Raw genomic sequence first — 111,267 nt, 5'->3', positions numbered from 1 at the left:
CTGCGCGGCATCATTCGGTTGGCGCGGCCTCGGCGACCCGCACCAGCTTGGCCAGGTCGGAGTCGCTCTCCAGATCGGCAACCTGATAGCTGGCGGTGAGATTGTCCACCGACAAGGCTACGTTGGACGTCACGGTGCCGGCATCGCCGACGGGGCCGTAATGCTGTTCGCCCACGGCGAAGTAGACGGCACCGGATTCGCCGACCCGCAGCGTCGGTGCGTCTTCGAGCGCCGGCACCTCCCACGAATCGCCGCCGTTCATGATGCCCTCGTAAAGCGTGGTGCCATCGGCCGATTTCACCCGCACCCAAGCCGGGCGCACGGCGACCATCTTCACGGTCGGGGCCGGATCCTCGGTGACACGTACCGACGGTCCCTCGACCCCGGCCTCAGCCAAGGCAAGCTCGATATCCGGTATCGTGATCGTCGGCAGCTCGACGGCGTCAAGCGCGGCGAGCATCGGGCTTGGCCCTTCCGGGGTGGTGGTGGTTTCGTCCTGCGCGACCGCGACGGGAGCGTCCTGCCCCGGGCGACGTGGCTGGGTGACGAGGGCTGCAATCGGGCCGTCACGGGGCGTCATCACCGGCACGTCCAGCGCCTGCGGCCGGTAGAGACGGTCCAGCACCTCGGGCGCGGCGGGTGCCAAGGCAGCCAGCTCCGTCGTCGAAGCCTCGCCCGTCTCCGGACGACCGCCGCCGGCAAGGGGATCGACCTGCGCGAGAATCGTGGGCGTCTGCTCCACCGGAGCCAGCCGCACCTTCTGCACCTCCTGCAGGATCGACCAGCCGCCATAGCCGAGGCCACCCATCAGCAGCAGCAGCACGGCGACCGAACCCAGCGCACGCGGCTCGAAGCCGGCGAGGATACGCTCCGCCGGGGGCAGGAACGGCGTGGCGCTGTCGGAGAAGATGTCCTTGCCGAGGCTGGTGCTCTGGGCAGCCTTCTTCGGCCGCACCGTCGAGGCGGCGGCGGACATGCCATGCGCGGTGGTGAAACCGGATTCGCGGCAGAAGGTCTCGTAGGCGGTGTTGGGGTCCATGCCGAGATAGCGCGCATAGGAGCGCACATATCCCGCGATGAAGCCGGGCGTGTCGAAGGCAGTGGGATCGGAATTTTCAATCGCGGCGATATAAGCAGCCTTGATCTTCAGCTCGCGCTGCACGTCAAGCAGGCTCTTGCCCAAGGTCGCGCGTTCGCCGCGCATCAGATCGCCCAAGCGCAATTCGAAGGCATCGAAACCCTTGGTTTCGGCCTCCTCCGTAGCGTTTGCACGCCTGAAGCTCCGCCCGATCATATCGAGTGTTCCCGTTACTGCCCGCCCCCGGTTACCGACCGGGGCTGTGTCTGGGCACAACTCCCGGGAGGTCCTGAGGTTCATTCTAACATGGGGCGCGGGCTACCGCACCGGGAGATATGCTTAACCTGTCAATTCGGCGCGATTCAGCGCACAATGTGACCACAACCCATCCAAGGCGCGGACCAGCGCATCCATTTCGCGCGGACCGTGCAGCGGCGACGGCGTGAAGCGCAACCGCTCCGTGCCGCGCGGCACGGTGGGGAAGTTGATCGGCTGCACGTAGATGCCGTGATCGGCGAGCAGCATGTCGGAGATCACCTTGGTGTGCACCGGGTCGCCGACCATCAGCGGCACGATATGGCTGCCATGGTCGAGGATCGGCAGGCCGAGACCGCGCAGCCGGGTCTTGAGGATCTTCGCTTGGGTCTGGTGCTGGTCGCGCAGATCCTGATCGGTCTTGAGATGCGCGACGCTCGCGGCCGCCCCGGCCGCCACGGTGGGCGGCAGCGAGGTGGTGAAGATGAAGCCCGGCGCATATGAACGCACCGCATCGACCATCTTGGCCGAGGCCGCGACATAGCCGCCGAGCACGCCATAGGCCTTGCCCAGCGTACCGTTGATCATGTCGATCCGGTGCGCCAGCCGGTCACGCTCGGAGACGCCGCCGCCGCGGGGGCCGTACATGCCGACCGCGTGCACCTCGTCGAGATAGGTCAGCGCGCCGAATTCCTCGGCGAGATCGCAGATCTCGGCGATCGGGCCGAAATCGCCATCCATCGAGTAGATCGATTCGAAGGCGATCAGCTTCGGCACGTCGGGATCGTCGGCTTCGAGCAGCTCGCGCAGATGCGCGACGTCGTTGTGCCGGAAGATCCGCTTGGCACCGCCATTGCGGCGCACACCCTCGATCATACTCGCGTGGTTGAGCGAGTCGGAATAGATGATCAGCCCGGGAAACAGCCGCGGCAGCGTGGACAGGGTCGCGTCGTTGGCGATGTAGGCGGAGGTGAAGAGCAGCGCCGCCTCCTTGCCGTGGAGATCGGCCAGCTCGGCCTCGAGCCGCTTGTGATAGACCGTGGTGCCGGAGATGTTGCGCGTACCGCCCGAGCCCGCGCCGACGGCGTCGAGCGCCTCGTGCATGGCCGACAGGACCGCAGGGTGCTGCCCCATGCCGAGATAGTCGTTGCCGCACCAGACGGTCACCGGCGACTCGCTGCCATCCGGGCGATGCCAGGTGGCATGCGGGAACTGGCCCTTGTGGCGGGCGATGTCGATGAAGGTGCGGTAGCGGCCTTCGCTGTGGAGCTTGCCGATGGCGGCATCGAGCCCTGCTTCGTAATCCACGGGCATCTTTCCCCTTTTCGTCTGGTGGGGCGCGGCGCCCCGGCGTTTGGCCGTTGTCGTGCATATAGGCGGACTCACGCCCGGACAACACGCTACAATTTGCCGCCCCACCGCATATTGGCCCTGCGTCTTGTGCAAGGCCACCCCGGATGCTGGACAGTGCCGCAGAGCGCGGCCAGTCTGTCAGCCAATTATAGCAGGAGTTCCGATGACACTCGACCCCGTCTTGCGGCGTATAGACGCCGATCTCGAGGCCGCTACCATGCGACTGCTCGAACTGCTGCGCATTCCCTCGATCTCGACCGATCCGGCGCATCGCGCCGATTGCCGCGCCGCCGCCGGCTGGCTGGTCGAGGACCTGAAGTCGATCGGCTTCGAGGATGCCGCGCTACGCGACACGCCGGGCCACCCGATGGTCACCGGCAGCATGGGCGAAGGCGGGCCGCACCTGCTGTTCTATGGTCATTACGACGTGCAGCCGGCCGATCCGCTGGAGCTGTGGAAGACGCCGCCCTTCGAGCCCGCGGTCGAAGACACGCCCGCGGGCCGGGTGATCCGCGGCCGCGGCGCCAGCGACGACAAGGGCCAGCTGATGACCTTCGTCGAGGCCTGCCGCGCCTGGGTGGCGGTACATGGCAAGCTGCCCACGCGCGTGTCGATCCTGTTCGAGGGCGAGGAGGAATCCGGCTCGCCCTCGCTCGTGCCGTTCCTGCGCAGTCACGCCAACGAACTCAAGGCGGATCTGGCGCTGATCTGCGACACCGGGCTGTTCGACCGGGACACGCCGGCGATCACCACGATGCTGCGCGGCCTCGTGGGCGAAGAGGTGATCATCACCGGCCCCGACCGCGACCTGCATTCGGGCGCCTATGGCGGCCCGGCGGCGAACCCGATCAAGCTGCTGGCGCGGATCATCGCGGCGCTGCATGACGATCATGGCAGGGTCACCCTGCCCGGCTTCTACGAGGGCGTGCCGGAGATCACGCCCGAACTGCGCGCCCAATGGGAGGGCTTGGGCTTCGACGCCGGCGCCTTCCTCGGCGGCGTCGGGTTGAGCCAACCGGCGGGTGAGGCCGACCGCACCGCGCTCGAGATGATCTGGGCCCGGCCCACCTGCGAGGTGAACGGCATCGCCGGCGGCTATGCGGGCGCAGGCTTCAAGACCGTTCTGCCGAGCCAGGCCAGCGCCAAGATCAGCTTCCGCCTCGTGGGTCAGCAGGACCCGGAGGCGATCCGCGACGCGTTCCGTGCCCATGTCCGCGCGATGCTGCCGTCCGACTGCAAGGTCGAGTTCCACGGCCACGGTGCCGCCCCCGCCAGCGTCATGTCGACCGACGACCCGGCCTTCGAAACGGCGCGGCAGGCGCTCAGCGCCGAATGGCCGAACCCGGCTGCCTTCGTCGGCGCCGGCGGCTCGATCCCGATCGCGGGGTATTTCAAGACCGAGCTCGGCATGGATTCGATGCTGATGGGCTTCGCCAATGACGACGACCTGATTCACAGCCCGAACGAGAAATATGACCTGCGAAGCTTTCATAAGGGCATCCGGAGCTGGGCCCGGGTGCTGGCGGCGCTGTCTGAAGCTGGCTGACCGCGCAAGGCCCGACCGGCGCGCAGGATGGCGTGCCGGTCTACTTGCGTATTTGAAGTAAGATGAACCCAAAGGGGGCCAGAAGCTACGCCACCCAAGAGAGGCGAACGACGGACCGGAGTGCAGGCCCTTCATTCATCTTTCCGAGAATACGCAAAGTTTAGGGCTGGTACAGGAAGCTTTACCTGAACCTCCGGGCGCGCCCCGCCAGAAACGCAAACGGCCCCGCGCTCGGATGAGCGACGGGGCCGTCATGGCGTCTAGTGGCGCGGTTGACGGGGCTCGAACCCGCGACCCCCGGCGTGACAGGCCGGTACTCTAACCAACTGAGCTACAACCGCGCAAAAGGCTCGGAGCGTATGGGACGGACGAGAATGGCGCGGTTGACGGGGCTCGAACCCGCGACCCCCGGCGTGACAGGCCGGTACTCTAACCAACTGAGCTACAACCGCGCATCTCGTCGTCCGGCAGCGCCGAACGTGAGGCGGGTTCTAGGCACAGTGGCGGGGGGCGTCAAGCGCCGATCGGTGCAAAAATGGCCGCCGGACGAGATTGTCGGGCTGACCTCGGGGCAGCGCCCGCGCCCGTGGTCAGGGCAGAGGAATGTGTTCGCTCTCGCCCGGTGGCAGCCGGAACCGCCCATGCGTGAAATCGCCCGCCCGCCAAGCCTCCTTGGCGGCCTCGATCCGATCCCTCGAAGAGGCTACGAAGTTCCACCAGATATGGCGCGGCCCCGGCATCGTCGCACCGCCCAAGAGCGCGATCCGCGCACCGCCCGGTCCCGCGCGCAGCGACAGCCGGTCGCCGGGCCGGAACACCATCATCCGCCCTGCGGCGAAGCTCTGCCCCGCCACCTCGATGCTGCCGGAGAGCACATGCACGCCGCGATCCTCGTGATCGTCCGGCAGCGGCAACTGTGCGCCGGGCGCAAGCTCGGCGTCCGCATGGAACAGCTCGCCCGGCGCCGCGACCGGCGACACGGCCCCGTATGCGTTGCCCAGCATCAGCCGCAGACGCACCCCACCCTCCTCGATCACCGGCAGCCTGTCGGCACCCGCATGTTCGAAGCGGGCCGGCCCGTCTTCCATGGCATCGGGCAGCGCCAGCCAAGTCTGCAGCCCGAACATCCGCCCGCCCGCCGCACGCGCTTCGCCGTCGATACGCTCGGAATGGGTGATGCCCTGTCCGGCCACCATCAGGTTCACCGCGCCCGGGGCGATCCAGCTATCCGTGCCGAGGCTGTCGCGGTGATGGATCCGACCCTCCAGCAGGTAGGTGACGGTGGCCAGACCGATATGCGGGTGCGGCCGCACGTCGAATCCCTCGCCCTTCAGGAACTCGGCGGGGCCGACCTGATCGAAGAAGATGAACGGCCCGACCATCTGGCGGCGCGGCGCCGGCAGCGCCCGGCGCACTTCGAAGCCGCCCAGGTCGCGGGCGCGCGGCACGATGAGCGTCTCGATCACATCGGGATCGACGCTGGTGTCGAGCGGGTGAAAGCTGGGGATCTGGCTCATGCCGGCCTCCTGTCGATGACCCCAATATAGCAGCCCATGAACGATCGCGGCAGGACCACCGCCGCAGGGCGACTGTGCGGGATCGGAGAGACAGGTGACCCTTGCGAAGTAGGGAACAGGCCCACGCGCCGAACACCTGGACCGGAATTCGCGGCCAAGGGTAAGACGATGAATGAATCACGAAACTGTAACGGGCATCGCGGTCGGCTTTTTGGAACCTGAATTGCAACGAATTGAGAGCACTGAGGAAAATCGCGGAGTGAGGGAACGGCGAATTCTGGCTGGATCGGCATCAATCGCAGCCCTCTACATTCGATTAACGAATCAACCATCAAGTGTTAGTCTTTGCCGGTCGATCTGCGGGAAATCATCAACGAAACCCTTAAATCGCGAGTTCTCAGATGTTTAGTGATTTGCGAACGACTTCGACGGCATCCGACCTGACCGCGCTTCCGAAAGCCCAGATAGGCTTGGGCCGCACCGAGGCCGAAACCCTTACCATCGCGAAAGGTTTCGCGGTCAAATCAAACCCCCACCCCTCCAATGGAGCCTATCTCGAGGCGAAAAGCGGCGAGGCGAGCGCCAGCGGCGCTTTCGATGGCGGCGCCGGGTATTACGACCTCACGGTCGGATATTTCGACGAAACCGACGGCGTGTCGCAGATGGAGGTGCTGGTGAACGGCGCCATCGTCGACAGCTTCGAATGGAACGGCACCTCCGGAAACGAGAAATCGAGCCCCGCCAGCCGGGCGGAGTATCTCGTCGGGGATCTGTGGCTCGCGCCGGGAGACCTGATCACGCTGCGCGGCATGGGCGATGGCGGCGAGCCGCTGCGCACCGACTACATCGACATCGCGGTCGACACCTCACCGCCACCCAGCCGCGCTTTCGTGATCGAGGCCGAGGAGATGGAGATCGTGTCCGGCTTCAAGGTCGTGTCGAACGGCAAGGCCTCGGGGGACGCCTACCTTCAGCATGTGCGCCGCGGCACGGATGGCGACGCCGATGAGGCGCGCGCCGCCTATACCTTCGACCGGGCCGGCACCTTCGACATGACGATCGGCTACTTCGACGAGAGCGACGGCGTCTCATCGATGCGGGTCCTGCTGAACGGAGTCGAGATCGATCGCTTCGACTGGGACAGCAGGTCGGGCGGCAGGCGCGCCAACGAGCAAAGCCAGGCGGAAAGGGTGATTTCGAACCTGACCGTGGTAGAGGGGGATCGTCTCGAACTGGTGGGCAGAGGCGATGGCCGCGAGCCGCTGCGCACCGATTTCCTGCGCTTCGAACCCGGCACCGCCGCCCCCCGAGCGACGCCGGATCTGTGGTACGAGGATGAGGGCGAGGTGATCGTGGCGCTCAATGACGGCGCGGCCAACTTCACCGAACGCGGCACCGGCATCATGGTAGGCGACGCCGACATCCTGTCGGGCGATTTCGACGGCGACGGCGATCTCGATTTCCTGAAGGTGAACTCGAGCGGCGCCACCACCCCCGGCGGCGTGCCGGGCGATGCGCAATTTGACGTCTTCACGACCCTTTACGAGAATGACGGTGCGGGTTTCTTCACCGCCTCTACCAGCTCCATCGTGACCCTGACGCAGCCCTTCGACGATTTCCTCGACTTCGCCTTCAAAGCGCAAGACGCGGCCGACGTGGATGATGACGGCGATATCGACTTCGTCGCCACCGAGGCTTCGGGCCAATCGATCTTCCTGTTGCAAAACGACGGCGCGGGCAATTTCAGCCCGCTGTCGCGCAGCCCGGCGGATCTGCCCGAAGACGGCCGGGCCCTGCTCGGCGACTTCGATGGCAACCCGTTTCTCGACGTGGTGGCGCTGACCGATGCCGACACCGTCGGGGTGGGCATCTTCCTCAATGACGGCACCGGGGCCCTGACCTTCCGGGACAGCAGCTCGCCCGGCGCTGAGAGCTATGGGGACGGCCAGGTCATCGATCTGGACGGCGACGGCGACAACGACGTGGCCTTCGCCGCCAGCGGCGAGGGGCGCGGCATCTGGGCATTCATCAATGACGGCACCGGGATGAGCGTAGCTACCTTTCCGAACTTCTCCGATGTCGACGAAACTGGCCTGATCGGCTCCTTCGAAGCGGGGGATTTCGATGCCGACGCCGGGATCGAGGTGCTGAGCGCCGGGGCGGTCGACCCGAGTTCGGGCGTCGCGCCGGGCTTGCGGGTCTTCGATGTGGTGACGACCGGGACCGACACGGCGTTCGTGCTGAAATCCTTTGACCCCACAATCGAGGGACTCTTGGTGGCGCATGCCGATTTCGACCTCGACGGCGACAACGACGCGCTCATCGTGCCGCGCGATGCCGCCTCGGAGATGACGCTGCTGCTCAATGACGGGGATGCCAGCTTCACCTCGGCCGGGGTCGTGATCCCGCCCTTCTCCACATCGGAGTTCTCCTTCGCCCCGATCGTGAACGTCGCCCATATCGACGAAACCCTCGTCTTGGTCTGAGCAGAGCGGCGGGCGAACGTGGCAAGGGGATGGTGGGTGGTGAGGGGCTCGAACCCCCGACATCTTCGGTGTAAACGAAGCGCTCTACCAACTGAGCTAACCACCCGCGTGGGCCGGTTTAGCCGCCCCCATCGCCAACTGCAAGCGGTGCGGCGAGCCGATCGTGTCGCCCCCGCGAGATCCGGAACACCACCCCCTGCCCCCCTGGCAGCCGCGCCAGATCGGCGCGACTGCCGCCCGTAGCGATGGTGCGCAGCACGCGCGAGGTCATGCCATGGGTGACGAGCACGCTGGGGCCATCGAGCCCGGCGAGCAGATCGGCGCAGCGCGCCCAGAGCGCGGCAAAACCCTCGCCGCGCGGCGCACGGGCGTAGAAGTCTATGAAATGCTCGCCCGGCGGCCCGGGCCAGCGCGCGTCGATCTCGGCCCGGTCGAGCCCGGACCAGTCGCCCATCGCGATCTCGCGCAGCCGCGGTTCGGGCTGCGGTGCCGTGCCGAAGGCGAGCCGCGCGGTTTCGACGGCGCGGCCCTGCGGCGAGGACAGGATGCGGTGCGTCGCCGGACCGACGCCGCGCGCGGCCAGCATCCGGCCCATCGCGCGGGCCTGCGCCCGTCCGGTTTCGGTGAGCGGCGAATCGAGACCGCCCTGCATCCGGCGCATGGCGTTCCACTCGGTCTCGCCATGCCGCATCACGTAGATCTCGGGTATCGTCACGCGCGCTCTCCTGCCGTGCCGGTCCAGCGTCGCGGGCCGGGTCCGGACCGGCCCAGCCGGTCCTGCGCATTGTAGAGCGGGCAGCTGTCGAGCGACAGGCAGCCGCAGCCGATGCAATGCCCCATCTGGTCGCGCAGCCGCGTCATCAAAGCGATGCGCTCGTCGAGCATCGCGCGCCATGGCGCCGCCGCCTCGGCCCAGTCCTGGGCCGAGACGGCACGGTCGCGCGGCAGCCGGTCGAGCACCTCGCGGATCTCCGACAGTGACACCCCCACCGCCTGCGCCACCTTGATGATCGCCACGCGGCGCAGCTCTCGCCGGTCGTAGCGACGATGATTGGCCGGGTTGCGCCAGCTGCGGATCAGCCCCTCGGCCTCGTAGAAATGCAGCGTCGACACCGGCACCCCGGCGCGCGCCGCCATCTGGCCGATGCTGAGATCGGAGGGAACGGGAGAGCGTGACATGGCGCTTGACCTCAACCTTACTTGAGGTCGCAGATTGCGGGCTCCGAGACGGAATCACAAGAGCCGAGGAGCCCTGTCCATGACCACCTTCCCGCTACGCCCCCGCCCTTCCCTTCGCCGCCTGCTGGCATGGTTCTCGACGCCGAAGCGGGCGCATGACCCACTCGATGACGCGCTGTGCGCGGAGCTTCAGTCGATGCGCCACGAGACGCAGCTGCTGCGACTGCGGGAGCTGCGCCGCAACCCGCATCTGGCCCGCGACATGGGGTTCGAGCCCGATGCCGATCCCTGCCCGCCCCGTGTCGGGCCGGGCGGAACGCTGCTGTAAACGGCATCGGCTCTGGACGCGCGGGGGCCGGCCGCCGTAGCTGGGGTCGACCGATCAGCAGCGGAGTGCGCATGACCCATTTTCCCATCGATGTTCCGCCCGCCGCGCGGGCCATCCCCCGCGCCGGAACGGCGCCGGACGACCGGCCGCGCGTCGCGGTGGTCACCGCCTTCGCCCCCGAGATCGCGATCCTCGAAACCGCGCTGGAAGGCGCCGAAACGCGGCGCATCGGTCCCGCGACCTACATCACCGGCAGGCTCGAAGGGCGTGAGGTGGTGCTGTTCCTGTCGGGCATCTCGATGGTCAATGCCGCGATGAGCACGCAGGCGGCGCTTGACCATTTCAACGTCACCTCGATCCTGTTCTCGGGGATCGCCGGCGGCGTCGACCCCGGCCTCGGCATCGGCGACGTGGTGGTGCCCGCACGCTGGGGCCATTTCCTCGAAGGAGCTTTCGCGCGCGAAACGGAAGCGGGCTATGCCCTGCCCGGCTGGATGAGCGCACCGGTCGCGAATTTCGGAATGATGCATACCTGCCCGGTCGGCGTGGTGGCGCCGGGGGCGGATGCGCCGCAGGGCCGGTTCTGGTTCGACACCGACCCGATGCTCCTCGAACTGGCCGAGGCCGCCGCGGCCGAGGTCGATCTCTTGGGCTGCGACGCCGAGGCGACCCCGCCCCGGGTGGTGATCGGCGGCAACGGCATCTCCGGCCCGGTCTTCATGGACAACGCCCAATTCCGCGAGCACGCCCATGCCAGCTTCGAGGCGCGTGTGCTCGACATGGAGAGCGCGGGCGTGGCGCAGGTGGCTTATGCCAACGGCGTGGCCTTCGTCGCCTTCCGCTCGCTGTCCGACCTCGCCGGCGGCGGAGGCGACGAGAACGAGATGGTACGCTTCATGTCGGTGGCGGCCGAGAACTCTGCGCGGCTGATGCGCGCGGTGCTGGCGCGGCTGCCGGTATCCCTCTGAAACGCAAAAGGCGCGCCCCGTCGGGCGCGCCTTCCGTAACATGGTGGGTGATAAGGGATTTGAACCCCTGACATCTTCGATGTGAACGAAGCGCTCTACCACTGAGCTAATCACCCGTTGGCGCGTCATTTAGCGGTCCCGGCCATGGGGCGCAAGACCTCCTTCGCGGCAATTTCGCCTCGGGTGGAAATTCATACGCCCCTGCGGGCCAAGGCACGGTTGCCGGCTCGAAGGACGACCTAGGAACCGCGACCACCGATGACATGCTGAATCCCCCATGGCTCCTCGTTCGTCCGATCGAGGAGCTTCCCGCCATCGCTTCCCGCTCGCCGAGCGATCGTGCCGGTGACAGCGAGGCCGGGCACGAGATGGCGGCCATCAAGGAACGCGGCCACTGGGCCTGCCTAGCGATGCTAGAGGGGAACCGGTCCCGCCATGCGAAAAGGGCGCCCCGCAGGGCGCCCTTTCCTCGTTCAGTGATGGGCCGCGGTGCCCGCAGAGCCGTCGCGGCTTTCGAGCGCGCGAGCGGCGGCGGCGGCTTCCTCCGCCTCCTCGTCCCACTCAATCGGCTCGGGCTGGCGCACGAGCGCGTGCTTGAGCACTTCGGAGACGTGGCTAACCGGGATGATCTCAAGGCCCTTCTTCACCACTTCCGGGATCTCGGCGAGATCCTTCTCGTTCTCCTCGGGGATCAGCACCGTCGTGATGCCGCCCCTAAGCGCCGCGAGCAGTTTCTCCTTGAGGCCGCCGATCGGCATGGCATTGCCACGCAAGCTCACCTCGCCGGTCATCGCGATGTCCTTGCGGATCGGGATGCCGGTCAGCACCGAGACGATCGAGGTGACCATCGCAAGGCCGGCCGAGGGGCCGTCCTTCGGGGTCGCCCCGTCGGGCACGTGGACGTGGATGTCCATGCGGTCGAAGCGCGGCGGCTTGACGCCGATCTGGGGCGCGATCGATCGGACATAGCTCGACGCCGCCTCGATCGATTCCTTCATCACATCACCGAGCTTGCCGGTGGTCTTCATCCGGCCCTTGCCCGGCAGCTTGAGCGCCTCGATGTGCAGCAGGTCGCCGCCCACGGAGGTCCATGCCAGACCCGTGACCACGCCCACCTGATCCTCCTTCTCGGCCAGCCCGTAGCGGAACTGCTTCACGCCGAGGAAGTCATCCAGGTTCTCGGGCGTCACCTCGACGGTCTCGACCTCCTTGCGGACGATCTTGGTCACCGCCTTGCGGGCGATCTTCGACAGCTCGCGTTCGAGGTTCCGCACGCCGGCTTCGCGGGTATAGGTGCGCACCATCTCGGTGAGCGCCGCGTCGTCGATCGAGAACTCCTTCTCCTTCAGACCGTGGTTCTTGAGAACCTTGGGCAGCAGGTGCTGGCGCGCGATCTCGCGCTTCTCTTCCTCGGTGTAGCCCGCGAGGGAGATGATCTCCATGCGGTCCAGAAGCGGCCCCGGCATGTTGTAGGAGTTCGCCGTGGTCAGGAACATCACGTTCGACAGGTCGTATTCGACCTCGAGGTAATGATCCGCGAAGGTGCCGTTCTGCTCGGGGTCGAGCACCTCGAGCATCGCGCTCGCCGGGTCGCCGCGGAAGTCCTGGCCCATCTTGTCGATCTCGTCCAAGAGGATCAGCGGGTTCGAGGTCTTGGCCTTCTTCAGCGCCTGGATGATCTTTCCCGGCATGGAGCCGATATAGGTCCGGCGGTGGCCGCGGATCTCGCTCTCGTCGCGCACGCCACCGAGCGAGATGCGGATGAACTCGCGCCCCGTGGCCTTGGCGACCGATTTGCCCAGAGAGGTTTTGCCGACGCCCGGAGGGCCGACGAGGCACATGATCGGCCCCTTCAGCTTCTTCGAGCGCTGCTGAACGGCGAGATACTCGACGATCCGCTCTTTGACCTTCTCGAGACCGAAATGGTCGTCGTCGAGCACCTTCTGCGCGAGCTTCAGGTCCTTCTTGGTCTTGGACGGGTTGTTCCACGGGATCGAGAGCAGCCAGTCGAGATAGTTGCGCACGACGGTGGCCTCGGCCGACATCGGGCTCATGTTCTTGAGCTTCTTGATCTCGGCCTCGGCCTTTTCGCGGGCCTCGTCCGAAAGCTTGGTCTCCTCGACGCGCTTCTCCAGCTCGGCGACCTCGTTGCCGCCATCCTCGCCGTCGCCCAGCTCCTTCTGAATGGCCTTCATCTGCTCATTCAGATAGTACTCGCGCTGGGTCTTCTCCATCTGGCTCTTGACGCGGGTCTTGATTTTCTTCTCGACCTGCAGAACCGACATCTCGCCCTGCATCAGGCCATAAACCTTCTCGAGCCGCTCGCCGATGTCGAGCGTCTCCAGGAGATCCTGCTTCTGCTTCACGTCGATGCCGAGATGACCCGCGACGAGGTCGGCGAGCTTGGCTGGGTCGGTCGCCTCGGTGACGGCCGAGAGCGCCTCTTCGGGGATGTTCTTGCGGATCTTCGAATAGCGCTCGAACTCCTGCGCGACGCTCTGCACCAGCGCGGCCACGATGTCGCGGTCGCCGGGCATCTCGGTCAGGTACTCGGCCTTCGCCTCGAAGAAGCTGTCATTCTCGATGAACTCGGCGATGCGCACCCGCGACTTGCCCTCGACGAGCACCTTCACGGTGCCGTCGGGCAGTTTCAGCAACTGCAGCACGTTGGCCAGCACGCCCGCCTTGTAGATGCCCTCGGAAGTCGGCTCGTCGACGCCGGGGTCGACCTGGGACGACAGCAGGATCTGCTTGTCGTCGGCCATGACCTCCTCGAGCGCGCGCACCGACTTCTCGCGGCCCACGAAGAGCGGCACGATCATGTGCGGGAACACCACGATGTCGCGCAGAGGCAGCACCGGGTAGGAGGGGCTGAGGGGCTCTTGCATGCTCATTGTATCCTTGTTCTTGGCAAGACGGTCTGGCCCCGCTGTGCGGCAGCCGCAAGGCCGTCTCCTGTCCGGGATCTTACTTGGGTGAACAGACCGGTCAGTTCAAGCGCGTGTCGCGCGGCTCTCGCGGCAATGTGCCCCGGAGCGGGCGGACGGGCAAGGCGGATCGCCCTGCCCGTCCCCGGTTGTCAGGCGGCTTTCTGCTCGGCGAGCGTCGGGTAGTCGAGATACCCCTCGATGCCGCCGCCGTAATAGGTCGACTGGTCGCCCTCGTTCAGCTCGGCATCGATCTCGAGACGATGCGCCAGATCGGGGTTGGCGATATAGGGCCGACCGAAGGCCACGAAATCCGCCTGCCCGCTCTCGACCACGCGGATCGCGGTGTCGCGCCCGTAACCCGCATTGGCGATATAGGCGCCGTCGAACAGCTCGCGCAGCCGCGCGGTCTGCTGGCCGAGTTCCTGGTCGAGATCGCCCTGCGTGCCTGGCTCCACCATGTGGATATAGGCGATGCCGCGGCGGCTCAGCTCGGGGATCAGGTAGGAATAGACAGTCATCGGGTCGCTGTCCTTCAGCCCGGCCACTTCGATCAGCGGCGACAGGCGGATACCGGTGCGGCCCGCGCCGTAGACCTCCGTGACGGCATCGACCACCTCAAGGATCAGCCGCGCACGGTTTTCCGGGCTGCCACCATAGGCGTCGTCGCGCTTGTTGGCGCCGTCACGAATGAACTGGTCGAGCAGGTAGCCGTTGGCGGCGTGGATCTCGACCATGTCGAAGCCCGCCTCCTTGGCATTCTGGGCGGCCCGGCGATAGTCATCGACCAGTCGCGGCATCTCGTCGAGCTCCAGAGCGCGCGGCTCGGAAACGTCGACGAAGCCCTCCTCGGTCACGGTCTGTGCCTCGGCCTTGATCGCCGAGGGCGCGACCGGCTTCTGGCCGCCTTCTTGCAGCGAGACATGACTGATCCGGCCGACATGCCACAGCTGCAGCGCGATCTTGCCGCCCTCGCCATGCACGGCGTTAACGACCTTCTTCCAGCCGTCGATCTGCTCGCGGCTGTAGATGCCCGGGGTCTGGATATAGCCCTTGCCCTCCGGGGTGATCTGCGTGGCCTCGGTGATGATGAGACCCGCCTCGGCGCGCTGGCGGTAATATTCGACATGGATGTCGTAGGGCGCGTCGCCCTGCTTGCTGGCGCGATTGCGGGTGAGCGGCGCCATCAGCACGCGGTTCTTCAGCGCGACATCGCCGAGCTTGCCGGGGGTGAAAAGCTTGTCGGTCATTCTTCGGTCCTTTCCGAACGGATTGGAGCCGAACTATGCCGTCGCCGCGCCGCCGCAAGACGGGGGCGATGCGCGGTGTGCTGTGCGCCGTTGCACGCCCCCGGGCGGGAACCGGACGCCGCATGGCGCGGCGCCGAGTTACCTCGTTCTGAAACTTCGCGAATTCCCGTGGGACCTCAGAGCGGTTCGATGTCCCCTTCGGCGCGCAGCGCGTGAAACCGGGTTTCGAAGCTCGCGAAATCGCCCGCCGCGATCGCCGCTCGCATGTCGCCCATCAGCTCCTGATAGTAGTGCAGGTTGTGCCAGGTCAGCAGCATGCCCGCGATCATCTCCTGGCTGCGCACCACGTGATGCAGGTAGGCCCGGCTGTAGTTGCGGCAGGCGGGACAGCCGCAAGCCTCGTCGAGAGGACGCGGATCGTCGGCATGGCGGGCGTTGCGCATGTTGACCTGACCGCGCCGGGTCCAGGCCTGGCCGGTGCGGCCCGAGCGCGAGGGCAGCACGCAATCCATCATGTCGATGCCGCGCTTTACCGCGCCGACGATGTCGTCGGGCTTGCCCACCCCCATCAGGTAGCGCGGCTTGTCTTCGGGCAGCTGCGCGGGCGCGTAGTCGAGGCAGCCGAACATCGCCTCCTGCCCCTCGCCCACCGCGAGACCGCCCACGGCATAGCCCTCGAAGCCGATCTCCTTGAGCGCCTCGGCGCTTTCCTCGCGCAGGTCGCGCTCCAGCCCGCCCTGCTGGATGCCGAACAGTGCGTGACCGGGCCGGTCGCCGAAGGCGTCGCGCGACCGCTGCGCCCAGCGCATCGACAGCCGCATGGATTCCGCGATGCGGGTCCGATCGGCAGGCAGCGCCGGGCATTCGTCGAAGGCCATGACGATGTCCGAGCCGAGGAGCTTCTGGATCTCCATCGACCGCTCGGGCGTGATCTCGTGCTTGGAGCCGTCGATATGGCTCTTGAAGGTCACGCCGCGCTCGGTGAGCTTGCGCAGCGAGGCGAGGCTCATCACCTGGAAGCCACCCGAATCCGTGAGGATCGGTCGGTCCCAGTTCATGAATTTGTGCAAGCCTCCGAGCCGGTCGATCCGTTCGGCCGAGGGGCGCAGCATCAGGTGATAGGTGTTGCCCAAGAGGATGTCGGCGCCGGTCTGGCGGACGCTTTCGGGCATCATCGCCTTCACGGTGGCGGCGGTGCCGACCGGCATGAAGGCGGGCGTGCGGATCTCGCCCCTCGGGGTGGAGATGACCCCGGTGCGGGCGGCGCCGTCGGTGGCGTTCAGGGAAAAGGAAAAGCTCATGGCGCAGCCGATAGCCTCCAATGGCGCGCCGCGCAATCGACATGGCTTGACCGGCCGCCATTGCATCGATAATTCCAGATACATGGAACAGACAGACGCCATCACGGCCTTCGCCGCCCTCGCCCAGCCCACGCGGCTCGATGCCTTCCGCCTGCTAGTGAAGGCGGGACCGGACGGTATGGCGGCGGGCGAGATCGCTGACGCCTTGGGCGCGCGGCAGAACACCATGTCGGCCAACCTGTCGGTGCTGCACGCGGCCGGGCTGGTCGAGAGCCGCCGCGAGGGGCGTTCGATCCGCTATTTCGCGGCGATGGGCCGCGTCGGCGCGCTGGTCGATTTCCTCGTCGAGGATTGCTGCGGCGGCAGGCCCGATCTCTGCCCGCCCGTGGGGGACTGCGCATGAGCCTTTCGCGCCGCCTCTTCGCCGAAGCGCTGGGCACGGGGCTTCTGGTCTGTGCGGTGATCGGATCGGGCATCATGGCCGAGAGCCTCACGCCGGACGTGGCGCTGGCGCTCTTGGGCAATACCCTGCCCACCGGTGCGATCCTCGTGGTGCTGATCACCATTCTCGGGCCGGTCTCGGGGGCGCATTTCAATCCGGCGGTGACGCTGGCCTTCGCCGTGCGCCGGCAGGCACCATGGGGCGAGGTCGCGCCCTACATCCTCGCGCAGGTGGCGGGCGGCATCGCCGGCGCGGCGCTGGCGCATGGCATGTTCGATCTGCCGGTGCTGCAGACCGCGACCAAGATCCGCACCGGCGGGCCGCAATGGCTGGCCGAGGCGGTGGCGACCTTCGGCCTCGTCTTCACCATTTTCGCCGGCATCCGGCAGGCGCCTGCCGCGATCCCGTGGCTGGTTGGCCTCTACATCACCGCCGCCTACTGGTTCACCGCATCCACCAGCTTTGCCAACCCCGCCGTCGCCATCGCGCGCAGCTTCACCGACACCTTCTCGGGCATCCGGCCTTTCGACCTACCCGGCTTCGTGGCGGCGCAGATCATCGGCGCGCTGATCGGCGTGGCGGTGGCGGCATGGCTCTTCGCCCCGGACCGCCCACAGGAGCAGACAGCATGAGCATCCTCATCCATCACAACCCCGCCTGCGGCACCTCCCGCAACGTGCTGGAACTGATCCGCGCCTCGGGCACCGAACCGGTCGTGATCGAATATCTCCAGACCGGCTGGACCAGGCCGCAGCTCCTCGCGCTTTTCGCCGCCGCCGGGCTGACCCCGCGCGCCGCGCTCAGGACCTCCAAATCCCCCGCCGCCGAACTGGGGCTTCTGGACGAGAGCGTCGATGACGAAACGCTGCTCGACGCGATGATCGCGCATCCAGTGCTGGTCAACCGCCCCATCGTCGCCTCCCCCAAGGGGGTGCGCCTGTGCCGCCCCTCGGAGACGGTACTCGACCTGCTCGACCGCCTGCCGCCGGGCCCGCTCTTCAAGGAGGACGGCTCCGCGGTGATCGACGCCGAGGGGCGCCGGGTGGGATGAAGCCCCCGAAGACAACGCAGATAAGGCGTCGGGATTTGCGTATTTGAAGAAAGATGAAGGAGGGGGCCCCGCGCCGGATCCGCCTCGGCGCCCCTCCCCCGTTCATCTTCCAGGCAAATACGCATGGCGCACCGGTCCGGCCGCCTCGCGTCGGTGGCAACAAGGCCGCACCCTTTACCCCGCCCCCTGCTTTTCCTATATGATCGCTCAGGTATCGGCGCCGCCAAAGCGCGCCCCGCTCCAGCCCAAGGACAGCCCATGCCCGACACCCAACTCGAAGGCACGCCGCTGATCGCGCCCTCCTCGACCGACCACGCACTCTACGATCAGGTGGTCGAGGCCTGCCGCTCGGTCTACGACCCCGAGATCCCGGTGAACATCTACGATCTCGGCCTCGTCTACACGGTCCATATCGACGAGGAGAACGCGGTGAACATCAAGATGTCGCTCACCGCGCCGGGCTGTCCCGTCGCCGGCGAGATGCCGGGCTGGGTTGCCGATGCCGTGGGCGCGGTGCCGGGCGTGAAGCAGGTCGATGTCGATCTGGTCTGGGAGCCGCAATGGGGCATGGAGATGATGTCCGACGAGGCGCGGCTGGAGCTTGGCTTCATGTAATCGGGACCCGGCGGGCCTCCTTGCCCGCCCTGCCCGTCAGGGCGGCCATCGGAACCGCTGCCGCTGCCCCCGGTTGGGTCCGCGATATCGCGGGAGACCCGACCTTGCCCATAAAGACCTTGATCGCCGCCTGCGCCCTGCTGGTCTGGCTACCCGTCGCCGTGTTGGCGCAGGACACCTCCGTCTTCGAGGTCGACACGCTGAACGAGGGGCTGCCTCCCCCGCCAGACAGGCTCGATCGCTCGACCCCGCAATCGAGCATGGAAGCACTGTTCGAGTTGATCGAGGCGCATGAGTACGAGACGGCAGCGCATCTGTTGAACTTGGTCGACGTCCCGCCCGAGGAACAGGTGGAGCGCGGCGCGCGGCTCGCCGCCGACTTGGTCGAGGTGCTCGACCGCATCGCGGTCATCAACTGGACCGCGCTGCTTGAGCGGCCCGACGCGCTCGACGCCAATGCCAGCGCCGAAAGCCCGGTCGCGGGTCAGCCGCAACGTTCGATCCTGATCGACGTGGTCGAACTCGGCAATCGCGCGGTGGCGATCCGGCTGAACCGGCTGAAGCCCGGCGATGCTGATCCGGTCTGGGTCTTCTCGCGCCAGACCGTGGCGAATATCCCGGCGCTACACGCGATTTATGGACCCACTCGCTTCGAGGAGGAGATGCCCGAGGCTTGGCGCGAGCATGCCTTCTGGGGGCTGAGGTGGTGGGAACTGGTCGCCTTCCCCGCGATGCTGCTGCTGGTCGGGGCCGCCGGCTGGACCACCGGGCGGCTGCAGGCCGCGCTGGCCAGCCGCGCCAAGGGACGGCTGGTCACCGATTTTCTGCGCGCCACGAGAATGCCGATCATCCTCGCGATCTGCTCGGGTCTGACGGCGGTGTTGAGCCATTCGCTGTTCATGTTCTCGGGCCGGATCAACAGCGTGCTGGTGCCGCTGATCGCGCTGGGCTTCACCGCCGCCGCGCTGATCTTCGTGATGAACGGCATCGACGCGGTGCTGAACCGGGTCGTGCCCTTCGACGACGACACGCTGTCGGAGCCGCGTATGGAGAACCGGCGCAACCTCGCCACGCGGATCGCAGCATGGCGGCGGGTGCTGATCATCGCCATCGTGCTGATCGGCGGCGCGATCGTACTGGCCGAGGCACAGTTCTTCGGCAGCCTCGGCCTTTCGATCCTGGCCTCTGCCGGGGCGCTGACGCTGCTGATCGGTTTTGCCGCGAGGCACATCCTCGGCAACATCCTTGCCAGTCTACAGATCGCGATGAACCGCTCGGCCAAGATCGGCGACAAGCTCGAATTTCGCGGCCATATCGTCACCGTGGAGCGGATCAACTTCACCTATGTGCAGCTGCTCGACTGGACCGGGGTGCGGCTGATCGTACCGGTCTCGGAGTTCGTGGCCGAGCCGTTCGAGAACTGGACCATGCGGACGCCCTCGATGATCCGCACCATTAAGATCAAGCTGGCGCATGACGCCGAGGTGCAGCCGCTGCGCGACGCCTTCTTCGAGATCATCGACGATCAGGACCCCGACGAGGTGCAGGCGCGCGACCAGCACTTCGTGATGGTGGCCGATCAAGACGTCTTCGGCCAGGAGGTCTGGTTCTGCCTCGCCTGCGCCAAGGCCGATACCGCATGGACGCTGTCCTGCCAGGTGCGCGAGGCGCTTCTGGAGCGGGCGCGGGCGCGGGCGGCCGATGGATATGCGGTGTTTCCGCAGGTGAATCCGGCCGAAGCCGCCTGAGCCCTGCTTGAGACGGCGCGGCCGGGGCCTTATGTTGATGGGTGCCAATCCAGGAGGCCACAGATGTTTTCGATCCCCGGCAAGCAGGCCGTCAGCATTTCCCCCGCTGCCGCGCGGCAGATCGCCCGTCTCATGGAGAAGGGTGGTCATGCGGGGCTGCGCATCGGCCTCAAGAAGGGCGGCTGCGCGGGCATGGAATACACGATGGACTATGTCGACGAGGCCGATCCCAACGACGAGACGGTCGAGCAGGACGGCGCACGGGTGATGATCGCGCCGATGGCGCAGATGTTCCTGTTCGGCACCGAGATCGACTACGAGACGTCGCTGCTCGAAAGCGGCTTCAAGTTCCGCAATCCGAATGTCGAGGATGCCTGCGGCTGCGGCGAATCGATCAAGTTCAAGGATGTGAACGAGCTGGCCGCGGAGCGCCGCAACGGCTGAGCACCGGATCGCCAGAGCTTGGGGGGCCGGTTCCGAGGGGGACCGGCCCCTCGGCTTTTGCCGATCGGGCATTTGGTCTACACAGGCGCAACTCTTCACATTCGAAAGGACGGCACATGGGTCGCAAACTGGTCGCGGGCAATTGGAAGATGAACGGCACCAACGCCGATCTCAAGGAGATCGAGGCGCTCGGGATCGCCTGGGCCGCGCCGCGCGTGGACATCGTGATCTGCCCGCCCGCGACGCTGCTGTCGCGCATGGCCTTCAGCCTGGGCGGCCAGCCGATCCGGGTCGGCGGCCAGGACTGCCACGCCAAGGAAAGCGGCGCCCATACCGGTGACATCTCGGCCGAGATGCTGAAGGATGCGGGCGCGCGCTACGTGATCCTCGGCCATTCCGAGCGCCGCGCCGATCACGGCGAGAGCGACGCCATGGTCCGGGCCAAGGCCGAGGCCGCACACAAGGCGGGGCTCACCGCGATCATCTGCCTCGGCGAAAGCCTCGCGCAGCGCGAGGCGGGCGAAACGCTCGACGTAGTGGGCGGCCAGCTCGCGGCCTCCCTCCCCGATGGCGCCACCGCGGCCAACACCGTCGTCGCCTACGAGCCGATCTGGGCGATCGGCACCGGCAAGGTGCCGAGCCTCGAGCAGATCGCCGAAGTGCATGGCGCCCTGCGCGCCGGGCTCAAGGAGCGTTTCGGCGAGGACGCGGAGGGCATCCGGCTGCTCTACGGCGGCTCGGTCAAGCCCGACAACGCCGCCGAGATCTTCGGCGTCGAGAATGTCGACGGCGCGCTGGTCGGCGGCGCCAGCCTGAAATCCACCGATTTCTCGCCCATCATCTCGGCGCTCGAATCCTCGCTCTGAGCGATGCATCCGCCAATAAAAAGGGCGCCCCTCGGGGCGCCCTTTTGCATTTCTGGCCTTGCGCGTCAGTTGACGATGATCTCCGGACCCATCGTGGCATTGGGCAGCACGGTGGAGATCCACGGCACGTAGGTGATGATCAGCAGGAACACGCCCAACACGGCGAGGAAGGGCAACGCCGCGCGCACCACGCCCATCACCGACATGCCGGCCACGCCGGAGGTGACGAAGAGGTTGAGACCCACCGGCGGAGTGATCATGCCGATCTCCATGTTCACCACCATGATGATGCCCAGATGGATCGGGTCGATGCCGAGCTGGATCGCGATCGGGAACACCAGCGGCGCGACGATCACCAGAAGCCCCGAGGGCTCCATGAACTGGCCGCCGATCAGCAGGATCACGTTCACCACGATCAGGAAGGTGATCGGGCCGAGACCGGCGCCCAGCAGCGCCTCGGCGATGTGCTGCGGGATCTGCTCGTCGGTCAGCACGTGCTTGAGGATCAGCGCGTTGGCGATGATGAACATCAGCACGATGGTCAGCTTGCCCGCCTCGAACAACGTGGCGCGTGTATCGCGGTGGATGAAGCCGGTGCCCAGCGCCCATGGCGCGCGGTAGAGCGGCGTCGGCTTGCCGCCCTTTTCGCGGGCCGCGAGCGGCCCCATGTCGCGATAGACGAAGGTCGCGACGAGGAACGCATAGACGGCGGCAACGGCAGCGGCCTCGGTCGGGGTGAAGGCGCCCGGTGCCCAGACGATCGGGAAGCTGGCCGAGAAGTCGATCCAAGGGTGGCCATAGATGCCGCCCATGATGATCGCGATCAGGAACAGCCCCCAGAACGCCTCGCGGAAGCTGGCCCATATCTCACCCCAGCCAAGCCACTCGCCCGCCGGCATGTCCTTGATCCGCGCCATGACATAGATGGTGATCATCAGCATGACACCGGCGAGGATGCCGGGGATCACGCCCGCGAGGAACATCCGGCCGACAGAGACATCGGTGGCCGAGGCATAGACCACCATCACGATCGAGGGCGGGATCAGGATGCCCAGCGTGCCAGCGTTGCAGATGACACCGGCGGCGAATTCGCGGGTGTAGCCCACCTGCCGCATCGCCGCGATGACGATCGAGCCGATCGCGACCACGGTGGCCGGCGATGAGCCCGAGAGGGCGGCGAACATCATGCAGGCCAGCACGCCCGCGATGGCGAGACCGCCCTTGAGATGGCCGACGCAGGCGATGGCGAAACGAATGATCCGCTGCGCCACGCCGCCGGTCGACATGAAGGAGGAGGCAAGGATAAAGAAGGGAATGGCCAGCAACGAGGGATGGCCCGCCATGGACTGGTAGAGCGACTGCGCGATCGAGGCCAGCGAGGTCTCGGAGAACATGAGCTGGAAGACGATCGAGGACAGGCCCAGCGCGATGGCGATCGGCACGCCGATCAGCAGCAGGCCCACGATCATCAGGAAGAGAAAGACGACTTCCATGGTCAGGAGAGCTCCCGGTTCAGATGCGCGGCGTCGGCGACCGCGTCCTCGGCTTCGTGGCTGACGATCAGGCTCTCGGATTCGCCCTTCCAGATGCGGATCGTGGCCTGGATCAGGCGGAACAGGATCAGGGCGGCCGAGATCGGTAGGATCAGGTAGGGAATGACGCGCGGCATCTTGGAGTAGCGCTCGTCGTAGTTGATCCAGCCTTCGAGGAAGCGCAGCCAGTCGAACATCGGGATTTGGTCGGTCTCGAAATAGGACGTGGTGCGCGCCTGCGTGTCGAAGCCGGTGGGCAGCCAGATACCGGTGGTCTTGGGCAAGTCCGCGAAGGGTGCCCAGTAATCCCAAGCCCCCTTCAGCAGCAGCACGCCATAGGCCAGCGAAGCGGCGCAGGCGACGAGCGCGACGATCCGGCGACCGCGCTTGGGAAGCAGGTTGATGACCGCGTCCACGCCCAGATGCGCGGTGATCTTGAAGCCGTAGGCGATGCCGAACAGCACCAGCCATGCGAACAGCGTCAGCACCGTCTCGAGGCTCCAGATGATCGAGCTGTTGAAGCCGTAACGCATGATGACGTTGGTGCAGGTGAGCAGCGTCATCGCGCCGAGCAGGAAGGCGATCATGCCTTCCTCGAACTCCTCGACGATGCGCCCGAAACGGCCCCTGCCGGGCCTGCTGTGGACGGCGTTCATCCCCCGTGTCCCTTCGTGTTCGGTGTTGCGGATAAGCGAGGGGCCGGGCCGCATGGCGGCGGCCCGGCCCCTGCCCCGATCGCGCGGGCTTACTTGCCGGCGTTCTGCGCCGCCTCGATCATGTCGGCGCCGACCTCGTCCTCGAACTGTGCCCAGACCGGCTTCATGGTCTCGACCCAGGCCGCGCGCTGCTCCTCGGTCAGCTCGCGGATCTCGCCGCCGGCGTCGAGGATCGCCTGACGCGCCTCCTCGTCGACCTGGGTGACGGCGGCGTTGCGCTCGGCGGTCACCTCCTCGGTGATCGTCACCAGCTGCTCACGCACCGCCGGGTCGAGGCTGTCGAGGAAGTCGACGCTCGCCACGACCATGTAGTCGAGCACGCCGTGGTTGGTCTCGGTGATGCCGTCCTGCACCTCGAAGAACTTCTGGCCGTAGATGTTCGACCAGGTGTTCTCCTGACCATCGACGACGCCGGTCTGCAGCGCGCCGTAGACCTCGGCGAAGGCCATCGGCTGCGGGCTGGCGCCGAGCGCCTCCATCTGCGCCACCAGCACGTCGGAGGGCTGGACCCGGAACTTCAGACCTTGGGCGTCGGTCGGCTCCAGCAGCGGCTTGTTGGCCGACATCTGCTTCATGCCGTTGTGCCAGAAGCCCAGACCCTGCACGCCACGGCGCTGCATCTTGTTGAGCATCTCCTGGCCGTCCTCGGAGGCCTGGAAGGCGTCGACGGCGGCGATGTCATCGAACAGGAACGGCAGGTCGAACAGGCGGTAGGCCTTGGTGATCGACTCGAACAGCGACAGCGACGGGGCGGCCATCTGCACGTCGCCGCGCAGCATCGCCTCGATCACCTGCTCGTCGGTATAGAGCGTGGAGTTCGGGAAGACCTCCATGCACATCGTGCCGTCCATCTCCTCGTTGACGCGGGTCTTGAGAAGCTCGGCGGCGATGCCCTTGGGGTGCTTGTCGGTGTTGGTGACATGGCTGAACTTCACCACGGTCTCACCGGCGTCGCAGCCCATCGGATCGGCCTGTGCGGCCTGCGCGACAATGCTCAGCGCCGCGGCGGTGGCGGCGAGGGAAAGGTATTTCATGCGTCTCCTCCCATGAGACTTCTGTTTCGTCGGCGCCGAGCAAACAGGCACCCCGCCTACCGCTCAAGCGGGAAACTGCGCATCACCTCACAAGTCATAAAGTCATGTAGTTCTATAATCTTAGGGAACATTCCTAAGGTATGGAATCCTGGTCGCGCCCGAAGGCTGCGCGGTGTTCCGCACACCTTTGCCTAAAGACTGTGCGACAATCCGCACAGTCAGTCGCGACGATAGTCCTCGGCCCGCAGGCCGTGGCGGCCGAGCTTGTCGTAAAAGGTCTTGCGCGGCAGTTTCAGCGCCTCGGCGGTCCGGGTGGCGTGGCCGCCATGCCGGCGCAGCGCCTCGATCAACAGCGACCGCTCGACCCGGGCAAGCTGCTCGGCGAGGCCGCCCCCTTCGTTCTCCGACGCGGGTTCGTCGAGGCCAGGATCGAGCCCCATCGCCACCCGCATCGCCACGCTGGTGAGGGCCCGCGCGTTGCCCGGCCAATCGCGCGCCATCAGCCGGGCCAGCAGGTCGGGATCGATCTCGGGCATGGGGAGGTTGGCCTGCTCGCAGGCTTGCGCGACATAGTGCCGGAACAGCACCGGGATGTCGTCGGGCCTCTCGCGCAGCGGCGGAATGGTGACGCGCATTAGGTCGAGCCGCCAGAACAGTTCGGGGTTGAGCCGCCCGGCCTCGGCCTCTGCCCCCGGATCGCGGGTGCTGCCGCCCAGCACGCGCGGGCGGGCATCGCCGCCCTCGAGCCGACCCAGAAGCGCGTATTGCGTGCCCGGCGGCAGCGTCGTGACCTCGTCGATATAGAGCGTGCCGCCGCCCGCTTCCTCTATCGCCGCCGCGAGCCCGGCCTCGTCGAGCGCCGCGCCGGTGCGCTTGACGAAGGGCGCGCGGGCCGAGGCCGAGAGCAGGTGGATCACCTCGGCCACCTTGGAAGTACCGCTGCCGGGCGGGCCGCAGACCAGTGCTTCGGCCGAGGCCCGTGCGATCGCCCGCACGCGCTCGCGCATCGCCTCGGCCTGGGCCGAGCGGCCGACCAGCATCCGGGATGCCGCGTCGCCCGCGACACTCGCCGCCCGCGCCCGGCGCGCCGCCAGCACCTCCGCGCGCAGGCCCAGCGCCTGCCGCACAGCGGCGACGAACTCCTTGGGGCCGCAGGGCTTTTCAAGAAACGCATGCGCGCCCTGCTCCATAGCCCGCACTGCCATCGGGATGTCGCCTTCGCCGGTCAGCAGGATCACGGGCAGCTCGGGATCGACCTCGCGGGCGCGCTCCAGCAGGTGGAATCCGTCGCGCCCCGGCATCCGGATGTCGGTGACGATCACCCCGTCGAAGCCCGGCGTGATATGATCCTTGGCCGCGACGTAGGAGCCCGCGAGGATCGGCTCCAGATCGGCGAGCTCCAACGTCTGGCCCAGCGCCTCGCGCACCTCGCGGTCGTCATCGACCAGCAACACCCGCTTCGTCATGCCGCCTCGCTTGCCTTCGCGAGATCGAGTTCCACGGTGAACTCGGCCCCGCCCTCCTCGTGGTTGCGGCCCCGGATCGCGCCGCCGAAGCTCTGCACGAGCCCATAGGAGATCGAGAGCCCGAGGCCCATCCCCTCGGAGGCGCCGACCTCCTTGGTGGTGTAGAACGGATCGAAGATCCGGTCCGGCTCGCCGATGCCGGGCCCGGTGTCGCGCACCGTGAGACGGGCCCGGTCGCCCAGTTGCGCGATCTCGATCGCGAGCCGCTTTTCCTCGCGCCCTTCCATCGCGTCGATCGCGTTACCCATGAGGTTCAGCACCACCTGCTGCAGCCGCACCTCGCCACCGCGCACTGGGACCGACGCCTTCGGCGGGGTCCAGTCCACGGTCACCTCGGCCTGCCGTGCCCGCGCCATCGCCATCTCCAGCGCCGCCTCCACGACCGCCACGAGGTCCACTTCGACCACCGCCGCGCTTTCCTGCCGGGCGAATGCGCGCAGGTTGCGGATGATCCGGCCCATGCGGCGCGCCAGCTCGGATATCCGTTCGAGATTGCGGCCCGCCGCTTCCGCATTGCCACGCGAGAGGAAGGTCTCGGCATTCTCGGCAAAGCTGCGGATCGCCATCAGCGGCTGGTTCAGCTCATGGCTGATCCCGGCCGACATCTGGCCCAGCGCCGAGAGCTTGCCCGCCTGCACCAGATCGGCCTGCGCGCGCCTGAGCCGCGCCTCGGCGGCGGCGCGTTCGGCCACCTCGCGCTGCAGGCTGGCATTGACCGCCTGCAACGCCACCGTGCGCCGCGCCACCCGCTCCTCGAGCCGGGCATTGGCGCGTGCCAGCGTGTGCCGCCGGATCGTGGCAAGGAACAGCAGCGCCCCGAAGGCGAGGCAGAGCGCCGCCGCCGCAGAGGCCTGCAAGAGCGCGATGCGGCGCGCGGGCGCGGTGTCGAGAAGCGCCTCGCCGGTCAGGCCGATCACCGGCAAGGGCTGCGACAGGTGCAGGCCCCGCTCGGGCAGATAAGGCCCGGCGCGCATTCGCCAGATCTCGTGCCCGGCCTCGCGGACGCGCCCGACTAGCCCCAGATCGCTGCGCCCGACCAGCTCGGAGCGGTTCGAGACGAAGACCTCTCCCGCATCATCGGTGAAGAACAGCGCCGGCGGATCGCCGCGCCAGCCCGCCTCGATCGCCTCGACATCGGTGACCACCACCACGGCGCCCGCGACCGGCCCGTCGGGCGAGAAGATCGGCGCGGCGAAGAGGAAAATCCGCCGCCCGTAACGGCGGCTCGACAGATGCGCGACGCCAAGTGCCCCGTCCATCGCCCGCTCGAACCACGGCGTGCCGGCATCGCCGCGCCGTGCCACGGAACCGGCCGCCGCGATCTGCCGACCGAACCGGTCCAGCAGCACGATGTCGAGCGCGCCGGTCATGTCGGCGGTCTGGCGCAGCAGCGCCGTGGCCCGCCCGCCATCCGGCCCGTCGAGACGCGGCGCGAGGTAGGGATGCCGCGCGGTGAGAACCGAAAGCTGGCGGTAGCGCTGCAACTCGCTGGTGAGCCTGTCCGAAGCCAGCGCGAGATCCGAGGCGCCCCGTCGCGACATCTCGGACAGCGCGGCGCGATAGCCCCAATGCTGCACCGCCAGCGCCAGCGCCGCCACCAGTGCTAGAAATCCGAGCACCCGCAGCGCCCGCCTGATCCGCGACCCGTCCATGACGCGCATCATATCGTCTGCGCGCTTGCCAAGGCCAGAGCCACGGGCCAACCTCCCGATCATGCAGGAATTGTCCCAATCCCCGACCGAGCCCGCCTTCGTGCAGAACCCCTACCCGTTCTATGACCGGGCACGGGCGGCGGGGCCGCTGTTCCGCTGGAGCGAATACGACATGGCCTGCGCTACCTCGCATGCCGCCGTTTCCGCGATCCTGCGCGACAGGCGCATGGGCCGCGAGGTGCCGCTGGAGCGCGCGCCCGAGATTCCGCAGCATCTTGCCGCCTTCTATGCCTGCGAGGCGCATTCGATGCTTGAGCTGGAGCCGCCCGCCCATACGCGGCTGCGCGGGCTGGTACTGCGCGCCTTCACCTCGCGCCGCGTCAACGCCTTGGCGCCCGAGATCGAGGCGCTGTGCCACCGGCTGATCGACGGTTTTCCGCAGGGTCCGTTCGACCTGCTCGACGCCTATGCGCGACAGGTGCCTGTGATCGTCATCGCCCGTCTCATGGGCCTGCCCGAAAGCCGGGCCGACGACCTGCTGGCCTGGTCCAACGCGATGGTCGGCATGTATCAGGCCAAGCGCACTCGCTCGATGGAGGACGCCGCCGAGATGGCGACGCAGGCCTTCTGTGACTTCCTTGCGGTCTACATCGCCGAAAAGCGCCGCAATCCGGCCGACGACCTGATCTCGGAACTGATCGCCGCCGAGCAGGAGGGCGAGAAGCTGAGCACCGAAGAACTGGTCTCGACCTGCATCCTGCTCCTGAACGCGGGCCACGAGGCGACGGTGCATAGCTTGGGCAACGCGGTGCGCACCCTGTTGATGCATGACCACCGCGAGATCGACGGGCCCTGCGTGGAGGAGTTGGTCCGGCTCGACCCGCCGCTGCACATGTTCACCCGCTGGGTCTACGAGGATCTGGAGATCTTCGGCCATCGCTTTTCGCGCGGCGACCGCATCGCCTGCCTCTTGGGCGCGGCCAACCGCGACCCGGAGGTCTATCCCGACCCGCACCGCTTCGATCCTACGCGCCGTGGCCCGGCGCATCTGGGCTTCGGCGCGGGCATCCATTTCTGCGTGGGCGCGCCGCTGGCGCGGCTCGAGATGCAATGCGCGCTGAGCCTGCTGATGCGCCAATGCCCCGATCTGGCGCTGGCCAAAGAGCCGCGCTACTCGGACCTCTACCACTTCCACGGGCTGGAGCGACTGATGGTGCGCGCGTTCTGACGCCGGATCACCGCCCGCCGATCACAGCGGCAGCGCCACCGTCGACTTGATCTCCTCCATCGACAGGAGCGCGGTGACGCTCTGCACCCGCACTTCGGCGATCAACGCCTGGTAGAAAGCGTCATAGGCGCGCGCGTTGCGCACCCGCACCTTCAGGATGTAGTCGATATCGCCCGCAAGCCGGTGCGCCTCCTGCACCTCGGGCCGGTCGCGCAGCGTGGCGAGGAACTTGGCCTGCCAGTCGGCTTCGTGCGCCGAGGTGCGGATCAGCACGAAGAAGCAGGCCTCGAAGCCCAGCGCCTCGGCATCGAGCACCACGGTCTGCGGGCCGATGATGCCGCGCTCGCGCATCTTGCGGATCCGGTTCCACACCGGGGTCTTGGACGAGCCCACCGATTTGGCGATCTCGTCGAGCGAGCGACCCGCGTCGCGCTGCAACTCGATCAGGATCTTCCGGTCGATCTCGTCAGGCTGGAACGACATTCGCGGCACTCCTCGGTTTTGGAACGCATGTCCCCCGGAAGGCTTCCAGAAGAACACGCATTCCTTATCTGCCCGGACGGGTGGCCAAAAGCAAGACATCTGTCCTATATCGACAGCAGAACACAGGACGGAGATCGCGCCATGCCCCGCAAGTTCACGCCCAAGGTCGTGACCGCAAACCGCCTTCTCGAGGGCGACGCCGTCTGGCTGACCGCCGACGGGCGCTGGACTCCGGACATGCGCGAGGCCGAGCTGATCGACGAGGAGGCGCATGCCGAGCTGCGGCTGCTGGCGGCGCAAAGCCAGGCCGATATCGTCGTCGGTCCCTATCTCGCCGATGCCAAGCCCGGCGCCGAGGGCCCCGAGCCCACGCATTTTCGCGAAACCTTCCGCACCCGCGGTCCGTCGAACTACGCCCACGGCAAGCAGGTGGAGCTCTGAGCATGTATCACTACAACGACTTCGACCGCGCCTTCGTCCAAGAGCGCGTGAACCAGTTCCGCGGCCAGGTGGAGCGCCGGATCGACGGCTCGCTCAAAGAGGAGGAGTTCCGTCCCCTTCGCCTGATGAACGGCCTCTACCTGCAGCTGCACGCATACATGCTGCGCGTGGCGATTCCCTATGGCACGCTGAATTCCGACCAGATGCGCACGCTGGCGCTCTTGGCCGAGAAGTGGGATCGCGGCTATGGCCATTTCACCACGCGCCAGAACATCCAGTACAACTGGCCCGCCCTGCGCGACGTGCCGGACATGCTGCAGGCGCTGGCCGATGTCGGCCTTCACGCGATCCAGACCTCGGGCAACACGATCCGCAACGTGACCGCCGACCATTTCGCGGGCGCGGCTGCCGACGAGATCGCCGATCCGCGCCCCGTGGCCGAACTGCTGCGCCAGTGGTCGACCGATCACCCGGAATTCCAGTTCCTGCCGCGAAAGTTCAAGATCGCCGTGACCGGCGCCGCGCATGACCGCGCGGTGATTCAGGCCCACGACATCGGCATCCAGATCGTCGAGAACGCCAAGGGCGAGATCGGCTACAAGGTGTTGGTCGGTGGCGGCCTCGGGCGCACCCCGATGATCGGCAAGGTGATCGAGGAGTTCGTCTCTCAGGAGGATCTGCTGCCCTACTGCGAGGCGATCGTCGCCGCCTACAACCTGATGGGTCGGCGCGACAACAAGTACAAGGCGCGCATCAAGATCACCGTCTTCGAGAACGGTCTCGACGCTTTCCGCGACGCGGTGAACGAGCAGTTCGCCCGCACCAAGCCCGCCTTCTCGGGCGTCGACGTGAAGCTGTTCGAGGAGATCCGCGCCCAGTTCGCCCCGCCCGCATGGCGCAACGCGCCGGTCGAGGCCTATGACGCGGCCTATGCCGCCGACCCGCTGTTCCGCAGCTGGGCCGATACCAACCTCGCGCAGCACCGCGCCGAGGGCTACGCCATCGTCTCGGTGTCGCTCAAGAAGCCGGGCCAGACGCCGGGCGATGCCACCGCCGAGCAGATGCGGGTGCTGGCCGACCTCGCCGATCTCTACGGGCACAATGAGCTGCGCATCAGCCACGAGCAGAACGTGATCATCCCGCATGTCCACAAGTCGGACCTGCCGGCGCTTCACGCCAAGCTGCGCGAGCATGACCTCGCCGCGGCCAATATCGGGCTGGTCTCGGACATCATCGCCTGCCCGGGCATGGATTACTGCGCGCTGGCCACGGCCCGCTCGATCCCGGTGGCGCAACAGATCGCGCTACGCTTCGAGGAGCTGAAGCTCGAGCATGACGTGGGTCCGCTCAAGATCAAGATCTCGGGCTGCATCAACGCCTGCGGCCATCACCATGTCGGCCATATCGGCATCCTCGGACTCGATCGCGCGGGCGTCGAAAACTATCAGGTGACGCTGGGCGGTTCGGGCGACGAGACCGCGAGCATCGGCGAGCGCGCCGGCCCCGGTTTCTCGGCCGAAGAGATCGTGCCCGCGATCGAGCGCCTGGTGCTGGGCTATCTCGACCTGCGTTCGGGGCCGGAAGAGACCTTCCTCGCCGCCTATCGCCGGCTCGGGGCCGAGCCATTCAAGGCCGTGCTCTACCCCGAGCAAGAGGCGAAGCGGGAGCGGGCTGATGCTGCATGAGACACCGCATCGCATCGACGAGACCGTCCGTGACCTGAACGCCCGCTACCGCCACCACGGCGCGACCGCGGTGCTGGAAAAGGCGCTGGCCGAGCACGCGCTCGGCCGGATCGCCCTAGTCAGCTCGTTCGGCGCGGAATCGGTCGTGCTGCTGCATCTCGTCTCGGTGATCGACCGCACCACCCCGGTGCTTTTCGTCGACACCGAGATGCTCTTTGCCGAAACGCTGGCCTACCAGATGGAGCTGACGGAGCGGCTGAACCTCAAGAACGTGCGCACCATCAAGGCACGTCCCGAGGCGTTGGCCGAGCACGACCCCGAGAACCTGCTGCACAAATCGAACCCCGACCTGTGCTGCGCGATCCGCAAGACCGAGCCGCTGCAGCGCGCGCTCTCGGGTTTCGACAGCTGGATCACCGGGCGCAAGCGCTACCAGGGCAAGACCCGTGCCGCGCTCGAGTTCTTCGAGAACGAGGACGACCTGCGGATCAAGATCAATCCGCTGGCCCACTGGACCAGCACCGACCTGCAGGACTATATCGCCGAGAACCGCCTGCCCCGTCATCCGCTGGTGGCGCAGGGCTACCCCTCGATCGGCTGCGCGCCCTGCACCAGCAAGGTCGCGCCCGGCGAAGACCCCCGTGCCGGACGCTGGCGCGACAGCGAAAAGGAAGAGTGCGGCATACATTTCGTGAACGGAAAGATGGTGCGCGGCAAACCCGCCGAGGCCTGAAACCGACCCGGCGAGACCGCAAATTGAAGACTGATGAACAGGGGCCCGGCCCCGAGAGGACGAGATGACCGTGATCGTGACCGACAAGGGCTTCGCCCCAGACGACTTCACCGGCAGCTTCGTGCCGCTGGCCGAGGTGAGCGCGGCCGACACCGCCGTCGAGATCGCCCCCGGCGACGACCCGCGCGAGCTGGTCGGCCGCCTGGGCGAGATCGCCGCCATCCGGGTGCTGTTTCCCGCCTTTTCCGACGGGCGCGGCTTCACCCATGCGCGTGACCTGCGCTCCTTGGGCTTTACCGGTCGGCTGCGCGCCGCGGGCCACGTGATCGCGGATCAATACGCCATGGCCCGGCGTTCGGGTTTCGACGAGGTCGAGATTTCGGACGATCTGGCGCAGCGCCAGCCCGAGGACCAGTGGCGCGCCCGTGCCGACTGGCAGGCCCATCACTACCAGGCACGGCTGCGCGGTTGAGCCGCCTTTACCCGTAACGCCTCCTCCCCTATTCGAGCCGAACGAGAAAGACATGACCGAGCAAAGCCCAGTGACCCAGACCAACGCCGCCCGCGTCGCACAATCTCCCGACGGTCAGGTCGTGACCGCCGTGCGTCACTATACCGACAGCCTGTTTTCCTTCCGGATCACCCGGCCGGCGAGCCTGCGCTTCCGTTCGGGCGAATTCGTGATGATCGGCCTGATGGGCGACAACGGCAAGCCGCTGATGCGCGCCTATTCCATCGCCTCGCCGAACTGGGACGAAGAGCTGGAATTCTACTCAATCAAGGTCGCCGACGGCCCGCTGACCTCGAAGCTGCAGCACATCCAGGAGGGCGACCACGTCATCCTGCGCCCCAAGCCGGTGGGCACGCTGGTGCATGACGCGCTGATCCCCGGCAAGCGGCTGTGGCTGTTCTCGACCGGCACCGGCTTCGCGCCCTTCGCCTCGCTCTTACGCGATCCCGAGACCTTCGAGAAGTTCGAGCAGGTCATCGTCACCCATACCTGCCGCGACGTGGCCGAGCTGACCTATGGCCGCGAGCTGGTCGAGAGCGTCAAGACCGACGAGATGCTGCGCGAGCTGATCGGCGAGGAGAACCTCGACAAGCTGGTCTACTACCCGACCACCACGCGCGAGGAGAGCCCCAAGATGGGCCGGATCACCCACCTGATCGAGAATGGCGAGCTGTTCTCGGATCTGGGCGTGCCGGCGCTCGACCCCGAGACCGACCGCGCGATGGTCTGCGGCAGCCTCGCCTTCAACCTTGACATCAAGGCGCTTCTGGAAAAGGCGGGGCTGCGCGAGGGCGCGAATTCCGACCCCGCCGAGTTCGTGATCGAGAAGGCCTTCGTCGGCTGAGCCCGACCACTCCGACATGAAAAAAACGCCGCGCGGAGCGATCCGCGCGGCGTTTTCGTTTTACCTTGCTGGCGAAGGGCGGCCCGGGCCTCCGGGCCGCGCCACCGTCACTCGACGCCCAGCTCGGCGCGGATGTCCTCGAGCAGCGAATCGCGGATCGCGGGATAGCGGCGCGCGCGCTCCAGCGCGGTGGCCAGCTGCTCGCGGCGCTCGCTCTCGAGCGCGCTGTCGGCGATCGCCTGCTGCACCGCCTCGTAGTCGAAGGTTTCGGGCTTGAGCGCCGCGTCGAGGATCGCGAGACCTTCATTGCTGCCGGCGGCCTCGGTGCCGAGCGTTTCCTCGGCCTCCTGCTCGACTTCTTCGGCGAGGTTCACATCATCCATCAGGATCACCGGCTCCTCTCCCTCGGGCGCGGGGATGGTCTCTTCCTCGACCTCTTCGGTCAGCGCCTCGGTATCGGCGGCACCGCCTTCGGGCGGGGTGATCTCACCGGCCTCGTCATTGGGGGTGATGTCGGCGGCGGGCGCTTCGGCTTCTTCGCCGGCGATGTCGGCGGTCGGCGGCTCCGCCAGCTGGCCGACTTCCTCGTCGGTGGCCTGATTGGTCGTGACCTCGGCGTCGTCACCGCCCCAGATCGTAGTCACCACGACGACCGCGAGCACCGCGGCGGCGATGATGCCGACAATTTTCATCATTGCGCTCATCCTTGCTGAAATTCCTGAACCTTTGTCGGCCCACATAGCACGGGTCATGCCAGATGCCACCGCGGGAGGGAAGCGCAACAGGCGTATTGGCCTTGTTTTGCGGCTTGAAACGCACTACCGGGGCGATTACCTTTCGCCCTACCCAATCGAACAACCGAAGGACGTGCACCATAGCCCGCAGACCTCATAACGCGCCGCCAACGCGCGACACCGGCCCCCGCGTCAACGATCGTATTCGCGTGGCCGAAATCCGACTGATCGGACAGAACGGCGAGAATATCGGCGTCGTCACCCCCGAGCGTGGTCTGGCCCTCGCTGAAGAGGCCGGTCTCGACCTCGTCGAGATCTCGCCCAACGCCACGCCCCCGGTCTGCAAGATCATGGACTTCGGCAAGTTCAAATACGAGACGCAGAAGAAAGAGGCCGAGGCCCGCAAGAACCAGAAGACCTTCGAAATCAAGGAGGTCAAGTTCCGCCCCAACACCGACACGAACGATTACGACGTGAAGATGCGGAACGTGCTGCGGTTCCTTGAAGGCGGCGACAAGGTCAAGGTCACGCTGCGCTTCCGGGGCCGCGAGATGGCGCACCAGGAGCTCGGCCGCGAGCTGCTCGAGCGCGTCGCCTCCGACGTGTCCGAGATCGGCAAGGTCGAGAACATGCCGAAGATGGAAGGCCGCCAGATGGTCATGATGATCGGGCCGACCCAGAAATAAACCGCTTCGCGCGCATGCGCTGATGCGAAAGGCCGCCCATCGGGGCGGCCTTTGTCGTTTCCGGATCCATTCCGACTACGACGAGACCGTGAAATGCACAACTGACAGCTGATTCGGCTGGGACTGCCGAAACGGAATTGGCGCCCGGATTGCGGAGCGGTTGCCGATATGGAGCGGCTTGGCAGAACGCGAACGGGCCGCTCCTTTCGGAGCGGCCCGTCCTCTTTGGGCGCGAAGCCCCTCAGTTCGGTCTTATTGCGCCGACGCCACCTGCTGCAGCAGCGGCGTGATCCGACGCACCGAGGCGCGGCGGTTCGCCTGCACGTCGCCCTCGCTCTCGACCTTCAGGAACCGCTCGCCATAGCCCTGCACCACGAGATTCTCGGGCGGGATGTCGAAGTTCTCGGTCAGCGCGAGCGCCACCGTCTCGGCCCGGCGATCCGACAGGGCGAGGTTGTAGGCGTCATTGCCCACGGCATCGGTATGCCCCTCGATCAGGAACACCTCGCGCGGGTTCTCGGCCAGCCGATCCTCGATCGCGAGACCGAGATCGACCAGGGTCGAAGCCTGCTCGGGCCGCAGCGCCGCCGATCCGGTGGCGAATGTCAGCGTGTCGAGATCGATGGCCGGCACCAGCGAGCGCACCGCTTCGATCTCGCGCACCTGCCGCAGACTGTAGTTGCGCCCCGTATCGACCGCGGCCTCGGCGCGCAGCGCCTCCAGAAGCGCGGCCCGGTCGGCCTCGGCCGCCGAGAGCGTCACCGGCGCGGGTTCGATCTCGCGCAGCGCGCGCACATCGACCGGCTCAGTCTGGGCCAAATCGTCGAACAGCTCGATCTCGGTGCCGTCGGCGAAGATCCGGCTGCGGCGCAGCACCCGACCCTGCGCATCGCGGATCGTCACCACCTTGGTGCCGTCCTCGCGGGTCAGCGTGGTGCGGGTCGAGCCGTCATTGAACGTCTCGGTCCGCAGGTCGGCACCGGGCTGACGCAACAACGCGTCGTCGTCGCGGTAGATCTCGAGCCCGTCATCGCCCTCGACCACGACCCGGTCGCCGGTATTGGCGACGACCTCACGGCCGTTGTTGAGCAGCGAGCCGACGGCCACGGCGCCGATGCCCAGGAGCAGCGCCTTCTGGAAGTCCGAAAGACCGTCGTCCTTATCCTTATCCTTATCCTTGGCCTCGGCGACCTGCGCCTCGGCCGCGGCATTCGCGTTCACCTTGGCGGCGAACTCCTCGTCGCTCTGACGCGAGTTCTCCTCGTCGATCTCGGTCTCGGTGACCTCGGCGACCTCGGCCTCGTTCGAGGCGGCCGCCGCTGCGACAGCCTGCTGCGGCTCCTGCGCGGTCGGGTCGACGTCCTGCTCTTCGGCATTGGCGCGGCGCTCGGCACGGCGGGCCTCACGCTGGGCTCGGCGCGCTGCGCGCTCTTCGGGGGTCAGCTTCGGCGCGGCCTCTTCGGCGGCACCGGCTTCGGCCTGCTCGCCTTCAGCACTGCCTGCCTCGGCCTCAATGGCAGCCTGCGCCTCAGCTTCGATCTCGGCCTGCTTGGCGGCTTTCTTTGCAGCTTTCTTGGCAGCCTTGCTCTCTGCCTTGTCGGCAGCAGCCTGCTCTTCGGCTTCGGCAGCAGCCTGGGCCTCTGCGTCGGCTTCGGCCTGCTGTTCGGCCTCGGCTTGCGCCTGTGCCTCTGCAGCAGCCTCGGCCTCTGCCTGCGCTTTAGCCTGCGCTTCTGCTTCGGCCTGTGCCTCGGCCTCCTGACGGATCTGCTCTTCGGCTGCGGCGCGTTCGGCGGCCTGCGCCTCCTCGGCGCGCGCTGCTTCTTCGGCCGCCTGTGCTTCGGCCTCGGCCAGCGCCTGTTCGGCCTGTGCCTCGCCCTGCGCGGCGGCACCGGTCACGGCGTCAGCAGCCGCATCGGCGGCGCCTTCGACCGCCTCGGTGGCCGTGTCCGCTGCATTGGCAGCGGCCCGGCCCGCGGAACGGGCGGCGCGCAGCGCCTGCTGGATCGCTTCGCGGTCGCCGCTCAGCAGAAGGTCGAAATCGAGACCGGCCTCCGCGGCCGTCTCCGCGTCGATCTGGCCGGATTCGGCGAGCTTCTGCAGCACGCGGGCCCGCAGTTCGATCAGCGGCGTGCCTTGTGGATCGGCTTCGCCTTCGCAGGGCGGGGTCGCCCCATCGGAGCAGAACAGCGCCTCGCCGCCCTGCTGGGCAGAGGCCAGCGGCGCGAGGTTCGGCAGCATGAGCGACAGGCTGGCCACGAGGGCCGTGGTCGTGCGGTAGCTTCGTTTCATCAGAATCTCCTCTCGGACCGCTCCGCGTCGGACGGGACCGGCATTGCCAGTGCAACGCGGGCGGTGGCGGCATGGGTCCGTGAGGGGCCGCGCTATGCAATAACAGCGTGGCGTCATGGGATGGTCGCGGCGCCACAGGACGGAATAAGAGCACCGGCCTTGCCAATTTCCGCCGTAATCGCGCAGGATTTTAGAAAGCCAAGGGACAGTCCCCACCTCCCCCAGCCGCTGGAGCGCCAGATGAACGAAATGTTGCCCGATCCGGAGATCGATCTGAGCGGCCTGCCCATTGAGGCCTGGCAGCAGGGCATCGACGCGATCGGCGAGGAGCATGGCTATTACGAGCGGCTCGGATCGGATCACGCGGCGCTCTTCATCGATGCCGGGCCGCGGCTGCTGGTCAGCTTCGAAACGCGCGACGCGATTCGCCGCAGCCCGCGCGGCCTGCCGCGCGGCTTCGAGATGCTGCAAAGGACCGGGTGGTCGCTGTTGGTGCTGATCTGCGACAACGAGGGATGGTTCAGGGCGCCGCGCGTCTGGAACTATGTCGACCGGCTGATCGACGAGGGCTTCTTCGAGGATTTCGAGCGGGTGCTGTTCTACGGCCACCACGCGACCGGCTATGCCGCCGCCGCCTTCTCGGTCGCCTCGCCGGGGGCACGGGTGCTGGCGTTGCGCCCCATCGCCACGCTGGACCCGGAGGTGGCGGGCTGGGACCGGCGCCACCTCGCGGCGCGCCGGCTCGATTTCACCAGCCGCTACGGTTACGCGCCCGACATGATCGACGCCGCCGAGCGGGTGACGGTGGTCCATGACCCGCGCCACGCCGCCGACGCGGTCCACGCCGCGCTGTTTCGCAGGCCGAACGTCACGACGCTGCGCGCAGCCCATGCTGGGGCCCGGCTGGAGCAGATCCTCGATCAGGCGGGCCTCATCCCCGCACTGCTCGAACTGGCGATGGAGGACCGGCTCGATCGCGCGGCCTTTGCCCGGCTCTGGCGCGCCCGACGCGATAACGCGCTCTACCTGCGCGGGTTGCTGCGACAGCTCGAATCGGCCGACCACCCGGCCCGGCTGGCGCGGCTGTGCCGCCACGGCCTCACCACGCCCGAGGCCGCGCATTATGCGCGCCGCCTCGAGGCGCTGCCCGGGGCCGCGCCACGCGCCGCGGGCCCGGTTTCGCGCGCCAGCTGACCCGAGGACCGTGAGGGTCGTGACCTATGGTCAGGCCGCGCGGCCCGGTGTAGGAGGTCGGCCATGAAAGACCTACGCCCAGACCGGATCACGATCCGCCGCCCGGACGACTGGCACCTGCACCTGCGCGACGGCGCGATGCTTCGGGCCGTGGCTCCGGAGAGCGCCCGCCATTTCGGCCGGGCCATCATCATGCCCAACCTCGTGCCGCCCGTGGTTACCGCCGCGCAGGCCGAGGCCTATCGCGAGCGGATCCGCGCCGCCCTGCCCGAGGGATCGGGCTTCACGCCGCTGATGACCCTCTATCTCACCGAGGATACCGATCCCGAGGACGTGCGCGCGGCGCATCGCGCGGGCATCGCGACGGCGGTGAAGCTGTACCCGGCCGGTGCCACCACCAACTCCGCCTCCGGCGTGCGCGACTTCGACAAGGTCCGCCCGGTGCTCGAGGCGATGGCCGATATCGGCATGCCGCTCTGCGTGCATGGCGAGGTGACCGATTCCGCGATCGACATATTCGACCGCGAGGCGGTGTTCATCGACAAGGTGCTGAAGCCGATCCGCCGCAAGACGCCGGAGCTGCGCGTTGTCATGGAGCATGTGACCACCGCCGACGCGGTGGATTATGTGCGCGACAGCCCACGCAACCTCGCCGCGACGATCACCACGCATCACCTGATCATCAACCGCAACCACATCCTCGCCGGGGGCATCAAGCCGCATTACTACTGCCTGCCGGTCGCCAAGCGCGAGCGGCACCGCGTGGCGCTGGTGCAGGCGGCGGTCTCTGGCGATCCGCGCTTCTTCCTCGGCACCGACAGCGCGCCGCACAGCGATCCGGCCAAGCTGCAGCCCTGCGGCTGCGCCGGGATCTTCACCGCGCCCAACACCATGTCCTGCCTCGCCGAGGTCTTCGAGGCGGCGGGCCGGCTGAACCACCTTGAGGCCTTCGCTTCGCTCAACGGGCCGCGTTTCTACCGGCTGCCGGTGAACGAGGACACGATCACCCTGGTGCGGGGAGAACCCGTGACCTACCCCGCGCGGATCGAGACCGGCGACGGCCCCGTCACCGTGTTCGACCCCGGCTTCGCGCTGCACTGGCGCGTCGAAGACTGACACTCCCCCGACGCATTCCCTACACGAAGAGTTCGAGATGATCCCCACCGGCTACCCCCCGAAGGACGAGATCGCGCGGCTGACCGCGCGGATGCTGCTGGAAATCGGCGCGGTGAAGTTCAACGCGACCGAGCCCTTTACCCACGCCTCCGGCAAGCAGGCGCCGACCTATGTCGATTGCCGCATGCTGATCTCGTTTCCGCGCATCCGCGCCACGGTGATGGATTTCCTCGCCGTGTCGATCATGCGCGAAGCGGGCTTCGAAGCCTTCGACAACGTCGCGGGCGGCGAGACCGCGGGCATCCCCTTCGGCGCGATGATCGCCGAGCGCCTCGCGCTGCCGATGACCTATGTGCGCAAGAAGCCGAAGGGCTATGGCCGCAACGCCCGAATCGAGGGCGTGATGACCGAGGGCCAGCGCGCGATCCTGGTCGAGGACCTGACCACTGATGGCGGCTCGAAACTGAGCTTCGTCGAGGCCATTCGCGAGACCGGGGCGTCCTGCGACTGGACCGCCGTGATCTTCTATTACGGCATCTTCGAGGGCGTGACCGAGGCGCTGGCGGATAAGGGCATCGGGCTCATCCATCTGTGCACCTGGTGGGACGTTCTGGCCGAGGCGCGCGCTTCTGAGGCATTCGATGCCGAGACCCTCGACGAGGTCGAACGCTATCTCCGCAACCCGACGGGCTGGGCGGCGGCGCGTGGCTGAGAGGTGACGGTCGGCCAGCAATGGCCGACCTTACCTGCCCCCACGGAAACCAGATATTGACCCGAAGCAGCGATCCGCGCCAAGATGTGGCAGGGCGCGGCTTCTCCACCGGTTATCCACAGCCTTATACAAGTTGCGTCCCCGCCCCGTCGCATCCTATCAGCGACGATACGCGCCGCGGGCACGGCGCGCGGGCCAAGGGGTAGCAGCGATGAACGAGATCACGACATTCCGTCCGGGTGCGCTCGAAGAGGCGAAGCCGGACCAGATGCCGCATTCGATCGAGGCCGAGCAGCAGCTTCTGGGCGCGATCCTCACCAACAACGACGTGTTCGACCGGATCGCGATGATCGTGTCGAAGGATCACTTCTACGATCCGGTCCACGCCCGTATCTTCGACGTCGCCGCCCAGCGCATCGCCAAGAACGCGCTGGCCTCGCCGGTCACGCTCAAGACCTTTCTCGAGGATGACGAGGGGCTCAAGGAACTGGGCGGCCCCGCCTACCTCGCGCGGCTCGCCGGCGCCGCGATCTCGGGCTTTGCCGCGCGCGACTACGCGCAGATGATCTACGACCTGGCGATCCGGCGCGAGCTGATCATGCTCGGCCGCGACATCGCCGATCGTGCCGCCAAGGTCGAGGTCTCCTCCGAGCCCAAGGAGCAGATCGTCGAGGCCGAGCAGAAGCTCTACAAGCTGGCCGAACAGGGTAGCTCGGAATCGGGCTTCCAGTCCTTCCTGCGCGCCGTGACCGACGCGGTGAAGGTCGCCAACGCCGCCTATCAGCGCGACGGCGGCCTCGCCGGCGTTTCCACCGGTCTCGTCGATCTCGACAAGAAGCTCGGCGGCCTGCACCGCTCGGACCTTCTGATCCTCGCCGGGCGCCCCTCGATGGGCAAGACCTCGCTCGCGACCAACATCGCCTTCAACATCGCCAAGGCCTACAAGCGCGGCATCACCCATGACGGCACCGAAGGCGCCGTGAACGGCGGCGTTGTCGGCTTCTACAGCCTCGAGATGTCGGCCGAACAGCTGGCGGCGCGTATCCTCTCCGAGGCCTCCGAGGTACCGTCCGAGCAGATCCGTCGCGGCGACATGACCGAGGCCGAGTTCCGCCGCTTCGTCGATGCCGCCAAGCAGCTCGAAAGCTGCCCGCTCTACATCGACGACACCCCGGCCCTGCCGATTTCCCAGCTCGCCGCCCGCGCCCGCCGTCTCAAGCGGACGCACGGGCTCGACGCGCTGTTCGTGGACTATCTCCAGTTGGTGAAGGGCACCGGCAAGGGCGAGAACCGGGTGAACGAGATCTCCGAGATCTCCCAAGGTTTGAAGGCCATCGCCAAGGAACTCGACATCCCCGTGGTCGCGCTGTCGCAGCTGTCGCGTCAGGTGGAAAGCCGCGAGGACAAGCGGCCGCAGCTTTCGGACCTGCGGGAATCCGGCTCGATCGAGCAGGACGCCGACGTGGTGATGTTCGTGTTCCGCGAGGAATACTACAAGGAGCGCGAGAAGCCGGGCGACCACGAGATGGACAAGATGGCGGTCTGGCAGGACGAGATGGAGCGGCTGCACGGCAAGGCCGAAGTCATCATCGGCAAGCAGCGTCACGGCCCGATCGGTTCGGTCGACCTCAGCTTCGAAGGCCGCTTCACCCGCTTCGGCAACCTCGTAAAGCCCTGGCAGGACGGCGGCCCGCGCGAGTTCTGAGCGTTCAGCCCCCTGCAAGATCCTTGAGAATCGGGCAGTCCGGCCTCTCGTCTCCGGCGCAGGCCTCGATCAGTTCGCCCAGCGTCGCGCGCATTTCCTTCAGCCGCGCGATGCGGGCGTCGATCTCCTTGGCATGGCGCTGGGCAAGGCCGCGCACCTCGGCGCTGGCCCGGCCCCGATCCTCGTAGAGCGACAGCAACATGCGGCAGTCATCGATCGAGAAGCCCAGGGATCGGGCCCGGGCCAGAAAGGCGAGCTTGTGCACCTCCCTGTCGCCGAAACGACGATAGCCATTGGCATCGCGATGCGGCGCGACCAACCCGATATCCTCGTAGTAGCGGATCGTCTTGGCGGGCAGCCCAGCCCGGCGCGCGGCCTCTCCGATGTTCATGACGTCTCTCCCATGACGGGTTTCATGGCCCGCAGCCGCAGCGCGTTCGACAACACCAGCACCGACGAGACCGACATCGCCGCCGCGGCCAGCACGGGCGAGAGCAGCATGCCGTTCCACGGGTAGAGCACTCCTGCCGCCACGGGGATCAGCGCGACGTTGTAGCCGAAGGCCCAGCCGAGGTTCTGCCGGATGTTGCGCATGACCTTGCGGCTGATGGCCAGCGCATCGACCGCCGCGCCGATCCGGCCCGAGGACAGCACCACCTCGGCGCTCTCGATCGCGACCTCGGTGCCTGATCCCATGGCGATCCCGACATCGGCCGAGGCCAGCGCCGGGGCGTCGTTGATGCCGTCGCCCACGAAGGCCACCGGGCCGCGCGCGCGCAGACCCTCGATCGCGGCGAGCTTGCCCTCGGGCAGCACTTCGGCCTCGACATGATCGATGCCGAGATCGGCGGCGATGGCCATGGCGGTGGCGCGGGTGTCGCCGGTGATCATCGCCACCTCCAGCCCCATGTCGCGCAACGCCGCGACGGCGGCGCGCGCCTCGACGCGAACCGGATCGGCCACGGCCAGCGCCGCCACCGCCACGCCGTCGATCGCGACCAGAACGGGCGTGCGCCCCTTCTCGGCCTGCGCCCGGGCCAGCGGTTCGAGCCGCGCAATATCGATCCCCGCCTCCGAGAGCAGCCGGGCATTGCCGACCAGAAGCGCGCGTCCGCCAATACGCCCCCTAAGGCCGCGCCCGGGCACCGCCTCGACGGCCTCGGCGGCTTCCATCTGCAGCCCGCGCGCCTGCGCGGCCGCCACGATCGCCGCCCCGAGCGGGTGCTCGGACTGCCGCTCCAGCGCCCCGACAAGGGCGAGGGTTTCCGCCTCGTCATGTCCCGGCAGCAGATCGAGATCGGTCAGCGCCGGGCGGCCTTCGGTCAGGGTGCCGGTCTTGTCGAAGGCCACCATGCGCACCCCGTCGAGCGCCTGCAGCGCATCGCCGCGCCGGAACAGCACGCCGAGCGTGGCCGCGCGCCCGGTGCCGACCATGATCGAGGTCGGCACCGCGAGGCCCATGGCGCAGGGACAGGCGATGATCAGCACCGACACCCCGGCGACCAGCGCATGGGTCAATGACGGCTCGGGCCCGAAGACCAGCCAGAGCACGACGGTCAGCACCGCTAGCCCCAGTACCGCCGGTACGAAGCGCAGGGTGATGCGGTCGACCAGCCCCTGGATCGGCAGTTTCGCCCCCTGCGCCGCCTCGACCATGCGGATGATCCCCGCGAGGCGGGTTTCGGCGCCGACACGGGTCGCGCGCACCCGCAGGACGCCGGTGCCGTTGACCGTGCCGCCGGTGACGGCATCGCCCGCGCGCTTGGCCACGGGGAGCGGCTCGCCGGTCAGCATCGCCTCGTCGACCCGGCTCTCGCCCGAGATCACCTCGCCATCGGTGGCGATCCGGTCGCCGGGTCGCACCAGCATCACGTCGCCGGGCTGCAGATCGCCCCCGTCGATCTCGATCGTCTCGCCATTGCGCTCGACGCGCGCGACCGGGCTTTGCAGATCCACCAGCGCGCGGATCGCGGCGCCGCTGCGGCCCTTGGCCCGCGCCTCGAGCGCCCGGCCCAGGAGGATCAGGGTGACGATCACGCCAGCGGCCTCGAAATAGACCGCACGCGCCGCCTCCGGCAGCAGGGCAGGCGCGAAGGTAGCGACGCTCGAATAGCCCCATGCCGCCAGCGTGCCGAGCGCCACGAGGCTGTTCATGTCGGGGGTACGGCGCCACAATGCCGGCAATCCGCGCGCCAGGAACACCCGGCCCGGCCCCGCCAGCACCAGACTCGTCAGGACGAACTGGATCAGCCAGCTTCCCTGCATGCCGATCGAAGACTCGATCGTCATGTGAAAGCCCGGAACCATATGCGCGCCCATCGCCAGCACCACCACCGGCAGGGTCAGCGCCGCCGCGATCCAGCTGCGGCGGCTCAGATCCGCCGCCTCCTCGGCCTTGCGATCACGAGGTGCCTCCATGGCAGCCCGATCCTCGGCGTCCCGTGCCGCGTAGCCCGTGGCCTTCACCGCCGCGATCAGTTCCGGCATTCCGGCCGATCCGACGAAGCGTTCGAGCTCGGCCGTTTCGGCCGCGAGGTTGACCCGCGCCGCGATCACCCCCGGCACCGCGGCGAGCGCGCGTTCCACCCGACCCGAGCAGGAGGCGCAGGACATGCCCTCGACGCGCAGCCGCACCGTCTCGCGGCGCACCGGGTAGCCCGCGCGGTCAAGTGCCGCCACCAGTTCCGCCGTCTGCCCGCCCAGCACCTCGGCCCGCTCCGAGGCGAGGTTCACGCGCGCCTCGGTCACGCCCGGTACGGCGCGCAGGCTGCGCTCCACCCGGCCGACGCAGGAGGCGCAGGACATGTTGTCGATCTGGAATGCGAGCGGTTGGACGGTCATCCGGCGATCCTTTGGTGGGCCGGTGCGACATCTAGGGTTCCAGTCATGGGAAGGTCAAGGCGTGGCCTCGCCTGTCATCGGATAACAGGGGGCCGGACTTGACCCGACCGCCCAGCGCCCCCTCATATCGAATGCACATCTTTCGCAGGAGGCACCGATGGCGACCTACTCGATCCCCGACATGAGCTGCGGCCATTGCCGCGCCGCCGTGGAAACCGCGATGCGCGAGCTCGATCCATCGGCCAGCGTCGCCGTGGATCTGGAGAGCCGCACCGCCGAGATCGCCAGCGCCGCACCGGCCGAGGCGGTGCGCGCCAAGCTCGCCGAGGCGGGCTATCCGGCGAAAGCCATCGGCTGAGACATCCGGGCCGGCTGTCGCCGTACGAACGTGGCAGCGCGGGCTAGGCCGAACGACTGATGAGGACGACCAGATGAGCATCACACGCCGCAGCCTTCTCCTTGCCGGGCTCATGGCGCCGATCGCACGGACTGCGCGCGCCCATGACCGCTCCGCGCTCCTGCCGACCGAGGTGCGGGTCCATCCGGGGCTGATGCCGGGCGACATCTACGTGATCCCCGAGGACTTCCATCTCTACCACATCCGCCGGCCCGGGATCGCGATGCGCTACGGCGTCGGCGTCGGCCGCGCCGGGCTCGAGTTCAAGGGCGCGGCGGTGATCCAGCGCAAGGCGGAATGGCCGTCATGGCGACCGACCGACGACATGATCGGGCGCGAGCCGGAGAAATACGCGCAATACGCCGATGGCGTGCCGGGCGGCCCGGAGAGCCCGCTCGGGGCGCGGGCGCTCTATCTCTATCGCAACGGGCGCGACACCTATTACCGCATCCACGGCACCACCGCCCCCGAGACCATCGGCAGCTCGGTCTCGAATGGCTGCATCCGGCTGCGCAACGAGGACGTGATCGCGCTCTACGACGCGGTCGAGATCGGCACCCACGTCACCGTGGTCTAGCCCACCCCCGGCACGTGTTCGACCGCGATGTGGGCGGCCTGCAGCGGTTCGGGCAGCGTCGCGGCGGCACCGGGCACCAGCACCACGACCCGCGCGCCCTCCTGCGCTGCGGCGAGCCCGGCGCTCACCGGATCGTCGGAGACGAGGCGCTCGGCGTCGCGCCGGGCCAGTTCGAGCAGCGCCGGCGGCAGGTCGGGGCCATGCACCACGAGATCGGCCTCCTGCATCCGGCGGACGCCGCGCAGGCTTAGGAGATCCGCCTCGCCGGGCCCGGCACCGACATAGGCCACCGACCCCTCGACCGGGCCGGGGCCCTCGTCGAGCCGCGCCTTGAGCAGTTGCGCGGCGCGGCGTTCGGAGCCCGCCGCATGGGCCGCGCGCACCGGTCCGGAGAACACCCAGACCCAGAAATCGCGCCGCGCCCGGGCCGAGAAACGCTGCCCCACCGCGCCGCGCATTCGCCCCGCCAGCGCCGCCAGCGCCCCGAGCCGCGGTTCGAGCATGGTTTCGACGGCGGTCTTGATCTGCCGCCCCAAAACCGGCGCGGTGCCCTCGGTGCCAATCGCGACTACGACCGGATCGCGATCGACGATCGAGGGGGTGAGCGCGTCGCACAGCGCCGGGCGGTCGACCACGTTGACCACCGGCGCGCCCAGCGCCTTGGCGAGCGCGTGCAGCGCCCCGTCCGCCCCGGCCGAGCCTGTGGCCACGAAGACCAGCGCCGCGCGCTCGAACAGACCGGCCCGGATCTCCTTGGCATCCTCGAGCCGCACCCGCCCCTCTTGGGCCAGCGCGCGCAGCTCCTCGTCGAATTCGAACCCCGCCACCACGATCTCGGCATCGGTGCGGATCACCAGCCGCGCCTTTTGCGCCGCCTGCTCGCCGCCACCAAGGATCACGATGCGCCGCCCCGTGGTGGCGAGGAACATCGGGAAGGCCTTCATGCCGCGTCCTTTCCGGGCAGCGCGGCGCGGTCGCGGGCCTGCCAGAGCGCCTCGGCCAGCGCCTCGGCCCGCGCCAGCCCCGGCGCGGCGCCCAGCGCCAGAAGAGCCAGCGCGGCGGTGCCGGTGACCAGCGCGGTGGCGAAGGCGTCGTCGCTCTCGCCGATCCAGAGCCGGCGCAGATCCTCGGGCCGGCCGCCCGGATCGGCGAGCCGCCGCGTCTCGTCGCGCAGCGCCTGCGCGGTCAGATCGACCTCCGCCCCGCCCAGCAGGCCGAACAACTCGATCTCCTTCGAGGGGTTGCGCTCGAACTCGCCGCCCGCGCCCTTGAGGATGAGCAGGTTCTCCTGCCCCATCAGCGCACCTGCATCGGCCTGAAGTCCGCGATAAGGGGGGTGGAACACGCCCTCGACCTGCGCCCGCGCGCCGAACGGGTTGGCGACCCGAAGCACGGTATTGATGCAGGATCTCAGGCCGAAGACCTCGCGCAGGCGGATCAGCCGGTAGCCGTGGGGCGACCAGGCCTCCAGCGGCACATAGGCGATCGATGCGCTGTCGAGCGCGCGGCCCAGCGCGTCGCCGGTCTCGGCCACGGGAATGCCAAGGCCCGGTAGCGCGTCGCGAATCTCGTGGCGATGCGCGTTCCAGCCATGCAGCGCGACGCGGTGCCCCGCCCCCGCCACCAGCTTGGCGGCGAGCAGGAACCACGGCAGGCCGCGGGTTCGCCCGGCGGCATAGGAAGGCCAGTCGAGATCGGGGGCGGCCCGGCGCCAGTCCTCGCCGCTCGCCAGCGCGTCGGCGAAGCCCGCGATCTCGGCCGCGTCCTCGCCGCGATAGCGCATGACCATCAGCAGCGCCCCCGCCGCCTCGGGCGCGGCGGTCCCGTCAAGGATCAGCCGCAGCGCCTGCGCCGCCTCCTCGCGGGTCAGGTGACGGCCCCGCCCCGGCCCGCGCGCTACGGCCCCCACGAACGGCGCGAGCGCGTTGGCGTCGCGCGATACGGATGGCTGCGTCATGTCCATGGCCCTTTTCGTCGGAATCACGCCTCAGATTAGGGCGCCAGAGGCGCAGAGGAAGGGCATGGGGTCAATGCGACCCGCGCCGCCGGGCCGGGCGGGCTGCGACGCCGGGTCGCTTTTTCGGGCAAGGTGCCACTGTTATGTGCAATGTGCGAAACGCCCCTGCATTCAGGAAGATCCCCCATGACCCTTCGTCCCCTCGCCCTTCTCGCCGCCATTGGCCTCGCCGGTGCAGCGCAGGCGCATGACTACGGCAGCGGCGGCCTGACCGTGCTGCATCCCTTCGCCATCGAGACGGCCGAGCGCGCCACCACCGGTGCCGGCTACTTCGCGATCCGCAATGATGGCGATGTCACAGACGCGCTGATCGCGGTCGACGCCGATTTTCCGAAGGTCACGCTGCACGAGGCGGTCGAAACAGATGGCATGATGACGATGCAGCCGCTGGAGCGCATCGAGATCGCGCCGGGCGAAACGGTGACACTTGCCCCCGGTCGGGGCGGCCACGTGATGTTCATGGGGCTCGAGAACCCGTTCGAGGTCGACGAGCGTTTTGCCGCGACGCTGGTCTTCGAGACGGCTGGGCCGGTCGAGGTCGAGTTCGTGGTCGAGCCGCGCCCCGAGGCGGGCGCCCCCCGTGAGGGCATGGATCACGGCGACATGGATCACGAGGCCATGGGCCATCGCGAGATGGACCATGGCGATATGGACCATGGCGCCATGACCGAGGGCGACGACGCTCCTGCCGCCGCGCAGTAAGGTCGCGGCCCGGCCGCGTCTCTAGAGGTGCGTGGCGAGGCCGTCGAGCATGTCGAGGCAGACGGCGAGCTGGTGCTCTTCGAGATACTCGTCCGGGCGGTGCGCCTGCGCGATGTCGCCGGGTCCACACAGCACCGCATCCATGCCCAACGCTTGCCAGATCCCGGCCTCGGTCCCGAAAGGCACGAGGCCGGGCGTACCGCCGACGATATCCAGAAGCAGGTCGCGCGCGGCATTGGCGGCGCGCGGTTCCAGCCCCGCCACCTCGCCGAAGACCTCGGTCTCGATGCCGAGCCCCGGATGGGCAGCCCGCTCCGCCGCCTCATATGCCGCGAGTTGGCGTTTCACGTGCGACGCTTCGGCCGCATCGACCGGGCGCATCTCCCATTCGACCTCCGCTTGCCCCGCGATCACGTTGCGCGCCGTGCCCGCCGCGATCCGCCCGACGCTAATCGTGGCCCATGGCGGATCGAAGTCGCCCTCGGGGCGCATCGCCTTCAGCTCCCTCGCCAGTGCCTCGAGGCGAAGCGCGAAACGCGCGGCCGCCTGGGCCGCGTTGATGCCGCGGTCGGGGGCCGAGCCATGGCCGTCGCGCCCGGTGAAACGCGTGGTGTACTCGTGGCAGCCCTTGTGCCCCTCGATCACCCGCATCCGCGTCGGCTCGCCGATGATCGCCATCGCCGGGCGCGGCCCTTCGCGGGCCAAGATTTCGGCCAGCGCCCGCGCACCGAGGCAACCCACCTCCTCGTCATGGGTGAAGACGAGATGCACCGGCGCCCCGCAGGTGGCGAAGCGCGGCGCCATCGCCACGCAGGCTGCGTTGAACCCCTTCATGTCACAGGTGCCGCGCCCGTAAAGCCGCCCCTCCGCCCGCCGAAGCCGGAACGGGTCCGAAGACCATCCCTCCCCGGGCGGCACCACGTCGAGATGGCCCGAGAGCATCAGCCCGCCATCCGCCTGAGGCCCGAAGGACGCCACGAGATTTACCTTGTCGCCGCTCGCATCGGGAAAGAGCGAAACCCGCGCCCCCTGCCCGGCCAGCCGCTCCGCCAGCATTTCGGCCAAGGCGCGGTTGGACCGGTCCGAGACGGTCGGATGCGCCACCATCTCGGACAGGAGCGCGATCGCCTGCTCGAATACGCTCACGGCTTCACGAAGAGCTTGCGGTCGAGATCGCACAGCGTTTCGGCGGGACCGCTGTCGCGGATCAGGATCGTCTCGGTGGTCTCCAGCCCCCAGCCCTCCATCCAGATGCCCGGCATGAAATGAAAGGTCATGCCCGGCTCCAGCACTGTCAGGTCGCCCTTGCGCAGGCTCGCGGTCCGCTCGCCCCAATCGGGCGGATAGCTCAGCCCCACCGGATAGCCGCATCGGTTCGGCCGGTGGATGCCGATGCGCCGCAGCGGCTCATGCAGCGCCGCGGCGATGTCCTGCGTGGTGTTACCGGGCCGGGCCGCCTCCAACCCGGCTTCCAGCCCCTCGGTCAGCGCCTCGGCGGCGCGGGCCATGTCGGCGGGCGGCTCGCCGAGATGGACCGTGCGGCACAGCGGCGCGTGGTAGCGGCGGACGCAGCCCGACAGTTCGAAGAAGGTCGCCTCGCCGCGCCGCATCTCCTCGCCGTTCCATGTCAGGTGCGGCGCGCTGGCATCGGCGCCGGACGGCATCAGCGGCACGATGGCGGCGTAATCGCCCCAATCCTCGCCGACCCCGCGCACGGCGGCGCGCATCACCTCGCCCACAAGCTCGTTCTTGCGGCGCCCCGGTTCGGCCAGGTCGATCGCCAGCCGGGCGATAGTCTCGGAAATTCGCGCCGCGCGCCGCATCAGCGCGATCTCGGGGGCCGACTTCACCAGCCGCCGCCAGTTCACCAGCGCCGTGGCATCAACGAATTCCGCGTCTGGCAGGCCGGTCTCCAGCACCGCATGAGCGCGGGCGGAGTAGTAGTAGTTGTCCATCTCGACGCCGATCCGCACGCCCCCATGACCCATGCCGATCAGCCGCGCGGCAAGATCCTGCATCGGGTGGCGCGTTGCCGACTGCACGTAGCGGTCGTCATAGCCGAGAATGCAGGCCTCGCTCATCCAGACGGTGCGCAGCGCCCCGGCGGTGTCCTGCATCCGGCCCCACCAACAAGGCTCTCCGTCGAGCGGCAGGATCACGCCCTGATGCACGTAAAACGACCATCCGTCATAACCGGTGAGCCAGTTCTGGTTCGACGGGTCGGTGACGAAGAGCACGTCGATACCTGCCTCCGCCATGGCACGGCGGGTCGCGGTAAGGCGGCGCTCGTATTCGGCTCGCTCGAACGGGGCGGCGTGGGGTCCCATGAATCTCTCCTCTGATCCCGACCAGCCGATCCCGGGCCATGACCATGGGTCAATTCCGATGGCGGCGGAAACTGTCCGAAAAGCGACCTTCCCACGCATCGAAGCGAGTCGATCCCCTCACCGATCGGCGGCAATTCGCCGGTTCCATTTCGGTGCAGAGAGCGCTTGGGCGCATCCCGAAAATCGACCTATTCTAAAGTAGTGGTACATGAGTGGCGGTGCATATGAGTCAGAGCTGCGTGACGGAACTCCACCGCTGCGGCGCGGGGATCGAGGACGAGGCGCTCGCGGCAGCGCTCGATCTTTTGCCATCGCCGACCTGGGTGGCCGATCCGGTCTGTGGCGGGATTCACTTCAACCGCGCCTGGCTCGAATTCCGCGGCCGCTCCCTGTCGCAGGAAGTGGGCCGGGGCTGGTTCACGGGCATCCATGATGAGGATCACGACAAGCTCGACACCTACAGGATCGCGCTGTCGGCGGGACGGCCCTACCAAGTGGAATACCGGCTTCGCCGGCATGACGGCGTCTGGCGCTGGATGCTGGATACCGGCGCACCGCGCTTCGCTCCGGATGGCGAGCTGATCGGGTTCATAGGCAGCTGTGTCGATATCACGGCCCGCCGCGAGGCCGAAATCACCCTCGCCGAGAACGAGGCTCGGCTGCGCAGCGTCACGGAGAATTTCCCGGGCTACATCTTCCAGCGGATCGTGCATCCCGGCGGACGGGCCGAATACCCGCTCTTCAGCCGTGCCGGCGAACGGGATAAGGGCGGCGCGGCCCGTTTCGGCGCCGAGGCGCTGGGTCAGATGATCCACCCCGAGGATCTGCCTGCGATGCAGGCGCGCTATGCCGAGGCCGTGAGCACCATGAGCCGGCTGGACTGCGAGGGGCGTCTGGTGCTGCCCGACGGCGAAGGCCGCTGGATCCGCTCCCTGTCGCAGCCGCGCCCGCGCGCGGATGGTGCGCTGATCTGGGACGGGGTGATGCTCGACATCACCGAGCAGCGCGAGCGCGAAGCCGCGCTCGAACGCTCGGCCATGATGCTGGGAATGAGCATCGAGATCGCGGCGATCGGCACATGGGAGTTCGACCCGGAGACCGGCCTGATCGCCGCCTCGGCCCGCGCGCAGGCGATGTTCCAGCTATCCGAAAACGAGGTCCCGCGCCCGTTCGAAGACTATCTCGACCGGGTCCACCCGGAGGATCGCGCCGCGGTGTGCGAGGGCATGCGCGACGCCCGTGTCGAGGGCGCCGAAATGGCGCAGGTCTACCGCCTTGCGGCGCCCGATGGTCCGCAACGCTGGGTCAGCATGCGCGGCCGAATGGTCCGGCTCGCCGATGGCGGCCGTCGGCTCATCGGCGCCATCACCGACATCACCGAGACCAAGCGCCACGAGGCCGAGCGCGAGGCGGCGCTGACACATAGACAAACGCTGCTGTCCGAGCTGAATCACCGAATGAAGAACAACCTGCACCTGATCCTGTCGATGCTGCGGCTGGAGGCGGGTCGATTCCAAGGCCCGGCCTCCTTTGCTGCGGCGATCGAGCGGATCGAGGCGGTGGCGGCGCTGCACGCGCAGCTCGGCTTTTCCGAGGGCGCCGGGCGCGTCAGCTTCTGCGGCTATCTCGAGGATCTCGCGGCCAAGCTGCGCCGCTCCCTGCTCGAAGGCACCGGCATTCGGCTCGACTGCACCGCCGAGCCCCTCGATCTCGATCTCGACCTCGCCGTGCCGCTTGGCATCGTCATCAACGAGCTGGTCACCAACGCCATCAAGCACGCCTTCCCGCAAGGCGCGGGCCTGATCCGCCTCGGATTGACCCGCAAGGCGGATGGCGGGCTTCTGGTGGTGGTCGAGGATGACGGGTACGGCCCCGAACGGGTCGCGCCCGACATACCCGAGACGACGTCCTGCCCCGGCTCCGGATCGGGCATGGGATCGCGGCTCGTGGCCGGGCTCTGCGCGCAGATCGGGGCCCGGATCGAGAGCCATAGCCTGCCCGGAATGAGGCACGAGATCCACTTGCCGCCGCAGGGCTGACCAGACTTGGCCAAGAGCCGCCAACGCATGGCTGGTAGACCGACAAGCGCATTGCAACCTGCGCCCGGCTGCCTCATGGGAAGACGAAACGCGCAGGGCGATTCCCGTTGCGCCCCAAACGCCTAAAAGACCAGCCATGCCCGATTTCCCGACGACTTCACCGCGCTTCGACCGCCGGAGCCTGCTGCGCGCCATCGGCGCCTCGGCCACGCTTTTGGCCGGCCTCGGCGGCGCCGCGCCGCTCCGTGCCCAGACCGACCGCCCGAGGGTGATCCCCCCGGCCGAAGAGGACGTGGCGACCCCCTTCGACTTCGAGATGCTGACCGCAGAGATGCGGGCCCTCGCCGCCGAGGCCCCCGCCCCGGTGGAGCGCCCTGCCCTGCCCTTGGGCCCGCTGGGTTACGACGACTATCGCCTCATCGCCTTCAAGCCCGAGAACGCGCGCTGGCGCGGCGCCGAGACGCCGTTCCGGCTGCACGCCTTCCACATGGGCTGGCTGTTCGAAGAGCCGGTCCGGCTCTACCAGCTGCGCGACGGCATGGCCCAACCGATGCGCTTCGACACGCAGGATTTCGATTATCACGGTCGCCTCTCCGAAAAGGCCGAGAAGATCGCCGAGCTTCCGGGTGTCGCGGGTTTCAGGCTCAACGCGCCCCTGAACCGGCCCGATCGCGATGACGAGCTGGTGGCGTTTCTCGGCGCCAGCTACTTCCGGGCGCTGGGCCGCGACAGCCGTTACGGGCTGAGCGCGCGCGGCGTCGCCATCGACACCGCCACCTCGCGCGCCGAGGAGTTCCCGCGCTTCAGCCGGTTCTGGCTGGAGCCGGGCGACCGGCAGGTGACGATCTATGCCGCGCTTGAGGGCGAGACGCTGACCGGAGCCTACCGCCTCGTGGTGACGCCCGGGCAGGACACCGAGATCGAGGTGACAGCGCGGCTGTTCTTCCGCCGCAGCCCGGAGCAGCTCGGCGTCGCGCCGCTGACCTCGATGTTCCTGTTTTCCGAAAAGAACCGGGCCAAGTTCGACGATTACCGCCCTGCCGTGCATGACAGCGATGGGCTGAGGATCGAGCGGCGCGACGGCGACGTGCTGTGGCGCCCGCTCAACAACCCGCCGCGCCTCGCCTCGTCCTATTTCGGCGAGGAAAGCCCGCGCGCCTTCGGCCTGTACCAGCGCGACCGCGATTTCGAGAACTATCAAGATAGCGGCGCGCGTTACGAGCGGCGCCCCTCGCTCAGGGTCGAGCCGATCGGCGACTGGGGCCGCGGCGCGGTCCGGCTCGTCGAGATTCCGACCGATCTCGAGGCAAACGACAACATCGTCGCCTTCTGGGTGCCCGAAGGCAAAATTGCCGCAGGCGATGAGCGCGAGTTCGCCTACCGTCTGCGCTGGGGCGATCTGTCCGCCGGCACCGGTTCCGAGACCGCCCATGTGGCCGAGACACGGGCCGGGGCGGGCGGCGTCTCGGGTGTCGAAAGCGTGGTCGGCACCCGGAAATTCGTCATTGATCTCAAGGGTGGCGCGCTGGAACGCCTTTCGGCCGAGGCCGAGGTCGAGCTCAAGGCCGAGGCACATGGCGGCGAGATCCTGTCGCAGACGCTGGAGCGGATCGAGGCCAGCGGCCAGTGGCGCGCGGTGCTTGATGTCTCCGCCCCGCCCGACGCTACGGTCGAACTGACCGCGCATGTGGCCGGCTTCGGCCGCAAGCTCTCGGAAACCTGGCTTTATCAGTGGATCAACGCCTGATGCTCGACCGGACCTTTTCGCTGCCCGACCTCGACACCGCCCGCCTCGAAGCGGAGGCCGCGGAGCGCGGCGCGCTGCCCGACGCCCCGCTGGCCATGCCGCGCCAGCGGCTGGAGCGGACGGCGACACCCGCCCTCCTGGCCCGCCTACGGGCACTTCTGGCACCGCGTCTGGACGCCTGACATGTCCCCGACAGGCCCGATGCGGGCACGGGTCGCGGCGCTGGGCGCGAGCCTCGCGCTCGCGGCCGGTGCCTTCACCCTGTTCTTCGCCCAGCGCCAGACCGGCGGGCTCTGGGTCGAGTTCGCGCGCAGCCTGCTGATCCTGATGGCCACTTTCTGGCTGAGCTGGGGCGCGGCGCAGGCCGTGCTCGGCCTGTGGCCGGGCCGCGCGCGCCCGCCACGCCGTGCCGAGCCACAGGGCCGCTGCGCGATTCTCGTGCCGGTGCACGAAGAGGACCCGCGCGCGACCTTCTCGCGCATCGCCGCGATGGACGCGGCGCTGGCCCGGACGCCGCAGGCCGGGCTGTTCGATTTCGCGATCCTGTCCGACACCCGCTCGGCGCAGGGCGCGGCGCGCGAGGCGGCGTGGTATCTCGCGCTGCTGCGGGCACGAGATGCCGAAGGGCGCATCTTCTATCGCCGCCGGACCTCCAATACCGGTCGCAAGGCGGGCAACATCGAGGATTTCATCAAGGGCTCGGGCGCGGCCTACGAGTATGCGCTGATCCTCGACGCCGACAGCCTGATGTCGGCCGAGACCATCATCGAGATGGCGCGCCGCATGGCGGGCGAGCCACGGCTCGGGCTCTTGCAGAGCCTCCCGGGGGTGATCCGCGCCGGCTCGATCTTCGGGCGGGCGATGCAATTCTCGGCGGCGCTGCATTCGCCGATCTTCGCGCGCGGCGTGGCGCGGCTGCAGGGCGAGACCGGGCCGTTCTGGGGCCACAACGCGATGGTGAGGATGCGCGCCTTCGCGGAGAGCTGCGCGCTTCCCGACCTCGCCGGGCCGCCGCCCTTCGGCGGTCACATCCTGAGCCACGACTATGTCGAGGCGGCGCTCTTGGCGCGGGCGGGCTGGATCGTGCGGCTCGACGAGGATCTCGCGGGCTCCTACGAGGAAGGGCCCGAGAACATCCTCGCCCATGCCAAGCGCGATCGCCGCTGGTGCCAGGGCAACCTGCAGCACGCGCGGCTGCTGGCCGCGCCGGGGCTGCGCCCTTGGAGCCGCTTCGTGTTCCTGCAGGGCATTCTCGCCTATGTCTCGTCGCTGTTCTGGCTGGGCTTCCTCGCCACGACGATCATCGCCCCGGCGCTGCGGGTCGAGCCGGATTACTTCCCGCTCCCCGGCTGGTCCTTTCCGGTGCTGCCGCCCAACGAGACCACCCGCACCGCCGGGCTGATCATCGGCGTGCTCGGGCTGTTGATTCTGCCCAAGCTGATGATCGCGGTGCAGGCGATCCGTTCGGGCCGCGCGGCGGGCTTCGGCGGGTCGGTGCGCCTCATGGCCTCGACCCTGGCCGAGATCGCGCTGTCGAGCGTCACCGCGCCGATCTTCCTGATGTTCCAAACCCGCTCGGTGCTGCAGGTGCTATCGGGCCGCGACGGCGGTTGGCCGGCCTCGGCGCGCGGCGAGGGCCGGCTGGGCCTCGTCGAGAGCTGGCAGGCGAGCCGCTGGATCTCGGTCGCGGGCCTCGCCGGTCTGGCCGCCACCTGGCGGCTGTCGCCCGAGCTGGTGGGCTGGCTGATCCCGGTCGCAGGCCCGATGATCGCGGCACCGCTGGTGATCTGGGCCACCTCCCTGCCCTGCCGCGCGCTATTCGCGGTGCCGTCTGAAACCCGGCCCGACCCGATCCTCGGCCAGCAGGACGAGGTTCTCGCGGCCTGGGCCCCGCTGAGCGACAACGAGGCCGCCCACCCCCGGCAGGAGCCGCAACATGCCTGAGCAAACCGTCTCGATCCCGGTAGCGCGCCAGCTGCCGAAACCCCGGGACCCCCGGCTCGACGTGCTGCGCGGGCTGGCGCTGGTGATGATCTTCATCAACCACGTGCCGGGCAATTTCTGGGAAGACTGGACCAGCCGTAATTTCGGCTTTTCCGATGCCGCCGAGGGCTTCGTGCTGATGGCGGGGATCTCGGCCGGTCTGGCCTATTCGGCGGGTTTCCGGGTCCGCTGGCCGTGGCAGAGCGTGGCGAAGATCTGGCGCCGGGCCTGGACGCTCTATCTCGTGCACCTGCTGATCACCTTTTCCGCGCTGGCGATCGCGGCGGCGCTCGCGCGTTTCGCCGACATGCCCGCCATGCTTTGGAAGCACGGCATGGGCCTGCTGTTCCGTGATCCGCTGGGCTTTCTGATCGGTGTGCCGACGCTCGGCTTCCAGATCGGCTATGCCAACATCCTGCCGCTCTATTTCGTGCTGCTCATGGCGGCGCCGCTGGTGCTTTGGGCGGCGGTGCGGCGACCGCTCTGGACCCTCGGGGCCTCGGCGCTCTTGTGGATGGCGGCGGCGCATTTCCGGCTGACGCTGCCCAACTACCCCACGGGCGGCTGGCAGTTCAGCCCGCCGGCCTGGCAGCTGCTGTTCGTGCTGGGCCTCGTCACCGGCATCATGGCCAAGCAGGGCCGCAGGCTCGTGCCCGCGCGGCGCTGGATCATGGGGGTGGCCGTGGCCTTTCTGGTGCTGTCGCTGGCCTGGATGAACCTTCCGGGCTTCGGCAAGACCGGCAATCACCTGCTCTGGATGGCGAACCAGCAGGGCGTGCCGGGCTTCATGACCAGCTTCAGCAAGCCATATCTGAACCTGCCGCGGCTGCTGCACCTGCTGGCGCTGTTCTACGTGCTGGCATCATGGGGCGCGGTGCGCCGCGCCTGCGCCTCATGGCTCGCCGCGCCCTTCGCGCTGCTCGGACGGCAGGCGCTGCCGGTCTTTGCACTGGGCTCGATCACCATCTACCTGATCCAGGGCATCAAGACCGAGACCGGCGAGAACTTCGCGCTCGACACGATGATGCTCGGCACCGGTCTGGCGCTGCAATTCGCCTTCGCCGCCGCGCGGCAATACTGGCCCGCCGATCGCGATGCCGCGGCGCGGGCCGCAGCTGCCCCGCCCGCACCGAAAAAGGCGCTCGCCGCCTAGAAGTCGAGCCCGAGATCGAGCGTGCGCGCCGAATGGGTCAGCGCGCCGGAGGAGACGTAATCGACCCCGGTGGCGCAGACTTCGGCCACCCGTTCGCGCCGCATGTTGCCCGAGGCTTCGGTCACGAGGCGCCCGCCGACCATCCCGATGGCACGGGCGAGATCGGGCGTCGACATGTTGTCGAGCAGCACGACATCGGCGCCGCCGACTTCGAGCACCTCGGCGAGCTGATCCAGCGTATCGACCTCGATCTCGATCTTGAGCATGTGCGAGGCCGAGGCCGTCGCGGCCTGCAGAGCGGCGCGGATGCCGCCCGCCGCCGCGATGTGGTTGTCCTTGATCAGGATCGCGTCCGACAGGCCGTAGCGATGATTGAAGCCGCCGCCATGCAGCACCGCGAGCTTCTCGGCGGCGCGCAGTCCCGGCGTGGTCTTGCGGGTGCAGGTGACGCGGGTGGCGGTGCCGGCAGTCTCCTTCACGAAACCGGCGGTCAGCGTGGCGATGCCCGAGAGCCGCCCGGCGAAGTTGAGCGCGACGCGCTCGGCCGAGAGGATCGAGGCGGCCGAGCCCTCGATCTCCATCAGCGTGTCGCCGGGGGCGCAGGCGGCACCGTCGGTGAGGCGCGTGGTGACCCGCAGTGTCGGGTCGACGAGGCGAAACGCGATGGACGCGATCTGCATGCCGGAGACCACGCCCGCCTCTCGCGCATTGATCCGCGCGGCATAGGTCGTGTCGGCCGGGATCACGGCGCGGGTGGTGACGTCGCCATAGGCGCCCAGATCCTCGTGCAGCGCATGGCGCACCATCGGCTCGAGCAACAGGTCGGGGATCAGGGTCATGCGGTCTCCGTGGCCGCGCATCCGGCGCGGATCTTCAAGGCATCTTCGAGCGTCAGGCGGCTGCGATGCGCCTGCGCGGGGTCGGTCTCGGGGAAATCGATGCGGCAATGGCCGCCCCGGCTTTCGGTACGCCGCAGGGCCGCGGCGGCGACCAGCGTGGCGGTCGCGGTCATGGTGCGGAACACAGGCGCGGGCTCGGAGGCCTCCAGCGCGGCGATGCTCGCGAGCGCGCGGCGCAGCCCCGGCCCATCGCGCAGCACCGCGACATGGTCCGTCATCAGGCGGCGCAAAGCGGCCACGTTTTCGGGTGCAGGACGGTGGCCGCCGGGGCCGAAGGCCACGGCGATCTCGGGCGCGGTGACGGGCATGCCTGTCTCGCCCATGATGTCCTCGGCGCAGCGACGCGCGAAGACGAGCGCCTCCAGGAGCCCGTTCGATGCGAGGCGGTTCGCCCCGTGCAGACCGGTCGAAGCCGCTTCGCCGCAGGCCCAGAGGCCTTCGAGGCTGCTGCGTCCCCGGGCGTCGGTCTCGACGCCGCCCATGTGGTAATGCGCGGCGGCTGCGACCGGAATGGTCCCCGCGATTGGGTCGATCTCAGCCCGCGCACAGGCCTCGGCCACCGCCGGGAACTTCTCGACCACGCTTGGGCCTAGGGCGGCGCGGGTGTCGAGGGCCGGGTTGCGGCCCGCCTGCCGCTCGGCGAAGACAGCGCGGGCGACGATGTCGCGCGGCGCCAGTTCGGCATCGGGATGCAGCGCCGACATGAAACGTTGGCCTGCGTCGTTGACCAGCCACGCCCCTTCGCCGCGCAGCGCCTCGGTGGCGAGCGGCAGCGGGTCTTCGCCCGTCGCGATGGCGGTGGGGTGGAACTGCACGAACTCGGCATCGGCGATCATGGCGCCCGCGCGCGCCGCGGCGCCGATCACTTGGCCCCGGATGCGGGGCGGGTTGGTCGTGTGCAGCCACAGCCCGCCCGAGCCACCGCCCGCGAGCAGCACGGCGGGCGCCTCGATGGTCACCGGGGCCGATCCCTCCACGGCCTCGATCTCGACCCCCGTGACACGGCCGCCGGAGGCCGCGATGCCGGTGAGCAGTGCGCCGGGCAGAACCTGCACCGACGGCGTGCGCGCCAGCGCGGCAATCAACGTGTCCATGATCTGCCGACCGGCCTGATCGCCCTTGACCCGCACCACCCGCGCCGCGCCATGCGCCGCCTCGCGCGAGAGCACGTAGCCGCCTTGCGCATCGCGGTCGAAGGGCGTGCCGAGACCGGTCAGCTCGTGGATATGCTCGCGCGCCGCCCGCGTGACCAGATCGGCGATGGCGGCGTCGACGGTGCCCGCGCCCGCCGCCACCGTGTCGGCGGCATGGGCCTCGGGGCTGTCGGCGGCGTCCATGGCGGCGGCGACGCCGCCCTGCGCCCAGGCGCTGCTCGCGCCCTGCCCCGGCGGCTCCGGCGCGATCATCAATACCGGGCGCGGCGCCAGCGCGAGGGCGGCGGAAATCGCGCCGAGACCGGCACCGATGATGACGACGCGCTCGGTGCGCAGGCGGGTCATCGTCAAGATCAGGCCTTGGCCAGGCTGCGCGACAGCTCGATCATCCGCTCCACCGCGCGGCGCGCCGGCACCGCGACCTCTTCGGGGACGACCACCTCGGGCGACAGGGTGTGCAGCGACCACAGCACCTTTTCGAGGCTGATCATCTTCATGTAGGGGCACATGTTGCACGGCTTCTGGAAGGCCACGTCCGGAAAGGCGTCGGTGATGTTCGAGGCCATCGAGCATTCGGTCACCAGAAGCGCCTTTTTCGGGCGCTCGCGGTCGATCCAGTCGATGATGCCGCTGGTGGAGCCGGTAAAGTCGGCCTCGGCGGTCACCTCGGTCGTGCATTCGGGATGCGCGATGATCTTCACCTCCGGGTCGGCGGCGCGGTAGGCGCGCATCTCTTCGGCGGTGTACTGCTCGTGCACGATGCAGCTGCCCTCCCACCAGACGATGCGCTTCGACGAGGCCTTGGCCACGTTGCGCGCGAGGTGCTGGTCGGGGGTCATGATGACCGTGTCGCTGTCCATCGCCTCGACGATCTGCAACGCGTTGGCCGAGGTGCAGCAGATGTCCGAGGCGGCCTTCACCTCGGCGGTGGTATTGACGTAGCTCACCACCGGCGCACCGGGGTATTTCGCGCGCATCTCGGCAATGCCCTCGGCGGTGATGCTCTCGGCCAGCGAACAGCCAGCCTCCATGTCGGGCATCAGCACGGTCTTGGCCGGGTTCAAGATCTTCGAGGTCTCGGCCATGAAGTGCACGCCGCACTGCACGATCACCTGCGCCTCGACCTTCGTGGCCTCGATCGCCAGCTGCAGGCTGTCACCGACCACGTCGGCGATGCCGTGATAGATCTCGGGCGTCATGTAGTTGTGTGCGAGGATCACCGCGTCGCGCTCGCGCTTGAGCTTGTTGATCGCTTCGACATAGGGGGCGTGCATCGCCCAGTCGACCGGGCTCAGCACCTTGTCCATGCGGGCGTAGAGATCGGCCTGACGTTCCGCCGCCTCCACCGATGGCGCGAGATCGTAATGCCGCGCGAGTTCCTCGCGCATGATGCGTGTCTCGAACATGTGCCTCACCTTGCGTCAGTCGATGGGGTTGGCACATACAGTGCCCGGCGGAGAAGTTCCAGATCGCGCGTTCAGGACCACAGGCCGAAGCCCACCGCCCAGAGCGTCAGCAGCACGCCGGTGACCAGCGCGTAAGCGCCGTTCCACTTCAGCCCGACATGCAGCGCGCTCTTGCCGGCGAAATTGCCGGTGAGCAGCGTCGTCGCGGTGAAGGGCGAGGTGATCCCCGATATCGCCCAGCCGGCGGTGATCGCGATGAACAGCGCCACCGGGCTCACCGCCATCGCTTCGGGGGACGGCAGCAGCGGGAACAGCAGCGTCACTGCGAGGATCGGGTTCATGCCGACCTGACCGGTCACGGGGATGAACCAGACCAGCAGGCCAAGGATCAACGGCCCGGGCAGCGCCTCGATCAGCGGCGCGAACTCGGCCACATGCGGCGCCAGCAGCCCTGCCCCCGCGGTGCCGATATATCCCGCCATCATTAGCAACGTCAGCTCGGGCCGGTAGCGCGGCAGCTCGCACGCGGTGTAGCGGCCCGCCCGCGTGAGCGCCCCGCGCGGGCCCTCCTGCAACAGCACCCAGCCCAGCGCCAGAAGCGGCACCACCAGAAGCACCGCGCCGACCACCCGCACCTCGAAGGCCACGTGCAGGAGCCAGACCGGCAGACCGAGCAGCGCCAGAAGCAGCACCAGCGGCAGCACCGCCTTTGGGCCGCCCTCGGGCGCGTGGCGCACCGGGGTGCGCAAGAGCTTCGGCTTGAAGATCTGGTCCATCGCCCATCCGGTGCCGGCGACGATCAGCCCGGTTACCATCGCGGGCAGCACCGTGGATTTATAGGGCGCACCGGGCAGCAGCGCGCCGGTGATCGCGACCGAGAAGGAGAGCGGCGACCATGGTAGCACCGACACGAAGCCGCGCTGGATCGCCAGCAGCATCCGCCGGGTGCGGTGAAACCGGATTTCGGGGTCCGGCTCGCGCTCGGAACTGGCGACCGAGAGGCTGCCCAGAAGCGCGATAGAGCCGTAATTGAGCAGCACCGAGAAGGCCTGACCGCCCAGGGTCAGGGCGAGGTAGCGCCGCCCGGGCGGCTGCGCCGCCAGATACTGGCCGCAGGCCCGGATCGCAGGCGAAGTCTCGGCCGCCGAGCGCAGCGTGGCGAGCGCAACGAAGAAGGCGCCGATGAATGCCGCAGAGCCGAAACCGGCCATGACCTGCGCGGACCAGTCGCCGCCCTGCGCCCAGAGCGCCGCCGTGACGAGAAGCGCCACCACCACGAAGCCCAGCCGCCGCCCGCGCAGCCGCCATGCCAGCAGGGCCACGACGACCGGAACCAGCAATGCCGCGGCGAGGCCTGCCCCGGTCGCGGGAGCCCAATCCTTGAGCGTGACGCAGACGGTCAGCGCCACCAGCGCTATGCCGAGCAGAGGCTCGGGCCGCATGGCGGTGCGCGGCGCGTCGTGCCCGGCGCGGGCGGGACGCGCCGCGCGCCGCGCGGGAAAGCGGAACTGGAAGGCCATGAATCGGGGTCCGGAATTGCTCGCGCGACCATGGCCCTGCGCGCAGGCGCCCGCAAGACGGGCTGCGCCGCCGGACGGGCGCCCTCATTGCCGGTCGGATCGTCTCGTTTCCGCCGGGTCAGAGGAACGGGGGGTCTTGCCTGACGCGTCCCGCTGGGACAGGCTGCCGTCACAACGCATCGGCCAACCGGCGAAACATGTGCCGGAGAAGGTCGGGCTGACAGGGAGAACGACATGAAGATGAAGACATGGCTCGCCGCTGGCGCCGCCACCCTCGCGCTTGCGGGCGCCGCCCAGGCGCAGAACCTCGTCTATTGCTCGGAAGGCAGCCCCGAGGGCTTCGACCCGGCGCTCTACACCTCCGGCACCACTTTCGACGCCTCGTCGCACACGGTCTACAACCAGCTGGTCGAGTTCAAGACCGGCACCACCGAAGTGGTCCCGGGCCTCGCCGAGAGCTGGGAGGTGTCCGAGGACGGCACCGAGATCACCTTCAAGCTGCGCCAGGGCGTGAAATTCCACTCGAACGACCAGTTCACCCCGTCGCGTGACTTCAACGCCGACGACGTGATCTTCTCCTTCGATCGCCAGGGCAAGGACGACCACCCGTTCCACATGGCCTCGGGCGGCACCTGGGAATACTATCAGGGCATGTCGATGCCCGACCTGATCGAGAGCATCGAGAAGGTCGACGACTACACCGTCAAGTTCAAGCTGACCCGCCCCGAGGCGCCCTTCGTCGCCAACATGGCGATGGACTTCGCCTCGATCCTCTCGGCCGAGTATGCCGATGCGGTCGCGGACAACCCGGAGATGCTGAACCAGCAGCCGATCGGCACCGGCCCGTTCGAATTCGTAGCCTACCAGAAGGACGCGGTGATCCGCTACGAGCGCTTCGACGACTACTGGGGCGAGCCCGCCAAGGTCGAGAACCTGATCTTCGCGATCACTCCCGACGCCAGCGTGCGCTATCAAAAGCTGCAGGCGGGCGAGTGCCACGTCATGCCCTATCCGAACCCCGCCGACATCGCCGCGATGAAGGAAGCCGAGGGCATCGAGGTGATGGAGCAGGAAGGCCTGAACGTCGGCTACCTCGCCTACAACACCCAGCAGGCGCCGTTCGATCAGCCTGAGGTGCGCAAGGCGCTCAACATGGCGATCGACAAGCAGGCCATCCTCGACGTGGTGTTCCAGGGCTCCGGCAAGGTCGCCAAGAACCCGATCCCGCCGACCATGTGGTCCTACAACGACGCGGTCGAGGACGATCCCTACGATCCCGAGGCTGCCAAGCAGATGCTGGAGGAGGCCGGCGTCAGCGATCTGAGCATGAAGATCTGGGCGATGCCGGTGCAGCGCCCCTACAACCCGAACGCCCGGCGCATGGCCGAACTGATCCAGGAAGACATGTCCGAGATCGGCGTCGACGTGGAGATCGTCTCCTACGAGTGGGGCGAATATCTCGAGCGCTCGAAGGACGTCGAGCGCGACGGTGCCGTGCTGCTCGGCTGGACCGGCGACAACGGCGATCCGGACAACTTCCTTGCCGTGCTGCTCGGCTGTGACGGCGTCGGTGGCTCGAACCGGGCGCAGTGGTGCAACGAGGAGTTCGAGGCGCTGATCCAGGAAGCCAAGACCAAATCCACCCAGGAAGAGCGCGCCGCGCTCTACGAGGAGGCGCAGATGGTCTTCAAGGAGCAGGCGCCTTGGGCCACGATCGCCCATTCGGTCGTCTCGATGCCGATGCGCGAAGAGGTCGAGGGCTACGTGGTGCACCCGCTGGGCGGCCACCTGTTCGACAACGTCTCGATCGCCGAATAAACCGCGCGACAGCGCAACCGGGGTCCGGGGCCGTCATGGCCCCGGACCTTTCGCATATCCGGGGCATGGCGCTTGACCGTCGCGTCACCGGGGGCGCAGGCTCGGGTCACGACCCGGCGTCAGGCATCACGAAAACTCGACAAGTCCGTGAAGTCTGTGATACGTGGCGCGCTTCAAGGGCGGAACCGACGGTTCTGCCGCCGACCGAGACCCCGATTGCCCGATCACCCGCAACAGGAGACCCGTACCGGCATGGTCACCCTCGATTTCCACGGCACCGCCGCCTCCGCGCGGTCCGGCCCCGATATGACGGGCCGCTGAGATGCTGCGCTACGTGCTGTCGCGCTTCGCGACCTTCCTGCCGACCTTCATCGGCGTCACCCTCATCTCCTTCGCCTTCATCCGCGTGCTGCCGGGCGATCCGATCATCGTCATGGCGGGCGAGCGCGGCATGACGCAGGAGCGCTATGACGAGCTGGTCGTGCAGTTCGGCTTCGACCGGCCGATCCTCGCCCAGTACTGGGACTACCTGACCGGCGTGCTGCAAGGCGATCTCGGCAACAGCTACGTCACCAAGCGCCCGGTCTGGGACGAGTTCTTCGCGCTGTTCCCGGCGACGCTGGAGCTGTCGATCTGCGCGATGATCTTCGCGGTGGCGCTGGGCCTTCCGGCGGGCGTGATCGCCGCGATGAACCGCGGCAAGTTCTTCGACCGGACGCTGATGTCCACCGCGCTTGTGGGCTACTCGATGCCGATCTTCTGGTGGGCCTTGCTGCTGATCATCGTGTTCTCGGGCAATCTGGGCTGGACCCCCGTCTCGGGCCGGATCGACCTGCTCTATTACTTCGACGACGTCACCGGCTTCATGCTGATCGACAGCTTGATCTCGGGCCAGGACGGGGCCTTCACCTCGGCCGTGCGGCACCTGATCCTGCCGACCATCGTGCTCGGGACCATCCCGCTCGCGGTAATCGCGCGCCAGACCCGCTCGGCGATGCTCGAAGTACTGGGTGAAGACTACATCCGCACGGCTCGGGCCAAGGGTCTGCCGCCGGGCCGGATCAACGGTCTGCACGCTTTGCGCAACGCGCTGATCCCGGTCATCACCGTGATCGGCCTCTCGGTCGGCACGCTGCTCGCCGGTGCGATCCTGACCGAGACGATCTTCTCCTGGCCGGGCATCGGCAAGTGGATGGTCGATTCGATCTTCCGCCGCGACTACCCGGTCGTGCAGGGCGGCCTGCTGCTCATCGCCGTGATGGTGATGGTGGTGAACCTGACCGTCGACCTGCTCTACGGCCTCATCAACCCCAAGATCAGGAAGCGCTGATGGACCACGCACTCTCAAAAGAGGTGGAAACCCAGGTCGAAGAGCGCCCCGGTCGGCTGCGCGAGTTCTGGTTCTACTTCCGTGAAAACCGCGGTGCCGTGTTCGGCTTCTGGGTCTTCGTCGCCTTTGTGATCGTCGCGGCCACCGCGCCGTGGATCGCGCCGCATGATCCGACTCAGCAGTTCCGCGAATTCGCGCTGATCCCGCCCGTGTGGCAGGAGGGCGGCAATTGGAGCTTCCCGCTGGGCACCGACCCGCTGGGCCGTGACATGCTCTCGCGGCTGCTGAACGGCGCGCGCTACTCGTTCTTCGTGGGCATCGTCGTGGTCGTGGTCGCCGCCTCCGGCGGCATCCTGCTGGGCCTTCTGGCGGGCTTCTCGCCGAAATGGCTCGACGCGCTGATCATGCGCCTGATGGACATCATCCTCGCCTTCCCGTCGCTGCTGCTGGCGCTGGTGCTGGTGGCAATCCTCGGGCCGTCGCTTACCAACGCGATGATCGCCATCGCGATCGTGCTGCAGCCGCATTACGTGCGCTTGACCCGCGCCAGCGTGATCGGCGAGCTGGGCAAGGACTACGTCACCTCGGCCCGCGTCGCGGGTGCCGGGCTGTGGCGGCTGATGTTCGTCACCGTGCTGCCGAACTGTCTCGCGCCGATCATCGTGCAGGCGGCGCTGTCCTTCTCCACCGCTATCCTCGACGCGGCCGCGCTCGGCTTCCTCGGCATGGGCGCGCAGCCGCCGACCCCGGAATGGGGCACGATGCTGGCCGAGGCGCGCGAGTTCATCCTGCGCGCGTGGTGGGTGGTCACCCTGCCCGGCCTCGCGATCCTGATCACCGTGCTCGCCATCAACCTGATGGGCGACGGTCTGCGCGACGCGCTCGACCCGAAACTGAAGCGGAGCTGATCTCATGAGTCTTCTGAGACTGCGCAACCTCTCGGTCGAGTTCGCGACCACCGGCGGCCGCTTTCGCGCCGTCGACCAGGTCGATCTCGACGTGGACAAGGGCGACGTGCTGGCCATCGTCGGCGAAAGCGGCTCCGGCAAATCGGTGTCGATGCTGGCGCTGATGGGGCTCTTGCCCTGGACCGCCAAGGTGACGGCGGACGAGATGATCTTCGACGGTCACGACCTGTCGAAGATGTCGGCCCGCGCCCGCCGAAAGATCGTCGGCAAGGATTTGGCGATGATCTTCCAGGAGCCGATGTCCTCGCTCAACCCCTGCTTCACCGTGGGCTTCCAGATCCGCGAGGCGCTGCGCATCCATCTCGGCATGGACCGCAAGGCCGCGCAGGCCCGCGCGCTGGAGCTGTTCGATCTGGTTGGCATCCCCGACCCCGAACAGCGGCTCAAGGCGTTTCCGCACCAGATGTCGGGCGGCATGAACCAGCGGGTGATGATCGCCATGGCGATCTCGTGCAACCCCAAGCTGCTGATCGCCGACGAACCGACCACCGCGCTCGACGTGACGATCCAGGCGCAGATCCTCGACCTGCTTGTCAGGCTGCGCGACGAGACCGGCATGGGGCTGGTGTTGATCACCCACGACATGGGCGTGGTGGCCGAGACCGCGCAGCGCGTCTCGGTGCATTACGCGGGCCAGAAGGTCGAGGAGCAGCCGGTGCGTCCGCTGTTCCGGTCGCCGCATCACCCCTACACCTCGGCGCTTCTGGCCGCCCTGCCCGAGCGCGCCACCGACAAGCGGCTGCCGACCATCCCCGGCGTGGTGCCGGGACAGTTCGACCGGCCGCAGGGCTGCCTGTTCTCGCCGCGCTGCCCCTATGCGGATGACCATTGCCGCAAGGTGCCGCCGGCGCCGCGCGGGCCAGATCTCGGCCTCGCGCGCTGCCACTACCCGCTCAACACCGACGAAAGGCTCGCCTCGTGAGTGCCGTGACCACAGACGCCCCGACCGCCAAAACCGGCCCCGTCGTCACCGCGCGCGGCCTCACCCGCCATTACGAGGTGGGCGGCGGGCTATTCTCCAAGCCGCGCGTGGTGCGCGCGCTGTCGGATCTCGATTTCGAGCTGACACCGGGCCGCACCCTCGCCGTCGTCGGTGAATCCGGCTGCGGCAAGTCCACCCTCGCCCGGGTCGTGACGCTGATCGAGGAGCCGACCCGCGGCGAGCTGTCGATCGCGGGCACCGACGCCACGCCGGATGCGTGGAAGAGCCTGCGTTCCAAAGTGCAGATCGTGTTCCAGGATCCCTACGGTTCGCTCAACCCGCGCCAGCGGATCGGCCAGATCCTGATGGAGCCGTTGCTGATCAACCGCCCCCAGATGCCGACATCCGAGCGGGAGGCCAAGGCGCGCGAGATGTTGCGACTGGTGGGCCTGCGGCCCGAGCATTTCGACCGCTACCCGCACATGTTCTCTGGCGGTCAGAGGCAGCGCATCGCCATCGGCCGGGCGCTGATGCTGGAGCCCGAGGTGCTGGTGCTCGACGAGCCGGTCTCAGCGCTCGACGTGTCGATCCAGTCCTCGGTGCTGAACCTGCTGATCGACCTGCAGGAGCGGATGCAGCTGGCCTATCTGTTCATCAGCCACGACCTGTCGGTGGTGCGCCACGTCGCCGACGAGGTGAAGGTGATGTATCTGGGCCGGGCGGTGGAGACGGGCCCGAAGGACATGATCTTCGACAACCCGCAGCACCCCTACACCAAGGCACTGCTCTCGGCGACGCCGCGTGCCGATCCGGAGGCCGCCAAGGAGCGGATCAAGCTCGAGGGCGAACTGCCCTCGCCGCTCGCCGTGCCACCGGGCTGCGCCTTCGCGCCGCGCTGCTGGAAGGCGCAGGACAAGTGCCGCAAGGTCCGCCCGCTGCTCGACGGGGCCACGCAGAAATCGGCCTGCTTCTTTCCCGAAGGCGACGGCAAGCCTTCGGCCGAGGCGCCGGAAGGCTGAAGCCGGCGCGACCGCGCTTTCACAGTCAAACGCCGCCATTCCGGGCGGCGTTTCCCGTTCAGGCCACGGGTCCCGCTGCAGCAAGATGCTCGAGCGCCGCGGCGACGCGATCGAGATCCTGCCCTTCGAGCGGCAATATCGGTCGCGGCGGATCAGCCCGGGTCAAACCCATCAACCCCGCGATGGCATAAACCACACGCAGGCTGCCAAAGGTTCGGAACAGGTCCCATATCGGCGCAAAGCACGCCTCGATCCGGGCGGATGCCACGCGGTTGCCCGAGGAGGCGGCGCGCGCCAATTGCATGGTAGCCTCGGGCATCAGCCCGCCTATGACGCTGAACCAGGCATCCGCGCCCGCGAGCAGTGCCTCCGAGCAGCCCCAGTCGCCGCTATAGCCGATCGAAAAGCTCTCCGGCAGCGCCGCGCGCAGCCGGGCCAGGTCCTCGGCAAGTGGAATGTCGGCGGGCAGCGGCATCTTCGCGGCGGCAATGCCGGGCAGATCGGCCAGCTGCTGCAACAGCGGCAGCTCGAAGCTGAAATGCGTGGTGCCCGGATTGTTGTAGATGCAGATCGGAAGACCGGTCGCGGCGGCGGTGGCGCGGAAATGCTCGAACACCTCCGCCGGCGTCAGCGGCGTGTAGGAGACGGGTGCCAGCAGCAGCGCATCCGCGCCTGCGCGCTCGGCATCCCGCGCCAGAGCCATGACCGTATCGGTGCGCAGCGCGCCGATGCCCACGACCAGCGGGATACGGCCAGCCACCGCCTCGGCCGCCGCCGCGACGGCGCAGCCGCGCTCCTCTCGCGACAGGTAGGCATAGGTGCCGGTGCTGCCGAGCAGGCCGATGCTGTCGACCTTTGCCGCACAGAGCCGCGTCACCATCCGGCCCAGCGCCTCGGTATCGACGCGGCCATCGGCATCGGCTGGGGTGATCGGAAAGGCGGAGAGCCCGCGAAACATGGTCATGGCGCAGCACCCTTCCCCTGAAACAATCGCGGCGATCTTTGCCGCCTTAGTTCGGGGAGGCAAGCGTCACGCCCCGAGATAGGCCTCGCGAATGCGCGGATCGGCGATCAGCTCGGCGGCATTGCCTGAGAGCGTGATCTCGCCCTGCTCCATGACATAGCCGCGATCCGCGATCGACAGCGCCGCATAGGCGTTCTGCTCGACCATCAACAGCGTGACGCCGCGATCGCGCAGGCTCTTCACCACCGCCAGCACCTGGTCGACCAACACCGGGGCCAAGCCCATCGACGGCTCGTCGAGCAACATCAGCTTCGGGCGGCCCATGATGGCGCGACCGATGGCGAGCATCTGCTGCTGGCCGCCCGAAAGCCCGCCCGCGGGCAGCGCCGCCTTGTCGCGCAGGATCGGAAAGAGGCCATAGACCTCGTCCATGTCCGCGCCGAGATCGTCCGTGCGATGATAGCCGCCCAAGCTCAGATTCTCGGCCACGCTCAGATCGCCGAAGATCTGCCGCCCCTCGGGCGAATGCGCGACGCCCAGACCCGCGCGCGCGTGGTCGGGCTGGCGGGTCATGTCATGGCCCGAAAATCGAATGGAGCCGGATTTCACCGGCTGCACGCCGGAGATGCAGCGCATCAAGGTGGTCTTGCCCGCGCCATTGGCCCCAACGAGCGAGACGATCTCGCCCCCGTTCACGGTGAGATCGACGCCGTGCAGCACCTCGATCGGGCCATAGGCGGAGCGCAGGCCCTCGATGGACAAAAGCGGTTCAGGCATGGGCAGCGGCCTCGGCTTCGGCGGCGCCATGGGCGCCGAGATAGGCGGCGATGACGTGGGGGTTGGTGCGGATCTCCTGCGGACCGCCTTCGGCGATCTTTCGGCCCTGGTCGAGCACGACGATATGCGAGGAGATCCGCATCACCATGCGCATGTCGTGCTCGATCAGCACCACGGTCTTGCCCTCGTCCGCGATGGCGTGAATCAGGTCGTCGACCTCCCGCGTCTCGACCGCGTTGCAGCCCGCCGCCGGTTCGTCGAGCAGCAGGATGGTACAACCGGTGACCAGCGCGCGGGCGATCTCCAGCCGCTTGAGCTGGCCATAGGACATCTCGGAGGCCGGGCGATGCGCGAGATCGGCGAGGCCCGCGCGCTCCAGCGCGGCCATGGCGCTGGCGCGGCTCCGCTCGGTCTCGCGCCGCGCGCCGGGCAGGCCCAGCAGGTCGGAGAGCAGGTTCGATCTCTCCTGCATGTGGCAGCCGGTCATGACGTTGTCGAGCGCGGTCATCTGCGGGAAGACCTGCAGGTTCTGAAAGGTTCGGGCCATGCCGCGCCGGGCCAGATCATGGGCCGCAAGGCCGGTGACGTCCTGCCCTTCGATCCGGACGCGGCCGGAACTGGCGCGGTAGACGCCGGAGACAAGGTTGAACAGCGTGGTCTTGCCCGCCCCATTGGGACCGATGATCGAGGTCACCTCGCCCGGATGCGCGGTGAAGCTGACATCGTCCACCGCCTTAATGCCGCCGAAGGCGATGCCGATGCCGTCGATGTCGAGGCTCATGATTTCCTCCGAGTCCAGAGATCGGCAATGAAGGGCACGAGGCCGCGCCGCATCGCGATCATGGTGACGACCATGATGCCGCCCAGCAGCATGTGCTCGTAATCGGCGAAGACCGTGAGCACCTGCGGCAGCGCGGTGAGGATCAGGGCGCCGACCAGCGCGCCGAACACCGAGGTGGCCCCGCCCAGCACCGCCATGGTCACCATCTCGACCGAATGCATGAAGCCGCCCGTCTCGGGGGTGATGTAGCCATTGGCAAGCGCCAGCAGCCCGCCCGCCACGGCGGCGTAGAGCGCCGAGATCACGAAGGCGCGCGACTTGGCGCGGGCCACGTCGATGCCGAGCGATCGGGCGGCGACGTCGCTGTCATGGATCGCCCGCAGGCTGCGTCCCGATGGGGAGCCCGCGAGGTTGACCGCGATCGCCGCACCGATGGCGGCGGTGAAGCCCGCGACCCAGTACCACGCCTCGGCGGATTTCAGATTGAGACCCACCATCTTGAACAGGTTGCGGGCGTTCATGCCGGAGACCGTCATGCCGTCCGGCCCGCCGGTGAGCCAGGCCTCCTTCGACAGCACCATCCAGATCAGCATGCCCAGACCCAGCGTCGCGATGGCGAGGTAATAGCCCGAGAGCTTCAGGATCGGCCGCCCGACGACGAGCGCCAGAAGACCGGCCAGCAGCACCCCCGACAGCATCGCCAATGGCGACGGCACGCCGTAATTCGGCAGGATCGCGGTGGCATAGGCGCCGATGGCGAAGAAGCCGGCATGGCCGAGGCTGACCAGGCCGACATAGCCCAGCAGCACCACGATGCCGGTGACCGCAAGCGTGTTGATCCAGACCAGCGTACCGACCCGATAGAAATAGCTCGACGGAAAGATCAGCGCGCCCAGCCCCACGAGGACCGCGAAGATCAGGAAGGTGCGAAGCCCCGGCCCGATGGCGCGCCGCCTTGTGACTTTGTTCTGCAAATACGCATGGCGCCCGGTATCAGCCGGCGCGGCGCTGGTGGTCGGACGCTGCCCGGCCATCATACCCGCTCCGTGATGCGCGCGCCGAACAGGCCTTGGGGCCTCAGGAACAGCACGAGAAGAATGACCACGAAGGCGCTCGCATCCTTGTAGTCGGAGGAAATGTAGCCCGCCGTCATCGCCTCGATCAGCCCGATCAGCAGCCCGCCCGCGAGCGCGCCCAAGGGCGAGCCGACACCGCCGAGCATGGTGGCCGAGAAGCCCTTGAGCGCCATCAGAACGCCGACATCGTAGCTGGTGAAGGTGACCGGCGTCGCCAACACCCCGGCCAGCGCGCCGATGGCGGCCGAAAGCGCGAAGGAGAGGTTCATCGCGCGGCCCGTATTGATGCCGACCAGTGCTGCGGCCATGCGGTTCGAGGCGGTGGCGCGGATGCCGCGCCCGGCCCGGGTCCGGTTCAGGAACCACGCGAGAAAGGCGAAGACCGCGATGCTGCCGCCGATGATCCACAGGCTCTGCGGCAGGATGGTGGCGCCCCCGACGCGCAGGGGCGCGTCGCCGGAGAAGCCGTCATAGCGATGGATCTGCTTGTCGAAGACCGCCTGCATGGCGCCGCGCAAGAAGATGCTGGCGCCGATCGTGATGATGATCAGCGACACCAGCGGCGCCTCGCGCGCGGGACGGATCGCCAGCCGGTAGAGCAGAACCCCCACCAGCATTCCCGCGATCACCGCCAGCGGCGCCGCGATCCAGACCGGCACGCCCGCGCCGATCAGCGCCGCCGCCGTCATGCCGCCGATCACCACGAACTCGCCCTGGGCGAAGTTCACGACGCCGGAGGCGTTGTAGATCAGCGTGAACCCGAGGGCGATGGCCGCGTAGATCGCGCCCACCGTGATCCCGGAGACGAGGAATTGCAGAAGCTCCGACAAGGCAGATCCTTACTCTTCGACCGGGGTCCAGCCGCCATCCTTGATCTCGAGGATCCGGAAGGCCGAAAGGTCGAGACCCATGTGGTCCTCGGGGGTGAAGCTGTAGACGCCGGTGACGCCGGCATGGCCCTCGGTCGCCTCGAGCGCATCGCGGATCTCGACCGGATCGGTCGAGCCGGCCCGCTCGATCGCGTTCACCAGCAGGTGGAAGGCGTCATAGGCATAGCCGCCGAAGGTCGAGGGCTTCTCGCCATGGGCCGCCTCATAGGCCGCGATGTAGTCCTGCACCGGCTGGCGCTGCGGATCGTCCTCGGCCAGCTGGTCGGGGATCAAGAGCGGCGTCGCGGGCAGGCGCAGCCCGTTCGCGGCGTCACCGGCGAGCTTGATGAACTCGTCGGAGGCGACGCCGTGGCTCTGGTAGAACGGCAGATCGATGCCGAGCTGGGCGTAGTTGCGGGTTACCACCGCCGGGCCTTGGCCGAAGCCAGGGTTCACCACCGCCTCGATGCCTTCGGTGGCGGCGATGTTGGTGAGCTGCGGGGTCATGTCGCTGTCGCTGCCGCCATAGCTCTCATCGGCGACGATCTCGACGCCGGAGGCCGGGGCCACGTCGAGGCACTGCTCGCGCATCGAGGCGCCGAAGCCGTCGGTGCCCGAGATCAGTCCGACCTTGGTCATGCCGCGCGAGGTGATGTCGGCGAAGATCTTCTCGCAGGCCATGCGGTCGGTATGCGGCGTCTTGAAGACGAACTCCTGCACCGGGTCGATGATCACCACGGCGCCGGCGAGCGAGATGAACGGGATCTCGTAATCGGCGAAGAGGGGCGCCATCGCCATGGTGGCCCCGGTCGAGGAGCCGCCGATCACCGCGACCACCTCGTCCTCCTCGATGAGACGGGTCGCGAAGGTGCGCGCCTTGTTCGGATCGGCGCCGTCGTCATAGAGGATCAGCTCGACCTCTTCGCCATTGATGCCGCCATTGGCGTTCAGTTCCTCGACCAGCATCTCCAGCGTCTTGGCCTCGGGATCGCCGAGAAAGGCGGCCGGGCCGGTGACGGCGAGCGAGGCGCCGATCTTGATCTCGGCCAGCGCGGGCGCGGCCGTCAGCAGGGCCAGCGCCGAGACGCCGGCGGCAACTGCTTGTCTCGTCATGTCATTCCTCCCTTTCGTCACATCGCAGCACATATTTTCGGCATTCCGTGACGCTTTATTCATTGACCAGCCGCGACCATCATGCAACACATTTTTTTCGAAAGCGCTGCGTTTCCGTGCCTCTTTGAGGGGAGAGGCCGGTGGCGATGCGCGCGATGCGAGGGAGGGATCATGACCGAGCCAGTTCTTCTGGAAGACCTGACGGATGGCGTGCTGCGCCTGACGCTGAACCGGCCCGACCGCCTGAACGCCTTCACCCCCGAGCTGCATGCTGCGCTGCGCGCGGCGATCGGCCGGGCGGCCGAGGAGGAGGCGGTGCGCGCGGTGCTGCTCACCGGGGCCGGTCGCGGCTTCTGCGCCGGTCAGGATCTCGGTCAGCGACACCCCGATGCCGAGGGCGGTGCGCCGGATCTGGGCGAGACGATCGGCACGCTGTGGAACCCGCTGGTCCGCGCCATCCGGGCCCTGCCCAAGCCGGTGATCTGCGCGGTGAACGGCGTCGCCGCCGGCGCCGGTGCCAACCTCGCCATCGCCTGCGACATCGTTCTGGCGGGCGAGAGCGCGCGCTTCATCCAGTCCTTCGCCAAGCTCGGCCTCGTGCCGGATTCGGGCGGCACATGGACCCTGACCCGGGCGCTTGGCGAAGCTCGCGCCAAGGCACTGGCGCTGACCGGTCAACCGCTGGGCGCGGCGCAGGCCGCCGATTGGGGGCTGATCTGGCGCGCCGTGCCCGATGCGGCGCTGATGGAGGGGGCCGAGACGCTCGCGGCCTCGCTGGCCAAGGGGCCGACCTATGGCTACGGGCTGACCAAGCAGGCGATCCAGGCCGCGGGCGGCCAGGACCTCGACGCCAGCCTCGATCTCGAACGTGACCTGCAACGCAAGGCGGGCTTCTCGCCCGATTATGCCGAGGGCGTGCGAGCCTTCACCGAAAAGCGGGAGCCGGTCTTCACCGGGCGCGCGCAATGAGCGGCGCGGTGGAGATGAAGCTCGACCCGCAGGCCCAGGCCGAAAAGCGTACGCAGGAGATGTGGGACGAGGACACCGCCAGCAAGGCGATGGGAATGGAGCTTCTCGAGGTCGGACCCGGCACCGCCGTGATGCGGATGCGGGTGCGCGAGGACATGGTGAACGGCCATGGCACGCTGCATGGCGGCCTGACCTTCGCCTTCGCCGACAGCGTCTTTGCCTTTGCCGCCAACAGCTACGACTACCAAGCCGTCGGCGTGCAATGCGACATCGTCTACCACGCGCCGGGGCGCTTGGGCGACGTGCTGATCGGCACCGGGACGGAGGTCACCCGGGCCGGGCGTTCGGGACTCTACGACGTGGCGGTGCGGCGCGAGGACGGTACATTGATCGCCAGCTTCCGCGGCAATTCACGGATCGTGACGCCACGCGCCAAGTGAACAGATGCGGCGCCACGGGAGGGCGCCCGAGGGAGGACGACATGCTCACCAGACCCACCGGGGCGCGCGCGCCCCTCGACCCGATCGAGACCGCCTCGCGCGACGAGATCGCGGCACTGCAGCTCCAGCGGATGAAGCAGACGCTCAAGCGCGCCTATGAGGGCTCGCCCTTCTACCGGGCCAAGTTCGACGAATGCGGCGTCCATCCGGACGATCTGAAATCGTTGTCGGACCTCAAGAAATTCCCCTTCACCGTGAAGCAGGACCTGCGCGACAACTACCCCTTCGGGATGTTCGCGGTGCCGCAATGCCAGATCGCGCGGCTGCACGCCTCCTCGGGCACCACCGGCAAACCCACGGTCGTGGCCTATACGAAGAACGACATCGACACATGGGCCGACGTGATGGCGCGTTCGATCCGGGCTGCGGGCGGCGCGCCGGGCGACATCTGCCACGTCGCCTATGGCTATGGCCTGTTCACCGGTGGGCTTGGCGCGCATTACGGGGCCGAGCGGCTGGGCTGCACCGTGGTGCCGGTCTCCGGCGGCATGACGGAGCGCCAGATCACGCTGATCGAAGACTTCAAGCCCTCGATCATCATGGTCACCCCCTCCTACATGCTGTCGATCCTCGGCGCCTACCGCGCCGCCGGGCTCGACCCGCGCGAAAGCTCGTTGAAGACCGGCATCTTCGGGGCCGAGCCCTGGACCAACGCGATGCGGCAGGAAATCGAGCAGGCCTTCGACATGGATGCGGTCGATATCTTCGGCCTCTCCGAGGTGATGGGCCCGGGCGTCGCGCAGGAATGCGTCGAGACCAAGGACGGTTTGCACATCTGGGAGGACCATTTCTACCCGGAAATCATCGACCCCGAGACCGGCGAACCGGTCGAAGACGGCCAAGAGGGCGAGTTGGTCTTCACCTCGCTCACCAAGGAAGCCTTTCCGATCATTCGCTACCGCACCCGCGACCTGACGCGGCTGCTGCCCGGCACCGCGCGCTCGATGCGGCGGATGGAGAAGGTGACGGGGCGCAGCGACGACATGATCATCCTGCGCGGCGTCAACGTCTTCCCGACCCAGATCGAGGAGCAGATCTTGAAATGCGCGGCGCTGGCTCCGCATTACCAGATCCACCTGTCCCGCAAGGGCCGGATGGACGAGATGTGCATCCATTGCGAGTGCAAGACCGATGGCGACGAAGCCACGGCGCAGGCCGCCGCGCGCGAGCTGATGGGCCACGTCAAGAGCGTGGTCGGCGTGTCGTGCAAGGTCGAGATCAAGCCTTGCGGCAGCATCGCACGCTCGGAGGGCAAGGCGAAGCGCGTCATCGACGAGCGGCCCAAGGGCTGAATTGTGCCCATGGCGCGAGGGCACTACACCGGTTCTCGCGCACAACCCGGAGCCGACATGTCGCCAGATGCCCTGCACAACGTCCTCGCCGCCAATCCGGTCAGCGCCGGCGCCTTCATCGTCACGCTCTATGGCGATGTGGTGGCGCCACGCGGCGGCGAGATCTGGATGGGCAACATCATCTCGGCCTGCGCCGCCGTCGGCCTGAGTGAAAGCCGGGTGCGCACCGCCGTGTCGCGGCTCGTCGCCGCCGAGCGGATCGAGGGGGTAAAGGACGGGCGCAAAAGCTACTACCGGCTCACCGCCTCGGCAGAAAAGGAGTTCCAGCGCGCCGCGCGGCTCATCTATCGCCGCCCCCGCGCCGCGCCGCTCAAAGGCTGGCATCTCGTGGCGTTGCCGCAGGGACCGGGGCGCGAAGCGCTGGTGACCCGGCTGACGCGACTGCGCTTCGGCATGGCCGAGCCCTATCTCGCGATCCTGCCGGATCGCGGCGACCCCCTGCCCCCCTTGGGCGCGCCGCATTTCCATGCCACCACCGAGGATGACCTGACCGAGATGGCCCGCGCCGCATGGCCGCTCGACGCGCTGGCCGAACGGATGGCGCGTTTCATGGAGGGCTTCGCACCGCTCGACGGCCTGTCCTGCAGCCCTGAAGAGGCGTTGGGGCTGCGGCTGCTGCTGGTGCATGTCTATCGCGATATCGCGCTGTCGGACCCGGCGCTGCCACTGGGGATGTTGCCCGAGAATTGGCAGGGCCCGGAGGTGCGCGCGCTGTTCGCCCGGCTCTACCTGCACCTCACCCCCGGTGCCGATGCCGCCGTGGCGCGCGACTTCGTCGATCGCGATGGCCCCCTCAGAGCCGATCCGACCCGCATCGCCCGGCGCATCGCGGATCTCTCCTACCACTGATCCGGCAAGGCAGTTCCGCCCTGCGGAACGCTGTCACGATACATCACACACATCCGATCTTGTGACTTGAAATGTGCCACGTCACATGTCACATAATTCGGGAGAGTCGATGAATCCCGTGCGGAAACCGACTCGTTGCAAGCCGCAGGAGATCCGACATGTACGCACAGCTCGTCGAGACCGGGGCCGCCGAGACCTCCGAGAAGGACCACGAGTTTCAGGAGAAGATCGATCGCGGCGTGCGGATCGAGGCCAATGATTGGATGCCCGAGGGCTACCGCAAGACGCTGATCCGCCAGATCAGCCAGCACGCGCATTCCGAGATCGTGGGTCAGCTGCCCGAGGGCAACTGGATCACCCGCGCGCCGTCGCTGCAAAGGAAGGCGATCCTCTTGGCCAAGGTGCAGGACGAGGCCGGTCACGGGCTCTACCTCTACTGCGCCGCCGAGACGCTGGGGATCAGCCGCGACGAGATGACCGCGCAGCTTTTGTCGGGCAAGGCCAAGTATTCCTCGATCTTCAACTACCCGACCCTGACCTGGGCCGATATCGGCGCGGTCGGCTGGCTCGTGGACGGGGCCGCGATCATGAATCAGGTGCCCCTGCAGCGCTGCTCCTATGGCCCCTATTCCCGCGCGATGATCCGCGTCTGCAAGGAAGAGAGCTTCCACCAGCGTCAGGGCTTCGACATCATGCGCCAGCTTTGCCAGGGCACCGACGACCAGAAGGCGATAGCGCAGGACGCGCTGAACCGCTGGTGGTGGCCCTCGCTGATGATGTTCGGCCCGTCCGATAAGGACTCGGTGCATTCCGAGCAGTCGATGAAATGGGGCATCAAGCAGAACACCAATGACGAGTTGCGGCAGAAATTCGTCGATCAGACCGTGCCGCAGGCCGAATGGCTGGGCCTCACCGTTCCCGACCCCGACCTCGCCTGGAACGAGGAGAAGGGCGGTTACGATTTCGGCGAGCCGGACTGGTCCGAGTTCTACGAGGTGCTCAAGGGCAACGGCCCGTGCAACCGTGACCGGTTGGCGGCGCGCAACAAGGCCTGGGACGACGGCGCGTGGTATCGCGACGGGCTGACCGCCCATGCCGAGAAACAGCAGACCATCGCGGCGGAGTGAGCGACATGAGCAAGGAATGGCCCCTGTGGGAGATCTTCATCCGCGGCCAGCATGGGCTGTCGCACCGGCATGTCGGCTCGCTGCACGCGCCCGACGCTGAAATGGCGCTGAAGAACGCGCGTGACGTCTATACCCGCCGCAACGAGGGCATGAGCATCTGGGTTGTGGAATCGAACAAGATCACCGCCTTCGATCCGGACACCGCCGAGCAGAACTTTGCGGCGCCGAAGTCCAAGGTCTACCGCCACCCGAGCTTCTTCAATATCCCCGACGATGTGGGGGCGATGTGATGGATCCGCTCGTCACCTTCTGCCTGCGGATGGGCGACACCACGCTGATCCTCGGCCAGCAGACCGCCGCATGGTGCGGCCATGCCCCTGTGCTCGAGGAAGACATCGCCTTTGCCAATATGGGCCTCGACCTGATCGGCCAGACCCAGCTTTGGTACGAGATCGCCGCCCAAGCCGAGGGCAAGGGTCGCACCCCCGACGACCTCGCCTTCTTCCGCACCGAGCGACAGTTCCTCAACGCGCAGCTGGTGGAGCGGCCCAATACCGACTTCGCCCATGCGCTGATGCGGCAATACCTGTTCGACGCGTGGCACCTGCCGATGCAGGAGGCGCTGTGCGAGAGCGGCCATGAGGCGATCCGCGATCTGGCGCAGAAATCGGTGAAGGAGGTGCGCTACCACATCGACCGCTCGCGCGACCTGATCGTGCGGCTGGGCGACGGCTCGGACGAAAGCCGGGCCAAGATGCAGGGCGCGCTCGATGCGCTGTGGCCCTATGCAGCCGACCTGATGGCGACCGACGAGGTCGAGGAGACGCTAGTGGCGCAGGGCGTGCTGCCCGGCCTCGACCGGGTCCGCACGGCCTTCGAAGCCGAGACTGCCGCCACGATGTCCCGCGCGACGCTGGAAATCCCCGGCAACGGCCACGCCCGCATTGGCGGCCGCACCGGCATCCACACCGAGACCATGGGCTATATCCTGGCCGAGATGCAGCAGGTCCCGCGCAGCTTCCCCGACGCACGCTGGTGAGCGCGATGCGCCCCGATCCCGACACCGTGCGCGGCTGGCTGGGCGAGGTGCCCGACCCTGAGATCCCGGCGATCTCGGTGGTCGATCTCGGCATCGTCCGCGACGTGGGCTGGGAGAATGACACGCTGGTGGTCGACGTGACGCCGACCTATGCGGGCTGTCCCGCAACGCTGGTGATCGCGCTCGACATCGAAACCGCGCTACGCGACCGCGGCATCGACAAGATCGAGGTGCGTCGCAGGATGTCGCCGCCCTGGTCGACCGACTGGATCACCGATGAGGGGCGCCAAAAGCTGCTCGATTACGGCATCGCCCCACCGCAACTGAATGCCGCCAACTGCGCCGGCATGCTATCGGCCCAGAGCGCCGCCTGCCCGCTTTGCGGCTCGGAGAACACCGAGGCCATCGCGGCGCGCGGCTCCACCCCCTGCAAGGCGCAGTTCCGCTGCCGCGACTGCCGCGAGCCCTTCGATTACTTCAAGGCGATCTGATGCAAGAGTTCTATCCGCTGACCGTCACCGGCATTGACCACGACACCCGCGACGCCGTGGTGGTCTCGCTCGCCCCTGCGAAGGGCGACTGCGACAAGTTCCGCTTTCGCCCGGGTCAATACCTCACCTTCCGTCGGGATTTCGAGGGCGAGGAGCTGCGCCGCTCCTATTCGATCTGCGCCACCCCCGAGGAGGGGCTGCGGGTCGGCATCAAGAAGGTCGATGGCGGGGCCTTCTCCAGCTTTGCCAAGCACGATCTGAAGGTCGGCGACACGCTCGAGGCGCTGCCGCCGCAAGGCCGGTTTCATGCGCCCGAAGAAGCAGGCGAGAAGCACTATCTCGGCTTTGCCGCGGGCTCCGGCATCACCCCCGTGCTGTCGATCGCCAAGAGCATCCTTGCCGGCTCCGACGCCGCCCGCTTCACGTTGGTCTACGGCAACCGGCAACTGTCGTCGGTGATGTTCAAGCGCGAGATCGGCGATCTGAAGGACCGCTATCTCGACCGGCTGAACGTGGTGCACGTGTTCTCGGGCGAGGCGCAGGAGATCGAGCTGTTCTCGGGCCGGATCGACGCCGAAAAATGCCACGCGCTGTTCGGCCCGTGGGTCAGCCCGAAGGCTGAGATGGCCTTCATCTGCGGCCCCGAAGCGATGATGAAGGACGTGGCAAGCGCGCTTGAGCAGGCGGGCATGCCGAAGGACAGGATCAAATTCGAACTGTTCGGCGCCGCCCAGCCCGGGCGCGCCAAGATGCGGGCCGCGGCCGAGGCCGCGCGCGAGAGCGGCGACATGATCCGCGCAACCGTGATCCTCGACGGCGTGTCGCGCAGCTTCCAGATGCCGCGCAGCGGTCAGTCGGTGCTCGACGCGGCGCGCGAGCACGACATTGACGCGCCCTTTTCCTGCAAGGCCGGGGTCTGCTCGACCTGCATCGGCCGGGTGAAGTCCGGCGAGGTCGAGATGATGCAGAACTACGCGCTCGAGGACAACGAGGTAGCGGACGGGCTGGTGCTGACCTGCCAGTGCCTGCCGCTCTCGGACGAGATCACCATCGAATACGAAGGACACTGAGCATGCTGGACGCCATCCCCACCGAACCGCGCCGTCTTGAAAGCTACGTCGCGGGCCGCTGGCAGGCCGGTACCGGCGAGGGCCAGATCGTGGTCGATGCCGCGACCGGCGATCCGGTCGCCCGCGTCGACGCCACCGGCATCGACATGGAAGAGATGCTGCGTCACGGCCGCGAGGTCGGCGGCCCGGCCTTGCGCGAGATGACCACCCATCAGCGCGCGATGATGATGAAGCGGATCGGTCTGGCGCTGATGGAGCGCAAGGAGGAGCTCTACGCGATCTCCACCGCGACCGGCGCCACCCGCTCGGATGGCTGGATCGATATCGAGGGCGGCATCGGCACGATGCTCTCCTATGCCTCGAAGGGCCGGCGCGAACTGCCCAATGCGCAGGTCATCCCCGACGGTGCGCCTGAGATCCTGTCGAAGGATGGCAGCTTCATCGGCCAGCACGTGCTGATGCCCCTCGAAGGCGTGGCGATCCACATCAACGCCTTCAACTTTCCGGTCTGGGGGATGCTGGAAAAGCTCGCGCCGACATGGCTCGCGGGCATGCCCGCCATCGTGAAGCCCGCCAGCCAGACCTCCTACCTCACCGAAACCTGCGTGCGGCTGATGCTGGAAACCGGCGAGCTACCCGAAGGCGCGTTGCAGCTGATCTGCGGCCGCACTGGCGACTTGCTGGACCGCGTCACCTGCCAGGACGTGGTGACCTTTACCGGCTCGGCCGCGACAGCGCGCAAGCTGCGCAATACGCCGGCGATCATCGAGAACGCGGTGCGCTTCACCGCCGAAGCCGACAGCCTCAACGCCTGCATCCTCGGTCAAGACGCCACACCGGATAGCCCGGAATTCGATCTGTTCGTCAAGGAAGTGCATCGGGAGATGACCGCCAAGGCGGGCCAGAAATGCACCGCGATCCGTCGCGCCATCCTGCCGCGCGCGCTGGTCGAACCGACGATCGAGGCGCTGCGCGTGCGGATCGAGAAGACGGTGATCGGCCATCCCGGTGACGCCGCCACCCGCATGGGCGCTCTGGCCTCGACCGATCAGGTCGAGGAGGTTCGCCGCGCCGTCGAGGCGATCGGCGCCGAGGCCCGCATCGCCATCGCGCCGGGGGCGGTGCCGGAGACGGGTGCGTTCGTCGCGCCTTGCGTGTTGGTCTGTGACCAGCCGCTGACCGCTAAGGCCCCGCATGAGATCGAGGCTTTCGGACCGGTCTGCACGCTGATGCCCTATGACAGCCTCGACGAGGCGATCGAGATCGCCAATCGCGGCGCAGGCTCGCTGGTCGCTTCGGTCTTTACCGACGATACGGAGGTCGCGAAGACGCTCGGTCGCGGCATCGCCAAGCTGCATGGCCGGGTGCTGTTCGGCAACCGCCTCTCCGCCAAGACCTCGACCGGCCATGGCTCCCCCCTGCCCCAGATGGTGCATGGCGGGCCGGGCCGCGCCGGTGGCGGCGAAGAGCTGGGCGGCATGCGCGCGGTGAAGCATTTCATGCAGCGAACGGCGCTGCAGGGTACGCCGGACCAGCTTACGGCGGTGATCGGCCAGTGGATGCCGGGGGCAAGCCGCCGCGAGACGGAAGTGCACCCCTTCCGCAAGTCGCTGGCGGAGCTGGAGATCGGCGACACTGTCGTCACCGAGGCGCGCAAAGTGACGCTCGAGGACATCGAGCACTTCGCCAACTTCACCGGCGACACCTTCTACGCCCACATGGACGAGGAAGCGGCGCAGCGGAACCCGTTCTTCGAGGGCCGCGTCGCGCATGGCTACCTGATCGTCTCCTTCGCTGCCGGTCTCTTCGTTCAGCCCGACGAGGGCCCGGTGCTGGCCAATTACGGTGTCGACAACCTGCGCTTCATGACGCCGGTGAACGCGGGCGACAGCCTACGCGTCCAGCTTACCGCCAAGCAGATCAACCCGCGCGAGACGGATGATTACGGCGAGGTCCGCTGGGACTGCACCGTGCTGCGCGACGATGCCGAGGTGGTGGCGCAGTACGACGTGCTGACGCTGGTGGCAAAGCAGCAGCGGGACCTCTGATGGCCCGCGTCTATGCTTATGACGGGGTGGTCCCGGTGGTCGACCCGACCGCCTTCGTTCACCCCGAAGCCGTCCTGATCGGCGATGCACATGTCGGGCCCGGCGCCTATGTTGGCCCCGGCGCGATCCTGCGCGGCGATTTCGGCCGCGTCATCGTCGGCGCCAACGCCAACCTGCAGGAAACCTGCGTCATGCACGCCTTTCCGAACAAGGACGTGGTGATCGAAGAGCGTGGCCATGTCGGGCACGGCGCGGTGCTGCATGGCTGCCGCGTCGGCGAGAACGCCATGGTCGGCATGAACGCCGTGATCATGGACGACGTGGTCGTTGGGGCGGAAAGCATCGTCGCGGCGCTGGCCTTCGTGAAGGCGGGGATGCAGATCCCGCCGCGCTCGATGGTGGTCGGCATGCCCGCCAAGGTGATCCGCGAACTCACCGAGGAAGAGGTCGCGTGGAAAAGCCAGGGCACCGCGATCTACAGCCGGCTCGCGGCAGAGGCGGGCGAGAAGCTCGTGCCCTGCGATCCCCTGCCCCGCGCCGAGGAGGGTCGGAGACGGATCGAGGCCCCAGCCTACGATCCGAAATACCTCGCCACGCCGCAGAGGTGACGTCCCGCTAGAGCGGCAGCACGCCGCGCGTCTTGACCGCGCGCAGCACCATGTTGGTCTGCGCGCTGGCCACCGCAGGCTGGCGAAACAGAAACTGCTCGAGAAACGCGTTGTAGGCGGCGAGGTCGCGGCAGAGCACCCTCAGGTGATAATCGGCCTGACCGGTCGTGGCGTAGCATTCCTGGATCTCGGGCCGCGACTGAACGGCGCGAATGAAATCCTCCACGGGCCGCATTTCGTGGCGCACGAGGCTGACATGCACGATCGCCTGAAACGTCAGCCCGCAGGCCTCGGGGTTGAGCCGGACCCCGGGCCGCTCGATCGCCCCGGCCTCTTCCAGCGCCCGCACCCGCCGCCAGCAGGAGGAGGCAGACATGCCGACCTTTTCCGCCAGATCGACATTCGACAGCCGGCCGTCCTCCTGCAAGGCGGCGAGGATACGGATGTCGGCAGGATCGAGAGATGTGACCATTTCATTCCGAGAACAGGCGGCCGCATGAAACGGCGTTCCGCAAACTAGCGCCAGTCGCGCGAAACTGAAAGCAATATCCACCGTGCCGGGTCCACAGTGGAGCAAGCCAGAGTCGGGGAGGACTCCGCCATGACAGATCAATCGCACAGCTTCCGCAGCTACCAATTGTCGGACCGCTACAGGCGCACCGAGGGGCGCGTGTTCCTGACCGGCACGCAGGCGCTGGTGCGCATCATGCTCGACCAGGCCCGGCGTGACAGAGCCGAAGGCATGAACACCGCCGGCTTCGTCTCGGGCTATCGCGGATCGCCGCTGGGCGCGCTCGACATGGAGCTGTGGCGCGGCAAGGCGCAGCTCGAAGAGCACCGGATCGAGTTCCTGCCCGCCGTGAACGAGGATCTCGGCGCCACCGCCGTGCTCGGCGCGCAGCAGCTCGCGCTCGACCCGCGCGCCGAGGTCGAGGGCGTGTTCTCCATGTGGTACGGCAAGGGCCCCGGCCTCGATCGCTCGGGCGATGCGCTCAAGCATGGCAACGCCTATGGCTCGTCGCCCAAGGGCGGCGTGCTGGTGGTGGCGGGCGACGATCATGGCTGCGTGTCGTCGTCGATGTCGCACCAGTCGGACGTCGCCTTCATGGCGTGGTTCATGCCGGTGCTGAACCCGGCCTCGGTCGCCGAATACCTCCCCTTCGGCGAATGGGGCTTCGCGCTGTCGCGCTTTTCCGGCACCTGGGTCGGCTTCAAGGCCATCTCCGAAACGGTCGAAAGCGGCCAGTCGGTCGAACTTCTCCCCCCGCGCGATTTCGCACAGCCGAACTACACGGCGCCCCAAGGCGGGCTCCACGTGCGCCTGTCGGACCTGCCCAGCCCCGAGATCGAAGCGCGGATGCAGCACAAGCTTGCCGCCGTACAGGCCTTTGCTGAGGCCAACCCTATCGACCGCGCGATCTATGGCATCCCCGACGCCCGCTTCGGCATCGTCAGCACCGGCAAGGGACATCTCGACCTGATGGAGGCGCTGCGGCTCCTTGGCCTCGATGAGGCCGAATGCCGCCGCCTCGGGATCGACGTCTACAAGGTCGGCATGGTCTGGCCGCTCGCGCGCCGCGCCGCGCTCGACTTCGTGCAGGAAAAGCAGGAGGTCTTCGTCGTCGAGGAAAAGCGCGGCATCATCGAAAGCCAGCTCAAGGAATATTTCTACGACTGGCCCGGTCACAAGCCCGCGCGCATGGTCGGCAAGTTCGACGGGCCGGGCAACCCGCTGCTGCCATGGACCGGGGAGTTGTCGCCTAAGGTGCTGCTTCCCGCCCTCGCAAAGCGGCTCGACAAGCTGTTTCCTGAGGAGGGCTTTCCGGCCAAGGCGCGGGCGCTCACCGAGACGCCGCCGCCGATCCTGTCGATCTCCGGCGCGACCCGCACGCCCTATTTTTGCTCGGGCTGCCCGCACAACACCTCGACCAAGCTGCCCGAGGGCAGCCAGGCGAACTCGGGCATCGGTTGCCACGTCATGGCGTCATGGATGGACCGCGAGACGCTGGGCTACGCGCAGATGGGCGGCGAAGGCGTGCCCTGGGTCGCGGCGTCGAAGTTCAATGGCGGTCGCCACATCTTCCAGAACCTTGGCGAAGGCACGTGGTATCACTCGGGTTCGCTTGCGATCCGGCAGGCGGTCGCGGCGAAAACCAACATCACCTACAAGATCCTCTACAACGACGCTGTCGCGATGACCGGCGGCCAGCCGGTGGACGGCCCCGTGAGCGTGCAGGGCATCGCCCAGTCCTGCCGCGCCGAGGGGGTGGAACGGATCGCGCTGGTCTCGGACGACCCGCTGAAGTTCGATCACGCCGATTTCCCGAAGGGCACCACCATCGACCATCGCCGCGATCTCGACCGGATCCAGCGCGAACTGCGCGAGATCCCCGGCGTCACGGTTCTTATCTACGAGCAGACCTGCGCCACCGAGAAGCGCCGCCGCCGCAAACGCGGCACGATGGAGGACCCCAAGCGCTTCGCCTATATCAACGAGCTGGTCTGCGAGGGCTGCGGCGACTGCTCGGTCGCCTCGAACTGCCTCTCCGTCGAACCCAAGGAGACCGAGTTCGGCCGCAAGCGGAAGATCAACCTGTCGAGCTGCAACAAGGATTTCTCCTGTCTCGAAGGCTTCTGTCCGAGTTTTGTCACCGTCGAGGGCGCGACCCGCAAGAAGCGTGAGGGCGCCGGTATCGACGCTCTGGCGCTGGCTGCCGATCTGCCGCTACCCGCCCTGCCCCAGCTTGCGAAGCCCTACGAGCTTCTGGTTTCGGGCGTCGGCGGTACCGGCGTCGTCACCGTAGGCGCGCTGATCACCATGGCGGCGCATCTCGAAGGCAAGGGGTCGAGCGTTCTCGACTTCACCGGCTTTGCGCAGAAATTCGGCACCGTGCTGAGCTATATCCGCCTCGCCCGCGGCCCGGACGAGATCCACCAGGTGCGGATCGAGGCCGGCACGGCGGATGCGGTGATCGCCTGCGACATCGTCGCCTCATCCTCGCCCAAGGCGAGCGTGTGCTACCGGCGTGGCACCCGCGTCGTCCTGAACCGCGCCGAGATGCCGACCGGCGATCTGGTGCTGCACCGCGACGCCGATCTGAAGGTCGATGCGCGAGAGGCGGCGATCGCCGCGGCGGTGGGGGCCGACAAACTCGACGCCTTCGACGCCAACGCCGTCGCCGAGGCGCTCTTGGGCGACGCGGTGTTCTCCAACGTCATCATGCTGGGCCATGCCTGGCAGAGCGGTCTGGTGCCGGTAAGCCTCGCGGCGCTGGAGCAGGCCGTCGAATTGAACGGCGTCGCGATCGAGAAGAACCGCATGGCGCTGGCCTATGGCCGCCTGCTCGCGGCGCGTCCCGAGCTACTGCAAGAGGCGCTGGGCCAGCAGGCGCCCGCCGGGGAGGAGCCGCTGGAGCGGCTGATCGACCGCCGCGCAGCCTTTCTCGAGGATTATCAGGACGCGGCCTGGGCGCAGCGCTATCGCGACCGGCTCTCGCGCTTCTGCAAGAGCCTTGCCCGGCCCGCGGAAGAAGCCGAGGAACTGACCCGCCTGGCCGCGAAATCGCTGTTCAAGCTGATGTCCTACAAGGACGAGTACGAGGTGGCCCGGCTGCACAGCCTGCCCCGCTTTACCGAGGCGCTGCAGTCGGAGTTCGACGGCGATTTCACCGTGAAGCACCATCTCGCGCCGCCGCTCCTGCCGCTGGGTCGCGACAGCCGCGGCCGCCCGCGCAAGCGTGCTTTCGGCGCGTGGATCCGACCCGGCTTTCGCGCGCTGGCAAAGCTGAAGCGGCTTCGGGGCAGCGTCTTCGACCCGTTCGGTTACACAGCCGAGAGGCGAATGGAGCGCGAACTGATCGGCTGGTTCGAGGAGGTGATGAGCGATTGCGCCGCGGCGTCGGCGGCCGATCTCGGCACCTGTCGGGCGCTGCTGTCCGCCCCGATGGAGATCCGCGGTTTCGGCCCGGTCAAGGCCGAGGCGGTGTCGCGGGTGAAGCCCCGCGTCGCCGAGTTGCGTGCCGCGCTCGCATCCCGGATGGCCGCCTGAGATCAGGCGCGGCGGAGCGACATCACGCCGCTCCGCCGATACGCGATCAGGCCGTGGCGGGCGCCTTGCCGCCGACGAGCACGCCGCGCAGTTTGGCGGCGACGTCATGGAACAGGCGCGCGATCATGTCGGAGCGCATCTGGCGCGCCTCAGTCAGGACGGCCTCCATCTGGGCTTGAGTCGGGTGGGTATAGCGAACGATCTGGGTCATCTTCGGCTCATTGGGAACATCGGCGGGCCTTATCGCCCGCACCCCCCAAATGGCCCCGTTTCCGCCCGGATGCCAGTCAATGCCGCCATGCGGCAAACGCATGCCCTGACGCGCGTCGTAGTCTATGCGTACGAGACAAAATTCAGCCATTGATAATGCGGAAGTGGCGGAGACGAAGGGATTCGAACCCTCGAGACGGTTTCCCGCCTGCACCCTTAGCAGGGGTGTGCCTTCGACCACTCGGCCACGTCTCCGCCGGTGTGTCTATGCGGCGGCGGAAGCGAAAACAAGGGCGAAATCCGCTCCGTGGCGGAAATCTGGGATCAGCCGTCCAGCGTCGCCAGATGCGCGGGACTCAACCGGCTTTCGCCGCGCCAGCGGTAAAGGCAGGGGCTAGCCGGATAGTCTAGGCAGGCGACGTTATGCGCCTCGATGCGCGGTGCGCCCTGCATCTTGTAGTGGCCGCAGAGCACCGGTGGCGCCTCTTGATCGTAGAAGGCGAAGTTGGGGCGGCGCGGTATCGGGGCGTCGGGAAGCTCTTCGGGGCGGGGAACCGACAGCGCCGCCTCGCGCCAGCGCGCCGCGCCATGGCGCCACCATGCAAGGCGCACGCGGCGTCGCATCGCGCCGTGGCTGTCGGTGAAGCCGTGCCCCTCAGGCAAGGTCAGTTCGGGCCCGGTCACCAGCATCTGCACCGCCCGGCCGAAGCGGCTGGAGCGGGTCGCGATCTCGGGCAGGTCTTCGGGTCGCAGGCGGCCGTCGGGGCGGCGCGCCGCGATGGTTTCGACCGCCGGCGCGCTCCAGCAGGCATGAACGAGACGCAGACCGTCCCGCTCCAGCCATAGCGGAAGCGACAGGAACCAGTCGGTCCAGCCCAGCGCCTCAAGTGTCATGATTCCGAAATCCGCCACGAAGCTGCGATGCTGGGCCATGTTGCGCGCGCTGTGACGGCGCAGCGCCGCGCCGTCGATACCCAGCCGATGAAACAAGACCGCGTTCAGTTCGTGGTTGCCCATGACCGCCACCGCGCGGCCCGTCTCGATCAGATCGCGGACCCGCACCAGCACCGTGCGGTCGGAGACGGCCGCCTGCCCCGGCAGCGCGTCGATGAAATCGCCGAGCAGCGCCAGATGCGCGCCGGGCTCCGCGGCGTCGAGACTGCTTTCCAGCCGACCCGGGTCGGCATGGATGTCCGGGATCACGTCGAAGGCGTTCATGCGGCCGAGCTAGCGGAAAGACGCGCGCGGACAACCTGTCGCAGATGCGCCACCTTGTTGCGAGAGGGGCAGAACATTAGCTGAACGACATGACAGCGCACAGCCTCGAACGCAAGCTCGCCATCCTCTCCGACGCCGCCCGCTACGACGCCTCCTGCGCGTCTTCGGGAACGGCGAAGCGCAACTCCAAGGACGGCAAGGGTCTCGGCTCGACCGAAGGGTCGGGCATCTGCCACGCCTATGCGCCGGACGGGCGCTGCATCAGTCTCCTGAAGATCCTGATGACGAATTTCTGCATCTTCGACTGCGCCTATTGTGTGAACCGGGTGTCGTCGAACACCGAGCGCGCGCGCTTCAGCGTCGACGAGGTGGTGAAACTGACGCTGGAGTTCTACCGGCGCAACTACATCGAAGGGCTGTTCCTGTCCTCGGGCATCATCCAGAGCCCGGACAAGACCATGGAGGACATGGTCCGGATCGCCAAGAAGCTGCGCCTCGAAGAGAACTTCCGCGGCTACATCCATCTCAAGACCATCCCCGAGGCGAGCGAGGAGCTGATCGAACAGGCGGGGCTCTATGCCGACCGGGTCTCGATCAATGTCGAGATGCCGACCGACGCGAGCGTGACGCAATACGCGCCCGAGAAGAAACCCGACACGATCCGCCGTGCGATGGCCGGTGTGCGGATGCGCAAGGAGGCCGCGAAGGACAAAAGCCACACCGGCAAACGGCCGCCGCGCTTCGCGCCTGCGGGTCAGTCGACGCAAATGATCATCGGCGCCGACGGGTCGAACGACGCGACGATCCTCGGCCAGTCGACCCGGCTCTATTCCTCCTACGGGCTCAAGCGGGTCTATTATTCGGCCTTCTCGCCGATCCCCGATGCCACGGCCAAGCTGCCGCTGATCAAGCCGCCCTTGATGCGCGAGCACCGGCTCTACCAAGCCGATTGGCTGATGCGGTTCTACGGCTTCAATGCGGGCGAGATCACTGCCGGGACGGATGGCAATCTCGACCTCGCGATCGATCCCAAGCTCGCTTGGGCGCTGCGCAATCGTCACGCCTTTCCGGTCGATCCGATGCGCGCCGATCGCGAGGCGCTGCTCAGGGTGCCGGGCTTCGGGGCCAAGACCGTGGGCCGGATCATCGCGGCGCGGCGGCATCGTCGGCTGCGCTGGGACGATCTGGTGCGGATGGGGGCCAACATGAAGAACGCCCGGCCCTTCGTGACGCTCGCGGACTGGACGCCCGGCGCGCTGCTGGACGCGCCGGACCTCGCGGCGCGCTTCGCACCGCAGCCGGAACAGCTGTCGCTGTTCTGACGTTTCGGGCCCATGCCGCACGTCGCCCTGCCCCATACCGGAACCGACAAGGCCTGGCGCGACGCCGCGCGGGGGCTGATTGCGCGGCGCGTGCCGCCGGACGAGGTGACGTGGAGCCGGGGCGCGACCGAAGAGGACCTCTTCGCACAGGCGCCGGAACAGGTCGCGCAGACGCGCGCCACCCTCAAGGTGCCGCGCGATTTCGTGTCGCTAGCGGGCTCGGTGGTCTGGCATCGTGATCCCGAACGCTTCGCCCGGCTCTACGCGATGCTGTGGCGACTGAGATCCGAGAAGGGGTTGATGGAGGATCGCGGAGACGCTGCCCTGGCCAAGCTGCGCTCCATGGAAAAGGCGGTGCATCGCGACCGGCACAAGATGACCGCCTTCGTGCGGTTTCGCGAGATCGGAGCGCGCGATCTGCCGCGCCGTCGCTTCGCCGCGTGGTTCGAGCCCACGCATTTCACGCTGGAGCCCACCGCCCCCTTCTTCGCGCGCCGCTTCGCCGACATGGATTGGATGATCGCGACGCCGGACCTCACGGCGATTTTCGAGAACGGCGAGCTTAGCTTCGCCGAGGGGCAGCCCAAGCCGGACATCCCCGAGGACGCGACCGAGGAGCTTTGGGGCACCTATTTCCGCAACATCTTCAACCCCGCACGGCTCAAGGTCGGGGCGATGATGTCGGAGATGCCCAAGAAGTACTGGAAGAACCTGCCTGAGGCGCGGCATATCCCCGAGATGATCGCGAGCGCCGGGGCACGGGCCGAGGCAATGCAAGCCGCCGCCCCTACCCTGCCGCCTCTTCGTGCCGCGAAGATCACGGAACGGCTCGCCGCACCCGGCGTTGTGCGCGCGATGGCTGATGATCTCGATCAACTTCGGGCGGAAGAGAACGCCTGTACTCGCTGCCCGCTCTACGAGAACGCGACGCAGGCGGTGCCGGGCGAAGGCCCGCGCGACGCCGATCTGATGGTGGTGGGTGAACAGCCCGGCGATCAGGAGGATTTGGCTGGCCGGCCCTTCGTCGGTCCCGCGGGGCAGATGTTCGACCGGATCGCCCGCGAGGCCGGGATCGACCGCAGCCGCGCCTTCGTCACCAATGCGGTGAAGCATTTCAAGTTCGCGCCCAAGGGCAAGCGGCGCATCCACCAGAACCCGAACACCGGCGAGATCAAGGCCTGCCGCTTCTGGTTGCAGTCCGAGATCGAGCTGGTGCGCCCGAAACTGATCCTGTCGATGGGCGGCACCGCCGCCGAGAGCCTGACCGGTTCGCGAAAGGGGATTCTGTCGCGGCGCGGCACGGTCGAGGAGACCCCCGAGGGCGTGCCGGTGTTTCTGACGGTCCACCCCTCTTACCTGCTGCGCCTGCCCGATCCGGCGCTGCGCGACGACGAGACCGAGAAGTTTCGCGCCGATCTGAAATCGGCGCAGGCGCATCTGGAAGAGCTGCGCGCCTCCTAGTCGAGATCGAGCCGCATCGTCGCCATGCCGTCGCGCTGGCTCAACTCCTCGTAACCGGCCGCGAGATAGAGATTGTGCGCGGGCGCGTTGTCGGTTTCGACCTTGAGCGTGATCGACAGCGCGTCGAGATCGCGCCCCGCCTGCTCGATCAGCCGCGCCATATCGGCGCCCGCGCCGCCGCGCGCGGCCTCCTCGAGAAACACGTAGGTGAGATGGCGCACCTCGGGCCCGATGCCAACCCGCATCGCGAAGAAGCCGATCTCGCGACCCTGATCGTCCAGCACATAGAAGGATTCGTCGTGCAGGTCGCCAAGCCACTTCTCCTGCCATTCGAACGGATCGAAGGGATGCTGGGCCGAGGGGTTCACGAGCCGCAGATCGGTCTCGTCGGTCAGCAGGCGCGCCAGTGGCGCGAGATCGCGCTCGCGGTTGCGGCGGAGTGTCAGGTCGGGCATCGCGCTTTTCCCTTTCTCGGCGACGGAAAGGGGTGTGATTGCCCGATTCGGGGGGCGCGGCGCAACCGGTGCGCCGCGCCCCCGCGCGGGTCAGGTGTTAAACAGGAAGTGCATTACGTCGCCGTCCTTGACGAGGTATCCCTTGCCCTCGGCGCGCATCTTGCCCGCCTCCTTGGCAGCAGCCTCGCCGCCCAGGCTGACGAAATCCTCGTAGGCGATGGTCTCGGCGCGGATGAAGCCGCGCTCGAAATCGCCGTGGATCACGCCCGCCGCCTGCGGCGCCAGCGTGCCCTGGCGGATGGTCCAGGCGCGCGCTTCCTTGGGGCCGACGGTGAAGTAGGTCTCGAGATGCAGGAGGTCGTAACCCGCGCGGATCAGCCGGTCGAGACCGGCCTCTTCGAGGCCCATCTCCTCGAGGAACATGGCCTGCTCCTCGGCGTCGAGCTGGCTGATCTCCTCCTCGATCCGGGCGGAGATCACGACATGGGCGTTGCCCTCGGCGGCGGCCATCTCGGCCACCTTGGCGGACTGGCTGTTGCCGGTCGCGGCCGAGCTTTCCTCGACGTTGCAGACATAGAGCACCGGCTTGGCGGTCAGGAGCTGCAGCATCTTCCATGCCTTGCGGTCGTCGTCGGCGACCTCGACGGTGCGGGCGGGCCTACCCTCGGACAGCGCCGCCTGCGCGGCCTTCAGCAGGCGCTCCTGATCGGCGGCCTCCTTGTCGCCGCCGCGCACCTTGCGCTGCAGGCCCTGCAGCCGCTTCTCGACCGATTCCAGATCGGCGAGCATCAGCTCGGTCTCGATCACCTGCGCATCGGCCACCGGATCGACGCGGCCGTCGACATGGACCACGTCGCCATCCTCGAAGCAGCGCAGCACGTGGGCGATGGCATCGGTCTCGCGGATATTGGCGAGGAACTGGTTGCCGAGGCCCTCGCCCTTCGACGCGCCCTTCACCAGCCCCGCGATGTCCACGAAGGTCATCCGGGTCGGGATTACCTGCTTGGACTTGGCGATCGCCGCCAGCTTGTCGAGGCGCGGATCGGGCACGGCGACGTCGCCGACATTCGGCTCGATCGTGCAGAAGGGAAAGTTGGCGGCCTGGGCCGCGGCGGTGCGCGTCAGCGCGTTGAACAGGGTGGACTTGCCGACATTCGGCAGCCCCACGATCCCCATGCGAAAGCCCATGTCACGCCTCCTATCAGCACATCGCGGCGGTCCTATCCGCACGGGCGGCTTCGCGCAAGCCAAGGCTTGGTGACACGGGGGAGTGCGTGCCATGCTCGCCGGGAAATGCAAGGAGCCTGCACGATGATCCCGATTCCCTATGTCACCTTTCACGGCAACTGCGCCGAGGCGCTGGCCGCCTATGCCCGGATCTTCGACGCGCCGCCCGCCAACGTGATGACCTTCTCCGAGGCGCCGCAGGAGATGCGCGACTCCCTCCCCGAGGCCAGCCCGCAGGCGGTGATGCACGCGGCGCTGAAGATCGGGGAGGGTTGGATCTATGCCAGCGACGACATCATGGGCGGAAGCCCGGAGATGGCGGGCTGCTCGATCACCGTCGACCTGCCCGATGTCGCCCGCGCCCGCGCCGTGTTCGACGCGCTGGCGGAGCATGGTCAGATCCATATGGAGTTCGAGAGGACCTTCTGGTCCGAGGGCTTCGGCACGCTGACCGATCGCTATGGCACGCGCTGGATGGTCGGCGTCGAGGCCCCCATGCCGGACCAGCCCCAAGCCTGAGCCCCCATTGATTTCCGCCCCCCTTTGGCCCAAACCGCGAGGGGATCGGGCCAGAGGGGACGGGCATGACACGCATCGACGACACTTTCGCGCGGCTGAAATCCGAGGGGCGCAAGGCCTTCGTGGCCTATGTCATGGCCGGCGACCCGGATTTCGAGACCTCCAAGGAGATCGTGCGCGGCCTGCCCGGCGCGGGCGTCGACATCATCGAGTTGGGGCTGCCCTTCACCGATCCTATGGCCGATGGCGCGACGATCCAGCTTGCCGGCCAACGGGCGCTGGCGCAGGGCATGACGCTCGACCGGACGCTCGAGATCGCGCGCGACCTGCGCAAGACCGATGACAGGACGCCGATCGTGATGATGGGCTATTACAATCCGATCCATTCGCGCGGCGTGCCGAAGTTCCTCGAACAGGCGAAGGAGGCCGGGATCGACGGGCTGATCGTCGTCGACCTGCCGCCCGAGGAAGACGCCGAGCTGTGCCTGCCCGCACAGCAGGCCGGCCTGAACTTCATCCGCCTCGCCACGCCGACCACCGATGACGCGCGCCTGCCCAAGGTGCTGCAGAACACCTCCGGCTTCGTCTACTACGTCTCGATCACCGGCATCACCGGCGCGGCCGAGGCGCAGGCCGAGGCGGTGGCTCCCGAAGTGGCGCGGATCAAGTCGAAGACCGACCTGCCGATCATCGTGGGCTTCGGCGTTAAGACCCCCGAGACCGCGAAGAACATCGCTAGCATCGCCGACGGCACCGTGGTGGGTTCGGCCATCGTCAGCCAGATCGCCGAAGGCAAGCCGGTCCCCGAGATCCTCGCCTTCGTGAAGGCGTTGTCCGATGGCGCGCATTCCGCCTGATCGACCTTGTCCCTCAAATACGCGAACCCGACGGCGCCCCTCGCGGCGCCGTCCGTCATTGCGAGCGCGGCTGACCACTGGTAAATCATCCTTACCAATCGGGGGAGGGAACCATGCCAGTCATCACCTGCATCGACGATTTGAAACGTCTGCACAAACGCCGCGCGCCGAAGATGTTCTTCGACTATGCCGAATCCGGCAGCTGGACCGAGCAGACCTTCCGCGAGAACACCACCGATTTCGAGAAGATCCGCCTGCGCCAGAAGGTGGCGGTCGACATGTCCGACCGCTCGACCGTGGGCCGAATGCTGGACGAAAAGGTCGCGATGCCCGTCGCCCTCGCCCCCGTGGGCATGACCGGCATGCAGAACGCCGATGGCGAGATCAAGGCGGCGCGCGCCGCCGAGAAGTTCGGCGTGCCCTTCACCCTCTCCACCATGTCGATCTGCTCGATCGAGGACGTTGCCGAACACACCTCCGCCCCGTTTTGGTTCCAGCTCTACGTCATGCGCGACGAGGACTTCGTGGACCGGATCATCGAGCGCGCCAAGCGAGCCGGCTGCTCGGCGCTGGTCCTGACGCTCGACCTGCAGCTTCTGGGTCAGCGGCACAAGGATCTCAAGAACGGCCTCTCGGCCCCGCCCAAGCTTACCCCCGCGACGCTGCTGGACCTTTCGACCAAATGGAGCTGGGGGCTGGAGATGCTGCGCACCAAGCGCCGTGTCTTCGGCAACATCGTCGGCCACGCCCAGGACGTGGGCGACACGCGCTCCTTGATGAAATGGACCGCCGAGCAGTTCGACCTGAAGCTCGATTGGGAAAAGGTCCGCAAGATCGCCCGGAAATGGGACGGCAAGCTGATCCTGAAGGGCATCCTCGACGCCGACGACGCGCGCCGCGCTGTGGAATGCGGCGCCGACGCCATCGTCGTGTCGAACCATGGCGGGCGGCAACTCGACGGGGCGCTCAGCTCGATCCGCATCCTTCCCTCGATCGTGCGCGAGGTGAAGGGCGAGACGGAGATCTGGCTCGATAGCGGCATCCGCTCGGGACAGGACGTGCTCAAGGCGCTGGCACTGGGCGCGGACGCAACGATGATCGGCCGGGCCTGGCTCTACGGTCTGGGCGCGATGGGCGAAAAGGGCGTGACCACGGCGCTGGAGGTGATCCGCAAGGAGCTCGATCTCACCATGGCGCTGTGCGGCGAGCGCGACGTGGCCGATCTGGGACCGCACAACTTGCTGGTGCCGCGCGACTTCGAGGGCGAATGGCAGGAGAGCGGTCCTCGTTCCTCCGACCGGGCGACCTCGGTTCCCGCGTGACAGCTTCAAGGGGGCGGCTTGTCCGCCCCTGCCCCGCTAGGCCCTACAGTCGTCTCATGGGATATTGGAGCGGGCGGCGGGAATCGAACCCGCACGTTCAGCTTGGAAGGCTGACAGGCTACCACTACATCACGCCCGCTTCGGGGCCTTGATAGCGGCTCGCGCGGGAGGCTTCAAGACGGCCTAGACGTCAATCGGTTCGATCAGTTCCGGGCCGCTGGCCCGGTTCGAATTGACCTTCGGATCGACCCGGTGAAAAGCCAGCACCTCGGGGTTCGGCTTCATCAGAACGGCGGCGCCATGCCCCGCCTCGCCAAGCCAAAGCGGCCAGTCCCCGGGCTCCAGCACCACCGGCATGCGGCTGTGGATGTTGCGCATCCGCCCGGTCGCGCCGGTGGTGACGACGGCGCAGGTGACGAAGCTTTCCCCTTCCCGCTCCCAGCCCTGCCAGAGCCCGGCGAAAGCCAGCGGATCGCCATCCTCGCGGTGGATGAACCAAGGCAGCTTGTTGCCGTCTTCGTCCACGGTCCATTCGTAGAAGCCCGAGGCCGGGATCAGGCAGCGCCGTTCGCGCACCGCCGCCCGAAACGCAGGCTTCTCGGCAACCGTCTCGGCGCGGGCATTGATCAGCAGCGGCCCGTCGGTCAGCGTCTTGTACCAATGCGGGATGAAGCCCCAGCGCATCGGGCGCAGGCGGCGGCTGTCCCCGTCAGAGGTGACGGAATGCACCTGCACGGTCGGGCAGACATTGTAGTTCGGCACATCCGGCAGGTCATTGGCTGGGGTGGCGCCGAATATCTGCGCCATGGCGTCATGGGGCAGCGTGATGGCCATGCGTCCGCACATTATGAGGGCTCCTGTCGCTCCGCTCCGACATAGCATCGATGAGGCCCGATAAGGTAGCCATCGGCATGAAATCCCGTATCGGCGCGAAGCTTCCGACCCGCCGCGACCGCGAGAGTTCGGGCTTCACTCGCAACCGTCGGGCTGCCAAAAGGGCACCGAGACGGAAACAACCGAGGTCAGCTCATGCGCCCTGCCATCGCCGCAACACTCATGCTGATGCTCGTTTCGGGCTGCGCCGCGTCCGGAAGCCGGACGGTGGTCGAAGGCGCCGGCCCCGACGAGCTTTTGAAGCTGCGCGGGGGACCGGGGCTCGACTACAACGTGATCCTTGGCCTGCCCGACGGCACCCGGCTTCTCAGGCGCAACTGCGTGACCGAGGTGGGGCAGCTGTGGTGCCGCGTATCGCTCGCCGATGCGCCTGGCATCACGGGCTACGTATCCGAGGACTACCTTTCGGACCGGTAAACGGACAGCGGACAGTTCGCGGAAAGCCCAGCGCGCCGCTTCGAGAAGTGGTGGGTCTGCCTCGGTCGCCCATTGGAGCGCGACCGCACTTGGCCTCGATTCCTGACCGACGGCAGCGAAGCGTTCTTGTGTTCGAGAGCCCAAGCCTCGCCTAGACGCGAGGACCGCACCTGCGGCGCTACATGGCTGAAGCGCGAGACAGCTAACATCGCAATCGCCCGTATCGACGAAAAAGCGCGCGCCGGTGCCCCGGCGCGCGCCTTCGTTTCATCCTTCCGGATGAGTTACTTCATGGTGATCCGCCCATCCGTGTAGGGCTTGTAGTCGCCCTGCGCCGCCATGTACTCGGCGGTTACGTCGGCGAGATCGGGGCCGTAGTCATAGGCATTCTCGGCATCGACGAACATCGCGTAGCCGTCGCCGCCATTGCGCACGTAGTTGTTCGACACCACGCCATAGGTCGCCTCGGGGTCAAGCGGCTCGCCATCCACCATCACGTCCGAAATCCGGCTACCGGCTTCGGCGGCGGGATCGACCGCAAGGCTCATGCCCGCAACCTGCGGGAAGCGGCCCGCGCCCTCCTCGATCTGACTCACGCCGTTCTCGAGCGCCTCGAGCAATGTCGCGCCCGACACCTGGAAGGTCGAGAGCGTGTTCTGGAACGGCAGCACGGTCAGCACTTCGCCCATCGTCACCTCGCCCGCATCGATCGAGGCGCGCAGGCCGCCGGAGTTGGCGATGGCGATCTGGATGCCCTGATCGGCCACGCGGTCGAGCATGGCGTCGGCCACGAGGTTGCCCATCTCGCACTCCATGGCGCGGCAAACATCGCGGTTCCCCTCGATCGGCGCGGTGGTGCTGGCGACGACGCGGTTGCGGATCTCGTCGAGCGGCTTTGCCAGCTCGGAGACACGGTCGACCGCCGCCTGATCCTCGGCCACCTTGCCGTCGATCAGGATCGGTTCTCCCGCGGCCTCGGTGATGACGCCCTCGTCGTCGAAGGTCACGTTCAACTCGCCCAAGAACTTGCCATAGGCATAGGCCTGCACGATGGCGGTGTCGCCGACCATCACCGGATAGACGTCGACCGCGTCCTCCTGGGTGTTCGACAGCAGCGTGTTGGAATGGCCGCCGACGATCACGTCGACGCCAGTGGTCTCCTCGGCCACGCGCTTGTCGGTCTCGAAGCCGGAATGGCTCAGCACGACGATCTTGTTCACGCCCTCTTCGGTCAGCCGGTCGACTTCCGCCTGCACCGCCGCGACCGGGTCGGAGAACGTGACGTTCTCACCCGGGCTGGCCAGCTCATGCGTGTCCTCGGGCGTCAGGCCGATCAGGCCGATCCTCTCGCCGCCGCGCTCGATCACGGTGGATTTCTGGATCGCGTCGGCCAGTTGCTCCTCGCCCGAGACGTCGGCGTTCGACATCAGCACCGGGAACTCGACCTTGTCGATGAAAGCGCGCAGAACCTCAGGGCCGTCGTCGAACTCGTGATTGCCGACGGTCATCGCGTCATAGCCGAGCTGGTTCATGAACTCGGCCGTCATCTCGCCCTTGTAATAGGTGTAGAACAGCGTGCCCTGGAACTGGTCGCCGCCATCGACGAGAAGCAGGTTGCCATTGTCGGCACGATTGCGCGCCTCCTGCAGCGCGGTGACGAGCCGGGCCACGCCGCCGAAGCATTCGCCGGCCTCGTTGTCTTCGGGCGCGCAGGTTGAATCAAAAGCCGAGATCGGCTCGTAACGGTCGTGGAAATCGTTGGTGTGCAGGATCGTGAGCGAGTATTCCGCCTGCGCGGCACCGGCGGCGAGCGCGAGAGCGGCGGTGCCGCCGAAGAGTCCGAGTTTCATCGATGACGTCCCTGTCGGTTTCGTTATGGTTGCGAGCCTGCGCCATGCCCGGCGCATCTGTCAAAGCCGTCTGCGTCCTGCCCTAGCGGCATGTCAGGCGGATGACAGGGGAACGATGGCGGCGCTTGACGTCGCGGCGGGGCGCGGCCATGGAACGCTCATGCTGATCTACAAGATATTTCGCGCCTCCGAATGGGCAGATCTGGACCTCGCGGGGGAAACCCGCGGCGCCCCCGTCGACCTCGCCGATGGCTACATCCATTTCTCCACTGCCGTGCAGGCGTCCGAAACCGCCGCGAAGCATTTCGCGGGCGAGGACGGGCTGGTGCTGGCGGCCATCGACGCCGGGGCGCTGGGCGACGATCTGCGCTGGGAGCCGTCGCGCGGCGGCCAGCTTTTCCCGCATCTCTACCGGGCGCTGAAACGGTCCGAAGTGGTCTGGTCGAAGAAGCTGCCGCTAGCAGGCGGGCGTCACGAGTTTCCGGAGGAGATGACATGAGCGCGCTGGAAAAGCTGGGCCTCGCCGCACTGCACTGGATCGACCCCGAAACCGGGCACGGGCTGGCGCTCAAGGCGTTGAATGCAGGACTCGGGCCCAAGGGCGGACCGGTGACGAGCGCCCGTCTCAGGACCCATCTGGCCGGGCTCGACCTGCCCAACCCGGTCGGGCTGGCGGCGGGGTTCGACAAGAACGCGGTGGCGCTCGATGCGCTGGCGAAGACCGGCTTCGGTTTCGTCGAGGTCGGCGCCGCGACGCCGCGCCCGCAGGAGGGCAACCCGCGCCCGCGCCTGTGGCGGCTCAAGGCCGACCGCGCCGCGATCAACCGCTTCGGCTTCAATAACGAGGGCATGGAGGCCATCGCCGCACGGCTGGAGCAGCGGCCGCGTGGTGTCATCGGCCTCAATCTCGGCGCCAACAAGGACAGCGAAGACCGGGCGGCCGATTTCGCGACGGTGCTGAAGCGCTGCGGCCCGCATCTCGACTTCGCCACCGTCAACGTCTCCTCGCCCAACACCGAGAAGCTGCGCGACCTGCAGGGCCGCGCCGCGCTTTCGGCGCTACTCGTAGGGGTAATGACGGCCAATGCCGGGCTGTCGCGGCCTCTGCCCGTCTTTCTCAAGATCGCACCCGACCTTTCGGAGGCCGAGATCGAGGACGTGGCGCGGGTGGCCGAGGAGACAGGCGTGTCGGCCATCGTCGCGACCAACACCACCCTGTCGCGCGAGGGGCTGAGCGATCCCCAGAAGGACAACATGGGCGGCATGTCGGGCCAGCCGCTGTTCGAGAAATCGACGCGAGTTCTGGCGCGTCTGTCCTCGCTCACCGCTCTGCCGCTGATCGGCGTCGGTGGCGTCGGCTCGGCCGAGCAGGCCTATGAGAAGATCCGCGCAGGGGCCTCGGCCGTGCAGCTCTACACCGCGCTGGTCTATGGCGGCGTCAGCCTCGCGGGCGAGATCGCGCGCGGGCTCGACCGGCTGTTGGAGCGCGACGGCTTCGCCAACGTCTCCGAGGCCGTCGGCACCGGCCGGGCCGACTGGCTCTAGGCGGCGGCGCGTTCGAGAGCGGGATAGCGCGCGGCCAATGTCGCGCCGCGCGCCACGTAGCTCACCAACATCGCGGCCCAAAGGCCGTGATTGCCGAAGGCCGCGGTGAGCGGAATGGCGGCGGCAAAATAGATCGCCGCCGACAACACCATCATGTTGCGCATGTCGCGGCTTCGGGTGGCGCCGATGAAGATCCCGTCGAGCATCCAAGGGATCAGCCCGAACAGCGGCGTCGCCACCATCCAGGGCAGGAAGTCGCGCGCCGCCGCCCGCACCTCGGGCGCGGTGGTCATGGTGTCGATGATGGCGGGTCCGAAGATCGCGAACCCTGCCGCCAGAACGAGGCTGACCGCGCCGCCCTGGATCGAAGGCAGGATCGCCGCGCGCCTGAGCCTGAGAGCCGCGCGCGCGCCCATCGCCTGCCCCACCAGCGCCTCGGCCGCGAAGGCGAACCCGTCGAGCGCGAAGGCAGTGATGTTGAGGAATTGCAGCAGCACCTGGTTCGCGGCGAGAGGCACGTCACCGAAGGACGCGCCCCAGAACAGGAAGCTGATGATGATCGATTGCAGCAGCACCGAGCGGATCAGGATGTCGGTGTTCACCGCCGCCACGTGTCGCAGCCGGGCCGCGTCGAACACGCGCGCCCGGTCGCGCCATGCGGTGTTGCGAAAGGCGTCGCGACACAGCCAGAGGCCCAGAGCGAGACCCGACCATTCGGCCAGGAAGGTGGCCGTCGCGACGCCGGGCACGCCCCAGCCCAGCCCCAGCACGAACCACAGGTCGAGCGCGATGTTGACGCCGTTCATCCACAGCTGCAGCACCAGCACCGCGCTGGTGCGCTCCTGCGCGATCAGCCAGCCGGTGAGGCCGTAGATCGCGATCGCCGCCGGAGCCGACCACACCCGGATCGCGAGGTAGTCGCGCGCCAACGTCTCGACTTCGGCACTGGCGGGCGCGAGGGTGAAGGACAGGGCGAAAATCGGCGCCTGCAGCAGGATGATCCCGGCCCCCGCGGCAAAGGCGATGAGCAGCGCGCGGCTCAGAAGCGCCGCGACTTCCGCCCCTTCGCCCCGGCCCAGCGCCTGCGCGGCGAGCCCGGTCGTGCCCATGCGCAAGAAGCCGAAGATCCAGTAGATCGCCGAGAGGACCACCGCGCCGATGCCGACCGCGCCGATCGGGGCAGCGGCGCCCATCTGCCCCACCACGCCGGTGTCGACTGCGCCGAGGATCGGCACCGTGGCGTTCGACAATACGATCGGCAGCGCGATCTTCAGGACACGCCGATGCGTCAGCGGCGCGCGCGGCGCGGTCGTGGCGGTCTCAGCCATCCAGCCCCGGCATCAAGAAATGTCCCGTCGCCTGTGCGAAGAGCCGCGAGCGATTGTCCTGCCAGGCCTCGACATGGACGCTGGCATAGCGCCGACCGGAGCGGTTGATCCGGGCCCGCGCATAGGCGTCGCGCGGCAGGCCGGAGCGCAGGTAGTCGACCGTGAGATCGATGGTGCGCGGCCAGTTCGGCCGGGCCTCGGCCTCGGCCTGCGCCTCCGGCGTGCCGGCCTCGATCAACCCCCACATCCGGGCCCAGGCCAACTCGACGATGGCGGTGGTCTCGAGGAACGCCGCCGTGGCGCCGCCATGCAGCGCCGGCAGCATCGGGTTGCCGATCAACCGATCAGCATAGGGCAGCACGGCGGTCAGCTCGTCGCCATGGCGTTCGAAGCGGATGCCCAGGAAGGCGATGTAGGGCACGCCGCCCACCAGCCGCTCCAGCGCGCCGTCGCGGCGGGTCTTGATGACCTGGACGGGTTCGGGGCGCGGTCGGCTCATGGCTGCGTCTTCCTGTTTTCGAGGGTGAAGGCGCCGGTCGCGGTGGCGACGGGGCGGTCTTCGTCCTCGTCCGTCGCCACCGCCCTCACGAAGGCGACTGAGCGGGTCACGTGCCAGCACTCGGCCCGCGCGGTGATCGACTGGCCCGGCGTCGCGGGGCGCATGTAGTCGATCCGCAGGTCCAGCGTTGCGGTGCTCAGCGGGGCCGAGGGGTGCGACATCACCGCCGCCCCGGCGCAGGTGTCCATCAGCGCCGAGACCGCGCCGCCATGGATCACCCCGGTTTCCGGATCGCCGACCAGCCGCGTGTCATAGGGCATCGAGATCGCGGCATGGCCGTCACCCAACGCGTTGATGCGCATTCCGAGGGCCTGCGCATGCGGCAAAGCGTCGATGAATTGCTGGGCTCGGACGAGCTCTTTGTCGGGATCGGATGTCATGGCGTCAGCTTGGCGATCCGAATGGCTCCCGCAAGCGTTATCTCGTCGCGAGAAGGCTTGAAGCCGTGTTGTCGTCACGGCATCCCGGGCCTAGAGTTCGCCCGAAGGAGCGCCGATATGTCCGATACCCCCCTGACTTTCAAAGAAATGTGCGATCGCTTCGAGGTGACCCCCCGGACCTTGCGCTACTACGAATACATCGAGTTGCTCTCCCCCGAGAAGGAGGGCCGCTCGCGCTTTTACGGCCCGCGGGAGATCGCGCGGATGACGCTGATCCTGCGGGGCCGGCGCTTCGGCTTTTCGCTCGAAGAGATCCGCCAGTTCCTCATGATCTACGAGACCGAGGGCACCCGTGCGCAGATGGAGGTCTGGGTCGGCATGGCCGACCGGCAGCTCGAGGTGCTCGAAGGGCAGCGGCGCGAGCTGGAACAGACCATCGCCGATCTGCGCCGCCTTCGGGACGAATCTTCTGCATCCCTCAATGGAACGAAACAAGAGCCGTCAACCTGAGGGAGAATCGGAAAATTTGACCAAGAGAACAAAATTGCTTCCCAAGGGTCACATTTTTCTTGACCTTTCGTCATTCGGCCTCTGACGTGGCGTCATGTTTACGTTCGCGTCACCTTTGCTTGTATGGTCTCTTCGGAACCCGCAGGTGGATCGTCTGACCGGACACCGAGGGTTAAAAAGAATGACCGACCAGACCATGACCATCCGCCAGATGTGCGACAGCTTCGATGTGACGCCCCGCACATTGCGCTTCTACGAGGCAAAGGAGCTCCTGTTTCCCATTCGTGAAGGCACGAAGCGGCTCTTCACCCGGCGCGACCGGGCCCGGCTCAAGCTGATCCTGCGCGGCAAGCGCTTCGGCTTCAGCCTCGAGGAGATCCGCCAACTGCTCGATCTCTACGAGACCGACGACCAGCAGGAGGTGCAGCTCGCGCGCACCTACGAAGTGGCCGAACGGCATCTGCGGGAGATGCAGGAGCAGCGTGCCGCGCTCGACGAGGCGATCCGGGAGCTCGAGGCACAGATGCAATGGGGCGCGGAGCGGCTGAACCAGCTGCGCGCACGAGCGACGGCGGCCTGACCGCCCTCTCCTCTTCTGGTCGATATGACATTGCGCGGTCCGGGCGGGGGAGCCCGGGCCGCGTGACGAGGACCAGACCGGGCCTTCGGGCCCGCCGGAGGAGATACAGGGAATGCCAAGCTACACCGCGCCGATCCGCGACATGCAGTTCGTCCTGCACGAGATGCTCGACATCTCGCGCCAGGAAATTCCGGGCTATGCGGATCTTGACGCCGATTTCACGGCAGCGATCCTCGAGGAGGCTGGCAAGCTCTCCTCGGGGGTTCTTGCCCCGCTGAACCTGACCGGCGATCATCAGGGCTGCCGTCTCGAAAACGGGGTGGTGCGGACGCCGGAAGGCTTCAAGGCGGCCTTCGACCAGATCCGTGACGGCGGCTGGACCGCGATCGACGTCGCCGAGCAATATGGCGGCCAGGGCTTGCCCTATCTGATGCACACCGCCGCGAACGAGCCGATGGTTTCGGCCAACATGGCGCTGAACATGTATCAGGGCCTGACGCATGGCGCCTACAGCGCGATCCACATCCACGGCACCGACGAGCAGAAGGCGCGCTGGCTGCCGAAGCTCGGCTCCTGCGAATGGACCGGCACGATGAACCTGACCGAGCCGCATTGTGGCACGGATCTCGGGCTGATGCGCACCAAGGCAGTGCCGCAGGAGGACGGGACCTACAGGATCTCGGGCCAGAAGATCTTCATCTCGGCCGGCGAGCACGACATGGCCGAGAACATCGTCCACCTCGTGCTGGCCAAGATCCCCGGCGGCCCCGAGGGCATCAAGGGCGTGTCGCTGTTCATCGTGCCAAAATACCTCGTGAACGAGGACGGCTCGCTGGGCGCGCGCAACGGCGTCGCCTGCGGCAATCTCGAAGAGAAGATGGGTATCCACGGCAACGCCACCTGCGTCATGAACTATGACGAGGCCGAGGGCTATCTTCTGGGCGAGGCGCATAAGGGCATGCGCGCCATGTTCACCATGATGAACGAGGCCCGTCTCGGCGTCGGCCTGCAGGGCTGGGCGCAATCCGAAGTCGCCTACCAAAACGCGCTCGCCTACGCCAAGGACCGGCTGCAGGGCCGCGCCGTGACCGGCGCCAAGAACCCCGACAGCCCGGCCGATCCGCTGATCGTGCATCCCGACATCCGCCGCTCGCTGATGGATCAGAAGAGCTTCAACGAGGCGGCGCGCGCCTTCACCTACTGGGGCGCGATGCTAATCGACCGCAGCCACAAGGCGGGCGACGCGGAGGCCGAGGCGATGATCTCGCTGCTCACGCCGATCATCAAGGGCTTCCTCACCGACAAGGGCTTCGAGATGTGCGTGCAGGCCCAGCAGGTCTTTGGCGGGCATGGCTACATCGAGGAATGGGGCATGTCGCAATTCGTGCGCGATGCCCGGATCGCGATGATCTACGAGGGCGCCAACGGCGTCCAGGCGCTCGATCTCGTGGGCCGCAAGCTCGCCGCGCAGGGCGGCAAGCCGATGATGACCCTGATCGAGGAGATCAAGGTCTTCTGCAAGGAGAACACGGAGGATGCCGATTTCGCGCGCGACTTCATCGAGCCGCTGAAATCCGCCTCCAAGGACATGCAGCAGGCCGCGATGTTCTTCATGCAGAACGGCATGAAGGATCCCAACGCGGCGCTGGCCGGCAGCAGCGACTTCATGCACCTGATGGGCCATGTTTGCCTGGGCTGGACCTGGGCCAGAATGGCCAAGGCGGCGCAAGCCGGCCTCGACGCCGGCACCGGCGACCGGGGCTTCTACGAGACCAAGCTCGCGACGGGGCGCTACTACATGGCGCGCCAGCTGCCGGCAACGAAGATGCATCTCGCCCGGATCGAGAGCGGTGCCGCGCCGGTGATGGCGCTGGAGGCGGACGCTTTCTGATGGACGAGGGCGCTGTCCGGGGCGAGGCTCGTCCCGGACAACGACCCGGAGGACGAGATGCCCAAACGCCTGAAACTGACCCGTCGATTTCCCGTGGCGATGAGCGAGGACGGCTATCGCCGCCTCAAGCGCTTCGCCCGGGAGGCCGGGCTCGACGAAGGCGAGGCGCTGTCCTTCCTGTTCGAGAATTTCGACAGCGTGATCGACGCCGATACCTTCGGGCACCGGCTCAGGCTGTTCAACGCGGAGTTGGAGGCGCGCAAGAGGTAGCGCCTGCGCAAGATCGCAGATGGAGGAGCTGCGTATTTTTAGAAAGATGAAAGAGCCGGCGATCCACCCGCGGCGCGGCGCGTCGCGTTCGGACGCTCCACCCCGGGGGTTTCATCTTCCACGGCCATCGGCTCGCCAGCCTGTACCGCAGATGCGAAGCTGACGGCAAAGCGTTGATGATGCGTTAAATGCCACGCCTGCTTCATCTTTCTTCAAATACGCAAAGGCCCGGCCGCGGCTGGGTGACACGACCCTAGGAGGAGAAATGATCCGACTTCATTGCTTCGGCGAGAGCGGCAACGCCTACAAGGCGGCGTTGCCGATGACGCTTGCCGGGCTCGACTGGGAACCGGTGAAGGTCGACTTCTTCGCCGGCGCCGCCCGCTCCGACGCGTTCCGCGCGCTCAACGAGATGGGCGAGGTGCCGGTGCTCGAAACCGATGACGGACTGCGGCTGAGCCAGTCCGGCGCGATCCAGGACTGGGTCAGCGAGCGCACCGGCAAGTTCGGCGGCAACACGCCCGAGGAACGTCGCGAAGTGCTGCGCTGGGTGCTGTGGGACAACCACAAGCTTTCGGGTCAGGCAGGCACCCTGCGGTTCCTGATGAATTTCCTGCCGCCCGAAAAGCGGCCCGAGCAGGTGATCAAGTGGCTGCAGGGCCGCCTCGCGCCGACCTATGCGACGCTCGATCGGGCGCTTGAGGACCGCGACTGGCTGGTGGGCGATGGCCCGACCAATGCCGACTTTTCGTGCTGCGGCTATCTTTTCTACACCGAGCCTTTCGGCTTCGACCGCGCCGCGCATCCCCATATCGACCGCTGGCTCGACCGCATCGCGGCGCTGCCGGGCTGGAAACACCCCTACGAACTGATGCCCGGATCGCCCGCCGACCGGGAAGGAGCGACCACATGACCGAAGCCTTCATCTATGACGCGATCCGCACCCCGCGCGGCAAGGGCCGAAAGGACGGCTCGCTGCACGAGGTCACGAGCCTAAAGCTCTCGGCCGGCGTGCTCGACGCGCTAGCCCAGCGCAACGGCCTCGAGGGCCATGCCGTCGAGGACGTGATCTGGGGCAACGCCACGCAGGTCGGCGAACAGGGCGGCTGCCTTGCCCGCTCCGCCGTGCTGGCCTCCTCCCTCGACGAGCGCATTCCCGGCCTGTCGATCAACCGCTTCTGCGCCAGCGGCATGGAGGCGGTGAACCTCGCCGCCAACCAGGTCCGCGCCGGTGCGGGCCGCGCCTATATCGCCGGCGGCGTCGAGGCGATGAGCCGCGTGCCGATGGGCTCGGACGGCGCTGCCATCGCGGTCGATCCCTCGGTTGCGATGAAGACCTATTTCGTGCCGCAGGGCATCTCGGCCGACATCATCGCGACCGAATACGGATTCTCGCGCGACGAGGTCGACGCTTTCGCGGTCGAGAGCCAGCGCCGTGCCAAGGCGGCCTGGGATGACGGTCGCTTCGACCGCTCGGTCGTGCCGGTCAAGGACATCAACGGCCTGACCATCCTCGACCGCGACGAATACATGCGGCCGCAAACCGACATGCAGGCGCTCGGCGCGCTGGAGCCGTCGTTCAAGGCGATGGGCGAGGTGATGCCCGGCTTCGACAAGGTCGCGCTGATGAAGTACCCGCATCTGGAGCGGATCAACCACGTTCACCACGCGGGCAACTCGTCCGGCATCGTCGATGGCGCCGCCGGCCTGTTGATCGGCGATGCCGAATTCGGCCGCGCGCATGGTCTCAAGCCGCGCGCCCGGATCCGCGCCACCGCGAAGATCGGCACCGATCCGACGATCATGCTCACCGGCCCGGTGCCGGTGACCGAGAAGATCCTCGCCGATAACGGCATGGCGATCTCGGACATCGACCTGTTCGAGGTGAACGAGGCCTTCTCGGCGATCCCGCTGCGCTTCATGCAGGCCTTCGACATCGACCCCGCGACGCTCAATCCCAATGGCGGCGCCATTGCCATGGGTCACCCGCTGGGTGCCACCGGAGCGATCATCCTTGGCATCCTGCTCGACGAGCTGGAGCGGACCGGCAAGGGCACCGGCCTCGCCACGCTCTGCGTCGCCTCCGGCATGGGCGCCGCCACCATCATCGAGCGGGTCTGAGCCATGCTCGCCCGCCCCTCAGGCGCCCCGCAGGGACGCCTTCCACACGTGGACAAGGGCTCCTCGCGCCTTAGTTTCCAATGGGAAATCCATCCTGCAATCTGCGAGGTCGATTGGCATGTCCCGCGTCATGTCGCAATTCATCGAGAACCACACCCGGCTGTTCCGCGAGGGGCGGATCGAGGAGATGCTCGACGACTGCGACTACCCGCTGGGGGTACAGGGACCGGAGGGTCTCACGGTGCTGGCCAACCGCGATGTCTACCGGGAGTGGCTGCAGGGCTGGCAACGCGACCTCGGCACCCGCGCCATGCACGAGGAATATGTCCGCATCCATACGCTGGAGCTGCCGCGGGCCAGAAAGTTCCGGGTCTGGATCGAGCGCCGGTTCCAGAACGACAGCGGCGAACGGGTCGATCTCGACGTGATCTACTACTGTCGGTTGGACACGCCGCGTCCGGTGATCGAGATGATCGAATTCGGTGCGCCGCCGAGCGACGCCCCCTGACGCCGCATCCGCGCCGTCCCTTCCCCACACAGTTTGCGAACAGGAGGTCGTCATGACCGATTTCACACTCATGCGCGACGCCGATGGCGTTGCCGTCATCACCTGGGACGTGCTCGGCCGCTCCATGAACGTCATGTCGATGCAGGGTTTCGAGGAGCTCGATGCGCTGGTCGACGAGGCGCTGGCCGATGAGGCCGTGAAGGGCATCGTCATCACCTCCGCCAAGAAGGATTTCGCCGGCGGCATGGATCTCGGCGTCATCGCCGGGATGAAGGAGGCCGGCGGAGACGACCCCGCCCGGGCCGTGTTCGAAGGCGTGATGCGGATGCATGGCGTGCTGCGCAAGATCGAGCGCGCGGGCCTCGACCCCAAGACCAACAAGGGTGGCAAACCGATCGCCGCCGCCCTGCCCGGCACCGCGCTGGGCATCGGGCTGGAGATCCCGCTGGCGTGCCACCGGATCTTTGCGGCCGACAACCCCAAGGCCAAGATCGGCCTGCCCGAGATCATGGTCGGCATTTTCCCCGGTGCCGGCGGCACCACCCGCCTCGTGCGCAAGCTCGGCGCCATGGGGGCGAGCCCGCTGCTGCTCGAAGGCAAGATGAACGACCCCAAGAAGGCCAAGGCGCTGGGCGTGATCGACGAGGTGGTCGAGGACCCGCTCGCCGCGGCCAAGGCCTGGGTGCTGCAGGCCAAGGACGCGGATCTGGTGAAGCCGTGGGACGCCAAGGGCTACAAGATGCCCGGCGGCGCGCCCTACCACCCGGCGGGCTTCATGACCTTCGTCGGCGCCTCCGCGATGGTGCATGGCAAGACCCAAGGCGTGTACCCGGCCGCCAAGGCGCTTCTGTCGGCGGTTTATGAGGGCGCGCTGGTGCCCTTCGACACCGCGCTCAAGATCGAGGCGCGCTGGTTCACCAAGGTGCTGATGGATCCCTCCTCCACCGCGATGATCCGCTCGCTCTTCCTCAACAAGGAAGCGCTGGAAAAGGGCGCGAACCGCCCCGAGGCGCCGGACCAGAGCGTGAAGAAGGTTGGCATCCTCGGCGCTGGCATGATGGGCGCGGGCATCGCTTATGTCTCGGCCAATGCCGGGATCGAAGTGGTGCTGATCGACCGCGAGCAGGCCGCCGCCGACAAGGGCAAGT

General features: G+C 67.6%; 105 protein-coding genes and 6 tRNA genes (1 of these 111 only partly in view). 63 read left to right on the top strand and 48 right to left on the bottom strand.

What is annotated here, in order from left to right; genetic code table 11:
- Positions 1-10: 10 nt before the first annotated feature.
- Positions 11-1,294 (bottom strand): helix-turn-helix domain-containing protein, encoded by a 1,284-nt coding sequence (locus tag LOS8367_RS06730; protein ID WP_085895710.1) that lies wholly within the window; start codon positions 1,292-1,294, stop codon positions 11-13.
- 123 nt (positions 1,295-1,417) lie between these two features.
- Positions 1,418-2,641: a 5-aminolevulinate synthase gene (gene hemA / locus LOS8367_RS06725; RefSeq protein WP_085895709.1), complete on the bottom strand. Its 1,224-nt coding sequence runs from the start codon at positions 2,639-2,641 to the stop codon at positions 1,418-1,420.
- A 208-nt stretch (positions 2,642-2,849) separates the two neighbouring features.
- Between hemA and LOS8367_RS06720 the strand changes: the two genes are divergently transcribed.
- A complete protein-coding gene (locus LOS8367_RS06720; protein WP_085895708.1) occupies positions 2,850-4,232 on the top strand; it encodes a dipeptidase in 1,383 nt (460 codons plus the stop codon).
- 264 nt (positions 4,233-4,496) lie between these two features.
- Here the strand turns inward: LOS8367_RS06720 and LOS8367_RS06715 are convergent.
- The 3 genes from LOS8367_RS06715 to LOS8367_RS06705 all read right to left on the bottom strand — a co-directional run bounded on the left by LOS8367_RS06715 (position 4,497) and on the right by LOS8367_RS06705 (position 5,749).
- A tRNA-Asp gene (locus LOS8367_RS06715) sits at positions 4,497-4,573 on the bottom strand.
- 34 nt (positions 4,574-4,607) lie between these two features.
- Positions 4,608-4,684 (bottom strand) — tRNA-Asp (locus LOS8367_RS06710).
- Positions 4,685-4,822: 138 nt separating this feature from the next.
- Complete coding sequence (locus LOS8367_RS06705; RefSeq protein ID WP_085895707.1) at positions 4,823-5,749, bottom strand: pirin family protein; 927 nt, start codon at positions 5,747-5,749, stop codon at positions 4,823-4,825.
- Between the two features lie 470 nt (positions 5,750-6,219).
- On the opposite strand from LOS8367_RS06705, the gene LOS8367_RS06700 reads away from it, so the two are divergent.
- A complete protein-coding gene (locus LOS8367_RS06700; RefSeq protein WP_085895706.1) occupies positions 6,220-8,235 on the top strand; it encodes an FG-GAP repeat domain-containing protein in 2,016 nt (671 codons plus the stop codon).
- A gap of 30 nt (positions 8,236-8,265) precedes the next feature.
- Here the strand turns inward: LOS8367_RS06700 and LOS8367_RS06695 are convergent.
- The 3 genes from LOS8367_RS06695 to soxR form a co-directional block, all read right to left on the bottom strand.
- Positions 8,266-8,341, bottom strand: a tRNA-Val gene (locus LOS8367_RS06695).
- A 12-nt stretch (positions 8,342-8,353) separates the two neighbouring features.
- On the bottom strand, positions 8,354-8,950 hold the full coding sequence (locus tag LOS8367_RS06690) for a histidine phosphatase family protein (protein WP_085895705.1): 597 nt from the start codon (positions 8,948-8,950) through the stop codon (positions 8,354-8,356).
- Complete coding sequence (gene soxR / locus LOS8367_RS06685; protein ID WP_242665521.1) at positions 8,947-9,414, bottom strand: redox-sensitive transcriptional activator SoxR; 468 nt, start codon at positions 9,412-9,414, stop codon at positions 8,947-8,949. Before soxR ends, LOS8367_RS06690 begins: the two co-directional genes overlap by 4 nt.
- Positions 9,415-9,493: 79 nt before the next feature.
- Between soxR and LOS8367_RS06680 the strand changes: the two genes are divergently transcribed.
- Together LOS8367_RS06680 and LOS8367_RS06675 are read left to right on the top strand one after the other, a co-directional pair.
- Positions 9,494-9,742, top strand: a complete 249-nt coding sequence (locus tag LOS8367_RS06680) for a hypothetical protein (protein WP_085895703.1) — start codon at positions 9,494-9,496, stop codon at positions 9,740-9,742.
- 71 nt (positions 9,743-9,813) lie between these two features.
- Complete coding sequence (locus LOS8367_RS06675; RefSeq protein WP_085895702.1) at positions 9,814-10,710, top strand: 5'-methylthioadenosine/S-adenosylhomocysteine nucleosidase; 897 nt, start codon at positions 9,814-9,816, stop codon at positions 10,708-10,710.
- A 41-nt stretch (positions 10,711-10,751) separates the two neighbouring features.
- Here LOS8367_RS06675 and LOS8367_RS06670 read toward each other — a convergent pair.
- From LOS8367_RS06670 to tgt, 4 genes are all read right to left on the bottom strand, one after another.
- Positions 10,752-10,826: transfer RNA gene (locus LOS8367_RS06670), tRNA-Val, on the bottom strand.
- A 357-nt stretch (positions 10,827-11,183) separates the two neighbouring features.
- The gene (gene lon / locus LOS8367_RS06665) at positions 11,184-13,598 is read right to left on the bottom strand and encodes an endopeptidase La (protein ID WP_085895903.1); all 2,415 of its coding nucleotides are present in this window, start codon (positions 13,596-13,598) and stop codon (positions 11,184-11,186) included.
- A 191-nt stretch (positions 13,599-13,789) separates the two neighbouring features.
- Positions 13,790-14,887 (bottom strand): alkene reductase, encoded by a 1,098-nt coding sequence (locus LOS8367_RS06660; RefSeq protein WP_085895701.1) that lies wholly within the window; start codon positions 14,885-14,887, stop codon positions 13,790-13,792.
- Between the two features lie 176 nt (positions 14,888-15,063).
- A complete protein-coding gene (tgt, locus tag LOS8367_RS06655; RefSeq protein WP_085895700.1) occupies positions 15,064-16,188 on the bottom strand; it encodes a tRNA guanosine(34) transglycosylase Tgt in 1,125 nt (374 codons plus the stop codon).
- 82 nt (positions 16,189-16,270) lie between these two features.
- Between tgt and LOS8367_RS06650 the strand changes: the two genes are divergently transcribed.
- The 7 genes from LOS8367_RS06650 (at position 16,271) to tpiA (ending at position 21,354) form a co-directional block, all read left to right on the top strand.
- A complete protein-coding gene (locus LOS8367_RS06650; RefSeq protein WP_085895902.1) occupies positions 16,271-16,591 on the top strand; it encodes an ArsR/SmtB family transcription factor in 321 nt (106 codons plus the stop codon).
- A complete protein-coding gene (locus LOS8367_RS06645) occupies positions 16,588-17,262 on the top strand; it encodes an aquaporin (RefSeq protein ID WP_085895699.1) in 675 nt (224 codons plus the stop codon). Before LOS8367_RS06650 ends, LOS8367_RS06645 begins: the two co-directional genes overlap by 4 nt.
- The gene (gene arsC, locus LOS8367_RS06640) at positions 17,259-17,681 is read left to right on the top strand and encodes an arsenate reductase (glutaredoxin) (RefSeq protein WP_085895698.1); all 423 of its coding nucleotides are present in this window, start codon (positions 17,259-17,261) and stop codon (positions 17,679-17,681) included. Before LOS8367_RS06645 ends, arsC begins: the two co-directional genes overlap by 4 nt.
- 258 nt (positions 17,682-17,939) lie before the next feature.
- Positions 17,940-18,296, top strand: coding sequence for an SUF system Fe-S cluster assembly protein (locus LOS8367_RS06635; RefSeq protein WP_085895697.1), 357 nt, complete (start codon positions 17,940-17,942; stop codon positions 18,294-18,296).
- Positions 18,297-18,400: 104 nt separating this feature from the next.
- Positions 18,401-20,044, top strand: coding sequence for a mechanosensitive ion channel family protein (locus tag LOS8367_RS06630; protein ID WP_242665520.1), 1,644 nt, complete (start codon positions 18,401-18,403; stop codon positions 20,042-20,044).
- 63 nt (positions 20,045-20,107) lie between these two features.
- The gene (locus tag LOS8367_RS06625; protein ID WP_085895695.1) at positions 20,108-20,488 is read left to right on the top strand and encodes a HesB/IscA family protein; all 381 of its coding nucleotides are present in this window, start codon (positions 20,108-20,110) and stop codon (positions 20,486-20,488) included.
- 116 nt (positions 20,489-20,604) lie between these two features.
- Positions 20,605-21,354 carry a triose-phosphate isomerase gene (gene tpiA, locus LOS8367_RS06620; RefSeq protein ID WP_085895694.1) on the top strand — a complete coding sequence of 250 codons (750 nt, stop codon included), beginning with the start codon at positions 20,605-20,607 and terminating at the stop codon, positions 21,352-21,354.
- Positions 21,355-21,419: 65 nt separating this feature from the next.
- On the opposite strand, the gene LOS8367_RS06615 is transcribed toward tpiA, so the two are convergent.
- From LOS8367_RS06615 to LOS8367_RS06595, 5 genes are all read right to left on the bottom strand, one after another.
- Complete coding sequence (locus LOS8367_RS06615; protein ID WP_085895693.1) at positions 21,420-22,847, bottom strand: TRAP transporter large permease; 1,428 nt, start codon at positions 22,845-22,847, stop codon at positions 21,420-21,422.
- Positions 22,848-22,849: 2 nt separating this feature from the next.
- Positions 22,850-23,542: a TRAP transporter small permease gene (locus tag LOS8367_RS06610; protein ID WP_085895692.1), complete on the bottom strand. Its 693-nt coding sequence runs from the start codon at positions 23,540-23,542 to the stop codon at positions 22,850-22,852.
- Positions 23,543-23,631: 89 nt separating this feature from the next.
- A complete protein-coding gene (locus tag LOS8367_RS06605) occupies positions 23,632-24,636 on the bottom strand; it encodes a DctP family TRAP transporter solute-binding subunit (RefSeq protein ID WP_085895691.1) in 1,005 nt (334 codons plus the stop codon).
- 218 nt (positions 24,637-24,854) lie between these two features.
- Complete coding sequence (locus LOS8367_RS06600) at positions 24,855-26,102, bottom strand: sigma-54-dependent transcriptional regulator (protein WP_085895690.1); 1,248 nt, start codon at positions 26,100-26,102, stop codon at positions 24,855-24,857.
- Positions 26,099-27,814, bottom strand: coding sequence for a sensor histidine kinase (locus LOS8367_RS06595; protein WP_085895901.1), 1,716 nt, complete (start codon positions 27,812-27,814; stop codon positions 26,099-26,101). Before LOS8367_RS06595 ends, LOS8367_RS06600 begins: the two co-directional genes overlap by 4 nt.
- 61 nt (positions 27,815-27,875) lie before the next feature.
- Here LOS8367_RS06595 and LOS8367_RS06590 point away from each other — a divergent pair, with 61 nt between their 5' ends.
- Positions 27,876-29,042: a cytochrome P450 gene (locus LOS8367_RS06590; protein ID WP_085895689.1), complete on the top strand. Its 1,167-nt coding sequence runs from the start codon at positions 27,876-27,878 to the stop codon at positions 29,040-29,042.
- Positions 29,043-29,063: 21 nt separating this feature from the next.
- Here LOS8367_RS06590 and LOS8367_RS06585 read toward each other — a convergent pair whose 3' ends face one another.
- Positions 29,064-29,525 (bottom strand): Lrp/AsnC family transcriptional regulator, encoded by a 462-nt coding sequence (locus tag LOS8367_RS06585; RefSeq protein ID WP_017928309.1) that lies wholly within the window; start codon positions 29,523-29,525, stop codon positions 29,064-29,066.
- 141 nt (positions 29,526-29,666) lie between these two features.
- Here LOS8367_RS06585 and LOS8367_RS06580 point away from each other — a divergent pair, with 141 nt between their 5' ends.
- The 5 genes from LOS8367_RS06580 to LOS8367_RS06560 all read left to right on the top strand — a co-directional run bounded on the left by LOS8367_RS06580 (position 29,667) and on the right by LOS8367_RS06560 (position 33,739).
- On the top strand, positions 29,667-29,966 hold the full coding sequence (locus LOS8367_RS06580) for a DUF2849 domain-containing protein (RefSeq protein ID WP_085895688.1): 300 nt from the start codon (positions 29,667-29,669) through the stop codon (positions 29,964-29,966).
- 2 nt (positions 29,967-29,968) lie between these two features.
- Positions 29,969-31,651: a nitrite/sulfite reductase gene (locus tag LOS8367_RS06575; RefSeq protein ID WP_085895687.1), complete on the top strand. Its 1,683-nt coding sequence runs from the start codon at positions 29,969-29,971 to the stop codon at positions 31,649-31,651.
- Positions 31,641-32,384 carry a phosphoadenylyl-sulfate reductase gene (locus LOS8367_RS06570; RefSeq protein WP_085895686.1) on the top strand — a complete coding sequence of 248 codons (744 nt, stop codon included), beginning with the start codon at positions 31,641-31,643 and terminating at the stop codon, positions 32,382-32,384. Before LOS8367_RS06575 ends, LOS8367_RS06570 begins: the two co-directional genes overlap by 11 nt.
- Before the next feature lie 64 nt (positions 32,385-32,448).
- Positions 32,449-32,856 (top strand): DUF934 domain-containing protein, encoded by a 408-nt coding sequence (locus tag LOS8367_RS06565; RefSeq protein WP_085895685.1) that lies wholly within the window; start codon positions 32,449-32,451, stop codon positions 32,854-32,856.
- Between the two features lie 52 nt (positions 32,857-32,908).
- Positions 32,909-33,739 (top strand): ferredoxin--NADP reductase, encoded by an 831-nt coding sequence (locus LOS8367_RS06560; protein ID WP_085895684.1) that lies wholly within the window; start codon positions 32,909-32,911, stop codon positions 33,737-33,739.
- Positions 33,740-33,846: 107 nt separating this feature from the next.
- Here LOS8367_RS06560 and LOS8367_RS06555 read toward each other — a convergent pair whose 3' ends face one another.
- Complete coding sequence (locus LOS8367_RS06555) at positions 33,847-34,434, bottom strand: hypothetical protein (RefSeq protein ID WP_085895683.1); 588 nt, start codon at positions 34,432-34,434, stop codon at positions 33,847-33,849.
- A gap of 248 nt (positions 34,435-34,682) precedes the next feature.
- Between LOS8367_RS06555 and infC the strand changes: the two genes are divergently transcribed.
- A complete protein-coding gene (infC, locus tag LOS8367_RS06550; protein ID WP_242665519.1) occupies positions 34,683-35,159 on the top strand; it encodes a translation initiation factor IF-3 in 477 nt (158 codons plus the stop codon).
- A 252-nt stretch (positions 35,160-35,411) separates the two neighbouring features.
- Here the strand turns inward: infC and LOS8367_RS06545 are convergent, their stop codons facing one another.
- Positions 35,412-37,448, bottom strand: coding sequence for an OmpA family protein (locus LOS8367_RS06545; protein WP_085895681.1), 2,037 nt, complete (start codon positions 37,446-37,448; stop codon positions 35,412-35,414).
- Positions 37,449-37,688: 240 nt separating this feature from the next.
- Between LOS8367_RS06545 and LOS8367_RS06540 the strand changes: the two genes are divergently transcribed.
- The 4 genes from LOS8367_RS06540 (at position 37,689) to LOS8367_RS06525 (ending at position 42,175) form a co-directional block, all read left to right on the top strand.
- Complete coding sequence (locus LOS8367_RS06540; protein WP_242665518.1) at positions 37,689-38,642, top strand: hypothetical protein; 954 nt, start codon at positions 37,689-37,691, stop codon at positions 38,640-38,642.
- A 63-nt stretch (positions 38,643-38,705) separates the two neighbouring features.
- Positions 38,706-39,758: a dihydroorotase gene (gene pyrC / locus LOS8367_RS06535; RefSeq protein WP_085895680.1), complete on the top strand. Its 1,053-nt coding sequence runs from the start codon at positions 38,706-38,708 to the stop codon at positions 39,756-39,758.
- Positions 39,759-39,795: 37 nt separating this feature from the next.
- Positions 39,796-40,470, top strand: a complete 675-nt coding sequence (locus LOS8367_RS06530) for an orotate phosphoribosyltransferase (RefSeq protein WP_085895679.1) — start codon at positions 39,796-39,798, stop codon at positions 40,468-40,470.
- Positions 40,471-40,681: 211 nt separating this feature from the next.
- Positions 40,682-42,175, top strand: coding sequence for a replicative DNA helicase (locus tag LOS8367_RS06525; RefSeq protein ID WP_085895678.1), 1,494 nt, complete (start codon positions 40,682-40,684; stop codon positions 42,173-42,175).
- A gap of 4 nt (positions 42,176-42,179) precedes the next feature.
- On the opposite strand, the gene cueR is transcribed toward LOS8367_RS06525, so the two are convergent.
- Both cueR and LOS8367_RS06515 read right to left on the bottom strand, forming a co-directional pair.
- Positions 42,180-42,566 carry a Cu(I)-responsive transcriptional regulator gene (gene cueR, locus LOS8367_RS06520; protein WP_085895677.1) on the bottom strand — a complete coding sequence of 129 codons (387 nt, stop codon included), beginning with the start codon at positions 42,564-42,566 and terminating at the stop codon, positions 42,180-42,182.
- Entirely contained in the window at positions 42,563-45,016 is a 2,454-nt protein-coding gene (locus LOS8367_RS06515; protein ID WP_085895676.1) for a heavy metal translocating P-type ATPase, read from the bottom strand. The genes cueR and LOS8367_RS06515 overlap by 4 nt, the downstream gene beginning before the upstream one ends.
- Positions 45,017-45,173: 157 nt before the next feature.
- On the opposite strand from LOS8367_RS06515, the gene LOS8367_RS06510 reads away from it, so the two are divergent.
- Both LOS8367_RS06510 and LOS8367_RS06505 read left to right on the top strand, forming a co-directional pair.
- Complete coding sequence (locus LOS8367_RS06510; RefSeq protein WP_085895675.1) at positions 45,174-45,374, top strand: heavy-metal-associated domain-containing protein; 201 nt, start codon at positions 45,174-45,176, stop codon at positions 45,372-45,374.
- Positions 45,375-45,447: 73 nt separating this feature from the next.
- Positions 45,448-45,990, top strand: coding sequence for a L,D-transpeptidase (locus LOS8367_RS06505; protein ID WP_085895674.1), 543 nt, complete (start codon positions 45,448-45,450; stop codon positions 45,988-45,990).
- Here the strand turns inward: LOS8367_RS06505 and LOS8367_RS06500 are convergent.
- Together LOS8367_RS06500 and LOS8367_RS06495 are read right to left on the bottom strand one after the other, a co-directional pair.
- Positions 45,987-46,934, bottom strand: coding sequence for an NAD(P)-dependent oxidoreductase (locus tag LOS8367_RS06500; RefSeq protein ID WP_085895673.1), 948 nt, complete (start codon positions 46,932-46,934; stop codon positions 45,987-45,989). The two genes, LOS8367_RS06505 and LOS8367_RS06500, sit on opposite strands and share 4 nt — an antisense overlap.
- On the bottom strand, positions 46,931-47,947 hold the full coding sequence (locus LOS8367_RS06495) for a glycosyl transferase family protein (protein WP_085895899.1): 1,017 nt from the start codon (positions 47,945-47,947) through the stop codon (positions 46,931-46,933). Before LOS8367_RS06495 ends, LOS8367_RS06500 begins: the two co-directional genes overlap by 4 nt.
- Before the next feature lie 186 nt (positions 47,948-48,133).
- Here LOS8367_RS06495 and LOS8367_RS06490 point away from each other — a divergent pair, with 186 nt between their 5' ends.
- Entirely contained in the window at positions 48,134-48,709 is a 576-nt protein-coding gene (locus tag LOS8367_RS06490) for a copper chaperone PCu(A)C (RefSeq protein WP_085895672.1), read from the top strand.
- A gap of 21 nt (positions 48,710-48,730) precedes the next feature.
- On the opposite strand, the gene argE is transcribed toward LOS8367_RS06490, so the two are convergent.
- Both argE and LOS8367_RS06480 read right to left on the bottom strand, forming a co-directional pair.
- Positions 48,731-49,855, bottom strand: coding sequence for an acetylornithine deacetylase (gene argE / locus LOS8367_RS06485; protein WP_242665517.1), 1,125 nt, complete (start codon positions 49,853-49,855; stop codon positions 48,731-48,733).
- Positions 49,852-51,036, bottom strand: a complete 1,185-nt coding sequence (locus LOS8367_RS06480) for a M24 family metallopeptidase (RefSeq protein WP_085895671.1) — start codon at positions 51,034-51,036, stop codon at positions 49,852-49,854. Before LOS8367_RS06480 ends, argE begins: the two co-directional genes overlap by 4 nt.
- A gap of 224 nt (positions 51,037-51,260) precedes the next feature.
- Here LOS8367_RS06480 and LOS8367_RS06475 point away from each other — a divergent pair, with 224 nt between their 5' ends.
- The 5 genes from LOS8367_RS06475 to LOS8367_RS06455 all read left to right on the top strand — a co-directional run bounded on the left by LOS8367_RS06475 (position 51,261) and on the right by LOS8367_RS06455 (position 57,958).
- A complete protein-coding gene (locus LOS8367_RS06475) occupies positions 51,261-53,075 on the top strand; it encodes a PAS domain-containing protein (protein WP_085895670.1) in 1,815 nt (604 codons plus the stop codon).
- A gap of 136 nt (positions 53,076-53,211) precedes the next feature.
- Entirely contained in the window at positions 53,212-54,822 is a 1,611-nt protein-coding gene (locus LOS8367_RS06470) for an OpgD/OpgG family glucan biosynthesis protein (protein ID WP_085895669.1), read from the top strand.
- A complete protein-coding gene (locus LOS8367_RS06465) occupies positions 54,822-55,004 on the top strand; it encodes a hypothetical protein (protein WP_085895668.1) in 183 nt (60 codons plus the stop codon). Before LOS8367_RS06470 ends, LOS8367_RS06465 begins: the two co-directional genes overlap by 1 nt.
- A 1-nt stretch (position 55,005) precedes the next feature.
- Positions 55,006-56,766, top strand: coding sequence for a glucans biosynthesis glucosyltransferase MdoH (mdoH, locus tag LOS8367_RS06460; protein WP_085895667.1), 1,761 nt, complete (start codon positions 55,006-55,008; stop codon positions 56,764-56,766).
- Entirely contained in the window at positions 56,759-57,958 is a 1,200-nt protein-coding gene (locus LOS8367_RS06455; RefSeq protein ID WP_085895666.1) for an OpgC family protein, read from the top strand. The genes mdoH and LOS8367_RS06455 overlap by 8 nt, the downstream gene beginning before the upstream one ends.
- On the opposite strand, the gene nadC is transcribed toward LOS8367_RS06455, so the two are convergent.
- From nadC to LOS8367_RS06435, 4 genes are all read right to left on the bottom strand, one after another.
- The gene (gene nadC, locus LOS8367_RS06450) at positions 57,955-58,797 is read right to left on the bottom strand and encodes a carboxylating nicotinate-nucleotide diphosphorylase (RefSeq protein WP_085895897.1); all 843 of its coding nucleotides are present in this window, start codon (positions 58,795-58,797) and stop codon (positions 57,955-57,957) included. The genes LOS8367_RS06455 and nadC overlap by 4 nt on opposite strands.
- Entirely contained in the window at positions 58,794-60,356 is a 1,563-nt protein-coding gene (locus LOS8367_RS06445; RefSeq protein ID WP_085895665.1) for an L-aspartate oxidase, read from the bottom strand. Before LOS8367_RS06445 ends, nadC begins: the two co-directional genes overlap by 4 nt.
- Positions 60,357-60,364: 8 nt before the next feature.
- Complete coding sequence (gene nadA / locus LOS8367_RS06440; protein WP_085895664.1) at positions 60,365-61,417, bottom strand: quinolinate synthase NadA; 1,053 nt, start codon at positions 61,415-61,417, stop codon at positions 60,365-60,367.
- 71 nt (positions 61,418-61,488) lie between these two features.
- Entirely contained in the window at positions 61,489-62,937 is a 1,449-nt protein-coding gene (locus LOS8367_RS06435) for a hypothetical protein (RefSeq protein ID WP_106535000.1), read from the bottom strand.
- A 234-nt stretch (positions 62,938-63,171) separates the two neighbouring features.
- Here LOS8367_RS06435 and LOS8367_RS06430 point away from each other — a divergent pair, with 234 nt between their 5' ends.
- The 5 genes from LOS8367_RS06430 (at position 63,172) to LOS8367_RS06410 (ending at position 68,994) form a co-directional block, all read left to right on the top strand.
- Positions 63,172-64,755, top strand: coding sequence for an ABC transporter substrate-binding protein (locus LOS8367_RS06430; RefSeq protein ID WP_085895663.1), 1,584 nt, complete (start codon positions 63,172-63,174; stop codon positions 64,753-64,755).
- 322 nt (positions 64,756-65,077) lie between these two features.
- Positions 65,078-66,085: an ABC transporter permease subunit gene (locus LOS8367_RS06425; RefSeq protein WP_085895662.1), complete on the top strand. Its 1,008-nt coding sequence runs from the start codon at positions 65,078-65,080 to the stop codon at positions 66,083-66,085.
- On the top strand, positions 66,085-66,993 hold the full coding sequence (locus LOS8367_RS06420) for an ABC transporter permease subunit (protein ID WP_085895661.1): 909 nt from the start codon (positions 66,085-66,087) through the stop codon (positions 66,991-66,993). The genes LOS8367_RS06425 and LOS8367_RS06420 overlap by 1 nt, the downstream gene beginning before the upstream one ends.
- 4 nt (positions 66,994-66,997) lie before the next feature.
- The gene (locus LOS8367_RS06415) at positions 66,998-67,975 is read left to right on the top strand and encodes an ABC transporter ATP-binding protein (protein WP_085895660.1); all 978 of its coding nucleotides are present in this window, start codon (positions 66,998-67,000) and stop codon (positions 67,973-67,975) included.
- Positions 67,972-68,994 (top strand): ABC transporter ATP-binding protein, encoded by a 1,023-nt coding sequence (locus LOS8367_RS06410; protein WP_207569229.1) that lies wholly within the window; start codon positions 67,972-67,974, stop codon positions 68,992-68,994. Before LOS8367_RS06415 ends, LOS8367_RS06410 begins: the two co-directional genes overlap by 4 nt.
- A gap of 58 nt (positions 68,995-69,052) precedes the next feature.
- Here the strand turns inward: LOS8367_RS06410 and LOS8367_RS06405 are convergent, their stop codons facing one another.
- From LOS8367_RS06405 to LOS8367_RS06380, 6 genes are all read right to left on the bottom strand, one after another.
- Entirely contained in the window at positions 69,053-69,958 is a 906-nt protein-coding gene (locus LOS8367_RS06405) for a dihydrodipicolinate synthase family protein (protein ID WP_085895659.1), read from the bottom strand.
- A 66-nt stretch (positions 69,959-70,024) separates the two neighbouring features.
- Positions 70,025-70,735 carry an ABC transporter ATP-binding protein gene (locus LOS8367_RS06400; RefSeq protein WP_085895658.1) on the bottom strand — a complete coding sequence of 237 codons (711 nt, stop codon included), beginning with the start codon at positions 70,733-70,735 and terminating at the stop codon, positions 70,025-70,027.
- Complete coding sequence (locus LOS8367_RS06395; protein WP_085895657.1) at positions 70,728-71,516, bottom strand: ABC transporter ATP-binding protein; 789 nt, start codon at positions 71,514-71,516, stop codon at positions 70,728-70,730. The genes LOS8367_RS06400 and LOS8367_RS06395 overlap by 8 nt, the downstream gene beginning before the upstream one ends.
- On the bottom strand, positions 71,513-72,550 hold the full coding sequence (locus tag LOS8367_RS06390; protein WP_085895894.1) for a branched-chain amino acid ABC transporter permease: 1,038 nt from the start codon (positions 72,548-72,550) through the stop codon (positions 71,513-71,515). Before LOS8367_RS06390 ends, LOS8367_RS06395 begins: the two co-directional genes overlap by 4 nt.
- Positions 72,550-73,422, bottom strand: a complete 873-nt coding sequence (locus LOS8367_RS06385; protein ID WP_085895656.1) for a branched-chain amino acid ABC transporter permease — start codon at positions 73,420-73,422, stop codon at positions 72,550-72,552. The genes LOS8367_RS06390 and LOS8367_RS06385 overlap by 1 nt, the downstream gene beginning before the upstream one ends.
- A gap of 9 nt (positions 73,423-73,431) precedes the next feature.
- A complete protein-coding gene (locus tag LOS8367_RS06380) occupies positions 73,432-74,574 on the bottom strand; it encodes an ABC transporter substrate-binding protein (protein ID WP_085895655.1) in 1,143 nt (380 codons plus the stop codon).
- Between the two features lie 171 nt (positions 74,575-74,745).
- Between LOS8367_RS06380 and paaG the strand changes: the two genes are divergently transcribed.
- From paaG to LOS8367_RS06325, 11 genes are all read left to right on the top strand, one after another.
- Positions 74,746-75,543 (top strand): 2-(1,2-epoxy-1,2-dihydrophenyl)acetyl-CoA isomerase PaaG, encoded by a 798-nt coding sequence (gene paaG / locus LOS8367_RS06375; RefSeq protein WP_085895654.1) that lies wholly within the window; start codon positions 74,746-74,748, stop codon positions 75,541-75,543.
- Positions 75,540-75,983 carry a hydroxyphenylacetyl-CoA thioesterase PaaI gene (gene paaI / locus LOS8367_RS06370; RefSeq protein ID WP_085895653.1) on the top strand — a complete coding sequence of 148 codons (444 nt, stop codon included), beginning with the start codon at positions 75,540-75,542 and terminating at the stop codon, positions 75,981-75,983. Before paaG ends, paaI begins: the two co-directional genes overlap by 4 nt.
- A gap of 41 nt (positions 75,984-76,024) precedes the next feature.
- Complete coding sequence (paaK, locus tag LOS8367_RS06365; protein ID WP_085895652.1) at positions 76,025-77,335, top strand: phenylacetate--CoA ligase PaaK; 1,311 nt, start codon at positions 76,025-76,027, stop codon at positions 77,333-77,335.
- A 57-nt stretch (positions 77,336-77,392) separates the two neighbouring features.
- Positions 77,393-78,244, top strand: coding sequence for a PaaX family transcriptional regulator (locus tag LOS8367_RS06360; protein WP_085895651.1), 852 nt, complete (start codon positions 77,393-77,395; stop codon positions 78,242-78,244).
- 158 nt (positions 78,245-78,402) lie between these two features.
- Entirely contained in the window at positions 78,403-79,371 is a 969-nt protein-coding gene (gene paaA / locus LOS8367_RS06355) for a 1,2-phenylacetyl-CoA epoxidase subunit PaaA (protein ID WP_085895650.1), read from the top strand.
- A gap of 5 nt (positions 79,372-79,376) precedes the next feature.
- Positions 79,377-79,661: a 1,2-phenylacetyl-CoA epoxidase subunit PaaB gene (gene paaB, locus LOS8367_RS06350; RefSeq protein ID WP_085895649.1), complete on the top strand. Its 285-nt coding sequence runs from the start codon at positions 79,377-79,379 to the stop codon at positions 79,659-79,661.
- A complete protein-coding gene (paaC, locus tag LOS8367_RS06345; protein ID WP_085895648.1) occupies positions 79,661-80,410 on the top strand; it encodes a 1,2-phenylacetyl-CoA epoxidase subunit PaaC in 750 nt (249 codons plus the stop codon). The genes paaB and paaC overlap by 1 nt, the downstream gene beginning before the upstream one ends.
- Positions 80,411-80,415: 5 nt before the next feature.
- Positions 80,416-80,901 carry a 1,2-phenylacetyl-CoA epoxidase subunit PaaD gene (gene paaD / locus LOS8367_RS06340; RefSeq protein ID WP_165761397.1) on the top strand — a complete coding sequence of 162 codons (486 nt, stop codon included), beginning with the start codon at positions 80,416-80,418 and terminating at the stop codon, positions 80,899-80,901.
- Entirely contained in the window at positions 80,901-81,971 is a 1,071-nt protein-coding gene (locus LOS8367_RS06335) for a ferredoxin--NADP reductase (protein ID WP_085895646.1), read from the top strand. Before paaD ends, LOS8367_RS06335 begins: the two co-directional genes overlap by 1 nt.
- Before the next feature lie 2 nt (positions 81,972-81,973).
- A complete protein-coding gene (gene paaZ / locus LOS8367_RS06330; RefSeq protein WP_106534998.1) occupies positions 81,974-84,019 on the top strand; it encodes a phenylacetic acid degradation bifunctional protein PaaZ in 2,046 nt (681 codons plus the stop codon).
- Entirely contained in the window at positions 84,019-84,627 is a 609-nt protein-coding gene (locus LOS8367_RS06325) for an acyltransferase (RefSeq protein WP_085895645.1), read from the top strand. Before paaZ ends, LOS8367_RS06325 begins: the two co-directional genes overlap by 1 nt.
- A 7-nt stretch (positions 84,628-84,634) precedes the next feature.
- Here the strand turns inward: LOS8367_RS06325 and LOS8367_RS06320 are convergent, their stop codons facing one another.
- Positions 84,635-85,099 carry an Lrp/AsnC family transcriptional regulator gene (locus LOS8367_RS06320; RefSeq protein WP_085895644.1) on the bottom strand — a complete coding sequence of 155 codons (465 nt, stop codon included), beginning with the start codon at positions 85,097-85,099 and terminating at the stop codon, positions 84,635-84,637.
- A 129-nt stretch (positions 85,100-85,228) separates the two neighbouring features.
- Here LOS8367_RS06320 and LOS8367_RS06315 point away from each other — a divergent pair, with 129 nt between their 5' ends.
- On the top strand, positions 85,229-88,675 hold the full coding sequence (locus LOS8367_RS06315) for an indolepyruvate ferredoxin oxidoreductase family protein (protein ID WP_085895643.1): 3,447 nt from the start codon (positions 85,229-85,231) through the stop codon (positions 88,673-88,675).
- Between the two features lie 46 nt (positions 88,676-88,721).
- Here the strand turns inward: LOS8367_RS06315 and LOS8367_RS18995 are convergent, their stop codons facing one another.
- The 3 genes from LOS8367_RS18995 to LOS8367_RS06305 form a co-directional block, all read right to left on the bottom strand.
- Positions 88,722-88,886 carry an RSP_7527 family protein gene (locus LOS8367_RS18995; protein ID WP_165761396.1) on the bottom strand — a complete coding sequence of 55 codons (165 nt, stop codon included), beginning with the start codon at positions 88,884-88,886 and terminating at the stop codon, positions 88,722-88,724.
- 164 nt (positions 88,887-89,050) lie between these two features.
- Positions 89,051-89,140: transfer RNA gene (locus LOS8367_RS06310), tRNA-Ser, on the bottom strand.
- Positions 89,141-89,209: 69 nt separating this feature from the next.
- Positions 89,210-90,103, bottom strand: coding sequence for a metallophosphoesterase (locus LOS8367_RS06305; protein ID WP_085895642.1), 894 nt, complete (start codon positions 90,101-90,103; stop codon positions 89,210-89,212).
- Between the two features lie 89 nt (positions 90,104-90,192).
- On the opposite strand from LOS8367_RS06305, the gene LOS8367_RS06300 reads away from it, so the two are divergent.
- A complete protein-coding gene (locus LOS8367_RS06300) occupies positions 90,193-91,425 on the top strand; it encodes a putative DNA modification/repair radical SAM protein (RefSeq protein WP_085895641.1) in 1,233 nt (410 codons plus the stop codon).
- Positions 91,426-91,437: 12 nt separating this feature from the next.
- On the top strand, positions 91,438-92,886 hold the full coding sequence (locus LOS8367_RS06295; protein WP_085895640.1) for a UdgX family uracil-DNA binding protein: 1,449 nt from the start codon (positions 91,438-91,440) through the stop codon (positions 92,884-92,886).
- Here the strand turns inward: LOS8367_RS06295 and LOS8367_RS06290 are convergent.
- Positions 92,883-93,341 (bottom strand): GNAT family N-acetyltransferase, encoded by a 459-nt coding sequence (locus tag LOS8367_RS06290; protein ID WP_085895639.1) that lies wholly within the window; start codon positions 93,339-93,341, stop codon positions 92,883-92,885. The genes LOS8367_RS06295 and LOS8367_RS06290 overlap by 4 nt on opposite strands.
- 90 nt (positions 93,342-93,431) lie before the next feature.
- Positions 93,432-94,529 carry a redox-regulated ATPase YchF gene (ychF, locus tag LOS8367_RS06285; protein WP_085895638.1) on the bottom strand — a complete coding sequence of 366 codons (1,098 nt, stop codon included), beginning with the start codon at positions 94,527-94,529 and terminating at the stop codon, positions 93,432-93,434.
- A gap of 123 nt (positions 94,530-94,652) precedes the next feature.
- Between ychF and LOS8367_RS06280 the strand changes: the two genes are divergently transcribed.
- The 3 genes from LOS8367_RS06280 to LOS8367_RS06270 all read left to right on the top strand — a co-directional run bounded on the left by LOS8367_RS06280 (position 94,653) and on the right by LOS8367_RS06270 (position 97,266).
- Complete coding sequence (locus tag LOS8367_RS06280) at positions 94,653-95,087, top strand: VOC family protein (RefSeq protein ID WP_085895637.1); 435 nt, start codon at positions 94,653-94,655, stop codon at positions 95,085-95,087.
- A gap of 65 nt (positions 95,088-95,152) precedes the next feature.
- Positions 95,153-95,944 carry a tryptophan synthase subunit alpha gene (trpA, locus tag LOS8367_RS06275; RefSeq protein ID WP_085895636.1) on the top strand — a complete coding sequence of 264 codons (792 nt, stop codon included), beginning with the start codon at positions 95,153-95,155 and terminating at the stop codon, positions 95,942-95,944.
- Positions 95,945-96,057: 113 nt separating this feature from the next.
- A complete protein-coding gene (locus tag LOS8367_RS06270) occupies positions 96,058-97,266 on the top strand; it encodes an alpha-hydroxy acid oxidase (protein WP_085895635.1) in 1,209 nt (402 codons plus the stop codon).
- 65 nt (positions 97,267-97,331) lie between these two features.
- Here LOS8367_RS06270 and LOS8367_RS06265 read toward each other — a convergent pair.
- Both LOS8367_RS06265 and LOS8367_RS06260 read right to left on the bottom strand, forming a co-directional pair.
- Positions 97,332-97,405: transfer RNA gene (locus LOS8367_RS06265), tRNA-Gly, on the bottom strand.
- Between the two features lie 44 nt (positions 97,406-97,449).
- Complete coding sequence (locus LOS8367_RS06260; RefSeq protein WP_085895634.1) at positions 97,450-98,112, bottom strand: SOS response-associated peptidase; 663 nt, start codon at positions 98,110-98,112, stop codon at positions 97,450-97,452.
- A gap of 183 nt (positions 98,113-98,295) precedes the next feature.
- On the opposite strand from LOS8367_RS06260, the gene LOS8367_RS06255 reads away from it, so the two are divergent.
- A complete protein-coding gene (locus LOS8367_RS06255) occupies positions 98,296-98,577 on the top strand; it encodes an SH3 domain-containing protein (RefSeq protein WP_085895633.1) in 282 nt (93 codons plus the stop codon).
- Positions 98,578-98,861: 284 nt separating this feature from the next.
- Here LOS8367_RS06255 and LOS8367_RS06250 read toward each other — a convergent pair whose 3' ends face one another.
- Positions 98,862-100,427, bottom strand: a complete 1,566-nt coding sequence (locus LOS8367_RS06250) for a bifunctional metallophosphatase/5'-nucleotidase (protein WP_085895632.1) — start codon at positions 100,425-100,427, stop codon at positions 98,862-98,864.
- A 160-nt stretch (positions 100,428-100,587) separates the two neighbouring features.
- Here LOS8367_RS06250 and LOS8367_RS06245 point away from each other — a divergent pair, with 160 nt between their 5' ends.
- Together LOS8367_RS06245 and LOS8367_RS06240 are read left to right on the top strand one after the other, a co-directional pair.
- Positions 100,588-100,926, top strand: a complete 339-nt coding sequence (locus LOS8367_RS06245) for a DUF952 domain-containing protein (protein ID WP_085895892.1) — start codon at positions 100,588-100,590, stop codon at positions 100,924-100,926.
- A complete protein-coding gene (locus tag LOS8367_RS06240) occupies positions 100,923-101,972 on the top strand; it encodes a quinone-dependent dihydroorotate dehydrogenase (protein ID WP_085895631.1) in 1,050 nt (349 codons plus the stop codon). Before LOS8367_RS06245 ends, LOS8367_RS06240 begins: the two co-directional genes overlap by 4 nt.
- Here LOS8367_RS06240 and LOS8367_RS06235 read toward each other — a convergent pair.
- From LOS8367_RS06235 to LOS8367_RS06225, 3 genes are read right to left on the bottom strand one after another with little or no spacing between them, the layout of a single operon-like run.
- The gene (locus LOS8367_RS06235) at positions 101,969-103,300 is read right to left on the bottom strand and encodes an MATE family efflux transporter (RefSeq protein ID WP_085895630.1); all 1,332 of its coding nucleotides are present in this window, start codon (positions 103,298-103,300) and stop codon (positions 101,969-101,971) included. The two genes, LOS8367_RS06240 and LOS8367_RS06235, sit on opposite strands and share 4 nt — an antisense overlap.
- Entirely contained in the window at positions 103,293-103,799 is a 507-nt protein-coding gene (locus LOS8367_RS06230) for a PaaI family thioesterase (RefSeq protein ID WP_085895629.1), read from the bottom strand. The genes LOS8367_RS06235 and LOS8367_RS06230 overlap by 8 nt, the downstream gene beginning before the upstream one ends.
- The gene (locus LOS8367_RS06225) at positions 103,796-104,239 is read right to left on the bottom strand and encodes a PaaI family thioesterase (protein ID WP_085895628.1); all 444 of its coding nucleotides are present in this window, start codon (positions 104,237-104,239) and stop codon (positions 103,796-103,798) included. The genes LOS8367_RS06230 and LOS8367_RS06225 overlap by 4 nt, the downstream gene beginning before the upstream one ends.
- 117 nt (positions 104,240-104,356) lie before the next feature.
- Here LOS8367_RS06225 and LOS8367_RS06220 point away from each other — a divergent pair, with 117 nt between their 5' ends.
- From LOS8367_RS06220 to LOS8367_RS06185, 8 genes are all read left to right on the top strand, one after another.
- Positions 104,357-104,749, top strand: coding sequence for a MerR family transcriptional regulator (locus LOS8367_RS06220; RefSeq protein ID WP_085895627.1), 393 nt, complete (start codon positions 104,357-104,359; stop codon positions 104,747-104,749).
- Positions 104,750-104,930: 181 nt separating this feature from the next.
- A complete protein-coding gene (locus tag LOS8367_RS06215) occupies positions 104,931-105,329 on the top strand; it encodes a MerR family transcriptional regulator (RefSeq protein WP_085895626.1) in 399 nt (132 codons plus the stop codon).
- 112 nt (positions 105,330-105,441) lie between these two features.
- Complete coding sequence (locus LOS8367_RS06210) at positions 105,442-107,220, top strand: acyl-CoA dehydrogenase C-terminal domain-containing protein (RefSeq protein ID WP_085895625.1); 1,779 nt, start codon at positions 105,442-105,444, stop codon at positions 107,218-107,220.
- A 57-nt stretch (positions 107,221-107,277) separates the two neighbouring features.
- Entirely contained in the window at positions 107,278-107,490 is a 213-nt protein-coding gene (locus LOS8367_RS06205) for a hypothetical protein (protein WP_085895624.1), read from the top strand.
- Positions 107,491-107,755: 265 nt separating this feature from the next.
- The gene (locus LOS8367_RS06200; RefSeq protein WP_085895623.1) at positions 107,756-108,403 is read left to right on the top strand and encodes a glutathione S-transferase family protein; all 648 of its coding nucleotides are present in this window, start codon (positions 107,756-107,758) and stop codon (positions 108,401-108,403) included.
- Positions 108,400-109,611, top strand: a complete 1,212-nt coding sequence (locus LOS8367_RS06195; protein ID WP_085895622.1) for an acetyl-CoA C-acetyltransferase — start codon at positions 108,400-108,402, stop codon at positions 109,609-109,611. The genes LOS8367_RS06200 and LOS8367_RS06195 overlap by 4 nt, the downstream gene beginning before the upstream one ends.
- Positions 109,612-109,741: 130 nt before the next feature.
- Positions 109,742-110,119, top strand: coding sequence for a hypothetical protein (locus LOS8367_RS06190; protein WP_133056295.1), 378 nt, complete (start codon positions 109,742-109,744; stop codon positions 110,117-110,119).
- A 52-nt stretch (positions 110,120-110,171) separates the two neighbouring features.
- On the top strand, positions 110,172-111,267 hold the 5' portion of the coding sequence (locus LOS8367_RS06185; protein WP_085895620.1) for a 3-hydroxyacyl-CoA dehydrogenase NAD-binding domain-containing protein. The gene runs 1,106 nt beyond the window's last position; the window shows 1,096 of its 2,202 coding nt (coding positions 1-1,096); its start codon is at positions 110,172-110,174; its stop codon lies off the right edge, out of view.

Source organism: Limimaricola soesokkakensis (genome assembly GCF_900172345.1).
In the GTDB taxonomy this organism is placed as follows: Bacteria; Pseudomonadota; Alphaproteobacteria; order Rhodobacterales; family Rhodobacteraceae; genus Limimaricola; species Limimaricola soesokkakensis.
Note: the sequence above shows the minus strand (reverse complement) of the source record. Positions and strands in the feature narration are given on the sequence as shown.

Coding starts and splice junctions, on each gene's coding strand:
- paaI (WP_085895653.1), top strand. CDS start 75,540: ATGAGCGGCGCGGTGGAGATGAAGCTCGACCCGCAGGCCCAGGCCGAA.
- LOS8367_RS06540 (WP_242665518.1), top strand. CDS start 37,689: ATGAACGAAATGTTGCCCGATCCGGAGATCGATCTGAGCGGCCTGCCC.
- LOS8367_RS06525 (WP_085895678.1), top strand. CDS start 40,682: ATGAACGAGATCACGACATTCCGTCCGGGTGCGCTCGAAGAGGCGAAG.
- LOS8367_RS06635 (WP_085895697.1), top strand. CDS start 17,940: ATGCCCGACACCCAACTCGAAGGCACGCCGCTGATCGCGCCCTCCTCG.
- LOS8367_RS06730 (WP_085895710.1), bottom strand. CDS start 1,294: ATGATCGGGCGGAGCTTCAGGCGTGCAAACGCTACGGAGGAGGCCGAA.
- paaD (WP_165761397.1), top strand. CDS start 80,416: ATGCGCCCCGATCCCGACACCGTGCGCGGCTGGCTGGGCGAGGTGCCC.
- LOS8367_RS06605 (WP_085895691.1), bottom strand. CDS start 24,636: ATGAAATACCTTTCCCTCGCCGCCACCGCCGCGGCGCTGAGCATTGTC.
- LOS8367_RS06380 (WP_085895655.1), bottom strand. CDS start 74,574: ATGACGAGACAAGCAGTTGCCGCCGGCGTCTCGGCGCTGGCCCTGCTG.
- LOS8367_RS06505 (WP_085895674.1), top strand. CDS start 45,448: ATGAGCATCACACGCCGCAGCCTTCTCCTTGCCGGGCTCATGGCGCCG.
- LOS8367_RS06230 (WP_085895629.1), bottom strand. CDS start 103,799: ATGAGCCGACCGCGCCCCGAACCCGTCCAGGTCATCAAGACCCGCCGC.
- LOS8367_RS06290 (WP_085895639.1), bottom strand. CDS start 93,341: ATGCCCGACCTGACACTCCGCCGCAACCGCGAGCGCGATCTCGCGCCA.
- LOS8367_RS06570 (WP_085895686.1), top strand. CDS start 31,641: ATGCTGCATGAGACACCGCATCGCATCGACGAGACCGTCCGTGACCTG.
- LOS8367_RS06600 (WP_085895690.1), bottom strand. CDS start 26,102: ATGACGAAGCGGGTGTTGCTGGTCGATGACGACCGCGAGGTGCGCGAG.
- tgt (WP_085895700.1), bottom strand. CDS start 16,188: ATGAGCTTTTCCTTTTCCCTGAACGCCACCGACGGCGCCGCCCGCACC.
- LOS8367_RS06545 (WP_085895681.1), bottom strand. CDS start 37,448: ATGAAACGAAGCTACCGCACGACCACGGCCCTCGTGGCCAGCCTGTCG.
- LOS8367_RS06305 (WP_085895642.1), bottom strand. CDS start 90,103: ATGAACGCCTTCGACGTGATCCCGGACATCCATGCCGACCCGGGTCGG.
- paaA (WP_085895650.1), top strand. CDS start 78,403: ATGTACGCACAGCTCGTCGAGACCGGGGCCGCCGAGACCTCCGAGAAG.
- LOS8367_RS06475 (WP_085895670.1), top strand. CDS start 51,261: ATGAGTCAGAGCTGCGTGACGGAACTCCACCGCTGCGGCGCGGGGATC.
- soxR (WP_242665521.1), bottom strand. CDS start 9,414: ATGTCACGCTCTCCCGTTCCCTCCGATCTCAGCATCGGCCAGATGGCG.
- LOS8367_RS06645 (WP_085895699.1), top strand. CDS start 16,588: ATGAGCCTTTCGCGCCGCCTCTTCGCCGAAGCGCTGGGCACGGGGCTT.
- LOS8367_RS06255 (WP_085895633.1), top strand. CDS start 98,296: ATGCGCCCTGCCATCGCCGCAACACTCATGCTGATGCTCGTTTCGGGC.
- nadC (WP_085895897.1), bottom strand. CDS start 58,797: ATGACCCTGATCCCCGACCTGTTGCTCGAGCCGATGGTGCGCCATGCG.
- tpiA (WP_085895694.1), top strand. CDS start 20,605: ATGGGTCGCAAACTGGTCGCGGGCAATTGGAAGATGAACGGCACCAAC.
- LOS8367_RS06260 (WP_085895634.1), bottom strand. CDS start 98,112: ATGTGCGGACGCATGGCCATCACGCTGCCCCATGACGCCATGGCGCAG.
- LOS8367_RS06425 (WP_085895662.1), top strand. CDS start 65,078: ATGCTGCGCTACGTGCTGTCGCGCTTCGCGACCTTCCTGCCGACCTTC.
- LOS8367_RS06360 (WP_085895651.1), top strand. CDS start 77,393: ATGTCGCCAGATGCCCTGCACAACGTCCTCGCCGCCAATCCGGTCAGC.
- LOS8367_RS06220 (WP_085895627.1), top strand. CDS start 104,357: ATGTCCGATACCCCCCTGACTTTCAAAGAAATGTGCGATCGCTTCGAG.
- LOS8367_RS06495 (WP_085895899.1), bottom strand. CDS start 47,947: ATGACGCAGCCATCCGTATCGCGCGACGCCAACGCGCTCGCGCCGTTC.
- LOS8367_RS06415 (WP_085895660.1), top strand. CDS start 66,998: ATGAGTCTTCTGAGACTGCGCAACCTCTCGGTCGAGTTCGCGACCACC.
- LOS8367_RS06400 (WP_085895658.1), bottom strand. CDS start 70,735: ATGCCTGAACCGCTTTTGTCCATCGAGGGCCTGCGCTCCGCCTATGGC.
- LOS8367_RS06470 (WP_085895669.1), top strand. CDS start 53,212: ATGCCCGATTTCCCGACGACTTCACCGCGCTTCGACCGCCGGAGCCTG.
- LOS8367_RS06625 (WP_085895695.1), top strand. CDS start 20,108: ATGTTTTCGATCCCCGGCAAGCAGGCCGTCAGCATTTCCCCCGCTGCC.
- LOS8367_RS06650 (WP_085895902.1), top strand. CDS start 16,271: ATGGAACAGACAGACGCCATCACGGCCTTCGCCGCCCTCGCCCAGCCC.
- nadA (WP_085895664.1), bottom strand. CDS start 61,417: ATGTTCGAGACACGCATCATGCGCGAGGAACTCGCGCGGCATTACGAT.
- LOS8367_RS06250 (WP_085895632.1), bottom strand. CDS start 100,427: ATGAAACTCGGACTCTTCGGCGGCACCGCCGCTCTCGCGCTCGCCGCC.
- paaZ (WP_106534998.1), top strand. CDS start 81,974: ATGCTGGACGCCATCCCCACCGAACCGCGCCGTCTTGAAAGCTACGTC.
- LOS8367_RS06490 (WP_085895672.1), top strand. CDS start 48,134: ATGACCCTTCGTCCCCTCGCCCTTCTCGCCGCCATTGGCCTCGCCGGT.
- LOS8367_RS06465 (WP_085895668.1), top strand. CDS start 54,822: ATGCTCGACCGGACCTTTTCGCTGCCCGACCTCGACACCGCCCGCCTC.
- LOS8367_RS06615 (WP_085895693.1), bottom strand. CDS start 22,847: ATGGAAGTCGTCTTTCTCTTCCTGATGATCGTGGGCCTGCTGCTGATC.
- paaG (WP_085895654.1), top strand. CDS start 74,746: ATGACCGAGCCAGTTCTTCTGGAAGACCTGACGGATGGCGTGCTGCGC.
- LOS8367_RS06295 (WP_085895640.1), top strand. CDS start 91,438: ATGCCGCACGTCGCCCTGCCCCATACCGGAACCGACAAGGCCTGGCGC.
- LOS8367_RS06590 (WP_085895689.1), top strand. CDS start 27,876: ATGCAGGAATTGTCCCAATCCCCGACCGAGCCCGCCTTCGTGCAGAAC.
- LOS8367_RS06215 (WP_085895626.1), top strand. CDS start 104,931: ATGACCGACCAGACCATGACCATCCGCCAGATGTGCGACAGCTTCGAT.
- ychF (WP_085895638.1), bottom strand. CDS start 94,529: ATGGGCTTTCGCATGGGGATCGTGGGGCTGCCGAATGTCGGCAAGTCC.
- LOS8367_RS06720 (WP_085895708.1), top strand. CDS start 2,850: ATGACACTCGACCCCGTCTTGCGGCGTATAGACGCCGATCTCGAGGCC.
- LOS8367_RS06200 (WP_085895623.1), top strand. CDS start 107,756: ATGATCCGACTTCATTGCTTCGGCGAGAGCGGCAACGCCTACAAGGCG.
- LOS8367_RS06515 (WP_085895676.1), bottom strand. CDS start 45,016: ATGACCGTCCAACCGCTCGCATTCCAGATCGACAACATGTCCTGCGCC.
- LOS8367_RS06555 (WP_085895683.1), bottom strand. CDS start 34,434: ATGATGAAAATTGTCGGCATCATCGCCGCCGCGGTGCTCGCGGTCGTC.
- LOS8367_RS06660 (WP_085895701.1), bottom strand. CDS start 14,887: ATGACCGACAAGCTTTTCACCCCCGGCAAGCTCGGCGATGTCGCGCTG.
- LOS8367_RS06395 (WP_085895657.1), bottom strand. CDS start 71,516: ATGAGCCTCGACATCGACGGCATCGGCATCGCCTTCGGCGGCATTAAG.
- LOS8367_RS06565 (WP_085895685.1), top strand. CDS start 32,449: ATGACCGTGATCGTGACCGACAAGGGCTTCGCCCCAGACGACTTCACC.
- LOS8367_RS06190 (WP_133056295.1), top strand. CDS start 109,742: ATGTCGCAATTCATCGAGAACCACACCCGGCTGTTCCGCGAGGGGCGG.
- lon (WP_085895903.1), bottom strand. CDS start 13,598: ATGCAAGAGCCCCTCAGCCCCTCCTACCCGGTGCTGCCTCTGCGCGAC.
- LOS8367_RS06245 (WP_085895892.1), top strand. CDS start 100,588: ATGCTGATCTACAAGATATTTCGCGCCTCCGAATGGGCAGATCTGGAC.
- pyrC (WP_085895680.1), top strand. CDS start 38,706: ATGAAAGACCTACGCCCAGACCGGATCACGATCCGCCGCCCGGACGAC.
- LOS8367_RS06420 (WP_085895661.1), top strand. CDS start 66,085: ATGGACCACGCACTCTCAAAAGAGGTGGAAACCCAGGTCGAAGAGCGC.
- LOS8367_RS06320 (WP_085895644.1), bottom strand. CDS start 85,099: ATGGTCACATCTCTCGATCCTGCCGACATCCGTATCCTCGCCGCCTTG.
- LOS8367_RS06435 (WP_106535000.1), bottom strand. CDS start 62,937: ATGGCCTTCCAGTTCCGCTTTCCCGCGCGGCGCGCGGCGCGTCCCGCC.
- LOS8367_RS06210 (WP_085895625.1), top strand. CDS start 105,442: ATGCCAAGCTACACCGCGCCGATCCGCGACATGCAGTTCGTCCTGCAC.
- LOS8367_RS06585 (WP_017928309.1), bottom strand. CDS start 29,525: ATGTCGTTCCAGCCTGACGAGATCGACCGGAAGATCCTGATCGAGTTG.
- paaC (WP_085895648.1), top strand. CDS start 79,661: ATGGATCCGCTCGTCACCTTCTGCCTGCGGATGGGCGACACCACGCTG.
- LOS8367_RS06580 (WP_085895688.1), top strand. CDS start 29,667: ATGCCCCGCAAGTTCACGCCCAAGGTCGTGACCGCAAACCGCCTTCTC.
- arsC (WP_085895698.1), top strand. CDS start 17,259: ATGAGCATCCTCATCCATCACAACCCCGCCTGCGGCACCTCCCGCAAC.
- LOS8367_RS06595 (WP_085895901.1), bottom strand. CDS start 27,814: ATGGACGGGTCGCGGATCAGGCGGGCGCTGCGGGTGCTCGGATTTCTA.
- LOS8367_RS06270 (WP_085895635.1), top strand. CDS start 96,058: ATGCCAGTCATCACCTGCATCGACGATTTGAAACGTCTGCACAAACGC.
- LOS8367_RS06575 (WP_085895687.1), top strand. CDS start 29,969: ATGTATCACTACAACGACTTCGACCGCGCCTTCGTCCAAGAGCGCGTG.
- paaK (WP_085895652.1), top strand. CDS start 76,025: ATGCTCACCAGACCCACCGGGGCGCGCGCGCCCCTCGACCCGATCGAG.
- LOS8367_RS06335 (WP_085895646.1), top strand. CDS start 80,901: ATGCAAGAGTTCTATCCGCTGACCGTCACCGGCATTGACCACGACACC.
- LOS8367_RS06500 (WP_085895673.1), bottom strand. CDS start 46,934: ATGAAGGCCTTCCCGATGTTCCTCGCCACCACGGGGCGGCGCATCGTG.
- LOS8367_RS06280 (WP_085895637.1), top strand. CDS start 94,653: ATGATCCCGATTCCCTATGTCACCTTTCACGGCAACTGCGCCGAGGCG.
- trpA (WP_085895636.1), top strand. CDS start 95,153: ATGACACGCATCGACGACACTTTCGCGCGGCTGAAATCCGAGGGGCGC.
- LOS8367_RS06205 (WP_085895624.1), top strand. CDS start 107,278: ATGCCCAAACGCCTGAAACTGACCCGTCGATTTCCCGTGGCGATGAGC.
- LOS8367_RS18995 (WP_165761396.1), bottom strand. CDS start 88,886: ATGACCCAGATCGTTCGCTATACCCACCCGACTCAAGCCCAGATGGAG.
- LOS8367_RS06610 (WP_085895692.1), bottom strand. CDS start 23,542: ATGAACGCCGTCCACAGCAGGCCCGGCAGGGGCCGTTTCGGGCGCATC.
- LOS8367_RS06405 (WP_085895659.1), bottom strand. CDS start 69,958: ATGACCATGTTTCGCGGGCTCTCCGCCTTTCCGATCACCCCAGCCGAT.
- LOS8367_RS06225 (WP_085895628.1), bottom strand. CDS start 104,239: ATGACATCCGATCCCGACAAAGAGCTCGTCCGAGCCCAGCAATTCATC.
- LOS8367_RS06430 (WP_085895663.1), top strand. CDS start 63,172: ATGAAGATGAAGACATGGCTCGCCGCTGGCGCCGCCACCCTCGCGCTT.
- LOS8367_RS06445 (WP_085895665.1), bottom strand. CDS start 60,356: ATGACCCGCCTGCGCACCGAGCGCGTCGTCATCATCGGTGCCGGTCTC.
- LOS8367_RS06195 (WP_085895622.1), top strand. CDS start 108,400: ATGACCGAAGCCTTCATCTATGACGCGATCCGCACCCCGCGCGGCAAG.
- LOS8367_RS06325 (WP_085895645.1), top strand. CDS start 84,019: ATGGCCCGCGTCTATGCTTATGACGGGGTGGTCCCGGTGGTCGACCCG.
- LOS8367_RS06510 (WP_085895675.1), top strand. CDS start 45,174: ATGGCGACCTACTCGATCCCCGACATGAGCTGCGGCCATTGCCGCGCC.
- LOS8367_RS06480 (WP_085895671.1), bottom strand. CDS start 51,036: ATGGGACCCCACGCCGCCCCGTTCGAGCGAGCCGAATACGAGCGCCGC.
- LOS8367_RS06530 (WP_085895679.1), top strand. CDS start 39,796: ATGATCCCCACCGGCTACCCCCCGAAGGACGAGATCGCGCGGCTGACC.
- paaB (WP_085895649.1), top strand. CDS start 79,377: ATGAGCAAGGAATGGCCCCTGTGGGAGATCTTCATCCGCGGCCAGCAT.
- LOS8367_RS06300 (WP_085895641.1), top strand. CDS start 90,193: ATGACAGCGCACAGCCTCGAACGCAAGCTCGCCATCCTCTCCGACGCC.
- LOS8367_RS06390 (WP_085895894.1), bottom strand. CDS start 72,550: ATGGCCGGGCAGCGTCCGACCACCAGCGCCGCGCCGGCTGATACCGGG.
- LOS8367_RS06315 (WP_085895643.1), top strand. CDS start 85,229: ATGACAGATCAATCGCACAGCTTCCGCAGCTACCAATTGTCGGACCGC.
- LOS8367_RS06680 (WP_085895703.1), top strand. CDS start 9,494: ATGACCACCTTCCCGCTACGCCCCCGCCCTTCCCTTCGCCGCCTGCTG.
- mdoH (WP_085895667.1), top strand. CDS start 55,006: ATGTCCCCGACAGGCCCGATGCGGGCACGGGTCGCGGCGCTGGGCGCG.
- cueR (WP_085895677.1), bottom strand. CDS start 42,566: ATGAACATCGGAGAGGCCGCGCGCCGGGCTGGGCTGCCCGCCAAGACG.
- LOS8367_RS06235 (WP_085895630.1), bottom strand. CDS start 103,300: ATGGCTGAGACCGCCACGACCGCGCCGCGCGCGCCGCTGACGCATCGG.
- LOS8367_RS06240 (WP_085895631.1), top strand. CDS start 100,923: ATGAGCGCGCTGGAAAAGCTGGGCCTCGCCGCACTGCACTGGATCGAC.
- LOS8367_RS06455 (WP_085895666.1), top strand. CDS start 56,759: ATGCCTGAGCAAACCGTCTCGATCCCGGTAGCGCGCCAGCTGCCGAAA.
- LOS8367_RS06705 (WP_085895707.1), bottom strand. CDS start 5,749: ATGAGCCAGATCCCCAGCTTTCACCCGCTCGACACCAGCGTCGATCCC.
- LOS8367_RS06675 (WP_085895702.1), top strand. CDS start 9,814: ATGACCCATTTTCCCATCGATGTTCCGCCCGCCGCGCGGGCCATCCCC.
- LOS8367_RS06560 (WP_085895684.1), top strand. CDS start 32,909: ATGACCGAGCAAAGCCCAGTGACCCAGACCAACGCCGCCCGCGTCGCA.